We start from the raw sequence: 113747 nt of genomic DNA on the forward strand, positions 1-113747 counted from the left end.
ACCTGATTTGCATGTTCACCAGCTTGTGCTTTTGCTTCACTCACAATTTCTTTATGTTTATCTCGAGCTGTAGAAACTGTACTATCATACTGACGTTTTGCCTCTGCAATGATTGCGTTCGCTTCATCAGCAGTGATTGTTTTATTTTCATCACGTTGGCGAATCGCCTCTGCAATTTTTTCATCACGGGTCTTTTTCGCATCTTCAATAACTTTATCTCTTGCTTTAGCGCTATTCTCTACAACTTCCGCTGCCTGCCTAGCTGAAATCTCACTAGCCTGCACACGCATATTTTCAAGAATAACCTTTTGCTCCATTTGATTTTTAGACATATGCTCAACAGCAACTCTGTCCATTTCATCTTGTAATGCTTGTAACGAGATGCGTTCGGATGTTGTTAATTCTCTATTTTCTCTAGCTGCTGTTTGTAGAATTTCTTTAATTTTATTTTCTTTCTCTTGCGTTTTTAGCTTCTCTTGTTCATAGTGCTGATTTAACTGTTCGATTCGTTTGTTTTCTTCTTCAGCGGTTAATACATACGAATCAGCAAAGAACTTTTTAAGCCCTTCAATTTCTTTTTGCTGCCTTACGTTGGTTTTTTCAATGATTGTATTAGCTAATTTGTCATATTGACCAATCAACTTCTGCGACTGTTCTTCTGTTATTACTTCATGATTCAATCTAATTTCAGTTAACTTTTGTCTAATACCATCGGACAGCTTAAAATACTCACCAAGAACCTTCTTTGTTGAGGAGCTTATTTTTCCTTCTGTATTTGTAGCAAAGCGATCTACTGAAGCGATACTGTCTTCAGTTGCTTTTTGATATGCTTTATATGCAACTACTCCAGTTCCAATAAGAGCCGCTGCTACTAGACCAATTGGTCCTGTTAAAACCGCAAGCGCACTTCCTAAGAATCCAACTGCTCCAGCAGCAATTCCAGCAATCCCACCAACTGATGCTAATGCAAGAGATAAAGAACCAATTCCTGAAGCAATCATTCCAAACGCTGCTAAAACAACACCTATCGCTGTAGCCACAGCTGTTAAAGCAAGGACAATACCACCTGTAATTGCTATTGCCTTTTGTACTGGTCCAGGTAAAGAGTTAAATCCATCAACAAGCTTTTGTAAGCCAGCAACAAAAACACTAACTACAGGAGCAAGTGCATCACCAATTGTCTTTTTCATTGTAGAAAATGCTGAATCTAATAAAACAATTCTTCCTTGAAGCGTATCAATCTTTGTTTTCGCAACATCTGCTGCCGTAACTTTAGACATCGCATCCCACATCTCATTAACACCTTTAGCTCCTTCTTTAAATAGGATAGTCGCACCACGTACGGCATCTGAACCGAATAACGTTTCTAAAGCCATACTTCGTTGTTGGTCTGTTAAATCTTTCATCGATTCATGAAGCGTCCCTGAAATATTTTCTAGACTTTGAATATGACCCTGTTGATCGTAGAATTTTGATGATAAGAAAGCTGAACTTGTTGCTAATTCACGAAATGTTGTATCGCATTTATCATTCCATTTTGTTACCCCTTCTGTTTTCATTACATATTTTTCTAAAGCTACTTCTATATCCCCTACATTTCTGGACGCTGGTTGAATACCGTTTTTTACTAAGAAATCAAATCCAGCTTGTGCATTATAAGTGATAAGACCCAAATCTCGCATTTTGTTATATGCTTCTTTGGTAGATGGATTCAGTCTCATTAACATTGTTTTTAACGATGTACCTGCATCTGAACCTTTTACATTCGTTATATATGAGCTCTTTATCTCATATTCTCCAATTTTCACTGGAGTATCGGACTATATCATCATCCTCGTCTTCTACGTTAGGATGGGACGCGCTCGTGGAGGTTTCAACGGTTCTCGCTTACTCCCTCTAGTCTCTACACCTTCTGAATATTCCTATCCAGCTTGGCTCGGTATTGGCATAGCTTCACCTTAGCTTCTACCGAATTCACGTCCTTTACGCTGCGAATTTCTCCACAGTGGGGCTATATGTTAACCCATTCTGCGCAAATACAGCTAGAGTGGTAGCTGTGTCTTTAAAAGTCATCCCAGCTCCTGCTGCTACTGCTGATGATGCCGCTAAACCATATTTCAGCTCACGTACATCTGTTGCTGATGCGTTTGCTGCACCTGATAATATATTGGCTGCATCTGCTACTGAAAGATGATCAGCTTTAAAAGCATTTAAGGCTGTGGATGCAATTTCAGCCGCCTCGCCTAATTCTAGCTCTCCTGCTGTAGCCAAGTTAAGGGCACCTTCTAAACCACCATTTATAATATCTGTTAAACTAACTCCAGCTTTTATTAATTCCTCTATACCTTGTCCCGCTTGAACACTGGAATATTTTGTTGTTTCCCCCATATTAACAGCTAGTTCACTTAACTTTTTCATTTCTTCACCAGTAGAACCAGATACCGCTTTAATGTTAGCCATCTGTTGTTCGAAGTTCATTGATTCAGTAACCGCTGCTTTTAAACCACGTCCTATAGCGTATGTCATTCCACCAAACACCATACCAATTTGCATTCCTGCATTTTGTAAATGATTCCCCAGTGTTTCCATACGGTTTCCGAAATTAAGAAGACGATTACCTTGTTGTTCTAGTTCATGATTCGACTGACGTAATTCAGTTTCAAATCGATTAAGTTCAGCGGTAGCCCGATGAATTTGTTCTGCGTAACGTTGTGCTGATTGACTCGCTTCTCCTTCTTCGGTTTTTGCGCGATTGTAAGCTGACTGAAGTTCCCTCATTTTCTCCTTTTGCTTATCTACCATACGGGATAGGACATCTATTTTCGCTCGCGTCTGTTCAGTTGCATTGGTATATCCATGCATTCCTGTTGTAACCGCTTGGAATTCAGCTTGTAAAGATTTCAATGAATTATTTAATTTATCCAGTGCCGTTTGTTGCGCTTGACGATTCACTTGTTTTAGCTCATTCTCGAATCTATTTAAATCAGCAACTGCTTTATTAACTTGCGAAGCATATCGTTGAGTTGCTGCATCATTTTCGCCTAATTTAGCCTTATTTTGATCATAGGCTTGTCGTAATGCTTTAACTTTCTCTTTTTGCGCATCGATGAGCCTACTGAGTGTGTTCATTTTTGCTTGTGTTTGTTGACTAGCGTTAGCAAAACCACCCATTCCTGTACTAACAGATTTCAGCTCATTCTGTAATGTCCTTACTGCACGTCCCGAGTTAGCTATGCCTTGACGGAAATTCACATTATCAAGGGAAAGCCTTACTACTAAATTATTCATTTCATTTGCCAATGTCTCACCCCCTTGCTAGATAATGTTTTCTGCGGGAACTTCAATTTCATTTGAACTTTGACTTCCACCATTTGAGTTACCTTGTTCACGATACTTTTGATTCAATCTTAAATAATGCCAAATATCCATTTCATTATCGATATGATGATGTTTATATCCCTGACGTAATAAAGAGAGGTAAAGCTCGTCCATAAATTCATTGAACGTCAGCCCTCCTCCCTCTACGCGTTTGGGTTTTCTGCTTCTCCAGATACAGGATTGCCACCAGCCGCTTCCACAGTTTCGTTTATAATTGCATTGATTACATCTGAAGTTGTAGATAAGAATTTGCGAGCATCCACACCATCCCAATACTGATCTAATGTAAATTGACCATCATACACTTTAACCACGAATTGAACCATTTTATCCATATCTTCTGGACCAGGATCGTTTGGGATTTCAGCAAGCTCAGGCGCCTGACGGATAAGGCGAGCTGGAATAAATTCCGGCATATTAAAAGTTTGTTTTTCTTTATTAATCATTAATGTTAGTTTCATAGTTATTCCTCCTTATTTAATAAAAAAAGAGAGAGCTTTTGCTCCCCCTTACTTTCCTGGTGGTTGTGCCACAGGCTTCTCATATACCTTTTTAAACCAATTATCTCCAACAGCTTTTGTAAATGTAGGCTCATCTTCATCCGCTGTAAACTTCGATCTATTATCAAAATCACGTTCAATGAAAGAACCTTTAAGTTTCGTAGTTTGGAAGTTAGGTTTATCCTTTTTAGTTTCAGCTTCTTCCTCTTCTTGTGAAAGCTTCCCTTTTAACAACCAAACATATCGATATTTCCCATTTGCCTTCAAAAAGCGCCAACCGATTGCTACATACGGTTTTTCGCCCTCACGCTTTTCATCTAATACACCGTCTGTAACTTCCGGATACCCTTCAATATCAGCTTTTGTGGATAATGGAAGACCTCGAACCTCAATTTCAACTTCAACTTCACCATCAGACTCAGCAATTTCTGACTTCTTATTATCACTCCACATAATTTCAGAAGACACCTTTTTAGAAGTTTTAACTTTTACAGCACCTTCTAACTTCTTAACAGTTGCATAATCCACTCCAGTCGCATCGTCTTTCAACGATTTCGCATAAACAAGACTATCTACACCGACAGTCGAACTAATTTTAATAACTTCTCCAGCCATCTATAACTCCACTCCTTTCGCGAATCGCATCGCGTAATGAAAAATTTGTGTATCATCTTCATATAAATCAGCAACCGCATAACGACAGAAACCAATACTTTTCATAATTTCATTCACTTTTTGATGGATTGCCGTTGTACTGCCTTTTGACCAAATATCAATTTGGAATGTAATTTCACTTTCACTTTCTTCATTATCTGCAAATCTATCTGGCCTATTGTCTAATTCAAAGAATGTAATCCGCGGAAATTCTTCAGCATTTTTGGCTTTACGATAATAAACGCGTTTTCCACCTAATAAAGAAACAAGCTCCTGATTATTTTCAAGAGCTTGCAAAATTTCAGGGCGTAAATTTATCATAAATTTAACCTCATTTCATTCTTCAAAATGTCTGTCATAGCGCGAATTGCTGCTTCTTTTGAAGAATTAAAGCCCGGTTCTATAAATGGTTGTGCTGGCATTTTAGATGTTCCCCATTCTATGAACTTTCCATAGAAATATGGAGAACGATCTGCTTTATCTATCCCAATCTTGATAGTTTTTACGCCGCCTTCCATTTTTGCTTTTGTAACTCGTATATTATCAGCTAAATGTTGACCTGTACGCCACGGTTCGCTTTTTGTTGCCTTTTTAGGACTATCACTTCTTGGTGCTATTTCTGAAATAGCTTTTCGAATAGGTTCTCCACCTGCTGCAAGAGCTTTATCTTCAATTTCCTCTCCTCGTAACCCCATTTGATTTAATTCAGTAACTAAACGTTCAAATCCTAACAAATCTACCCCATCAGCCATTCATTCCACCACGCTTCCACATGATCGACAACGTGTGTTTTTCAGTTGGAATAACTGAAATAATATCGTAAATTACATTCTTATACTTGATTTTCATGTCAGCATTCACATCTGAGCGAAATCGGATTTCTGTTTCACCCTGCACTTCACTGTTAGCTGCGGCTGCTTCAAAGTATTTTCTTCCCTTTAAAAAAATAAAAGAGCCCCATACAGTAAAAGAATCCTTATATCTTTCTATTGGATCACCGTCTGGGCTCTTTGCATCCTCGTCTATTACTTGGAATGTAAGACGTTTATCTAATTTACCTGGATTCATGTGGAATCACCTACACTATATTGCAACTGAATTAATATTGACTGTAAGCTAAATGATAGTTTGCCAGTCTTTCCAACTGGCTCACGATTTTCATACCAATGAGCAATTAAAATACGAGCTGCCAATTTAGCAAGCTCGTCATTCAAATTCACATCTTTACTTGTTGAGTTTTTAATATATTGTTCAGCTGCTGTTATTAAGGATGTAATGAGCATGTCCTCCTCATTCCCATCCACACGAAGATACTCTTTAGCCTCCCCTAATTTCAGTACCAAGAAGGACACCTCCTACTCTATTAAGCTCCTGTTTTAGGTGCAACCGTAATTTGTCCATATACAACTGCTTCTGTATCCCACGGAGTAACATCTTCGCGCTCAATTGCTCGGAACTCAGAAGTATTTGTTCTCCAAGCGTTTCCACCCTCTGTAGTCATATCGATAGATAATTGTTTTCTATCCCAAAGAATAATAGCTTCTTTTAAATTACCAACAATGAAAGGTGCTTTCCCATCTTTATCTGTAGCAATTGTCTTGTTTGATAAAGTAATAACTGGTTTTCCTGACAATAAACTACGTGTTGGATTTGTTGGGTCTGGTTGAAGAAGTGGACGACCATTTTTATCTTCTAATTGATCTAAGTAATTGAATCCATCTTGATTAGTGAAAATATTAGCTCCAGCTGCAAATGCTGGGTCTAATGTAACATTTAACGCTGTTTTAATGCCTTTATAATCCTTAAAATCAACCTTTGTCAATTTGTTGAGTTCTTGTAAAATTAGATAGTTACGAGTTGCAATAGATTTCTTAGCGATCCATTGGCGTAAATATTCTTCTAAAGCTTGATCTGTATCATCTAATAAATCATTTGGTACTGGTAAAAATCCTGCGTAATCTTCAATAGCATAAGATAAACGATCAAATTCAGGAGAAGCAATTTCTTGCATCGCATTCGGCTTACCATACTCAGATAATGGCGCAAATGGTGTTGATGCCGCACGCTTTTCTAATGTACGAGCCCCTTTATTTGTTGAAACAGGTTGTACATTTACATATTGTTCTAAGTTATCAACTGTTTGTTTTAACTGATTAATAGTTGTAGTAATATCTTCTGGAACAATATAACCGCCATCTTTACCTGTGTTCTCAGATAAAGCTGCTTTATATTCCTGCATAACACTTGCTTCTTCATGAGTCAAATTTTGACCGCGAATAGCTTTCATAAATACTTCTTTATAGGACTTATCTTCATTTTTAACTGATGCTGGAGGTAATACTCCTGCTTGTGAATTTACAGGGTCAGGAACTTGAATTTGCTTCATCGCTAGATAGTTATCCAATTCATTTTTTGCATTTCTTGCTTCTTCAATTTTTGCCTTTGCATCTTCATATTTGCCGCTATTGTTGAAATCTTCTGCTTTCGCTTTTAAGTCAGCAACTTTTTGACGTAATTCTTGTTCATGTTTATCCATTCGGTATTTCCTCCTTATATTGGCACAAAAAATAGACCTATAGTTCTAACAGGTCTAGTGCATTTTGGATTTTTAATTGTTCATTATTGTCCTTCTTTGGAATAGAAGGAGCTTTTGCTACAATCTTATTTGGTGTTTTTTGATATTTATCAAAGTAATCACTGCTGCATGCTGCAACATCTTTCGCTTCCACAACTTCAATATTGAAATATTTTTCAGCTTCTTCACCACTTAACCAGGTCTCAGCATCTACTAATTGTTGAATTTCTTCAATTTCAACGCCTTCTTTTAAGTTCTCTTTGTATACATTCATGATTCCTGATTCGATGTTATCAAGGTCCTCTGCTGCTTTTCGGAAATCAATTGCATTTCCGGATACATATGTCCAAGGCTTATGAATCATTAAGAATGCATTAGAAGGAACAACAACACGATCACCAGCTAGGGCGATTACAGAAGCAATAGAAGCTGCAACACCATCCACATAAACAGTTTTTTGTGCTTTATTGCGCTTTAACATGTTATAAATGGCTAAACCAGCAAATACAGAACCACCACCACTATTTACATAGATATTAAGGTTACTTTTATCATCCAATTGCCCTAAGATATTTTTCACATCATCAGGCATAATGTCAGAATCATCCCATTTCCAACCTGTATTATTTATGATGTCACCATAAATAAATAAGTCTGCTGATGATTCCGTTTGATTTTTAATAGTAAATACGTCTTTAATCGTCCTCACCTCCCTTCTGTAGTGCCCCTCCATTTGCTTTCGCTAATTGATATTCATCCGCAATTTCAATAGATACATGATTTAAATCAACACGATGTTTATCACCGTATTCCCCAATCCCATCCATATCTTCCAGTTCTAGCACTTTATTGATTGAGAAAGCACCAGCATCTAACATAATTTTGTAGAATTCTGCTCTTGATTTAGAATCAGCACGTAATAAACTTGTTAGATTAAACTTTAAGTAATATCGTTTTTGCTCATTAAATGAAAATGCTTTATAAGAAAACTCTTCCTCGTATTGAATAAGAATTGGACTCAATGTATTTTGAATAAAATCCAGCGCTTGTTGCTCAATATTGGAGAAAGTAGCACGATCTAACTCATTAATCATGTGCAAAGGAATATTAAAGATGTTCGCAATCTCACCTTTATCAAATTTCATACCTTCAATAAATTGAGCATCTTTCAAAGGCATTCCAACCTTTTCAAATTCTAGTCCAGCATCTAAAATTGCAATCCTTTGAGCATTATTTAATCCTGTATTTGCCTCTTCCCATGCATCACGAAGTACATCTTTCGCCTCTTTGCCAAGTGCTTGTTGCGTTTTTAATATCCCACTATGCGCTGCACCGTTTGTAAAGAACTTACCTTTAAACTTTTGTGCCGCCTGTGAGCTACCTATTGATTCTCTTGCAATTTGGATAGGTGGTTTCCCCTTTAAACCATCAGTAGACAATGTAGTAAGATGAATAATGTCATCATCAGGTATTTTTACAGGTGTACCGTCTGGCAAACTAGTAAAGTACCATAATTTATTTGTCTTCAGGTCCACATTGGGGGTTGTAACAGCCGGATTCAATACCCACAGTTCTTTCGGTCTTCCATCCACACCCCAATGGATATTGATATAAGCATTTCCCCATGTATTGCGATGTGTTTCGATTAGATGTTTAAATTTAAATGGGCTTTGGTAAGGATTTGGGCGTCTTTCCAAAACAAACGACACTTGATGTGCCTTATCCCGTTCTCTTCCCTTCGCTGTCTTTTTAAACGTTTGAAAAGGAAGCATCGCAACACTATTTGCAAGGATATTAATGCATCGATAAACCGTGGGAACACCTAAAGAAGACTCAACCGTTACCTTTTCACCACTTGCGGCTTGATATCCAAATAAACTTTTAAACCAAGGTGAAGGATTTTTTAAATCTGTCGTGTCCTGATTCCTAAATAAATGCCGAAAAATCAAAAGTTTCACCTCCTTTCTATCTTCTTATCATCACCACCCCCAGCATTGTGAGAATAATACCTAACAGATACCAGCCATAAATCGGATTAACAAAAAAAGTCGTCCCTACAATAATGGACAACCCTGAAATCAATAGAATATCTTCTAAAATACTCATAAAAAATAGCAAAAAGCGCATGTAATTCCTCCTAGAATGAGAAATCTTGACTTAAAATATAGGAATTTAAGTCCATCTCACCAGAATTAAGCATACAGCGAACATGTGAGTTAATTACAGCCGCTATCGGGTCAATTCTTTCTGTTGCTTTTGACTTGTCCAACATAATGTTTTCGTTAGCATCCTGTTTTGTTATAGCATTACTAACAGCCCAATTTAATACTGGATTGTTATTATGAATGACTTTTTTCTGATAAACTTGTTCACGAAAATCCTTTGTAGGACCTGATAAAGTCGCCATTCCCTGACGTATTTCCACCACTGTATATCCTTCTGCTTCCATATCTTGCATGAATTGCGTTGCATTCCAAGGGTCAGCGCATATTTCTTTTATTTTGAATTTGTTCTCTTTTTCCATGGTCTTAATATGTTTTTTTATATATTCATAATCAACTACTGCACCAGGTGTTGTTGTAATCCACCCTTGCTGTATCCAAAGATCATACGGAACTTTATCCGTCTTTCTTTTCTCATGCAAAGTATCTTCCGGCATAAAACTATGACTAATTACGATATACGTATCATCCTTTTTAAATTCAAAATCTACACTTGTTAAGTCAATTTTTGCTGATAAATCGACACCTACTGTGCATTCTAACCCTTTTAATTCGGACAACTCCACAGTTTCTTTGCAATCTTTCCATTTTTGCATATCCATGTAGCCATTTTCTTTCATATCCACCCATCTATTCATGTTTTTCGTGAGATAATTACGCATTTTCTCAGGTACATCAAGGGCTGACTGAAGTTCTCCTTTTAAAAAAGTACGCCCTTCTTCATAACTACATAGGATTGGATTTGCTTTCTCCCACACTTCTGCATTCGTAATCTCATCATCTTTATCTAATTCATTAACCATGACAAAGTATTCTTCGTTTTCAATATCAATATTAGGGTCCAAAATCTTAGAAACATATTGATACTCCACACGATAGCATGGATGACTCAAATTGAAACCAGCTGTCGTTATAATCATCATAAGTGGATTCGGACGAGCACCTGAACCTGACACCAGAACGTCATAAATTTCAGAAGTAGGATGTGCATGATATTCATCAATAATTCCGCACTGAACATTCAGTCCATCACCTGATTTTCCAGCATCTTTTGATAACGCTGAAATAAAAGAATCGGTTTTAAGATGTTCAATTTTCCCATATGCAATATTGAACTTTCCTTTTAAATCTTCACACCCATTCATTTGTGCTTTAATTTCATTCCAAACAATTTTACTTTGTTCCGTTTTCGTGGCTCCAATGTATACCTCTGACATATTTTCACCAAATGCCATTGCTTCATAAGAGCCTACACAGGCTAAAGATTGAGACTTTGCATTTTTACGTCCAACTTGCCAATATGCCTTTTTAAATCGCCTTAATCCCGTATTACGATGAACCCATCCATAAATATTGCTAAATACAAAAATTTGTATTGAATGTGGTTCAATTCTCTGACCTGCTAATTTTCCTTTTGTATGCTTAAAAAGAGACATCCACTTTAGGAAACGAAGTGCTTTTTCTTCCTTAAAAACATATGGAAAATCTTCAGAACCTTCACGTTCAATATCTCTTAAAAATCGTTTACAAGCCTGTTTATGCTTCTGACAAGCAACAACTTCATCATTCAGTACATCATCACAGTAGTCCAACATCCATTGTCTGATCATGTTATACGTCAAACTCCTTTTCTACATTTGTTTTCGGACCTTGTTTTATATTTGGAATGACAATTTTCGCTCTTGCACTTGGTGTAAGACCAAACTCAACAGCCAAAGCCTTCATTTGTTCATGTAATTGCTTCTTCTTTGTAAGTAGTGGATGTGGAACTTTATTTGTTTCAGCTGCCTTATTGGTATATTCAACAAGAAGTCCTTCTTCTCGTATAATTTTGGTGCATTCAACATAGTCGGAGTAAGCATCGCAATACGTTGCTAATGCATTCACATCTATGTTTGTAATAACATCTAGCTCTAGTAACTCACCAGCAATCCGTCTAAATTCTTTCTTAGCAACTGAATCTAACCACGTTGGCGGCTTTACCTTGTCCTTTTTTGCTTGTAACTGTTTTTCGGCTTTTAATCGCTGCTCAATTTCATCTTTTGTCAATCGATTTGTGTTACCTTCTAATAAATGCAAATGAATCGGCTTCGCTTTCCTTCCTATGAGAACCACCTCCCTCAGCTGAACCCCCTTTTATAGAATAAAACGAACTTTTTACACGGAAAGCTAGGCGGCGGTCTCCAGGGATTCGCCTTTTGCTTTTTCATGGTGGGGGGTTGTTTGTGAATTTTTTCTTTCCAATCATTTTCTGTTTTTCTTCTCGTCTTCTTTTGTTTTCCTGTTATGGCAAGCATGACAGAGTGTTTGTAAGTTAGTTGGTTCTAATCGTTTTGACCAATCTACTCGAATAGGTATGATGTGATCGACTACATCACCTATCTTAATGATGTCATTGCTTCTACATTGAACACATAAGCCATGATCTCTACGATAAATAAGCTCACGCATATCCTTCCACAATCTTGAGTTATAGAATGAACGTGAGCTTTTGTTTCGTATGTGTTTGTCATAGTATCTTGTGTTCTCTTGTACTTTATCTTGGTGCTTACTACAATACTTATCCCGTGTTAGTTCATTGCAACCTAACGACTTGCACGGTTTGAATGGTTTACTTGGCATGTGTACCACCTGACGCTTTAGGTATTGTTATACCATTGCATTTAGAACAACGTTTAACAGCACCTGTGACTATATCTATTGTTGATTTATAACCGCAATTAAAACATTCACACTTCATTTGGTTTCTATTCTTCCATTTATAAAACAACTTCGCTACATTAAACCCAACAAGAATAATCCAGAAAGGAGCGAGACAAATAGCAAATACAATAGAAATAATAAATGTACTTACTATATATACACCATCATGTTTCTTTCGTTGTCCAACGTCCCTCGCAACTGGATACATTGTAATGGAACTATAAAGTAAACCAATAATAAGATAGGCTAATATCATCATTTACTTCCCTCCATTCTCTCCCTCAACCGTTTCATCTCATCCTCGATAGCAAGATTCTTTTTATTAATCCGTTCATAATACTTTGCTATATCTAATTGATGCTTACGAATCTTATCGTTCACATATGCAGCAACATGTTCATGGCCACAATGAGGACAGATAAAGTAACACTTCTCAATACGATTGGGAAGTTGTACTACTTGTGGTTGCATGTCGTAATCTTTATCACAGTTTGAACAATAGACTTGCATTCTCGTTCACCTCATCAAATCATTGAATATTATTTAATGAATTAATTAATATCTCTCGTGTTAATTCGAATGACTGTTCTTCATTAAAACCAGCTTCTTTAAATTGTGTGAAGGCAGCAAACATCATTTTGGAAGCCAAACCGAAATCTATCATCGTCTTATTTACGTGATCATTTTGCATATCGTTTACCATTTTTTGAAATGAATCCATCTATCTTCACTCCTTAAGAAAGAATATTCCGATTATATATTTACAAATAAATACAAATTGCTATAATGAAATTAACATTGCCACTCGGAAAAGTAATTCGCCCCCATGCGAGTTACTTTTCCTTTTTTATGGCTATTGTTTTAAAAATTCATCTATTGTCTTACCGAGTAAACTAACCATTGCTTCTCTCTTTTGCTTTGGTGTTGTGTTATCTTCCAACTCATTAAAGATAGGAAGCACACTTTCTAATTTCTGTTTATCGATACGCTCATTTACAAGATCTGTTCCTAACATTGAAATGAATGTACCAATTACAACCGCTTGTTCTTGTTTAGTTAGTTTCATTTATCTCATTTCCTTTAATTACACGACCTTGAATTGAATCAGCTGTATGTCCAACTATAGATTCCGTAAATACTTTTTTATCTAATACAATGCTAACCTTTATATCTTTTAGTTCGCCCTTATTAGTAAACCTACTCATAACCTTTTCTAACTTCTCGAATGCAGTCACACATTCATTAGCAGCTTCCGTTACTTCCTTCATTTGTTTTAATGCTTCAGTTGTATCAACATCGATATTAATTTTTAATTTGTTATTAGCCATCCTTCATCCCTCCAAAATAAAAAGCACCCATTACGAGTGCTTTAAGGATTCAATATGTTTATTAACTCTTTTGTTACCTAAATTCCAATATTCTTCATCCATCTCGAAACCAATGTAATTACGTTTAGTATTAATACATGCTATAGCGGTTGTAAAACTACCCATGCAATTGTCTAATACTGTTTCACCTTCCTTTGTATACGTCTTAATTAAGTATTCAAATAAAGCTACAGGCTTTTGTGTAGGATGAAACGTTTTACTGTCACGCGGAAAATCAATAACTGATTTTGGATAGTTAGTATATTTCTTTACATATACATTATTTAAAGATTCATTATTCCTTTTACCAAATACCTTCATGTTTCTTATTTCTTTCTTTCGGATTGGTTTATCCAATAAAATCAAATCTTGCGGATAATATTTAGGCAACTTTTTATAGAATACCAGAACATTTTCGTGATTCTTTAAGGGCATTCTATTTGCATTTGGAAACCCTGTTACGTGATTTCCTTTTTTCCAAATCCACTCATAACGAAACAATTTCATATTTGAAGCAATCAGCTTAGTTGTAAATGGCTGACTTGCTGTTAATAAGATAGCTCCATTATCTTTTATAATTCTTTCGTACTGCTGCCACAATAAATCGAACGGTATAATACTATCCCACTTACAAGCTGTCGTCCCATAAGGTAGATCGCATAAAATCATATCTACACTTTTATCTGGAATCATCTTCATACCTTCTAAACAATCCATATTAAATACTTGATTCAACATTTTTCATCCCGTCCATTTCCTTAATCTAATTTACGAATACATTTGGAGTATTTTAGATATAGAATCTGGTACGTGAAGTTTCAAACTTCTTCCAATCACCTAATATGTAAAATTTTATTAAGTAACTGGAAGAAGAGCAAAAGCTCTCCTTATTAACGGTAACATTCAATCAGTACCATCTGCTGGTTTTGGATTTTATGTGCCGTCATTATGAAGCCGTTTAGAAATTTAGAAACAACATAGTGAGTTGTGTTTTCCGCCACTTCTCACAATACAAATATATCACGTGAATTCCAAAACAACCGGCACATTTCCTGCCAAAAAGCGGTCACGACTCTGCCACTTATTTTTATATTCTTCTCTTATGTATTTTATCTTAATGAGTTACCCATATCTTGTATTGTGTGTAACTGACCCCTTAGCCAAATCCCTTGCTATCATTGACTTAATTAAACTTTCATATTTGAGTTACACAGTACGAAATTTATGAGTAACTGTATAGATTCAAAAAGAAAAAGCAATGCTTAGATTTTAAACCTAGTCATTGCTTTATCCATTGCATCTTGGTTTACCCCTATATAACGTAATGTGACCTTCTCTGACGAGTGATTGAATATCTCCATAAGTAATGCTATGTTTTTCGTTTGCATGTACATATGGTACCCGTACGTCTTTCTCAGCGTATGTGTGCCTATTTCATCTAATCCAAACTCTGCCGCTGCTCCACTTAATATCTTATATGCCATGCTGCGCCCAATAGGACGATTCTTCCCCTGTCTACTTTGTAATAAATACTCATGATCTTCTCTTTCTTCAATAAACCATTTAAGCTCCCTTTTAAGAGATGCGGTAATTTGTATTCGTTTCTGCTTCCCTGTTTTCTTTTCCCTCATGGATATATGACTGCCTTTAACATCTCCTACCTTCAGTTTCAGAATATCTGAGATTCTAAGGCCTGTATTAATGCCCATAATAAAGAGAATGTAATTACGTAAGCTCTTTTCCTTAAAATACTCTTTAAGCTGCTGTATTTGCTCTGGATCACGTATCGGCTGAACAAAATTCATTATTCATTACCTCCAGTTTCTTCAGTCTCATAAACCTCTAATCTAAGAGCAAAAGCAAGTTTATAAAACACTCTAGCCTTAACGCGTCGATAAGTACGCTCACTCATGCCAAGTTCGTTATACACCATATAATCGCATACATCTTCATCTTCTAAATAGCGCTTAATAATAATGTTTCTTTGGTCCTTTCCAGCACGCCCATTGCCTAAACGACTAAGAAACTGGTCAATGCGAAATGACGTTTGCTTAATCCACTCTTCTCGTTTACTTTGCTGTATATTAGCCATCGCTACATCTTCTAATGGCTTTCCTACATCATTTGTAGGTCCGTGATATCTAATTTCATAAGAAGGAGTGACTTTCATTTCTTCACGCATCATTCCAAACTGTCTATATAAACGTACGCTTTCCAGAACACCTTCTAATTTTTTCTGCGTTGCTACTCTATCGATTTTTGGCAAGAAAGATAATTGTTTAGTCATGTAAGACCACTCCTTTTTATTTTTAAATTACTTTTGTCTTAAAGCTCCGCGTCTACGTTCATAACGAGGCCCATGGATTCCCATTAAACCTTCAATATCACGAGTGCTTAACTTCTCTTTTCGTTTTTCCTTCGTTTTCTTTTTTGTGTGATTCGATTGCTTTTTCCACTCACGTAATTGGTCTTTTAGTGCCTTCATATTTCCCCATCTCCCTTTTCAAAATAAAAAGGACACCTATTCCTAAAACAGCCTTCATTGCTGCTTTAATGAATTGGTGTCCTCTAGTTTTCTAGCCGGACTGTATTCTGTTTACATTTACTTTAAAATACCAGCTTGTACAAAAATGTTTCTCCAAGCTTTATTAACTTGATACTTCTCAACATCTTTTGCACGACGAGCAATCGCTTTTCTGATTTTTCTTTTCTTCAAAGCTTTCATTCTCCTAACCTCACTTTCTATTCTTCAACGTAATATTGCCTCATCCAATACACACACAGTACTATCGCAGCTATATCCCAAAGTGAATCTAAATATTTTTGTGATAAAAATTGATTTGCAACTTCTAATCCATTCTCAATAGCTGTTATAGTGAACAGCATTGCTGCCCATTTTTTAACTTGACCATGTTCAATTACAAGTACAATGGCTATCAAAAGTGTCGCTCCACCTAACGTGTCTGCTACATCCCACCACTTCTGCTGTATCGCTGCTATAATTGCTAATCCCACATGAAGGGCGATAAGTAACGAGAATAAATGTTTATAGATCTTGTTATTTGGTAACATATTTTTCTCACTTTCTATTCAAAGGATTATTTTGTTAAAAACCCCGAAGATATTTTCTTGTCAGTAAAATTTTTCTGATAATTTCATTTGCTAGGAAAATAAGGATTATTAGTTTCATACATCAAAATACTTATACATATTCATTACATACAAAATGTTAATTTTGTATATTCCCTTATAAAATTAAACTTAAGAAAGGGTGATAATATAATGCTTAAGTTTTTTCTAACCTTAACTGCTAAAAACGATCAAACAATAACATGGAAGAAATACTATTATGAAATTGTTAAAGCTATGATCATTTATAAATGAATCGAATATATTTCCATGAGATTCAATCAAATTTTATTGAACAGATTTACAATCCTTACTGAATAAAACTCAATATTCCGTCAATACTGTAAACAACCCATTAAGTTACTTTCTCCTTGTTCCCCCTTGGAGAACCGAGCAGTTAGCTTTTGCTAGCTGCTCTTTTAATTTTTAGGAACTTCAAATTTCGCTTTCAATCGTTCATAAGTTATTTTTTCCTGTTCTTCTCGTTTTCTTTTATATTCCTCTTGTTGTTTTTGTTGTTCTAATCGTCTTTGATTCTCATACTCTTCAATTTCTTCATGAGATATTATTCCTTTTTCATGCAATGTTTTTCTTAACCAATCCTTTTTTAATATATAAGCTCTAGCGTTGCCTTTACTGTAAGCATGCATTTCACTGTGATCATCTTCGCGCCATTGCTCAACTACAAAGATTCCCTTATCCTTTGTGACAATCGTAATAGCTTCAGCAAATTGAGCCATGTGTGTAAAAGCTATTTCTTTTCCGATTAAATCTTCTTCTTTATCAATAAAGTACATTTAACATCTTCCTTTTCTACAAAATGAAATTTTTATATTAATTACTTTCATCCCTCATAACCCAATTCAATCTCATTACTACTTGGTCCAAAATTCCTATTTGTTTATTAACACCATCACGATATTCCTCACTATGAATTCTTGAAAAGCCATTTTGGATCCGTTTTAAACCTGATTTTCTACGTTCTAAATCAGTAATAAGCTGTTTAACTTCTTCAGATTTCAAACTGCACATCCTTTTCTACTCAAATAGCGTTTTTATTCAATTATCGGTCTCACTTCTTCGTTTTCTTATAATCGACATGAAATATTGCATATTTCGACATTTTTCTACACAAACAGTCAAATATGGTGTATTATATAGTAGAAGAGTAAGGTAAGAGTTACTCTTTGCCATTTTAGGAAAAGGCCTGCTATTTATAGCGGGTCCTTTTTGTTAAACTACAACTAAAATAACCTTTTTATTCAAGTTGATGACCATACTAATTGGACGCATTTACCAGTATTTTTACCAATAAATTCATGATATGGTTAATTAGTCGAGTACGTCATTACTTGACATTTACCCTTAGAAGCCCCGTAGATAAACGGGGTTTCTTTTATTTAAATTATAATTTCTTTAAAAACTTTTTACCTTTTAACTGGACAAGCATATGTTATTGTATGGAGGCATCCATTCATAGAAATCTACCTTTCTTGTTAAAGAGCATACTTACATGTGTGCTCTTTTTTGTTTGCTATGAAATAACGATTTTGTTTTAATAATCTACGCAATCCTCACACCAATACAAAATTTTGTTTTTATAACTCCAATCATTTATGCCGCAGATCTGGTTTATATTTAATTTCTTGTCACATAAGTAACAAGTTTTAACTTTTGTTTTTCTCCACCTTTGTTTCTTCATCGTCGTTCCTCTTTTCCTCAAATAAGGGTTTTGTTACAAATCACCGGTTACTTAATCAAACTCAACATCCGCATCTAATTCTTTCGTTGTGAATTCCTCTTCGCAATTTAGGCACTTCCATTTTGTGAGACTTTTTTCAACCAAACTCATTTCATTACAATCCGGGCACATTCGATCTCCCATATAATCACCGGCTCTCTTTCAAATAACTATTTTGTTTAGTTTTCTTTATCCCACCCTTGATACTTTCTGAATAATTCAGACATTGTCATATTGTTGTATTTTGCTAAGTCTTTAGCTAACGCACACACATTTTTGAAAGAAGAACAACCTTTTTCCATTTCGAGATATTCCAGTAAATCTATATAGTCGCTGTAATAAGGTTCTTCCTCTTCATCGTCTTCAACTGGTTCTGCCCAGCAACGTAATTCTTTACCCTTGACGATTAGTGTCGCATTTGGCTCTCCTTGATTACTCCCTTCACACCAGCGCCATCCGCCATCTTTCCAATTACCATCGTTCATACTTCTTGTACTTGCATCATCACTCATCTTTTTGAAATCTTCATCTGAAACCTCGTATACTTGATACAATGTTTCTTCATAACCATAAGTACATGTAGCTTCTACACCTAATCTTTTTAGATCTTCTGTAATATTGCCTTGTACTAATATTTCTTCCATGTTAATTTCCTTAGTTAATTTGACAGTTCCGATTTTTTTATATGGTTGTACTGTGTAACCTTTTTTTTGTAGAATTTTCAATACTTCTTGCATATCCTTCCAAGCTGCTGTACCTTGTCCAAATTTAATAGTCACTGTATTCATTTCTCATTCCCCTTTTCTATTCAAATAACGCTTTTGTTTAGTTTTCTAATAATCCAACCACAATGCACGGAATGCTCTTACTTTCTTTTTTCTTATAAATTTCTTCCACTGTTTTATAAACAGGAAATCCGATGCATTCCCATTCAATCTTTTCATTAGGCTCCATTGTTTGAACGCTAATTTCTTCTAATTCATTACCTTCCTTCTGATTCTCCATAACAAAATATCCAATCGCTTCATATTCACTATTAGCTGCAATAACTTTTATAGTGGTCCAAATGCCTTCTGAAGTTACTTTATAGAATTTCATTTTCATTCCTCACTTTTTAATAAAATTCAAATTTGGTCTTACTCCACATCAACACGCGCTTGACTTGCTTCTCGGCTAAATCCATCCGGATATCTTTTAGCTAATTTTGCGATATTCATTTCAGCAATATCTTGTAACGTATATCCCAGTTCGTGCGCCATAATCGAAACATAATACATAATGTCACCAAGCTCTAAGGCTAATTTATAAGTATTTCCGTCCTCTTCTCCTGGGCAATGCGATGGTTGAAAACCATGCCCATGATAAATTGCTTTTTTAACAATATCAGCAACTTCACCAGCTTCCCCTGTAAGTCCTAAAGCCGCATTAGAAACACGTCCTCCAAAATCAGTTTTGTTATTCCAAGTGCGTAAAGTTGCTTCTTGATAATCGTTTAATTCGCCGATTGATAAAATGCTTGCAATCTGTAAAACAGTAGCCTCTTTTATAACTTGACCTTCTTTTCTTGCTTCACTAATTAATTTCGTTGCTTCCAATACACCGTTTTCCATAACTTTCATTTTCATCTACTCCTCTTAACTAATATTTTTATTTTTAGACTTAGCTGGTGTTGTAGCTGCTTTTATCGGTTCCCATCCATAACTCAATCTAGATCTGAAAGTACTTACGCTTATGCCATTGGATTCAGCAATCTTAACAAGTTCCTTCCTATCAATTTGTTTACGCGTCGGAATACTTGCCGCGTCTTTAGGGTCCCAACCATTATTTACCCTGCTGTAAAAAGTACTTGAATTAATTCCATTTTCCGTCGCTATTTTCAACCACTTATTTTCTTTCCCTTCGCCCATATGCCAATATGTTCTCGGCGGTGTAGTCAATGCTTCTTGTAAGTCCCAACCGTATCTATACATTCTCATGTAAAGAACCCTTCTACTAATACCGTTTGATTCAGCTTGCTGATATTCCTCATCAGTTAACCAACGATTGAAAGCCATCAATTGTCCCTCCTAATCTAGTGCCAAAAATTCAGCTCTAGTACGATTCGAATAAGTTATCCTAATCTTCTGAATACCTTTTCCATGCTCTTCTATTGTTGCATTCCAAGCTTCGATTTCAGTTTTAGCATCAAAACAATCCATCTTTTGCCGTTCCTCTTTATCGTAAAAATGGACTTCATAGCTTGGATTCAAAAACTTTTCACTGGTGCTTATCGCGTTGTAGTTGAAACTACCTATAACGTCATCAATTGTTAATTGCTTCATAATCGCATCCCCAGTTATTTAATTTTTTCAGTGATTGTAGTTGATACACGATCAACTTTCCCACCTTGCCAAGTGATTACTTGTTCCCCAAACCCTGTTACTGGAGGATTCAGTGGAGTAACCTCACCATTTTTAACCACATAAATTTTATTATCAGTAACATCGATTTCAACTTTCGTAGGCTTCATACGACTGAAATCCTCCTTTTTCTTGTTAGCTAACTTTTTGTTGCTTTTTACGTCGTAATTCTTGTTTCATTAACTCGAATTTAATTAAGTACGCTTTCCAACGCTTATCATTTTCTTCTTGCTGTTGCTTTGCCACTTCACAATTACAACCGTTCGTTTCAATTACACCTGGATAAATTTCTTTACGAATAATTCCTGTATCATGACATAATGTACACATGCTTATTCCTCCTTTTATACTTCGATAAACTTTTGTAAACGTTGCTTCGCTATCTCTCTTCTATAACTAGCGGCTTCATTTTTTACAGTTAGACTTGTTTCAACCATTCGGTCATATGAACGTTTACCAACTTGATGTTTCAATTCTTTTGGTTCTAAATTACTCGTATACAGAGTAGGAAGTTCTTTTCTGTACCGACCATCAATGATATTGAACAATTTTTCTTCTACCCACTCCGTAGTTTTTTCTGCCCCAATATCATCTAATATAAGTAAGTCGCATTCTAAAAGTGCTCTCATAATTTGTGTTTCATTTTCTTTGTTTTCACTATTGAATGTGCTGCGAATACGTTGTAATAATTCTGGAACGCTTTGAAATACGACAATGTATCCTTTTTTAGAAAGCTCATTTACAATCGCGGCTGCTAAGTGTGTTTTACCATTACCAGGTTCTCCCCAAAGCATTAACGATTCCCCATTCCACTCTTTAAACGTCTTCACGTATTTCACTGCAACTTTATAAGCTGTCTCTGATCCATTTCTATCTAGAAACGATTCAAATGTACTTTTGGAGAACCTTTCTCCTAAGTTACTGATACTAAACAACTTTTCTATTTCTCTCTTCTTAGCAAAGTTTTGAGCTTCACGTATTTTGGCTTCTTCACGTTCTACAACACACTCACATGTAGGAAGTATTTTATTTTTAATGCGTAACTGCGGAACTTCTACAGTAATTGCTGCGATATATTTATTACAGTGTTCGCATGTATACCCTTCCGTTTCTTCACTACAAGCCGATGTATTCACTATCCGAGTCATCACTCTTCCGATTGATTCCGACACGCTTTTTCACTCCTTTATTTCGTTGATATTCAGTTTCTAAAGCATCAACATCTTTTAAAGTCTTCACGTTATTGTTAACCCACTGTTTTAAAATGCCCTCAGCATAATTCCATTTCTTCTGCTGTTTCAAAGCACGTTCCATCGCTGCTTGTACAAGTTCTTCGCTTGTATCGTTTACCCACTGTGAAATACTTTCGGCTATGAATGAATTTAAAATCCCGAAATTATTTTCGTAGAAAGAGAAGATGCTACTACTACTTTGTATATTAGTATTTCGTTTATTAGTACTTGGTAAATTATCAGTACTTAGTAGTGTCTGTTTTTCCACTGGATGGTTTTCCATATCACTGGTTTCCCTGTCATTGGATTCCCGTCGAATGGTTTTTCCACTGACTGGTTTTTCCACTGACTGGTTTTCTGACTCCGTGGATGGGACTTCGTAAACTGCTGTTTCCCAATGTGATATTTTCCCTGTTTTTGGATTTTGAACAGGATACCTTTTTAAATACCCTGCTTTTTTTAATTCTTGTATAGTTTTGGTGGTTATTTCTTTTCCGTCTTTAGCGTGTTGGCTGAGTTCAGTTGCATGAAACGTCCAATCATCTGGTAAAGAAAGCATATATGCCAATAACCCTTTTGCTCTCCAGCTTAATTTCTCATCGCGTAATGGTGTATTATGAATAACTGAATAATTAACATCTTTCTTAACTCTAAAAATCCCCATTGTTTTACCTCCTCGTACAAATCGCCACATATGCTTGTCCACTTTGGATAATACGTTGTATTTCATAATGCGGATAACCAATCTTGAAATACTTTTGGATCATTTCTTTTAATCTATCTTCGCTTCTTGCTAATTCCCAGAACTTACTAGGTAATAGCACTTGATATTCAATTAAATCCATGTACTATTTCCCTACTTTCCGTGATATACTTATAACAACTTATTTTTTTCAAAGGACCCACTGCCATGGGTCTTTTTATTTTGTTTTCCATCACTCCAAGCCCATCGTTTTATCGGTTCGTAAGTAATGTAAAGCAACCATACACTGCATGCGATAAACATTGCGAATACTACTAACGATGTTGTATCTTCCACTAAATCACCTCCTTATTTATCAAACGGTAATTTTGTTAAAAATCTGAAATTCTGTTTTAACTAGCATTTGTCCCTACCTTTTGTGCTTCTACCCATTTAAGAAAATCTTCCGCTTTAACGCGTTTGCTTTTTCCAATTACGATTGTTGGGAAATCCTCTCTCTTCATAAGTGCGTATGCGGCTGATCGAGAAATATTTAAGAACTCCTGTACATCATCCGCTTTCAGTGAAAATGGTAGTTGTTTAATTTGGTACATGTTTTTTCACTCCAATCATTTTTTTAAGTTTAAATATGGATACACTATCTTATAACGTCGCCCTTATTTGTAGTCTATAGGGCGACTTTAGTTGTAAAAAAAATCTCTCTCACTTTATTAGATCACTGATCGATACACCATAAAGCTCCGAAAGTTTTTTTAATTTCTCTACCGATAATCCTGATTCTCCTTTTTCAACGTTATGATAAGAACGTTTGAATTTCAGACCTAAAGCCTTTGAAACATATTCTAAAGAATAACCATTTTTTTGTCTTAGAGATTTAATTCGTTGTGTATTTAGCATTTTAAGTCACCACCTTCAACTTCTAAACTTAGTATAACCAAAAGTAGCCCTAAAGGCAACTTTTTATTTTCAAAAATTTATTTTTTATTTTTACGTTGCCATTAGGGCTACTCATTGTTACATTTAAACTAGATACTTTTTTACAAGTAGCGCGAAAGGATGTTATAGATGAATATCATAGGGGAGAGAATATTCGAGTTAAGAAAAGAACGAAGACTAACACAAGAGAAAATAGGCGAAAATATCGGCGTCAGCAAGCAAACTATTTCCAAATATGAAAAAGGGACGAAAATCCCCTCACGCGAGAATATTGAAAAATTAGCTGATTTCTTCAATGTTCCCACTGATTACTTGTTCGGGAAAAGTGATAATTCCATTAAAAGTAGCAATAATATAAAAGAAATATTTGAAAGTGATGAATTGCATTGGGATGGAAGAAAGTTGTCTTCTGAAGAGATTGAAAGCGTCAAAGCGCTTTTAGAAGTAGCTATCCAAAGAATGTTAAAACAAGAAAAAAAGGATTAGCATGAGGCTAGTCCTTTTTTTGGTTCCATTTGGTGCATGACTTCCCTTAATTCATTATCTGTAATGAATCCTTGTTTATGTATTTCTTTCAAAGCATGAAGAGTGTCATTTTCTGAGACTTTATCCCCTAATAAATATTTAATCATGGATTTTATTTTTTCTTCGCCACTTACTAACAAGCCGAACTCCTCCATCCCAATAACTATGTGATTTTTTAACAAACTGTGCATTTTTGTAACGTTTTTCAAAAATGCATACCCCTTAAAAAGCACTCAAGACGCTACTTAGTAGTAGCGTCTTGAAAAATAATTTATAAATTTCTAATGAGTTCCTGGATCAACCATTAGATATGTAGTTTCTACTTTACTTGAATGTGCTTGTGAAGTATCTTTGTTTTGTTCAACTGCTCCTAGTAGTCCTAAAACACATACCATTGTAAGAATAATTTTTTTCAACCTACTTCACTCCCTCTTTAATTAAAAGACGTGTTACCAAATTTGAATAGAATACATTCCCATTATTAGCGAATTTTTCTAAAGCCTCTTTGAGAACCATTATATCATTTCTATCTACAAAAAATAAATAATATAATTTAAAAGCAGACAAAGTTTTTCCTTGTTTTTTTAAGTCTTCAAAATAAGCTCTAGCTTTAACTCCTGAACCAAATTTAGCATCAAAGAATGCTTTTTCCGCTTCTCCTACAAAATCCCAATCTATTTTATCTACATTTATTCCATACTCAATTCGCAAAAAAGCTAATGTGCTATGAACTGCACGATACATTTTACTATAAGTAGTAATACCTAATTTTTTTATTAACTTTAGGCTTTCCAAAAAGTACGTTTCCGCCTGAAAAGGATTTTCAAATATAAATGACTCCCCTAAGCAACTCAACGCTTTAGCCTTTATAACTGAATCTTCCGGGGCAGATTTTATTATACTATTACAAATGTCCCTGCATTCTTTTATTTTATTACTAAACAAATTAATATGAGACTTACGATCATCATGTTGCAAATCCAAATGTTTCTTTATAAATGCATTCTCTACTAATGGTAAGTTTTGATCGATCTTTTTAGAATACGGGACCATTGCCATGAAATTACTACTATCATACAGAGCAAACCCATGTAACATGTCTACTATTATTTGATAGTCAACATTTTTAGAATATGGTAATTCATCTAATTTCCTTTGTAATTCTTCTCCTTCTAACTTGTTCAAATTTCTTTGATTGTATAAATCATACAAATGTAGATATTTGTTTATTTTCCCTTTTTTATCGCTGCTAATATGTTTTTTTATTATTTTTTTCATTAATTGATACTCACCGACTGTTTGGCAGTAAGACAGTGCCTTTTTTATGTTTAAATCACTCTCGCAAAGCAATATAAATTCTCTAATTTTCTTTCTACGTTCTGTCCAATTTGGATACAGGTCGGAAGCAATTAATAAGAATGACTCTAACTTCATTTCTTTAATTTTCCCATTTAAAATCCTATTAAGATTAGTTCTATCAATCTCTGCTTTTTTAGCTAATGTACCAATATCCAATTTAAGATAATTGATATGCTCCTGTAAGTTCTTGATAAAGCTCTTCATTCTAAAATCCCCTCCCAAATCAGAACCCAAAACATATCCCTTTTTTCTCAATAGGAAAATGAATCATAATTTTCTTTATACTTATGAAGTATGCTATACTATGTACTGACTCATGGAAACTTTCCCTATCTAGGCTAGGGTTAAATGTTATAGCTGTGTGGCCTCACATCTATAACACCGTGGGTCTTTTTTTATTCCTTCTTTCGTTAAATTCAGTTTATCATAAGATTTAGAATGTTCGTTCTGATTATGGTCAAATCATGTTGAGAAAGTTTTTTTCAAAAATTCTATTTTTCATTAAGAATATTTTACCATCAAAAGAACGTTTGTTCTATATATTTTTGTTAGAATGTCAATTTGTATGATACTTTTTATTATAAAGACAAATTTCATGACATGTATAGTCTAAAAATTCTCATGTATTTATACTAAAACTATGAATACATTTGGAGAAAATTTAAAGAAGTTTAGATCAAGTCGTTCCCTTACTCAATCAGAGTTCGGTGAAAAAGTACAGTTAAGTCGTAGTCAAGTTGGCAATTTAGAAATTAACTATAATCAACCTGATCTCGACACTCTCGATCGCATTGCAACGTATTTAGGTGTTTCTGTTGATGCGTTAATGGGTAGAACGAGTACACCTCATGAAAAAAACATAGCAAATGCCCTCGATGAAATTCAAACGGTTTTCGCAGGCCTGGATGAATCTCAACGAGAACAATTCTGTAAACAACTCGTTTTATATGCAAAGTTCCTTAAAACTCATAACGAGCTGTTATGAGTCGATTGTAGTAGAAAACATTTCCAATCGCAACGGTAAAAATTAACAGATTTTTATCAACAAAAAAAGAGAGCGCTTAGCTCTCTTTTTTATATTCCTGTGCCTGGATCTTTTATATATCCTCCACCTGCCCCAGGATCATACATACCCATCCCACCACCTGGATCAGTTGTATATCCCCCGCCTGATCCTGGGTCCAAAATCCCCATTCCTGTACCTGGATCGGAAATCATCTTTGAACCACCTGGATCTTTTATGTACCTTTTCATTTCGTTCCCCCCTTTTCTTATATACCTGTCCCTGGTCCAAAAATTGTTTTCCAACCTGTACCAGGGTCTTCATTGTATTTCCAACCACCACCACCTGGTTCATTGTGCCAGCCTACACCTGAATCAGTAACTTTATGTCCACCAGGTTCTTTTGTGAACTCTCCCATTTTTTATCCCCCTTTCTTTTCGTGTATAAATATTGTAGCTCACTTCTTTTATATCTGTAAATTAAAGAAAAAAGAGCTATGTAAAATAGCTCTTTTCAATCAAATCCTTTTAAACGGTTACTAAGTTTTTTCTTTCATTTACCTCAAAATTAAATCTACTTTTTATCATTTTATTAATTTGTGCTGTTGAGTTAGAAAAGCCTAAATGTGCCTTTATGAAAGAAAATTCATAGTCATTTAACAATTCAATAAATGCAGTATTAACAAAAGATGAATTTAATGCTGTTACTCCTTTGAATGATACTACCACTTTCTCATTTTGTTTAAAACTATGTCTGATTAAATCTTGAATGATTTGTCCGTCGTCATTTGAATAGCAACGTTCTACATGATCTAAAACATTAATTATTCCCATTCTCCGAAGTCCTCCTCATCTGATATTATATTTTCTATATTATCGGCCTTTAATTTCATTTGAATTAAAGTGCCTGGATAATATGATGGTGATACATTATATTCTACATCAATGTCAGTGTTTCCTGTTTTACAAGTTAGTATACCATGATTAGAGTGGATATACACTTCGCCACCAAGGTCCTTAACAACATTATCAACTAATGTAGCTAAACCAACCCCTCTGTTTCTTGGAGTACTTTTTGTAGAAAATCCCGCTGTAATCGCCATATTTAAAGCTTCTCCATCATCCATTAAAGGGTATTCCTTTTGTATATTATGCGGAATACCAACACCGAAGTCAGAAATAGTAATATGTACTGTATTTTCGTCATCTTTATTCGGATAGTGTTGTGCGAAAATACACCCTGTATTTTCTTGCGCATGATCCCTAATATTATTGAAAATTTCTTCCATGGAAACCGTTATATTTTTAACAGATTCAACAGTTACATCTAATCTATTTGCAAGCCAAAAAGCAAACCTACCGCGTAAGAATTGATAACTGTTTGCGTATGAAACCAAGTTTAACGGGATGGTTGTGGGTCTCAAACCTGCTTGTTCTCTTAATTTCTCTCCAAAGTATTGCTCAAAAAATAGAGAATCATCCAAATACCTAACGGCATCCCTTCCATCTATCCTTCTTGGCAATATTTTATCGCATGTAACACCATTTTTATTTAACCACTCAAATAAATTTCCTAGTATAGTTACACCAGCAGGCTCAATAAAATTTAGTTGTCGGAAATTAAATGTAATTTCTTCAGCTTTAGGTTTTAAATCCTCATCAATTACTGCTTCTAACAATTCATACATTGTACTGCGATTAAAGCGCCGCGGAACCATTACTTCCATACTTCGTAACCCACCCATCTTCTATATCTTATACATAGCAATATGTATTTTATGTCTTTCTCTATTATAGCTTTTTTGTCGAATATTGGAACAAATAAATGAAACAAATTGCTTAATAAACATCAAATTATACCTTTTACAAAAAATACGCTAACATGCTATCATTCTTATACCACTACCACATACCACAGCTTGTATCTAGAAAACGATTATGACGAGGTGAAAATCATGGCATACTTTCGTAAACGTGGTGAGAAGTGGTCTTTTACTATGGATGTTGGCAAAGACCCACTCACAGGTAAACGGAAACAAATCACTAAAGGTGGCTTTAAAACAAAGAAAGCTGCTCAAGAAGAAGTGGCAAGAGTAACAAATGATTTAGCAAATGGGGATTACGAGAATAGTGATATTCGCTTTTCTCAGCTCGTAGAAATCTGGATGCAAGAGAAAGAATCATCATGTAGACCATCCACATTGTATCAATACAAACGCATTCTACGCTCCCGTGTTATGCCTGAATTTGGTGAGAAGAGGTTATCAGATATAAAACCATTGACCGTTCATAATTTTCACCAGAAGCTACTTAAAGAGGGTCTAACTACGAAATACATTTCATCTGTTGATGTTATGTTAAAACAAATCCTCGATAAAGGAGTAGAACTAGAAATGATTAACTCTAATCCTGCTAAGAAAGCTAAGCGCCCTAAAGTTAAAAAGAAGTCGCAAGCTAGTTGGACAGTTGAACAAGCCATGAAGTTTATGGAGTATGCAAAAATACAAGGAAGCTATTATATTGCTTTTGTTTTAGCTTTGCATACAGGCATGCGAATCGGAGAAGTATTAGCTTTACAGTGGGATGATATTAATTTTAAAAATAAGACTATCCATGTACAAAGAACATTAACGCTTGTTGATGGAAAGTATGAATTAGGTGAGACAAAAACTGAGGCATCTAATCGTATAATCCCGATGACAGAAGAATTAATGGGAGAGTTGTTAGAATATCAAAGTCGTAAGAAGGAGAACTCTTTCGACTTGTTAATTTGCACAAGAAATAAAAAAATCGTGCATCCATATACGATACGCTACCAAATGAAAGCTTTGTGCGAAGCAATTGACGTACCGTATATTAGATTCCACGATATCCGAAGAACGTTTACAACTATTTTAATCGATTCTGGCGCAAATGCAAAGGTTGTTTCAAAATTGCTTGGTCATACAAATGTTTCTACAACTTTAAATATTTATACTGATGTTTATGAAGAACGTCAAATTGAAGTGACTGAAATGCTAGGAAATGTACTGAAAAGTGGCCAACGTGGTCAAAAAGTGGTCAATGAGGAAAAACAAGATGGTTAAACCCTATGGTATAAGTGATATAATGCATTTATAGTGTAAGTTTTTTCTTTACACTATAATGAAGTCATCATAGTAAATAATATATAGAGTATCACGTTTTTCAAAAAGATGCTACATCGAAAGGAGAGATTACCATAAAAGCCAGTGGTATTGTTGTTGAATATAACCCTTTTCATAACGGTCATGCTTATCATGTGCAACAAACAAAAAAGTTAACACACTCTGATATTACAATCGCTGTTATGAGTGGCCCTTTTTTACAACGTGGTGAGCCAGCACTCGTATCCAAATGGTATCGTACCAAAATGGCCTTAGCATGCGGTGTAGACCTCGTTGTAGAGCTTCCTTATGCCTTTTCAACGCAAAAGGCCGAAACCTTTGCAAATGGCGCTATTTCTATTTTAAACGCCCTACACGTTTCTGAAATTTGTTTCGGCAGTGAAGATGGACAAATCGAAAATTTTTATAACACCATCTCTGTGCAGAAAAATGAAGAAGAGACTTTTAATCGTCTTGTAAAGCAATTTATGAACGCAGGTAATAGTTACGCAAAAGCTACATCTGAAGCTTTCCTACACATTTTATCTTCTGAAAAAAATATAGACATGTCACAACCAAATAACATTTTAGGCTTCCAATACATAAAAGCAATTCTAATGCAAAATAGTTCTATGCAAGCACAAACGATAAAAAGATTCGCATCTCATTATCATGATGAAACATTTAACGACCAACATATTGCAAGCGCAACAAGTATTCGCAAACAACTTTTTAGTGAAAATAGTTCCTTTACAGAAATTGAGCCTTTCATCCCAAAAGCGACTGCTTCTCTTTTAGCAAGTTATAAACAAAACTACGGGACATTACATAATTGGGAACAATACTTTTCATTTTTTAAATACAAACTTATGACAATGTCTCCAGAAGACTTACGACATATATATGAAATTGAGGAAGGTTTAGAGCATCGTATTTTATCAAAAATACAAACCAGTTCCTCCTTCCATTCATTCATGGAAGCGTTAAAAACGAAACGTTATACGTGGACTAGATTACAAAGAGCTTGTACACATATTTTAACAAATACAACAAAAGAAGAAATACATTGCGCAAATATAGAGCAACATGCACCATACATTCGTCTATTAGGCATGTCACAAAAAGGACAAACGTACCTTTCAAAAAACAAGAAAAAAATAGAGCTTCCAATCCTTACCCATACAAAAACATTTGACCATCCTACTTTACACATAGATCGAAAAGCCAATTCTGTATATTTCTCCATCATGCAAGAACCATTACGAGCACAACTACTAAAACAAGATGCAACACATCACCCAATTCGTTACGATGAAACAACTGCAAAATTCCTATAAAAAAATCTCTCTAAAAAAGAGAGATTTTTTTATTTATTTCCCATTTTTTCCAAATACATTAATGCATCATCCAACGTATCAACTGGCACAACTTTCATTTTCGTTTTAATATCTTTCGCAGCCTCAAGTGCATCTTTATAATTCGATTTCTCTGCACCTTTTTCATTTGGTGCAAAGAACACTTCAGCACCAGCATCACTTGCAGCAACCACTTTTTGCTGAATACCGCCAATCGGGCCAACTTCTCCCTTTTCATTGATCGTCCCTGTTCCAGCTATTTCATGCCCTCTTGTTAAATCATCTTCCACCAGTTGATTATATATTTCTAATGTAAACATTAGGCCTGCCGATGGTCCGCCTATTTCATGAGAGTCAATTTTCACTTTCGGATCTACCACTAATTCTCTTTCCGTAACGATAGAAACACCTATACCAACACGTCCATTTCCATTCGGAATAGTCTTTACATTTAAATTTTCTTTTAACTGTTTCCCATCCCTCTTGTACTCAATATTTACTGTATCTCCTTCTTTTTTCCCTGTCATATATTCAATAAATTGTTCTGTCTTTTCAAATGTTTTTCCGTCGACGGCAATGATAACATCTCCAAGTTTAAGCTTTCCTTCTGAAGGCATCCCTTTCGCTACACCAGCAACCAACACACCTTTATTTTCAAAAGAAACAGTACGATTTGCACGTTTATAAGCATTATAAATCGCTGCATTTTGCGAATCTTTCATCGCATAATTTTGGCGAAATTGATATTCTTCATCACTTTCACCTTTTTGCAATATTTCTTCCGCTTTTGAAATATGTGTATATTTATTAAACTGTGCCGCTATTAAATTCACTACATTTGCCGGTCCCATTGAAACCGTAACAAGCATAAAATCACCTGATTCTTTTGTTCCCCCTTCAACTTGAACGTAAGGCTCTAATTTGGCAGCCATTCCGGGTTTCGTTACATAATACGGCAGGCGTACATAAACAAGTAACATTGCCAATATAACCCCTATTAAAATTGCATATATAAACCGAAAACGCTTAAACATTATGTTTCTCCTTCCACTGCTCAATTAATAAATGAATATTTGCAACATGCTTTTCCGCTTCTACCTCTCCAACTCGAATAATGTCTTCAATGTTTGTAAAAGCCCGGGAACTAAATTGTTCTACAGCTGGTCGCATCATTAAATCAGATGCAATTTGTCGATTTATCACAAGCTCATGTTGCATAATTTCAATACTCTGCATAATTACATCATAAATAGACGTAACCTCTCCATTTACTTTAATCGGGGATACATCAACAGCAATGACAATATCGGCACCTAACTCTTTCACAACCGATACTGGGATGCGATCAATTACTCCGCCATCTACCAATAATCGTCCATCTATTTTCTCTGGCACAAACACTCCAGGTACAGAAATACTTGCTCTCACCGCCTCTGCAACTGGACCACTTGTAAAAACTACTTTTTCCCCCTTTAAGATATCAGTAGCCACAACAGCCGTCGGGATATCTAATTCTTCTAAATTTTTATTATATGTAAACATTTTAATCATATCTTTGACACGTTTTCCAGAAATAAATCCCATTTTCGGAACCGTAAAATCTAAATAATATTTCCTCTTAAAAACATTTGCCAGTTTATACAGTCTTTCAACGTTTGAACTAGCCGCATAAAATGTACCTACTAAAGCCCCCATACTACTTCCTGCAATCATATGAATCGGTATATCATTTTCCCTTAAAACCTTTATAACACCAATATGAGCAAAACCTTTTGCGCCCCCAGATCCAAGAGCTAAGCCAATTTTCGGTTCTTTCACTTTTCTCACCCTTTAATTTTTTTCGTTCCTTTTTCATACTTATGGTCTAAATTCACTACGTATCCACGTATACTGAAATGAACGTTTTTTGGGACAAAGGGGGATTTACTTACATGTATGAAAAATGGAAAACGGCTTTCCTTACCATATCAACACTTTTTTTAACCTTTTCTCTTGTACTCCACCCCCAAGCTGCTTTACAAGCTTCCATTCGAGGGTTAAATATATGGTGGGAAGTTGTATTCCCTTCACTTTTACCGTTTTTCATCATTGCCGAACTTCTCATTAGTATTGGTGTTGTAAAATTTATAGGCGTTATATTAGAACCACTTATGCGACCACTTTTCCGCGTTCCAGGAATAGGCGGATTTGTTTGGGCAATGGGAATGGCTTCAGGCTTTCCCGCTGGCGCCAAATTAAGCGCTAGACTGCGCAAAAGCAATCAGCTAACACAAATTGAAGCAGAGCGCCTCGTATCTTTTACAAACTCATCCAATCCACTTTTTATTTTTGGCGCTGTTTCTATCGGTTTTTTCAATAATCCGAAATTAGGAATCGTATTAGCTGCTGCACATTATGTAAGTAATTTTGCTGTCGGGTTACTGATGCGTTTTTATGGCAATAACAACCGTTCCACGCATGATAAACATGTTACTAAAAAACACCCTTTTCAAAACCCTTTTTCAATTCTACATGAGACACGTATGCAAGAAAAAAGACCAATAGGAAAATTACTTGGGGACGCTATCGTTTCTTCTATTCAAACGCTACTTATGATTGGCGGATTTATTATTTTATTCTCTGTTTTAAATAAAATGATTACTGTATTTCATATTACAGCAGCCCTTTCTTTTATTATGCAACATATTTTATCATTCTTCCAACTAACTACTGAATTTAGTATCCCAATATTATCTGGCATGTTTGAAATGACACTTGGAAGCCAAATGATTAGTCAAATAACTGAAACACCCCTCCTGCAGCAAGCTATGGTAACAAGCTTTATTTTAGCATTTAGCGGCCTTTCTATTCAGGCACAAGTCGCTAGCATATTAGCTGAAACAGACATTCGATTTAAGCCCTATTTTTTCGCACGAATTATCCAAAGTATTCTTGCCCCTATTTTTACTTTTATATTTTGGAAACCATTTTATGAAAAAGTAAGCTCTTTTTCACCTATGCAAAAAGATATCCCTGTCTTTTTATCGAATCATTCTTCTATTCTGCATGAATTTTGGACATCTTTTATACACTACGGACCGATATTTACATTATTTTGCTTATATGTATATGTCATCTTATTATTTTTTCGGAGCAACAAAGAAAAACCCCGTTCACTTTAACGGGGTTTGAAACTTTTCTTTTAAAGCACGTTCTACAACAGGAGGTACAAGATCTACTACACTTCCTCCATATCTCGCAACTTCTTTCACAATGCTCGAGCTTAAAAATGAGTATTGATTGTTTGTCATAATAAAAAAGGTTTCAATGTTTTCATCTAACTTTCGATTCATAGAAGTAATTTGCATTTCATATTCAAAATCAGAAACTGCGCGTAATCCACGTAAAATCGCGTTCGCATTACGCATTTTTGCATACTCAACTAGTAGTCCACTATGTGAATCTACTTTGACATTAGGAATATCCTTTGTTGCTTCTCGAATTAAATCTAAACGCTCTTCCACTGAAAAGAACGGTTTTTTTGACGAGTTGTTTAAAACTACTACGTATACCTCGTCAAATACTTTTGCTCCCCTTTTAATAATATCCAGATGCCCAAGGGTAATTGGATCAAAACTGCCCGAAGAAATAGCTATACTTGTCATTCCGTCCCCTCACCTTCATACTTATAAATCGATATCGCTGTAATGCCATAATTTTCAGCTCGTACTTTTACAAGTCTTCCTATAGCCTCAGGTAAAACTACATCATTACCATGCTCCGCCATAATTAAACCATCGTTATGTAGCAATCCATGTTGATCCATTACACTAATTAAAGATACAATTTTTTGATCTTTATATGGAGGATCAATTAATATAAGATCAAATGATATTTCACGTTTTATAAGTGCTTTTATCGCACGTTCTGCATCATTCCGATATACTTCAGCTTGTTCCTGTATTCTACAACTTTCTAAATTTTGATGGATTACCTTTATCGCTTTATTGTCTCGATCAACAAAAATCGCTTTATCAATCCCTCTACTTATAGCTTCGATTCCAAGACCACCGCTACCACCAAATAAATCAAGAGCGACACCCCCATCAAAATAAGGGCCTATCATATTAAAAATGGATTCTTTTACTTTATCAGTCGTTGGACGTGTTGTATTACCTGGCACCGCTTTAAGTGGGTGTCCTTTACATTTTCCTGAAACTACTCTCATCTGTTGTCACTACCTTTATTTCAATCTATCGAGCAATTATAGAAAGCCCTTCTCCATTCGGTAACCGCTACCAAACTTTACGATTCCATTCATCTTCCAACGAAGACTAGAAGAACTTAGCTTAAAATAACCGCTCTGCATTTTTATGTATTCATCTCACCATTCGCTAACACGAACTATTCGTTTCACTTTATCTTTTTTATCCTATCATAAAATAAAAAAAAGAAAAATAAAAAGCCCAACATAAAATTTAATTTCATCATGTATATCTTCATTTAGATTGGACATAAATAACTATAACAACATCACCTTCGATGTTGTTGCCAACCGCGGAGAAGACTTACGTTTCCCCATAAGTTCTTCCTCCGGTTTCTCCTCTCCCTTTGCCTTCTTACTAGTACATGCTAGTATAAGAAGGGCCCTGCTTTGCAGGGTTTTTTTTCTTTGTCTACTTTTCATTTAAAAAGTGAGATGGTACAGTAAAAGAAAGAGGAGGAAAAGATATGATTCAACGCTTTATAGAACTCGGAGAGGGCTACTCTGATTTATATGAATTACTTGAAATTGCCAAAGCAAATCAAGAACGTATAACACATATGTTACAATTTGAAACAATTAAAAATGAAAAAAAAGTGTGCTCACTTGTTGTAATATTAAAACCAACTACTACTGGTGATTTCCAACCATTATACATATGTCGTGAAGGCATTCCTGTACTTGAAAATAAAAAAAGTAAACGCGTCATTTTATTTGAAGAAACGGCAGAACAACTTGGAAAAAAAGTGACTACCTTTACGGTAAAACCATCCACAACTTTCCCAGAAAAAGAACTGTTTTTCAATCATTTAATTGGTATTTTACGAATGAATAATTTTATTCCTCCAATGAAATAATGTGTTATTTCAAATAAAAAATCCCCTGTTAAAATTGAAGTGACCCCCGAAAACGGGACACCAATCAAAACACCTAAACCACTTGTTCCCTAAATTCTTTAGGGGATAGGTGGTTTAATTTTTCTTGAATTCGCACACAATTGTAGTAATGAATGTATTCTAGCACAATCTTTCGCACAGTTGTGTTGGATACTTTTGTTATCTTTTGTGAATAGAAAGCTTCACTTTTTAAATGACCAAAGAAGCTTTCCATGACGGCATTATCATGGCAATTTCCTCTCCGGGACATGCTGGTGATAATGCCGTTTTCTTTGGCATACGCTTGAAATTCTTTTGCTGTATAAATACTTCCTTGATCTGAGTGAAGAAGGACATCTTTTACTTTTCGCCCTCTCATTGCTTGTTTTAATGTCTTCATCGCTAATGTCAGTGTTTGTGATTCGCTGATGACACAACTAATAATTTCACGATTAAAGGCATCCATAATCGTTGATAAATACAAAGTACGCTCTCCAAATAAGAGATACGTCACATCCGTAAACCATTTTTCATTTGGTCTGGATGCATCGAATTGGCGCTCCAATCGATGAGGGGCTACCATTGGCTCCGCACCATTGATATATTTCTTTTTCTTTCGACGTACTTTTGAAAGAATGTGATTTTGTCTCATGATTCGTAATACTTTTTTATGATTGACACACAGTCCCATTTTTCGAAGAGTAGCGGTCACTCTTCGATATCCATACCGGAATTTATGCCTAAGACAAACGTCCTTTATTTTCTCTTCTATACCATCTTTCAAATCTTCCGTTCGTTGTAACCAACGATAAAATGTGGAACGGGGTAATTCTAATACGTTACACAATTCTTTTACCGTTATTTTTGTTTTTACATTTTCCCATAAAGTAACTACAGTTTCTGGTTTCAGCCCCTTTCGATTTCCAGATACTTTCCCCATACAAGTAATTTTGTTTTTAGATGTTTATTTTCTAAACGTAGCTGTTCTAATTCACTGAGCTCTTTTGGTCCTTTTCCATAAGAATATTGTTTTCCTACAGGTTGTTGAAAACGATACGTTTGATCTGTACGATACCATTTCATCCATGTCTTAATTTGGGAAACATTTTTAATTCCGAGTTTCTCCATAATTGTACGATTTGAATAGCCGTCTTTCTTCATTTCAATCACTTTCCACTTTGTTTCTTCTGGGTAATGAACTCTTGTCTTCAAACGAAAAACACCTCCATTGAATTTGCATACTTAGTATGCGAATTCAGGAGGTGTTTTTTTCATGTACCACTATTCGGGTTCACTTCAAAATTAGCAGGGGATTTTTTCTATTAGCTATAATCGTATTCTTTTGCCCGATCAGGACGTGAATTTTCAAATTCCGTTTTTAAATACGGGCGGTACGACTGTTCTATCTTTTTCACAAAAGGAAGTTTGTTCAACTTTTGCATCATATGCTCAATTTGTTCCATATCACAATATACTACTGCATATTTTAAACGTTTTGATATGTAATGTATGTTACCATATTTTCTTAAAATCTTGGCATGTTTCAATGAATGTAAATAAACAATCATACTTTGTCGTTGCCCGAACATAATCTTCTCCATCTTCTCCTTTTAAAAACATATATTTTATATTTTATGAAAACCAATCAGAAATTTATGACATTACAGGACAAACTCTGTATACGTTTTCTTCTACCTTCTAAAAAACGGGGTGATTTACCCCGTTTTTTTACAACCGCAACCTCCGCCGGTACCACAACCGCCACCACAGCCACCAGCATCAAAAAATGGATTTCCTGTTGGAACTTTGATGGAAGAGGACACCTCAGAACCGATTGCTACACTAACTTCATCTAACAACTTTTGTAAAGCCGTTTCTACTCGTTTAAAAGCTGCAATCTTATCATGTAAATCTACAGAACGCTTCAATTCCCTCATTTTCGTCGAAACGAAAGTATAGTCAGGATGATATTTACCGAAACGTTGCACTTCCTCATATCGTTCTTTCATCGCTGTAAATTGCTGAATTAACGTCTGAACTTCCATATCTTCATGCAAGTCTTTATAACATTTACGGTAATCTTCTGCTATATCTGAACAGATGATCGCTTTTGCAAGCTGCTCTGCCTTATCTAATATTAATACGCTTTCTAGCGTCGCTACAATCATGAGAGACACCTCCGAGTATTTATCATACCACATTTAGAATAGAACTACTAATTGAAGTGTCTCACTAAACAGAAAGATATCATTCTAACTATTTTTTAATAAATTCAGTACACATTTATACATTAATATGTTCCGCGATGTTGTATTTAACAACATCCCACTTCCCACTATTTTCATTCACATAACTAATACATGCGTTTTTTAACGGTGTCTTAAACGAAATATCTTCCGGAGCAATTGCATGTAAAATTGCTTTTATCGCATGAGAATGGGCTACAATAATAATACGTTTGCCAGAATGAGTTTCTGCAACATCTTTTACCGCAGCAAAACAACGAGCTACAATTTCTTCATCTTGCTCCATACCTTCTACTTTACCTTCTGCAATTAATTCCCTAACAGTCGCAACTGGCTTCCCAGAAGCTTCACCAAAATTACGTTCAACAAATCGCTCATCTAATAAAATTGATTGTAATCCAGTTGCCTCTGCAATTTCCTTAGCTGTTTCTTGCGCTCTAATTAATGGGCTACTTATAATTATATCCCATGCCTCCGCTTGCAAAGCAGCTGCACTTTGACTCGCTTGCTTCTTCCCCACTTCATTAAGCGGAATATCTTCACGTCCCTGAATAATCTCTTGAAAATTCCAATCAGTTTGTCCATGTCGTACTAAACAAATTTCCGTCATGCTCATGCTGCAACTCCTTTTTAAATAATCCGCTTCTATTGTATCAAAAGTTCTGCATGACGGACATAGTTTTCCCTTCCAATTATGTTGCATTTTGCTGCTTCATATACTGAAACATATCAATCATAATGGAAGCAACTGCCAATTGATTTTGAAATTTCTCAACTTTATCTGGTATCGTTTTTTTGAAATGTTGCATAGCTGCTAACTCAAATGCCTCTTTTTCTTCAGGGTTTCGCGTTAGTTTTCTATACCAGTAAGGTTGCTCCCTAATATAGCGAGATAAATCCTCATCAGCCTTTATAAACTCCATAATTTCTGCTCTCATCCGCTTTCCTCCTAATCCTTCTGAAAGAAAAATGGATTATTTTCGGAAGTACTCTCTTCTTGCTGCGTGCGTTTTCCTTGAAATTGTTGAAAAACTTGTTGCACACTCCCAATAGCACTCGTCACATTGGCTAAATGATGTTGCATTTGTTCCACGTCTAACTTTTTAAAGAAAGAAAGCATTTGTCCCATCACATCAGCAGTTTTTTCCTCTTCAGTTCGAGTATCCTTTTCTTTTCCATTTTCTTTTTTCTTTTCTTTTACCGAAGAAAAAGCAGGCGCTCCATCCGGTCTAAAAGTTGCCCATATTGGATCTTCTTCACCAAGTAAGTACCATTCCTCATAAAACTGTTGCCAAGTTTTATGACCACTTCGAACTTCATGAAGCATTTTAGGGTGATGGTTTACAAACTCTTTAAACTGTTGAACCGATGGATGTAACGGTCCTTTTGTTGTCGGCATAATCCTCACCTCTTCATGTATATCTACTATATAATAAGAAAAAAAAGGCGCATGGTTCGCCTATTTTTAGACGATTCATGCACCTTTTTATCCTACTATTTGCATAGGGGAAGATTCCCATCCACAATTTACAGTTTCATTTTATTTCCGAATAAAGTTTTGTGTATAAAACTTATCGTATACGCCAACACCTAATCCTGTAAATTGTTCATTCAATAAATTTTTTCGATGTCCCTCACTATTTAACCAACCTTGCAATGCCGCAACCCCATCACTATGTTGCGCCGCTATGTTCTCACCAGCAAGTTGAAACCCTACTTTCCCGCGCTGTAAACGATCTCCTAACGTACCTAATGTAGGTGAATCGTGTGAAAAGTAATTATTATCCTTCATATCTTTACTATGACCGATTGCCACCTCTGCCGTTTGTTGGTCCCACGCTAATAACGGTAAATTATGACGACTTCGAATAATATTTGTTAAATCAAAAATTTGTTGCATATTCCCATTCTCTATTTGTTTCATTTTATCTGGAGTTAATGGTTGTTCTGCTAATAATTCACCCGAATAAACGAGCTGATACGGTCTTTGACGCAATAACGTTTCGTCATCCATATAACGAACACCGACAAGCTCATGCGTAAAATGATCAAAATATAATTGTGCCCAACCATCTTCTACTGGTACTAATGGTTGTTCCATCACTTCGGTATCAGATAACTCAAATTGATAACTATTCTTTCCTCTTTTTAACGAAATCTCATGAGAAAGTGGATTCTTTTTATACACATCTTCATACTTTTCATTTATATAATAAGGTGGCACCTTAACTTGCTCACCAGCGACATACGCCGTTACAATTTTACGTTCAGCAACCCCAAATTGAACATACTGAGCTAAATCTTGATTGTATACCCACCATTCATATCCGTAAGCAGATGGTTCTATTCGAGAAGGTTCGCCCCATTTTGCTAATAAATTTTCAGAGTCCCCACCAATCATATTTAAAACCGTATCAGAAGAGTCTTCATTTACTTGTTTTTTCTTTTTCACAATTTTATTTTCTTGCTTTGATTGAGATGGGGTTAATATATATTGTGAAACGAGTAATTTCCCGTATAAATCAACAGCTAAAATTAAAATTGTAATCATTACGATACGCAATAATTTCTTCAATCGATATACCTCCTGCAAAAAACATAAAATTGAGATATACACAAATCCTTTTCTTTCCTTTTTTTGTGTGTACCGTACTCTTTTCACTATATCATATTTTCGCAAAAAAAGTCTGGATTATCCCTTTTCTCTCAATATGAATTGCACTTTCTTATTATTCATACTATTATAAAAATAATGGTGTAACATTAAAAAAGGAGGTATTTTATGCAATTTACAAATACGAAATTTAATGGGGCAGTCGTTGATTTAACACTATTAACAGAGATTATGGAAAAGAACCATTTTGTACTTGCTGGACAGTGGGATTATGAACGAGTTACATACGATTATAAATTCGAAATATTAAACGATGTTTATTATTTACGTGTACAAGGTTTAGCTGTTGAAGGTGACATTGGCAGCAGACACGCTGAAATAAAGCTACTCCCTCCCTTATTAGGTAAACATTATTATCCTCACGGCGTTGAATATGGTGATGGTGAAACTTTCCCAACGAATGTCATTCAAAAAAGCGAACAACTCCTACAAAATATCGAAAAAGAGTTAAAAGAATTCCAAATCATTGAGTAAATAGAACAAGCGCATCAATATGATGCGCTTGTTCTATTTATCTTACTTAAGAATGAATCGTCTTTTTGACTGGATATCCATAAATAGTTCCATCCTTTACTTTAATCTCATCTTCCCAAGGAACCTTATATTTACCTTCAGCTAAATCTTTTACAAACGTATATGGGTTTTCTTTCACCCCACCAGGAGTCGCTACATATCCCCTTGAACCTAGATTATATATATTATTTTCGAGACCCCATCCTAATCTAGCTTGATCTGCTAGCTCTGGATATACTTCAGCAGTAACAATCTCCCAAGGATTTCGGTGTCCCTGCACTAAAGTAGTCCCATCAAAATTACATACTTGTCCTTCACCAAAATAATAAAATACACCATCATAACCGGCTAAGTTCACCGACAATGTATACATTAAATTTTGCCATGCATTCGAACGATTAGTTAACATCCATTGTTCACTAACTTGTGTGCTATATCCAGAAATACGAATCAAGACATTTGCACCTTTATAAGCTGCTTCACGAGCTACTTCAGGAAACATACCATCATGACAAATACAAACAGCTAATTTACTTCCTCCTGGTCCATCACAAACAGGTAAACCTAAATCTCCAGCCTTCCAAGGTTCAACTGGCACCCAAGGATTTAGCTTACGATACTTCAAAATCATTTATGATGATAGGTAAGGCTTTGATGTAATCTCCACCTTTTCCCCCACCTCACACCGTACGTGCTAGTTTCCTAGCATACGGCGTTCCATCGTTTCCAACTGACTTTAAAATCAAATTATGTTACTATCGGTTCATTTCCAGCTTTAGTTCTTAGCACATTCAGTTTATCCATTTGTTTCTTGTTAAGTTTAAAAGACCGAAGGTAATGTGTAATCTTATTAAGATTCGTCATGTGAATCAGTTTGTGTATAAACCAATCTACAATTACCAAGTTGTTGTACTTGTCATCCCCACCTTGTTTAATGGGAACAATGTGATGACAATGAACACGTTCAATACCAATTTCCTCACCAGTTACATAACACTTACCATATTGAGCAACGTATTTTGATATCCTATTATCGTTGTACTCAATACTTTTATTCTTCGAATAAGTCCTCATAACTTGGTTGAGAACATCCTTAGGTATTGCCTTAAGATTACTATGTACTTTATTACGCCCCGTTTCCGTATAGTTACAGATAACCTGCGAAAAATTCCACGGGTTTTTATGATGTATTCCTGTAACTGGTAAGAGTGGAGTGTTCTGTACAACGTAAATCTTAGTGTTAGGTTGTATTCCTTTGGTCTTCCTTTTAAAATTCACAGATGTTTCACAGAACTTCATGTGCTTCATATTGTTTCTAAGTCTGGTTCTTATGACTCTTCGCAGAGAGTAATTTACCTCCGTTAAATCCATGTAAATTGTAACCGCATATTTAAAGTAATTTTGTATACCAAGAAGGGTTGAATTAAATTGAGTAACTTTCTCTGAAGTGGGCTCCTTTTGAATTCCTTTGATTCGTTCTTTTAGTTGTCTTTTAGCTTTTGTAATAGCTTTGTCGGACATACTGGTTTTTGCAATATATCCAAATTTAGCTTTACCTTGTTTAACCACTTTGATTTTGAATCCAAGGAAAACTGACGAGTTTTTCTTGAGATTAACCACTTTGGACTTTTTGGGGTTAATTTCTAATCCCAAGCGGGATTTGAGAAAATCAACTGTCGCATGATAAAAGCGTTGTGCTTCATCATAAGTCCGACACATTATTTTGAAGTCATCCGCGTATCTCACTACATAACCACATTTTAGATTCGTGTACTTCCTAGCATATTGTCGAAACCCTAAATGCCGAGTAGAGATTCTGTGAGGTTTGTAGGTTTCCCATTGGCTACTTATCCACCAATCAAGTTCATTTAGAACAATGTTGGAAAGTAAAGGAGAAATAATTCCTCCTTGCGGAGTACCCTTATTGGGAATACCCTCTCCTTCTATCTCAGATTTAAGGATTTTTGAAATAACACATAGAAGTGATTTGTCTCTTATTCCCAGAGTCCACATTTGCCTTAATAGCTTTTTGTGGCATACATTATCAAAGAACCCCTTAATGTCAATATCAACACAGTAGTGTTGGTGACCTATGTTAATAAGACTTACAACTCTACTTAGTGCATGGTGTGTACTTCTGTTCGGTCTAAATCCATAACTATGGTTATGAAACTTAGCTTCACAAATAGGTTCCAATACTTGGAGGATAGATTGTTGTACTAATCTGTCCCAAATTGTTGGAATCCCCAGGGGTCGCTTCTTATCACTGCCCTCTTTTGGGATAAGGACTCTTTTAACTGCTTGTGGTTGATAGTTATTTAATCGTTTCCTAACTTCATGAATAATCTTTGTATCGTTTAGGTGCCAAATATCTTTAATGGTTAAATTGTCAACTCCAGCCGTGTTACTCCCCTTATTAGTTTTGATGTTGCGGTATGCTAATCTAATATTTTCTTCCGAACCGATAATATCAATTAATTTATAGAAATTGTTACCATTAAGGCTATTAGAATATAACTCATCATACTTTCTTTGCATGTCGTAATATTCACTGTGCCTTAGTTTAGTTTTCTTTAACATGGGCTGTAACCTCCCCTTATTTACTGGAGGTTTACATCTCTTTAGTCTTACTCGAAACCATGTCAACCATAAGTAACAGTCAGTTTTCAATCGACTAGTGGCTATCCCTCCACGTTCATTACACGTTTCATAGGTACTGTGCCACCACTTTCACTGTCATAAACCTAGGTTATACAATTTACAATTGTTTTCCCTAGAACCACTTCATCGGAAGCAAGCCCTCAGTGTTGACAGCTTACCACGTTCCGTCATTCCTATCTGTGCATATACCGTTAGGTTTCTCCTATGAGCCTGCTACCTTGATATTGCCTGTAACAATATATGGACTTTCATAAAGGCGAGTTTTACTCATCCACAGTAGCGACACTAATTGTGTCAGTAAGCCTTTCGACTTACTTCCGATATAGACCCGTACCATCAGAGATTCGTCCGCACATACCATACTCTATTGGTTCATAGTGCATACTAACCATAGGTAATTTATAGACTTCCGGTTTATAGGTTACACCACCCACCTCTGAGTGACTTTCGTATCCTATAGGATTACGGTAACTCTCAACCGACTTCACCGAGCTTCATACAGTTCAGTTCTTGCTAACTTCACTGCATGTCGGAGTATTAAAGGAAGCCCTTCAAGGCGTTACCCTATCATTTGACTTCTTGGAATGACAGTTCACTGTTGAACTGTAAGTTCGACAATGCCTAAGCTTTTCACTTAGGAACGTGTCGCACCACCTTGTGGATCAATAATTATTGCTGTATTATACGGTTCTCCACCATCAGGATTTCTTTCCATTAGAGAAAAAACACCATATACTTCAGACTCTTTACATGCCTCAGCAAACAAGTCTGTTTCTGGCCCAGGGACTGTACATAAAAACTCTTCTGTAGTCCATTTTTTTGTATTAAGCCCTTGCGTACTATATTCTGGAAATACTATCAATTCCAATCCAGGATACCCTGCTTTAGTTGAATGAATTGTTTTTATGATCTGTTTAATTTGTTTATCAATGTCTGCACGTGACTCTACTACCGGTACTGGATATTGTATTAATGCTGCTAAAAAACCACTAATTGGCTTTACCATACTTCCACTACTACCCATTTAAATTCCCCCTTAAAATAGTCCTTGTTTTATTAAAGATAACAATATAAATTTGTAACTCTCAAAAAAACTTGTACTACACATGGAATTATTATGCATTAAAGCTAGTAGTAAATCTTATATCCACTTTAGTACATGCCTACACTAACTTAACATAAATAATTAGAAAATTCAATCTATTGAAGTTTAGTAAAACTAAAAAAGTGTATGGAAACCCATACACTTTTTTACTTCGTTTGTAAATACGGCGGCAATTGTTGTAACTGCTCTTTATCCTTTTCACGCTCTCGACGCGCCCATCGAAAGAACACATAACCAATAATTGTACCGTACACTATTTCCTGGACAATTTTCATAATGATGCCGCCTGTTTGTTGGTCTTGTACGATCGGCATCCAGTGTAAAAATTCTGGTCCAGTTATATTTAAATCAGATAAAGTTCCCGCCGGTACACATAGTTCCATCGCCTTCATCCAAGCAGCCGGATCCGTATATGTTGCAAACAACGGCGCCGTTGCAAAAATAATTAACGCGCAAGCTGGCGTTAATAATATACCGTTAGCAAACATATAACCAAGTTTCTTTATATCACTTAACGTTTGATATTCTGGTAATGGATTTAGCATCGGCCACCACATCATGATTGCCGTAAAGAACAATATAGCGAGACAGATAGGATGAGCAATTTGACTTTGTTTTACTGCATCAAAAACAACTGGTAAATGATAAAAAGAAAACAGGCCATTAAATACAAACAATGCAATAAGTGGCTTAGCAAATATCTTTAATATAATTTGAACGAACTTAAAAGAAGTAATATAACGATATAACCAAACTGGTATACCAAGCAACAACAAAGGCGGAACGGCAATATACATAACTGCCATTTCAAACATATGTGCACTAAATATAATATGACCAATTAAATCAATAGGCCCTCCCTTTACAAAATACAAAAGAACAATTCCAGTCGTAAAATAAAAAACTTGCTTCTTACTTACCTTTGTCGCATGTTCAAATCGCATTCTATACGGCCCAATAATTAAAAAATATCCAATGAGGATCGAAAGCATAAATAATAAAAAGATTGGACTCCATAGCGCTTGAAAACCAAATATCCACAAGTTACTCATTTTCACACCTACCTTCTTAAGGTTATCCGTTCACATAACATGAAGAGGGAGCTGTGTCAACACAAGCTCCCTTATTCTTCACTTTTCAAATCCACACAATTGTCATAAAAGCTAAAATTGTAATTAATCCGATCAACAGACCAGAATAAAGAAAGAAACTTGCCGCTTCATGTCCTTTATGACTCATATGCATAAAATAATACAATTGAAAAATTACTTGTACCACCGCTAATAGTAAAATAAATGGTACTGAAAAAGTCGGACTAAAAGTTTTCGGATATGCTACCGCTGCAAATGCAACTAATGTTAAAAAAATCATTAATGCAAATGTAATAACTTGATGCTTCATTTCCTCCGCACTTTTTCTTTTCCGATAAACAAGATCAACTTTAGGATTATTCGTTTGCTTTATCGCCATTGTTTATCCCACCATTCCCATTAAATATACTACAGTGAAAATAAACACCCAAACTACGTCAATAAAGTGCCAATAAATCGATGCAACATAAAACTTCGGTGCATTGTATAAATTTAGACCTCTCTTCGCATTCCTAAAGATTAATGTTAAAATCCAACACAATCCAAACAATACGTGGAGTCCATGTGTACCAACAAGAGCATAAAACGCGGAACCAAATGCGCTACTTCTCATAGTATGCTTAAATTCATGCGTATAATGATAAAACTCATATATCTCAAATCCTAAAAACCCTAAACCTAGCAACACTGTTACTAGTAGCCAAAGTTGCATTTTCTTAAAATTAAAGTTTTTCATATGATACATCGCATATACGCTCGTTAAGCTACTCGTTAATAAAAGCATCGTCATAATGAAAACGAGTGGCATTTGGAACATCTCTTGAGATGTTGGTCCGCCATTTGTAGAATTCTTTAACGCTAAATATGTGCCAAATAAGGAAGCGAACAATACTGTTTCGCCTCCAAGAAATAACCAAAAACCGACAAACTTATTTTTCCCCTCAAGGGTTGCTTTTTCAGGCTCTGCTGGAAATGTTTCATTCGTTAATTTTTCATCTACATGCATTACGCCTTGCCCCCCTTATCTTCCAAATCTTCTTTATGAATATGATATCCATGATCATCAATTACTGAACGTAGGAACATTGTACCAAACGTAATAATTAAACCGATAATTGCTACTAATAACCAAAACTTATCTTTTCCACCCTGCATATACATTGCACCGAATGCCGCTATAAACAATCCTAAAGAAATGATAAATGGTGAAAATGATGGATTTGGCATATGAATATCACCCACTGGTTCCGCCGCTGTCATCTCTTTATTCCCTTCACGTTTTTCAATCCAAAACGGATCTAACCCGCGAACAAATGGTAATTGTTTAAAGTTATATTCTGGTGTAGGTGCTGGCATTGTCCATTCTAATGTACGTCCATCCCACGGATCACGACCAGCCTTTTCTTTTGATACTGTTGTTTTAATTACATTGAATAGAAGAACAATCGTTCCAAGAGCCATAAATACCGCTCCAATAGAACTAATCATATTGCCCATTTCCAACCCTTGACCTTCAAGATATGTGTAGTAACGACGTGGCATACCAATTAAGCCAAGGAAATGCTGAATAAAGAACGTTAAATGGAAACCGATAAAGAATAACCAAAATGTTATCTTTCCTAACGTTTCATTCAATACTTTATTAAACATCAGCGGCCAATAATAATGGGCTCCTGCAAGTAAACCAAATACAACACCACCGACAATTACATAATGAAAGTGAGCTACTACGAAATAGTTATCATGAAATTGATAATCAGCTGGTGCAGATGCTAGCATAACACCTGTAACTCCTCCCATTACGAATGATGGAATGAAGGCTACTGCCCACATCATCGGTGTCGTAAAACGAATACTTCCGCCCCACATTGTAAAGAGCCAGTTGAATATTTTAATACCGGTCGGAACGGCAATCGCCATTGTTGCAACTGAGAAAATAGCATTTGCAACTGGACCAAGCCCAACAGTAAACATATGATGCGCCCATACCATAAACCCTAAAAATCCAATTAATACTGTCGCAAACACCATCGACGAATAACCAAATAATCGTTTTTTCGAAAACGTCGCGAAGATTTCTGAGAATATTCCGAAAGCTGGGAGTATAAGAATGTATACTTCTGGATGACCGAAAATCCAGAATAAGTGCTCCCATATAATTGTATTCCCGCCCAGTGCTGGATTAAAGAAACTTGTTCCAAATAAGCGGTCTAACATTAAAAGTCCTAATCCTACAGTTAACGGTGGAAAAGCAAATAATATTAATGAAGATGTTACAAATGTCGTCCACGTAAACATCGGCATACGCATATACGTCATCCCTGGCGCACGCATATTAATAATGGTTACAAGGAAATTAATACCTCCAATTAATGTACCTATACCGGAGATTTGCAAGCCAAGCACATAAAAATCAACACCATGGCCTTTAGAGGCTAAAGCTAAAGATGCATAAGATGTCCATCCTGCATCAGGCGCTCCACCTAAAAACCAACTTAAATTTAAAAATACTCCACCAAAGAAAAATAACCAAAATCCGAGTGAATTCAAAAACGGGAACGCTACATCACGTGCACCAATTTGAAGTGGTACAGCGGCGTTCATAAATGCAAACACGAGTGGCATAGCTGCGAGGAAAATCATTGTTGTACCGTGCATAGTTAATACTTGATTATAAGCATCCCCAACAAGAAAAGCGTTGTTAGGAATCGCTAATTGAAGGCGAATAAATAGAGCTTCTATTCCGCCTATTATAAAAAACAATCCACCTGCAATTAAATAGAGAATGGCAATCTTTTTATGGTCTACTGTCGTTAAATAATCCCATATGACAGCACCCATCCCCTGTTTTTTTGCTACAGAACTCACGTTTTCAACCTCCCCTTCGCGAATAATCCCTCTTTACTTTTCAACTTTTAACGTTTGTAAGTATGCATTTAATGCATCAATTTGATCGTCTGTTAAGTTGCCATATTTACCAGTCATTTTATTTCCTGGTTTCATATTTTCAGGATCTTTCAGCCATTTTTTTAAGTTTTCTTCATTGTTTTCAGCAATGCCGGCAACTGTATCGCGATCCGCAAAGTTTGCTAAGTTTGGTGCGATACGAGCGGAAGGTGGTCTACTATCATTAGATCCAACTGCGTGACAACCAATACAGCTTTTATTAAATATTTCTTGGCCTTCTTGCGCCTTTGTTGAAGCTACTTCTTTCTTCCCATCAATTTTCTTCATATCAGCAAGCCACTTTTTGTACTCGCTTTCATCTAAAGCTTTCACTTTGAATTGCATTAAAGAATGTGATGGGCCGCAAAATTCTGTACAAAAACCATTATAAGTGCCCGATTTATCTGCCTTTAACCACATTTTGTTCACATTATCTGTATTTGTATCCATTTTCCCAGCTAAAGATGGAACCCAAAACGAATGTTTAATATCGGCACCCTTCAAATTCAAATACACTTTCTTACCTGTGGGGATGACTAAATCTTGAGAAGTTACTATCTTTTCTGATTTATAAGAAAATTCCCACCAATAAAGATTCGCTGTTACATCAACAACGATAGTATCTTTATCAATATTCTTTTTCTCCATCGCACTTACATCAGCAAGTTTGAATGTATATGTAACCGTCGGAACAGCTAAGATTAGCAAAAGAATAATCGGAATAACTGTCCATATAATTTCTAGTTTGTGATTCCCTTCAACTTGCTCCGGAATATAATCTTCCTGACCTTTCTTTTGTCGGAAACGCACAATTACATATAAGAAAATAATAGTAACTACTAGTACTACTCCTACCATGATTGCACTTGCTAGTAAGAGCAGATCATATTGCATTTTTGCTACTTCTCCTTGCGGAATTAAAGTAGATTGAAAGGCTTTACCGCATCCCCCTAACAGTAAAGCCAGCAGTGAAACGAACGAAAGCAGTCGCCACTGTTTCTTCATACAAACAACCCCCACTTTCCTTGTGAATTAGATTGTACTTTATAGTTAAGTAAAGTAAATCTCAACGTAAAGAAATCCAATTATGTCGTTGTCTTAGAAGAATGTAACTACAATCATTGATACAAATAAGATTGTTAAATAATTTAGGGAATAAACAAACATTTGCACAGACCATTTGATGTCATCTTTCTTACGGAAGCCATAAAATCCTAAAACGATCCATCCGATGTTAAGCAGTGTTGCAATTACCATAAATGTTATCCCTAGTCCACTCATATAAAATGGTAGTGGTAATAAACATACTGTCCAAATCATAATTTGGCGTTTCGTAATTTCAAATCCATGAACTACAGGAAGCATTGGAATTCCTGCGTTTCGATATTCATCAACACGTTTCATTGCTAATGCAAGGAAATGTGGGATTTGCCAAATAAACATAATTAAAAATAACATCCAAGCAATTGGATGGCCTAAAGATGGATCGATTGCTGCCCATCCAATTAAAGGTGGAACTGCACCAGATATACTACCTACAACAGTATTTAGTGTATACTTTCTCTTTGTCCATAAACTATATAGAACAACATATGTGAAAGCACCAATAAATCCCATTAAGACTGCCATTGGTGTTGTTAATAATAAAAATACAAAACCAAGAAGTAATATAACTAGTCCAAATGTAAGTGCAAATCCTGGTTTATACTTTCCAGTAACCGTTGGACGGGTCTTTGTTCTTTCCATTAATGGATCGATGTCTCGATCAATGTAGTTGTTTAAACAACATACCCCTGCCATAACTAATCCAGAACCAACGATTGTAAAGAATAACTTATCCAGATTGTCCATTACACTTAATCCATTAAAGTGTAATGCCAACCAAAATCCTGTAAATACAGTAAGTGTATTTGAGTTTACAATCCCCATTTTAACGAGCGCTTTTAAATCTTGTAACCGAGTTGTTTCCGGTACGCTTGTAACAGCAGACTCATCATGCAGCTCACTTGTTGCATGGTTCATCACTTTAACCCCCTCTTAAAACTTTCGTCTTTCTTTTTGCGCCTATTTCAAATTGAAATATTTCGCTTCTATATAGCAATATTATTACAGTAGAAACATTGTTAACCCATTCTACTACTAATCTACGCCCATACTCCAATATATTAAATCATATTTCCCGAACATTTTGTGAAGAAAACATGAACTTTTTGTGTCGAACATAAAAAACTTAATTGTTACTTATCCATATCATAACATGATGTTACCTTCTATAATAAACTTTTTTGTCATATTTAACACGTATTCTCCCCATTTCTTTTCAAAATAGCCTATTCTTCACCTAAAAATTTCCTTATAAACCTTATTTCCACACCCGTTTTCTCTTCCCTGTCTTCCCCCTCCATTTCTTTGCTATTTTATTATTTTTTATATATCATAGGAACTAGCGCGTTTTATTCTATACATAATGGAATGAAAATATTTCGCAATAACTTCATAGCAGAAAGATGGTGAAAGAGATTGCAACGCTTTATTAAATGGTTAGCAGTCATTACGAGTCTTGATTTATTAATAGTTTTATTAGGAGGCGCCTTAGTTACAAAAACAGGCTCTGGCCAAGGATGCGGTAAATCATGGCCACTTTGTAACGGTGAATTTGTTCCATCTAATTTATCAATGGAAACTATTATTGAACTAAGTCATCGCCTTACATCAGGATCAGCAGGAATTCTTGTCACTCTCCTTTGTATTTTGTCCTGGAAATATTATAAACATGTGCGCGAAACAAAAACGTTAGCAATTTTATCCTTCGTATTTTTAGTTGCACAAGCATTAATGGGAGCCGCAGCGGTTGTTTGGGGGCAAATGCCAGCTGTACTTGCTATCCATTTCGGTATTTCCTTAATTTCATTTGCTTCTGTCATTTTATTAACGTGTCTTATCTTTGAAATTGACCAAAAATTCGATGCACGTTCACTTATTATGGACAAAAAAATGAAATTTCATATTTATGGTGTAACAATTTACAGTTATATTGTTGTCTACACAGGGGCTTTAGTACGTCACGAACGAGCTAGCTTAGCCTGTCCAGACTTTCCTTTATGCAGCAAAAATAGACCTATGCCAACTCAATTACATGAATGGGTTCAAATGGGACATAGAGTTGCAGCGATGTTAATTTTCGCTTGGATACTATACGCGATGATTCTCGCTATCCGCCATTACAAACAGCAGCCTGTCGTATACTGGGGATGGATCATCTCATTTATCCTTGTTACACTTCAAGCTATCGTAGGAATTTTAGTCGTATTTACAAATGCTAGTTTATCAATGGCATTATTACATTCCCTATTCATTTCTTGCTTGTTTGCTGTACTATGCTATTTAGTTATGTTAGGTACAAGAAGTAAAGTGAATGCAAAAGAAGCTGCATCAATTTCTAAACAAACAAAATAAATGAAAATACCTTGCCCGAATTGGCAAGGTATTTTTTCGTAATAAAAAAGAGCTGTGTTTCCACAACTCTTTTTTATTTTAGTGATCTAATTCAATGAGTAAGTCACCCGTTTGAATTGCATCTCCATCGTTAACATATACTTTTTTCACTTTACCATTAAACGGCGCTTGAACTGTCGTTTCCATTTTCATCGCTTCTGTAATTGCCATAGAATCGCCTTTTTTCACTTCATCGCCTTCTTTTACAACTACTTTAATAACCGTTCCTGGCATTGTTGCGCTAATGTGGTTTGGATTTTCACGGTTTCCTTTCACACGTTGTGCAACTGTCGCTTTCACACTTTCGTCTTTCACAACAATCTCACGTGGTTGACCGTTAAACTCCAAGTAAAGCACACGATTTCCATCCGGCTGAGGCTCTCCAATTGATACTAGTTTAACCATCAGTGTCTTACCTTGTTCAATTTCCACATCGATTTCTTCACCAAGTCTCATACCATAGAAGAATGTCGGTGTATCAAGCACAGATACATTTCCATAAATCTCAGCAACTTTTTCGTAATCCATAAATACTTTTGGATATAATGCATATGCAACTACATCAAACATCGTCACTTCGCGTCCAAGTTTATGGAATAGCTCTTCTTTTAACGCGTCGAAATCTACTGGTTCTAATAATTCACCTGGTCTTACTGTTAATGGTTCTTTCCCTTTTAAAATAATTTCTTGTAACTTTTTCGGGAAACCACCATATGGTTGTCCTAAATCTCCAGAGAACATTTCAACAACAGATCCTGGGAAGTCCATAGAATGTCCACGCTCTAAAACATCTTGTTCTGTTAAGTGATTTTGAACCATGAATAATGCCATATCACCAACAACTTTAGATGATGGTGTTACTTTAACAATATCACCAAACATGTCATTCACACGGCGGTACATTACTTTCACTTCATCGAAACGATCGCCTAAGCCAACCGCTTTCGCTTGTTGTTGTAAATTACTATACTGTCCGCCTGGCATTTCGTGCATATATACCTCTGTATGAGGAGCATTCATACCACTTTCAAACGGTGCGTAGTATTTACGTACATCTTCCCAGTAATGAGATAATTTTTCTAATGAATCTATATTAACATCTGGCTGTCTTTCGTTTCCACCTAACGCATAGTATAGCGTGTTCGCACTTGGTTGTGACGTTTGACCAGCCATAGAACTTACTGCTACATCGACAATGTCAACACCTGCTTCAATTGCCTTCGTATACGTTAATATACCATTTCCACTCGTATCGTGTGTGTGCAGGTGAATCGGAATCGATACCGTCTCTTTTAATGCTGAAACTAAATCATATGCTGCATTTGGTTTTAGTAAGCCCGCCATATCTTTAATACCTAAAATGTGAGCTCCTGATGCTTCTAATTCTTTTGCTAAATTTTTATAGTAATTTAAATCATATTTACTACGCAGTGGATCATGAATATCCCCTGTGTAACACATCGTTGCTTCTGCAATTTTACCAGTATCTCGTACAGCATCAATCGCAACTCTCATACCTTCTACCCAGTTTAAGCTATCAAAAATACGGAACACATCAATTCCAGCTTGGGCAGAACACTCCACAAACTTTTGAATTAAATTATCCGGATAGTTTTTGTAACCAACCGCGTTTGAAGAACGAAGTAACATTTGGAATAAAACATTTGGCATTTTTTCACGAAGATCTAGTAATCGTTCCCACGGATCTTCTTTTAAGAAACGATATGCAACATCAAACGTTGCACCGCCCCACATTTCTGCTGAAAATAAGTTCGGTAACATTCTCGCTGTCGGCTCTGCAATTTGGTGTAAGTCTTTTGTGCGAATACGCGTTGCAAGTAATGACTGATGCGCATCACGGAATGTTGTATCCGTTAAAAGTACACGTTTTTGATCTTGTACCCATTTTACTAATCCGTCTGCTCCACGCTCATCCAAAATTTGTTTCGTTCCATTTTGGATTGGCTCTGAGTGTAATACATTCGGTATACGAGCATCTGGGAAAATTGGTTTCTCTTTTTTCCCTACCCCCGGGAAGCCATTTACTGTTACTGTCCCAATGTAATTTAACATTTTCGTTCCGCGGTCTTTACGTTTCGGGAACAAGAATAGTTCAGGTGACGCATCAATAAATGAAGTGTCATATTCCCCTGATAAGAAGTTTTTATGTTTTACTACATTCTCTAGGAATGGAATATTCGTTTTAATACCACGGATACGGAATTCTTTTAAGTTACGTTCCATTTTTGCAGCAGCTTGTTCAAAAGTAAGCGCCCATGTTGTAACTTTTACGAGTAAAGAATCATAGTACGGTGTAATAACAGCACCTTGGAAACTATTACCTGTATCAAGACGAACCCCAAATCCACCACCTGATCGATATGCCATAATTTTTCCTGTATCCGGCATGAAATTATTTAGTGGATCCTCAGTCGTTACACGAGATTGTATTGCAAATCCATGTACAACAACTTCCTCTTGCTTTGGAACACCTACCATTTTACTATGTAATGCATGTCCATCAGCTATTAAAATTTGTGATTGAACGATATCGACTCCTGTAATCATTTCTGTAATTGTATGTTCTACTTGAACACGCGGATTCACTTCAATGAAATAGAAATTATCATCTTTTACAAGAAATTCAACTGTTCCTGCGTTTAAATAATTTACATTTTTCGTTAACTTTACAGCAGCATCACAAATACGCTGACGCAAATCATCTGAAAGCGACACACTAGGTGCAATTTCTACTACTTTTTGATGACGACGTTGTACAGAACAGTCTCGCTCGTATAAATGAACAACATTGCCCTCTTCATCTGCTAAAATTTGAACTTCTATATGTTTAGGTTTTTCAACGAATTTTTCTACGTATACTTCATCATTACCAAAGGCTGCTTTTGCTTCTGACTTCGCTCGATTATACGATTCTCTTAATTCTTCACTAGTACGTACAATACGCATACCACGACCGCCCCCGCCAAGGGAAGCTTTAATAATAATCGGGTAATCATACTTTTCAGCAAATTTTCCGACTTCTTCTAATGAATCTACTGGCCCATCACTACCAGGAATAACTGGAATTTGTGCTAGCTGCGCTTGTGTTCTTGCTTTTACTTTATCTCCAAACATATCTAAATGCTTACTTTTTGGACCGATAAAGATAATCCCTTCTTCTTCACAACGTTTTGCGAATTGAATATTTTCTGACAAGAAACCATATCCAGGGTGGATTGCATCTACATGATTACTTTTCGCAATCTCAATAATGCCCTCAATATCTAGATAAGCATCAATTGGCTTTTTTCCTTCCCCAACTAAATAGGATTCATCGGCTTTATAACGATGATAAGAACCACTATCCTCTTTAGAATAGATTGCAACTGTTTTTAATCCCAGTTCCGAACAAGCTCGAAACACACGAATTGCAATCTCTCCACGGTTAGCTACCAATACTTTTTGAATACGTTGCAGCTTTGTCATGATTTTCCCCCTCTACTTTCCTACCACTCTAGAGATAAAATATATACACACCATAAAGAGCGTGAAGTTCTTCACTTTCCACATTATATTATACTTAGAAAGCTTCACTTTATTTTTATCCATCATACCTTATTTTTTAACAAATGATAAGTTTTCTGAGCAATTTGTCTCACAAAAATAGTATAGCATACCTCTTCCTTTTCTAACAACTTAATTGTATATCACTTTTTTTATTAATGTGATATACAATTTACTTGAAAGATAAATTAATACATCATATTTAAAACTACTTAAAAATAAAAAACACATCATGCTCTAAAGCACAATGTGTTTTATTTTACAACTACAAGATGTGGTCCACCTTGTTCTCTTTCTTTAACTCTCTCGTTCTGTTGTTTCTCTTGTCGTTTTACATGACTAGCAATATTGAGTAATATCCCCATCGCGAGTAGATTAGCTAATAAGGAACTCCCGCCATAACTAACAAACGGTAAAGGAACTCCTGTAAGTGGTATTAATCCAGACATACCACCAACATTAACAAATGTTTGGACTCCAAACAAACTTGCAATTCCGATAGCTATTAAACTTCCAAATGGATCTTTACACTTTTGTGCAACTCTAAAGGCCCGAATAATTATAAGTAATAAACAGATTAAAATAATAGCCACACCTATAAAACCAAGTTCTTCAGATATAATTGCCATTATAAAATCCGTTTGTGGTTCTGGTAAGTAACCATACTTTTGTACACTATTTCCTAATCCTCTACCATTTAGCCCTCCCGAAGCAATTCCAATAAACGAATTTATTAATTGAAATCCATCCTTTTGCGGATCGCTAAATGGATCAAGAAAAACAGAAAACCGTGCTTTTTGGTACTGACTTAATTTATAACTCCCAAGAAAATACAACGCCGGAGCCCATACTATAGATGTTAACAAGAATCTCTTTATCCATAAATTTACATTAACTCCTGAACAAAGAAACATAATTCCTACTGTTCCCGCAATTAACATATCGGTACCTAAGTCATTTTGCTTTAAAATTAAAAACATGATTAAACCAACACCTAAAAGTACTGGTCCTGATCCTTTAAAAACAGACGTATTCGTTTCTTGCCTTTTCGCAAAGAAATGGGCCAATACGAGAATAACTGTTATCTTAACAAATTCCGCAGGCTGTATTCCAAATATCCATCCATTTGCACCATTTACCGCTTTAGCAAAGAAGGCAGCTGCTGCTAATAATGCTACACTAATTCCATAACTCCCCAATAAAAAGATTCGTTTTCTCCACACTTTATATGGGATAATAACAAGAATTATTAATACTATTGTCCCAGCAGCTAAAGTAATTAATTGTCTTTTAAAAAAGAAATTTGCTGGTTTATCAAACCTCGAAATCGCAACAATGGAACTAGAACTATATACCATTATAACTCCCAGCACACATAAGATAACAAGAGGAAGTAATAATGAATAATCCATTGATTTCCATACTCTTTTCATTTCATTTCCTCTCTCTGTTTCAATTTAATTATTGTTGTATTCCATATGTACATTGATTCTTCCTGCTTTATTATACAAATAAAAAGCTCAAACTTTTTCAGTTTGAGCCCCCTTATTTGAACCCGTTATTGTTGTTTGTTTGTAAATGCTTCATGAAGTGCAGATAACTCACGTTCAAGCTCTCCTAACATTGCTTTCCCTTGTTCTTCTGCAATAAGACCAAGGCGAACTGCAAAATCGACTTCGCGGGATAGTCCAAACATTTGTGTGTCTAACACTTCTTCATATAATGGACATTGCGGCATTGTAAGATGGTCCATTTGCACCTTAATAAGTCTTAAAATCTTCTCCGCATCCGCTTGTAGAAGGGCTAGTGCCTTTTCCTGATGATTTGATACTGTCTCAGACGCCAAATTGATTCCCTCCGTTTCCGTCCTACTCTCTCCTATCTATTAATATTAGCGATAGTTTTAATAAATTGCAATAGAAACATTTTTTGTGACAATAGTGTCTAATACTATTATACTGAAAAGTGGGAGTATAACACAAATGGGGGAACAACAATGAGCGAAATTTTATTTATTAATGGAAAAGTTCGTTTTCCAATCACTATCGATCCAACCGTTTGGATCTTTGATGATCGAAAAGTAGATTTGACAACTTACTTTGATGAAACGAGAGAAAACACTTCAGAACTAGAAGCTTATTTAAAAAACACTTCGGAACATTGGGATCGCGAAATCCGTGATGGTGCTGCTTTCCCGCCGATACAACAAAGTGTAAAGAAATTTAAAAAAGAACAGCTAATTACTGGAACGTTCGGTATACCATTTCAACCTTTTCTTGCTAATGCCGAAATTTCAGATGACGCTACGCAAGTCGAGATCGAAACAGTAGATGATACAATAACGCTTCCATTAGAAACTGTCAAACATGCTATTCTTGGTTTTTCAAAAGAAGGAAAACCATTAAAAGAAGATGGACCTGTTCATTTATATTACAATGATGGATCTAATAGACAAAATCCAATCCGTAACATCCGCAAATTTACAATTATTTAAAGAAAAGGAGTGAGCTTTTGCTCACTCCTTTTTATAGTAAATCTGCGGCTAGTTGAGCTAAATTAGATCGCTCCCCTTTAACAAACTTTACATGACCACTAATACGTTGCTCTTTAAACTTCTCTACAACGTATGTTAAACCGTTATTATATTCATCCAAATACGGATGATCAATTTGCTGAGGATCTCCCATTAATACGATTTTACTTTTTTCTCCTACCCTCGTTAGTATCGTTTTCACTTCATGCTTCGTTAAATTTTGTGCTTCGTCAATTATAATGAATTGATCTGGAATACTTCTCCCGCGTATATACGTAAGAGCTTCTACTTCTATCGAACCCATTCCAGCTAAAATAGCATCTAACTCTCCTGGTTTTTTCGTATTAAATAAATACTCTAGATTATCAAAAATCGGTTGCATCCACGGTCTTAACTTTTCTTCTTTTTCTCCCGGTAAATAACCGATATCTTTCCCAACTGGAACAATTGGCCGTGCAACGAGTAGTTTTTTATATAACCCTAAATCTTCCGTTTGCATGAGCCCCGAAGCTAAAGCTAGTAATGTCTTTCCTGTACCAGCTTTCCCTGTTAGCGTAACTAGTGGAATATCTTCACGAAGCAACAATTCTAATCCCATAATTTGCTGCACATTTCGTGGTCGTATTCCCCATACTTGTTCATTTGGAAAAATAAGTTTCTTTACCTTCTTACCTAAATGATCCACAATACCTAGTGCTGAACTAGATCCACCTAACGCATCTTTCATTACTACAAACTGATTTGGATAAAAAGGATGATTTGCAATTTCGGATAAAGGCAATTCGCCTTTTTCATAAAAATAATCCAATTGTTCTTTTGATATATATCCTTCTAAAAATCCTGAATATATATTTTCCACTTCAATAACCCGATCACTTAAATAATCTTCCGCCTTTAAACCTATTGCATCTGCTTTTACCCTTACGAGCACGTCTTTACTTACTAAAATAACAGACTTCCCGTCCTCTTTTTCTTGTTCTTCTAAAGATAGATTTTTTGCTACAGCTAAAATTCGATTATCATTTGTTTTTTCTACAAAAATATCTTGTAGTTGGACAAACGAACGATGATTTAATTCAATACGAAATGTACCGCCGTTTTCTAGCGGAATACTTTCATGCAGTTTTCCTATTTCACGAAATTTGTCTATTAACTTAGATACATAACGAGCGTTTCGTCCTACTTCATCCATATAACGTTTTTTCGAATCAACCTCTTCTAATACAACTGCTGGAATCACTACTTCATTGGTTTCAAATGAAAAAATAGATAAAGGATCCTGCAAAAGTACATTCGTATCTAACACATAAATTTTATCCAACCTGTTACCCCCTGACTCCACTTTTAAATTTGTAGAACAAGGGTTTCATCCATAAAATATGGACGAACCATTGTTATAATTATATGTACCGTATAAACGAGGTAGAATCGAAATTTATAGCCATTAAACCTTTTATTTATTTTTTATTCATTTCTATTCAATATATTACTTTTAATTATAATTATTAACATAAAATCACAATAAGTGATTACAAAAGTTAATAACTGACTTTCTTATTTATCACATTTATAATTCTTTCATTCCTGCTAACACTTGGTTATCGAGCTTTTTAGCTGCACGAAGATCATACGTTTTTTCATATGTTGGCTCAATTGCAAGTTTTGCACCATAAAACATAACATCACGTACTTCTTGTACATTTACTTCTATTACAGTTAATTTTAGAGGAATGCCTTCCATTCTATCAGTCAAAATTTCACCTGCACCACTTATGGAAAATACGGATTCATTCGCCATTATAGTCAATACCACTCCAGTACTATGTCTTATATTTTCCACAATACGTGAACGTTGATCTACTGCAAATCGAATACTAGTTTTACTCACTGCATACACCCAAGAAATAGCACTTACGTTAGGAACTTGTTTTTCAAAATCTGTTGTTGCTACCATAACAATACACTCTTTACGTAACGTTTGTACTAAATCATCTGTTAATGTGGGCTCTACTACATTCGCCATATTTCCACCTCCAAATATACTTCATATATCCTTATCATAACCTATTTTTCGAATTGCGAAAATATTATTTTTTCCCACTATTATTCAAAAACATTACACTTCCATGATATACTTATACTGATAGAATTCGTATTGAGGTGACGAAATGAGAGTCAAATGTATGATTTGTGATAAAAAAGATATGTTAGATGATGAAAATCCTATGGCAAAAAAGCTGCGTAATCGCCCTATTCATACATATATGTGCATGGAATGTTCGGAACGAATTGCTGAACGTACGATGGAACGTCATGCAAGTGGTAATTTCCGATTATATCGTGATAAAAAAGTCGAAGACGATTGGTAAAATATAAATAAGTCCTTTATCAATATGATAAAGGACTTATTTATATTTTTCAGGTTCGCGATTCATTTGATCCAAAAAACAATCAATAGCTTCTAATGGAAACCTTGCAGATTTTCTTTCTCCATTTATTTCATATGTAACTAAATACATTTCCTCGTTCTTCTTAACTTCCACATTTCTCAATTTATGTTCTTCATATATCATATTTTGAAATAACAAATACGTTTCTTTTGCAGCACTATCATCCGGACGTGCTTCGGCAACTGTTTTAATTGTTAACCAATTATATAACGCATCTTGTACGGAACGCATAAAACTCCCCCTCATCCTGCTTTTTGTTGTCTTGCTTGACGTAATCGCAACCTATAAATCCCAAGTACAATTGCTGCTACAACAAGCCCCTCTCCAACAGGTAAAAAAACTGCAAAGAAAGTTAACACTGTACACCCAATCGCTAACGATATATATATCACTATATTTTTTATTATAGATAGTTTTCTTGCAAAACCTAAATTATACACAAGTGCACTTAATATAATAATGACGCCATACAGTAACCACATCCCTAGCTCTGGATTTTCATCAACTTTACATAACTTCGCAAAAAACGACATTCTTTCTAACACCATTTATCCCCCTTCCTCATAAATCAAACCATTTTTCTTTATGTACTTAATACAAGAGTAACCTGTGAAAAAAATACTGTCCACAAAAAGAGTAAATATTCTAAAAAATAAACATAAAAAAACAGCTACCTTAATTAAAGGTAGCTGTTTTACTATTTTACGCTTCTACAGATTTCTTTTTCTTAGCAGCTCTTTCACGTTCGCTCTTATCAAGAATCTTTTTACGTAAACGAATTGATTCTGGAGTTACTTCACAGAACTCGTCATCGTTTAAGTACTCTAATGATTCTTCTAAAGTCATTAAGCGTGGTTTTTTCATTGTTGAAGTTTGATCTTTCGTCGCAGAACGAATGTTAGTTTGTTGTTTCATTTTCACAACGTTAACTGTTAAGTCATTCTCACGAGTGTGTTCTCCGACAATCATACCAGCATATACTTCTGTACCTGGTTCAACGAAGATTACACCACGATCTTCAACTTGCATAATACCGTATTGTGATGCTTTTCCTGTTTCAAGTGAAACTAGAACACCTTGACGACGTCCACCAACTTGTCCAGCGTGTACTGGTTGGTAGCAATCGAATGTATGGTTTAAAATACCGTAACCACGAGTTAATGTTAAGAATTCTGTTGTGTAACCAATTAAACCACGTGCTGGAACCATGAAAGTAAGGCGAACTTGACCGTTTCCGTTATTCACCATATCTAACATTTCACCTTTACGAGCACCCATAGATTCCATAATAGAACCAGTGTATTCTTCAGGTACATCGATTTGTACACGCTCTACAGGCTCACATCTTACGCCATCAACTTCTTTAATAATTACTTCTGGCTTAGATACTTGTAGTTCATAACCTTCACGACGCATGTTTTCAATTAAGATAGATAAATGTAGTTCCCCACGTCCAGATACGATCCATGCATCAGGAGACTCTGTATTATCTACACGTAAACTTACATCTGTTTCTAATTGTGAACGAAGACGCTCTTCAATTTTACGAGATGTAATATATTTACCTTCACGACCTGCAAATGGACTGTTATTTACAAGGAACGTCATTTGTAGTGTTGGCTCATCAATACGTAATAATGGTAACGCATCTTGATGTTCAACTGGACATACTGTTTCACCAACGTTAATGTCTTCCATACCAGAAACAGCTACTAAGTCTCCAGCTTTTGCTTCTTCAATTTCTTGACGTTTTAATCCCATGTAACCAAATAATTTTGTTACGCGGAATTGTTTTACGCTTCCGTCTACTTTCATTAAAGCAACTTGTTGTCCAACCTTCATTGTACCGCGGAATACGCGTCCAACTCCAATACGTCCAACATAGTCGTTGTAATCAAGAAGTGCTACTTGGAATTGAAGTGGCTCTTCGCTGTTATCAATTGGTGCAGGAATATGTTCAATAATTGTATCAAATAATGATTTCATATTCTCTTCTTGATTTGCTGGGTTTGAATCTAAGCTTGCTGTTCCGTTCATTGCTGATGCAAATACAACTGGGAACTCTAATTGATCTTCGTTTGCACCAAGTTCGATGAATAAGTCAATTACTTCATCAACTACTTCATCAGGGCGAGCGAAGTCACGGTCAATTTTATTTACTACTACGATTGGAGTTAAGTTTTGCTCAAGAGCTTTCTTTAAAACAAATCGTGTTTGTGGCATACAACCTTCATATGCATCAACAACAAGTAAAACACCATCAACCATTTTCATAATACGTTCTACTTCTCCACCGAAGTCAGCGTGACCTGGTGTATCTAAAATGTTAATTCTTTTATCTTCATAGTGAATCGCAGTATTTTTCGCTAAAATTGTAATACCGCGCTCTCTTTCTAGATCATTTGAATCCATTGCGCGCTCTTCAACGTGTTCGTTCGCACGGAAAGTCCCCGCTTGACGTAATAACTGGTCAACAAGTGTTGTTTTACCATGGTCAACGTGGGCAATAATTGCTATATTACGTAAATCTTGTCGTTTTTTCAACATGTCCAACTCCTAATGTCTTTTTAATCCTTCTCTATTATAAGAGCGAAGGGGATACAATAGCAATTAAAATAAAATCAAGAATGAAAATATAGTTGTATTCTTACTTTTGTGAAAGTAAAATGAGATTGGAGGGTGAAGAAATGGAACACATTCAATATCGCTTTTTATTAACTGCAATTATCGGTGTTATTTTCTTAATTGGTATCGGCATTATGATTGCTGAAAATAGTCCAATCGGTATTATTATTTGCATTATCGGCACATTTGTTACAGTTGGATACGGTTTTGTAACAAAAAGAAAAATGCGTAAATCGCAATAACGTCAAAAAGTAAGAAGCCTGTATACAGCCTCTTACTTTTTTTGTTACTTGGATATAAACGATAACACTTCTTCATACACCCCTGGCTTCGCAACTAATACGCTACTCTTCTCTACGATAGAAAGTGGCGCTCCGGAGAATGTTGTTACCTTGCCTCCAACTTCCTCTACAATTATCTGTCCCCCGCCAAAGTCCCATGGCGATAACCTAGGCGTTACATATGCATCGATTCTTCCAGTTGCAACGTATACCATCTCTAATGCTGCACAGCCATATGATCTCGTGCCTCTTGCTTTCTTAACAAGTGCCATCATACTTTCCATATTAAGCAATGGATTGTCGGTAAGCCATATCGCATTTAAAGCTACAATACCTTGCTCTACAGTACCTTTTTCTAATAAAGGTATCGGTACTTCATTACAAAATGCTCCAGCCCCTTTTAACGCATGATATAATTCATCATGAACTGGATCATAAATAAGTCCAATCTTTCCGATACCGTTCTCATAAATTCCAATTGAAATCGCAAAATTTCTTTTTTGGTGAACAAAGTTCATCGTGCCGTCAATTGGATCAATTAACCAAACAACCCCGTCAGAAGAAGTTACCTCGTCTCCATAGCCCTCTTCACCTAAAATATGATGATGTGGGAATGTTTCTTTAATTTTCCCAATTAAAAACTGTTCTATTTCTCGGTCCATATTTGTTACTAAATCAGCTGCATTTGATTTTGTTTCTATAATAAGTGCTTTTTTCATTGATGCCATTAAATGCTCTCCCGCATCCCGAATCCACTGTTTGGCGTGTGCATCGATGTCTTTCCATACTTCTTGCATGTTTAAACACTCCGATCTATACTGTTCACAGAAAAAACGAACCCTTTATAAGGTTCGCACCAACTAATTTTTTATACATATACTATTATTACGCTTCTAAACGAATCATTTCAAGTCTTAACACTTCTAACTTTTGTACACACTCTTCTTTTTTCTGTTTATCATCTTCCATCATCGCATCATATAAAGTTGCTAATTCATAATCTAGCTCCAAACGTAGCACCGGTATTCTCTTTTCAGCATCTGTTCTCTTTAACGCATTAATCACCTGTCTCATATTATTTGCCTCCTCCCAATATTCGTCTGCCCTCGGACTAGAATTAATTCAATTTTCTGATTTTTTGTTTTATACTATACTATGTTGGATAAATCATCTATGCAACAAAATTATATTTTTTTATTTAAATTTTTTTGTGCTGTTTTTTTTATGAATAGTACAAGCTATGCTAAAATAAAAGCAAAATAGGAGTTGGAGGAACAATCATGACACTACAAACATTCAAATCAACTGATTTTGAGGTCTTTACAGTTGATGGTCTCGAAGAACGAATGAGTGCAATTAAAACGAACATTCATCCTAAGCTAGAAGCTTTAGGGGAACAGTTTGCAGCGTATTTATCCAAACAAACTGATGAGAACTTTTTTTATCATGTAGCAAAACACGCACGTCGCAAAGTCAATCCACCAAACGATACTTGGGTTGCTTTTTCAACAAATAAACGCGGATATAAAATGCTACCACATTTCCAAATTGGATTATGGGGTACTCATGCCTTCATATACTTTGGTTTAATCTATGAGTGTCCACAAAAAGTGGAGACGGCTCACGCCTTCTTAGAACATATAAATGATTTAAAAACAAATATTCCAAATGACTTCGTTTGGTCCATTGACCATACTAAACCAAGTGTAAAATTACATAAAACACTTGAAACAAATGATTTACAAAAGATGATTGAACGTCTAGCTACTGTAAAAAAAGCAGAATTATTAGTTGGTATTCATATATCACCAGAGGAGTTTTCAGCAATGACCAACGAACAATTCCTTGCTAAGATTGAATCTACGATGCAATCACTCCTTCCTTTATATGCACTTTGTAATCGATAGTAGAAAACGGACAATTTATATTGTCCGTTTTTAGTTGTTATCACATTATATCACTTCAGTTTTTATTTTTCAAAATATTTTTACATTTTCACAAGCTTTTCTTCTTCAATTTCTTTAGCCTTCTGAATCGCACGGTATATAGAATATCCACTTACTTCTTGAAACTCTTTATCAATTTTCTTTTCTTCTGCTTTCGATGGAACAATCTCTTTAAAACGACGATATAAACCCATTAATTCTTCTCTTACAATTCCTTTTTCATATGCTTTCTCAATCGCTTCATAAAACTTCACAATTGTAACCATTTCCTCATTTGACCAATCATAATCTAACGGATATTGATATTCCATTTCGCACCTCATTTATCATTTCTTCTTATTTCAATACGCTATCTTAAAGTGATTTTTTCTACTTCACTATAGTCACTTTGCATTATACACTATTTATTCATTTTAATGGAATTGCCTTCCACTAGAAGTTAGTAGGCAGCTACTATTTAACATACTCACCGTAAAAATATTTTTTGCTATACATCTATAATTATTGGTGATATAATGCTTTTGTTTTATAGGAAATAAAGTGAAGCTCCCATCTCAAAAAAGCTTTTGTGAATGGCAGAAAAACAAGTCTCATTCTAAAAAAGAACGTAACTTTTTTAGAACAAGATTATATAAAACAAACTCTAATAAATATAAAAAAAAGAAGGGGTGTATAGATTGTCCCAATACGAAACACCATTGTTTACCGCTTTAGTTGAGCACAGTAAGCGAAATCCAATTCAATTCCATATTCCAGGTCATAAAAAAGGGCAAGGCATGGATCCTGAATTTCGCGAATTTATTGGGCATAATGCATTAGCAATTGATTTAATTAACATTGCGCCGCTCGATGATTTACATCATCCAAAAGGTATGATTAAAGAAGCACAAGATTTAGCAGCCGCTGCATTTGGTGCGGATCATACTTTCTTTTCTATTCAAGGTACAAGTGGCGCAATAATGACAATGGTGATGAGCGTTTGCGGTCCTGGTGACAAAATACTAGTGCCACGAAACGTGCATAAATCAGTAATGTCAGCTATTATTTTCTCAGGTGCAAAACCTATTTTCATGCATCCTGAAATCGATCCAAAACTTGGTATTTCACATGGAATCACAATCCAATCTGTCAAAAAAGCACTTGAAGAGCACTCAGATGCGAAAGGCTTACTTGTTATTAATCCAACATACTTTGGCTTTGCTGCGGACTTAGAACAGATTGTACAATTAGCACATTCTTACGATATCCCTGTACTCGTTGATGAGGCTCATGGTGTTCATATTCATTTTCACGATGAACTGCCGATGTCAGCGATGCAAGCCGGTGCAGATATGGCAGCAACGAGTGTTCACAAATTAGGTGGATCTTTAACGCAAAGTTCTATTCTTAATGTAAAAGAAGGCCTTGTGAACGTAAAACATGTTCAATCTATTATTAGCATGCTTACGACTACATCAACGTCTTACATCTTGTTAGCCTCCCTAGATGTTGCTAGAAAACGTCTTGCTACAGAAGGAAAAGCGCTCATAGAACAAACAATACAATTAGCGGAACAAGTTCGTAATGCTATAAATGATATTGAAGATCTTTACTGTCCAGGGAAAGAAATGCTAGGTACGGATGCTACTTTTAACTATGATCCTACAAAGATAATTGTATCTGTAAAAGATTTAGGTATTACAGGCCATCAGGCTGAAGTATGGCTTAGAGAGCAATATAACATTGAAGTAGAACTCTCAGATTTATACAACATACTATGTCTTGTCACTTTTGGGGATACAGAAAGTGAAACGAATACACTTATTGCGGCATTACAAGATTTATCAGCAACATTTAAAAATAAAGCTGATAAAGGTGTTCAAGTGCAAGTAGAAATTCCAGAAATACCTGTGTTAGCACTTTCTCCTCGAGATGCTTTTTATTCGGAAACAGAAGTCATCCCATTTGAAAATGCAGCAGGTCGTATTATAGCTGATTTCGTTATGGTTTATCCGCCAGGGATTCCAATCTTTACTCCGGGGGAAATTATTACACAAGACAACTTAGAGTATATTCGTAAAAACTTAGAAGCAGGTTTACCTGTACAAGGTCCTGAAGATATGACATTACAAACATTACGCGTGATCAAAGAGTACAAGCCTATCAGTTGATAGGCTTTTTTTCACCCTTTTTCCCTTTTCTCATACGATATTATGTAATGTAACGTATAGGTGGGGATACTACTATGATTGTAATAGGCCGTTCTATTGTACATCCTTATATCACAAATGAATATGAGCCATTTGCAAATGAGAAACAACAAATTTTATCTATAATGGCAGGAAATCAAGAAATCTATTCCTTCCGAACATCTGGTGAACTCAGCTTTGATCTAAATTTGCGTGTTAATATTATTACTTCTGCATTAGAACTTTTTCAAAGTGGTTTTCAGTTTCGCACATTTCAACAATCTTTTTGTAACCCTCAGTATTGGAAAAGAACGTCTCTTGGAGGATTCGAGCTCCTTCCAAACATACCCCCTTCCATTGCCATACAAGATATTTTCAAAAACGGAAAACTATATGGAACTGAATGTGCCACCGCTATGATCATTATTTTTTACAAAGCTTTACTAGCATTATATGAGGAAGAAACTTTCAACCGTCTCTTTGCAAACCTTTTACTTTATACGTGGGACTACGATCAAGATTTAAAGCTCATAACAAAGACAGGTGGCGATCTTGTCCCAGGTGATCTCGTTTACTTTAAAAATCCACAAGTGAATCCAGCTACAATCGAGTGGCAAGGAGAAAATACTATCTATCTAGGAAATTTCTTTTTTTATGGGCATGGCGTAGGTGTAAAAACAAAAGAAGAAATTATATACGCATTAAATGAGCGACGAGTCCCTTACGCTTTCATTTCCGCTTTCTTAACCGATACTATTACCCGTATTGATAGCCGTCTCATGAGCTACCACGCTTCTCCTAGCACACCACAGACATCCATAGGATTTATTCCGATTAGAGATGATGCAATTGTTGCAACAGTTGGCAACACAACTACAGTTTATTAAAAAAAGCACCTACATATGTAGGCGCTTTTTTTATTTAAGCTTTTGAATGTTCTTTATGGTCACAGTCGCAATGAGATCCACATTTCCCGTATAGTACTGTTGATTTTTCATCTTCAAAATGTCCGATTGTTCCTTCACATACTTGGCATACGATTGTTCCCATTTTTCATTTCCCCCTGAGTTTTAATAGTAATCTATTTATTTATCATTAAGCTTTCGCATTATCTCTACTAGCACAGTCACAATTTGTTCCGCATTTTCCGTAAAGCACTGTCGTTTTTTCATCTTCAAAATGTCCGATTGTTCCTTCACATACTTGGCATACGATTGTTCCCATTCTTCATTTCCCCCTAAGTTTATGGTCCTAAAAACTTTCAGCTGTCCATTTCCTATCAATTATTGGGCATTTGTATGCTCTGTGTGATCACATCCGCAAGATCCACATTTCCCGTAAAGTACTGTTACTTTCTCATCCTCGAAGTGTGCAATTGTACCTTCACAATCTTGACATACGATTGTTCCCATTTTTCATTTCCCCCTAAGTTTATAATCCCAAAAACTTTTTGTAACCGCTTAACTTTCTGTCTTTATTTTAATATGTTATACTTTTTACGTCAATAGGTTTTTAGTATAACACATTAAATATTTTAAATTTAAATTAGTATGCGATATTCAAACAAAAAAACAGCCATATTTATACGTACGACTGTTTTACATTATTTATTCTTCGTATTCCGCATGCAAAGATGTAGATGGAACTAGAAATGAGAAAAACTGAGATAACTCAGCTGCTTCCTCTTCTGAACCTAATTTGAAAACTTCCTGTAAATGTTGAACATTCTCTACATCATCTCGTCCAAGTAAAGTAGACCTTCCTGTTTGCATGCAAACAATAAGTGGCTTTCCAAAAAACATATTTGTATAAATAACACCAAAATCATAACGATTATCATGTGTCATAAACCCCAAAAATCGTACCTTCACACTTTCATGCTCATCATACAATTTTTCAAACATCGGTTTCCACCTTTCTACATCACCTTTCATTAGTATATTAAACAAAAAAAGGAATACTCCTTTTAATTGTCAAAAAATTCAGTAGGATGTAGAATGAGAGTATTCTACTAAGTTAGGGGGAACTTATATGCAACATGCCTTTATTACGCTTGTACCTAAATCCAATCAACAATCTGTTTCAATAGATGATATAAAACAACTTTTTCATTATTATAAAACAGTTACTTCCAAAACTGGTGTTCAAATTAATTACGCTTATACAAATACCGCTTTTCCGTATGAAATTTTAGATACATCAGCAACAACATTCAAACTACAATCTACTCACGATCGATATGACTCCATTTATGTTGGTGTCGGTATAGAAAAGGAACAAACTTATATTCAAGTTTCTTTACCACCTAATGCAACATTTGGTGATAAAGGAAAAGCAAATGAATTTTGCCGTTTTCTAGCGAAGAAATTAGAAGGAGAGTTAAAATTATTTAATGGAAGAACAATGTATTTCTATAAACGTTAATTTAAAAAATAGAAAATATAATTAAGAAAAGTATGCAATTTGAACACGTAAGGAATAATGCCTGCTTTCTAATTTTCAATACAAAATATGCGATCACATATGCTAAATAAAGAAATACAAAAAATAGAATAACTTTATAATGCAACTTATCACCATTTGATAATGATAATACAACGGAAAAACCACTCCATAATAAAAAATGATAAAATATAACATGTAATATTCTCATGGAACATTCTCCTTTGACATGCTCTATTTTATTAATATATGGTATTAAGTTTGAATCAATTACATATTACACGAAAGCATATATATGGCTTTTGGATTTATATATGTTTTAACAATTCAATTAAATTATTATATATTCATTCGACAAGTACGTATAAAGACCTTGCAAGCCACTTTTATTATAAAATAAAAAATAGCCCATCTCTTTAAATAAGAGATGGGCTATTTTCATTACTTAAATTATTTTACAATGTGAATTGGCATTCCAAGAGCAACTTCAGCTGCTTCCATTGTGATTTCACCTAATGTTGGGTGAGCGTGGATTGTTTGAGCGATATCTTCTGCTGTCATTCCAGCTTCGATAGCTAAACCAATCTCAGAAATAATATCAGAAGCGCCTGCACCTGCAACTTGAGCACCTACAAGAAGACCATCTTCTTTACGTGTTACAAGTTGTAAGAAACCGTCAGTGCTGTTTAATGATAATGCACGACCGTTAGCAGCGAATGGGAACTTAGATACAGTTACAGTCATTCCAGCTTCTTCAGCTTGTTTCTTAGTGTAACCAACAGATGCTAATTCTGGATCAGTGAAGCATACTGCAGGAATTCCGATGTAATCGATAGCTGACGCATGGCCACTAATTGCTTCTACAGCTACTTTACCTTCGTAAGAAGCTTTGTGAGCTAATGGTGGTCCAGGAACGATATCACCGATTGCATAGATGTTTGGTACATTTGTACGACATTGCTCATCGATTTCGATGATGCCGCGGTCAGTCATTTTAACTCCAACTTGCTCAAGACCGATTTCTTGAGTGTTTGGACGACGACCTACAGTTACTAATACGTAATCTGCTTCTACAGTTTGGATTTCACCTTTAACTTCGAAGCTAACTTTTACGCCAGTTTCTGTTTCTTCAACGCCTTTAGCCATAGCTTTTGTATGGATTGTTACGTTACCTTTTTTCTGTAGAGCACGTTTAACAACAGAGCTCATAGCTTTTTCGAAACCAGCTAAGATTTCGTCGCCAGCCTCTACTACAGTAACTTCTGTACCGAAGTTAGCATATGCAGTACCTAATTCCATACCGATGTAACCGCCGCCGATTACAACAAGTTTTTTAGGAATTTCAGGTAAGCTTAAAGCACCTGTAGAGTTGATAACACGTTTAGAGTATTTGAATCCTGGAATTTCGATTGGTGTAGAACCAGTTGCAAGAACAGCATTTTTAAACGTATAAGTTTGAGCTGCATCTTCAGTCATTACGCGTAATGTGTTAGCATCTACGAAGTAAGCTTCACCGCGAATGATTTCAACTTTGTTACCTTTAAGAAGGCCTTCAACACCGCCAGTTAATTTCTTAACTACGCCGTTTTTCCATTCTTGAACTTTTGTAAAGTCAACTTTTACGTTCTCTGCAGTGATACCCATGTCATCAGAATGCATTGCATTCTCATAACGATGACCTGCATTGATTAACGCTTTTGAAGGAATACATCCAACGTTTAAGCATACGCCACCAAGGTTAGCTTTTTCAATAATCGCTACCTTTTGACCTAATTGTGCTGCACGAATTGCCGCAACGTATCCACCAGGACCTGCACCAACAACGACTGTATCTAATTCAATTGGGAAATCTCCTACTACCATTGTTATTACGCCTCCATTACTAATAATTGTGGGTCATTCAATAGACGTTTAATTTGGTTTAATGCTTTTTGAGCAGTTGCGCCGTCAATTAAACGATGGTCAAAGCTTAGAGATAATGCTAATACTGGAGCTGCAACGATCTCACCGTTTTTCACAACTGGTTTCTCAGCGATACGGCCGATACCAAGGATTGCTACTTCTGGGTGGTTGATAACTGGAGTGAACCATTGTCCACCTGCAGAACCAATGTTTGTAATTGTGCAAGAAGCGCCTTTCATTTCAGCAGGAGCTAAACGACCTTCACGTGCTTTACCAGCAAGATCATTGATCTCGTTAGAAATTGTGAAGATAGACTTGCGATCTGTATCTTTAACAACTGGTACTAATAGACCTTTGTCTGTATCAGCTGCGATACCGATGTTGAAGTAATGTTTATGAACTACTTCTTGAGAAGCATCATCTAAAGAAGTGTTTAACATTGGGTATTCACGTAATGCAGATGTTAAAGCTTTAACAACGTATGGAAGGTAAGTTAATTTAATACCTTTGTCAGCTGCCACAGCTTTGAACTTCTTACGATGAGCAACAAGTTCAGTTACATCTACTTCATCCATTAATGTTACGTGAGGAGCTGTATGTTTAGAGTTAACCATTGCTTTCGCAATTGCTTTACGGATACCACTCATTTTCTCACGAGTTTCTGGATATTCACCAGCTGGGATTGGTTGTGCTTTTGGTGCTTCTTCTTTCGCTGCTGCTGGAGTAGCTTCTACTGCTGCTGGAGCCTCAGTTGCTGCTACTGCTTGTCCACCATTTGCAAATGCATCGATGTCAGCTTTTACGATACGACCGTTCTTACCAGAACCAGCTACTTTATGAATGTCTACGCCGTTTTCACGAGCATATTTACGAACAGATGGCATAGCGATTACGCGCTCATTTACTACTTCTGCAGTTGCTGCTGGAGTAGCTTCAGCTTTAGGAGCTTCTTCTTTTGCTTCTTCAGCTTTAGGAGCTTCGTCATGATCGTCGCCTTTAAATTTAAGGTTTTCGTATCCAGGAGCATCAAATTTAATTAATGTATCTCCAACTACTGCAACCGTACCTTCTTCTACAAGTACTTCAAGTACTTTACCTTTAACAGGAGAAGGAATTTCTACTACTGCTTTATCATTTTGTACTTCAAGAAGTACGTCGTCTTCGTTTACTTCGTCGCCTGGTTTAATAAACCATTTTACGATTTCACCTTCGTGGATACCTTCACCGATATCTGGTAGTTTAAATTCAAATGCCACGGAATTCAGCCCCCTGATTCATTTCTTTATTATGGAATATGGCAAAAGAAATCAGCATGTGCTGATTTCTTTTGCACATGAATAAGTAAAAATTAGAAGTTCATTACTTTGTTAACAGCTTCAACAATATCTTTATGGTTTGGTAACCATACGCTCTCAGCTTGAGAGAATGGGAATACTGTATCAGCAGCTGCAACACGTACAACTGGAGCTTCTAAGTTTAAAATTGCACGGTCGTTAATTTCCGCTACAACGTTAGCTGCAATACCAGCTTGTTTTTGAGCTTCTTGAACTACAACTACGCGGCCTGTTTTTTCAACAGAAGCGATGATTGTTTCGATATCTAATGGTTGAACTGTACGTAAGTCAACAACTTCTAAAGAGATACCTTCTTTTTCAAGTTCTTCAGCAGCTTTTAATGCAGCGTGAACCATAGCACCGTAAGCGATAACAGATACATCTGTACCTTCACGTTTGATGTCAGCTTTGCCTAAATCAATTGTGTATTCGCCTTCTGGTACATCTTGACGGAATGAACGGTACAATTTCATATGCTCTAAGTAGATAACTGGATCGTTGTCACGAATCGCAGAGATTAAAAGACCTTTTGCATCGTATGGAGTAGATGGAATAACAACTTTTAGACCAGGTTGTTGAGCCACTAAACCTTCTAAGCTATCAGCATGTAGTTCAGGAGTATGAACACCACCACCGAATGGAGAACGAACTGTTACTGGAGCAGTCCAACGTCCACCAGAACGGTAACGCATACGAGCTAATTGACCAGAAATTGAATCCATTACTTCATAAACGAAACCGAAGAATTGGATTTCTGGAACTGGACGGAATCCTTCAAGTGCAAGTCCAACTGCAAGTCCACCAATACCAGACTCTGCAAGTGGAGTATCCATTACACGGTCTTCACCGAATTCAGCTTGTAAACCTTCAGTAGCACGGAATACACCGCCGTTTACACCAACGTCTTCACCAAACACAAGTACGTTAGGGTCATTTTTCATTTCAACGCGTAAAGCATCAGTGATTGCTTGAATCATTGTCATTTGAGCCATGGCTTACTTCGACTCCTTTTCTTTGTAAATTTCATATTGTTCAGCTAAGTTGTAAGGCATTTTTTCGTACATGATTTCCATTAAATCAGTAACTTTTTGTTTTGGAGCTTGGTCAGCCTTAGCAATTGCTTGTTTGATATCTTCTTTTGCTTCTTCGATTACTTTCTCTTCAACTTCTTGAGACCATAGGCCTTTGTTTTCTAAGAATGCACGGAAGCGTACGATTGGATCTTTTTGTTCCCATTCGTTCTCGATATCTTTTGTACGGTAACGAGTTGGGTCATCACCAGCCATTGTATGTGGACCGTAACGGAATGTTAAAGTCTCGATTAAAGTAGGACCTTCTCCATTTACTGCACGCTCACGAGCGAAAGCAGTTGCTGCGTATACAGCTAATGGATCCATACCGTCTACTTGAATTCCGTAAATACCTGCTGCTACTGCTTTTTGTGCTACAGTTTTAGCTGCAGATTGCTTTTCTACTGGAGTAGAGATTGCATAACGGTTGTTTTGTACAACGAAGATTGCTGGAGCTTTGAATGCACCCGCAAAGTTCATACCTTCGTAGAAGTCACCTTGTGAAGCACCACCGTCACCAGTGTAAGTAATTGCAACAGATTTTTTACCACGTAATTTCATACCTAACGCAACACCAGCAGTTTGGATGATTTGCGCACCGATGATGATTTGTGGAGCAAGTGCATTTACGTTCTCAGGCATTTGGTTACCCATGAAATGTCCACGAGAGAATAAGAATGCTTGGTATAATGGTAAACCGTGCCATACTAATTGTGGCACATCACGATATCCTGGTAAGATGAAATCTTCTGCTTCAAGTGCGAAATGACTTGCTAATTGAGAAGCCTCTTGTCCAGCTGTTGGTGCGTAGAAACCTAAACGTCCTTGACGGTTTAAAGAAATAGAACGTTGATCTAGTACGCGAGTATACACCATACGGCGCATTAATTCTTTTAATTGATCATCAGATAATTCAGGCATAGCTGCTTCATTCACAACTTCGCCTTTTTCATTTAAAATTTGTAATGTTTCAAATTGAGCTGCGATAGCTTTCATTTGCTCATCAACATTAAATAGGGTCTTTTTTGTTTTAGTACCCATTCCGTTCACCTCTTCCTCTCTTGAACCATATTCTGAAACGCTTTCACTATCTATTAGCTAGATGGAAACCGCAACAATGTAAACCAACAAATTTATTTGTCGGTTGAGAATAATTTTGTGTACCTAACAATCTGTACTAATGTTTTTTCAGAAACATATTAATACAATCTTGATCACGTTTTTTAGTTTACAACTATTCTAATTACGATGTCAATTACTTTGAATACGTTTTTTTATAAATAATCTGCAGGTTTCTCCTACACAAACGTGTTTTTATTTTTCACATCTGTATTAGTAAGCATTAACCTACTGTTATATTATTCCCTTTTTAACTTGTTTTTTCTCTTAGAATAATATGTAAACGATTTAATTCCCTTTAGTTTTTCTCTCTTCTTAGCAAAAATATACAAACTCTTCTTCCTTTTATAGGTAATTACCCATACATTTCTACTCTTCCCTCCATACATTATAGTAACCGCAGTATTAGCGGGAAATGATAAAGGAGGTCATCTCATGTACGGATATTCATATTGCTATCCAACTTGTTCATATCCTTCCTACGGTTATGGCGGTTCTTGTGGTGGGTCTGGACGCGGCTTCGCCTTAATCGTTGTGTTGTTTATTCTTTTAATTATCGTTGGTGCTGCTTGCATTCGCTAATGTAAAATGAAACAACTATGGAAAGAAAGAGACGGCTCTGCCGTCTCTTTCTTTTTATTCCTACATAACCGATCTATCTTCCCCTTACTTGCCGATGACTTTTTCCATCTCCTTTGGTAGACTAAAAAGGAAAGGAGAGATTACATATGCTTACAATGAAAGATGTAATTCGCGAAGGAGATCCTATTTTGCGAAACGTTGCAGAAGAGGTAGTACTACCAGCGAGCGAAGAAGATACAAATACTCTTAAGGAAATGATTGAATTTGTAATAAATAGCCAAGATCCTGAAATGGCTGAAAAATATAGTTTACGCCCTGGAATCGGATTAGCGGCTCCGCAAATCGGTATTTCAAAAAGAATGATTGCGGTTCATGTAACAGATACGGACGGTACGTTATATAGTCATGCATTATTTAATCCAAAAATCATTAGCCATTCTGTTGAACGTACATATTTACAAAGTGGTGAAGGCTGTCTATCAGTAGACCGTGAAGTACCTGGTTATGTCCCTCGTTATACAAGAATTACAGTGAAAGCAACTTCTATCAACGGCGAAGAAGTAAAATTACGTTTAAAAGGGTTACCAGCAATTGTATTTCAACATGAAATTGACCATTTAAATGGTGTTATGTTCTATGACCACATTAATAAAGAAAATCCATTTGCCGCTCCTGACGATTCAAAACCTCTAGAGCGATAGTAAAAAAGGCGGAATATACTCTTCCGCCTTTTTACTATATGAAATAGATTCCATATTTACTTATAGCAATCCAGCCCATTTTAAACCATGATATATACCGTCTTCACTAACATCCTTTGTCACATGATTTGCAAGTTTTTTCAAGTCTTCATGACCATTCCCCATCACAATACCTGTCCCAACTGCTTCAATCATTTCTAAATCATTTAAGCCATCCCCAAATGCATACACTTGTTCACGGTTAAATCCTAATTTTTCAATGAATTTCTCAATCCCTTTTGCCTTAGAACCACCATTTGGAATAATATCCATTGAATACGCATGCCAGCGAATAAAATGAAAGTCTGGGTACTGATTTATAAACTTTTCTTCTTCATTTACTTCACAGAAAAGAAGTGTTTGATAAATATTACGCTTCTCATAAAAATCAGGTTCATATGCCGGATGCTCAAAATGTAAACTGCCAAACCCTTCTTTCACATAATCATGATATTCCACTGATGCTCTCATTTCTTGATGATCAAGATATACAAGTGGATATCCTTCTTGTTTTGCAAACTGAGTAAACTTATGTAGAGCAGCTGGATGTAATGGGTTATTAAATACTACCTCATCTTCAAATACAACGTACTGTCCATTAAAGCTAACATAATTGTGGATATTAAGTTCCTTACGAATATCTTCGAACATAAATGGCGCACGTCCTGTCGCAATTGCTACATGCACGCCTTTTTCTTGTAACTGCCTTACTGCGTCTCGCGTAGATTGCGGAATCTTCTTATCATGATCTAATAATGTTCCATCAATATCAAAAAAGACAATTTTATCATTCATTTGTCAAAATCCTTTCTGTTACTCTATATTCCTATTTTGATTATCGCTTTTCAAATGCTAAAAAAAAGTATAACATATTAAACATCTGTGAAGAAAGCGTTCACTTTCTGACCTTATTTATGAAACCTGCATATATATATTAGTAAAAAATGTGGATACTTGTTCGTATGAATTTTCTTTTCTATTCTTTCTCATACTATAGCTATAACTAACGGCTACTAATCGTTACTATAGAATAACTTTCTCTGTATGAGAAAAGACAAGATTCAACATTCACTTTTGTCCTCTTTCTTATATCAGAGACGGCGTTTTCACTAGTAATATGCATGTTTAAAATAAGGAAAGGAAGGAGTAATCATGCTGAAGAAGCTGAAGAAAAAGCTGAAGCGTTATTTAAAAGATCTAGTCCGTAAAAAGACGATCGCTTAAATTGTGCCCATTTCGGGCTTTTTCTTCATTCTCATTCGAAAAAACATGAAAATCGTGACTGTTTGCTTTATAATAAGTAACAGATAATGCAAAACATAGACAAGGAGAGGTTTTCCAAATGATTTTTAAAGTATTTTATCAAGAAAAAATGACTGAGGTTCCAGTACGTGAAAATACAAAAGTTTTATATTTAGAGGCTACGTCTGAGAAGGATGTTCGTACAAAATTAAATAAGTTCGCATATAATATCGAATTCGTTCAGTCTGTGACTGGCAATCATCTTGAATATGAAAAAGAAAACGCTGATTTAACATTAGCGGAAATCGTATAGTCATATGAAATTTCTAAAGAATGATCAAGCAGCCGTTTTTGCTTTAGGTGGTCTTGGTGAAATCGGTAAAAATACATATGCTGTTCAATTTCAAGATGAAATTATTATAATTGACGCTGGAATTAAGTTTCCAGAAGACGAACTCCTCGGAATCGATTATGTAATACCAGATTACACTTATTTTGTGCGAAACGAAGATAAAATTAAAGGATTATTCATTACACATGGTCACGAAGATCATATCGGTGGAATTCCTTACTTATTACGTCAAGTGAACATTCCGATTTATGGCGGAAAATTAGCAATTGCACTAATCAAAAACAAATTAGAAGAGCACGGATTACTTCGTAAAGCAAAACTTTATGAAATTCAAGAAGATGATGTTATTAAATTTAAAAAGACATCTGTTTCCTTCTTCCGTACAACTCACAGTATCCCAGATTCATACGGAGTTGTTGTGAAAACACCTCAAGGACAAGTAGTTCATACTGGAGATTTCAAATTTGATTTCACACCAGTTGGTGAACCAGCGGACTTAACAAAAATGGCTGAAATCGGAAAAGACGGTGTACTTTGTCTCTTATCTGACAGTACAAACAGTGAAGTTCCAAACTTTACAATGTCTGAGCGCCGTGTTGGTGATAGTATTCAAGATATTTTCCGCAAAGTAGAAGGTCGTATTATCTTCGCAACCTTTGCATCAAATATCCATCGCTTGCAACAAGTCGTTGAAGCCGCTGTTGAAAACAATCGCAAAGTGGCTGTATTTGGCCGAAGTATGGAAGCGGCAATTGAAATCGGACAAAACCTCGGTTATATTCGCTGTCCGAAAGATACATTCATAGATGCGTCTCAACTAAACCGCCTACCAGCTAATAAAGTTGTTATTTTATGTACAGGTAGTCAAGGTGAGCCAATGGCAGCACTTTCACGTATTGCTAATGGTACTCATCGTCAAATTCAAATCATTCCTGGCGACACAGTTGTCTTCTCTTCTTCACCAATCCCTGGTAATACAATTAGCGTAAGCCGTACAATTAATATGTTGTACCGTGCTGGTGCTGATGTAATCCACGGAAAACTGTCAAACATTCATACGAGTGGACATGGCGGACAAGAAGAACAAAAACTAATGCTTCGTCTAATTAAGCCGAAGTATTTCATGCCAATTCACGGTGAATATCGTATGCAACGTATGCATATGAAATTAGCAAATGATTGTGGCATTCCAGAAGAAAACTGTTTCATCATGGATAATGGAGATGTTCTTGCCTTACGTTCTGATGAAGCAAGTGTAGCTGGTAAAATACCATCCGGATCTGTCTATATTGACGGAAATGGTATTGGAGATATCGGTAACATCGTATTACGCGATCGTCGTATTCTTTCTGAAGAAGGACTTGTTATTGTCGTTGTAAGCATTGATATGAAAGAATTTAAAGTTGCAGCAGGGCCTGATATTATCTCACGTGGTTTCGTTTATATGCGCGAAAGTAGTGATTTAATTAATGATGCTCAAACATTAATTACAACTCATTTAGAAAAAGTAATGGAACGTAAAACAACACAATGGTCTGAAATTAAAAATGAAATTACAGACACATTAGCACCATTCCTATATGAGAAAACGAAACGTCGCCCAATGATTTTACCAATCATTATGGAGATATAAGAAAAAGGACAATACCTTTATGGTATTGTCCTTTTCTCTTATCTTAAAAAGTGCTTGAAACGATCTACTTCATCGTCATGACCAATTACAATTAATATATCTCCCGCTTGAATGTTTTCCGTAGCTCGAGGAGATACAATAACTTCTTTACCACGTTTAATCGCTACAATATTCAATCCAAACTTCGCACGAATATCTAATTCGATTAAAGAATGACCATCGATTTTTTTATTTGCAATAATCTCTACAATACTATGCTCATCTGAAAGCTCAAGATAGTCTAATACATTACTTGATGCAATATTATTAGCAATCCTTTTTCCCATATCACGCTCTGGATGCACAATGTGATCTGCTCCTATTTTACTTAATACTTTTTCATGGTAATCATTTTGAGCTTTTACAGTAATATTTTTTACACCTAACTCTTTCAGAATTAACGTTGTTAAAATACTTGAATTTAAATTGTCTCCAATAGCAACCACTACATGATCAAAATTACGAATACCAAGACTTTTTAATACCATCTCATCTGTTGAATCGGCAATTACAGCATGTGAAGCTATATTTGCAAACTCATTAATTTTATCCTCATCTGAGTCAATTGCCATTACTTCCATTCCTAATTGAGCAAGTTCCCGGCAAATACTTCCACCAAAACGCCCAAGCCCAATGACAGCAAATTCTTTCTCTTTTTCACCCACAGGAATTCCTCCAATAACATCGAATACTATGTATTTTTATTGTAACATACTTTAGATTTGCTACAAAAACCTGTATATCATTCTTTATTTTTGTTTTTGCATATAAAAATACTGTTGTAAATAAAATGCGATACTGAAAATTAACATACCAAATACAAATATGTTTCCAAATGAACTAAACGTTTCAAAAACGAATAATAACGTTTCTTGTCCGAAGAAGGCAAATAATAGTTGTGTAAACGCGAATAGCAATGCCAATATATAATGGTGTTGATGGAATAAATAATGCGTTGCGCCTAAAAAAGCGATAAACGAAAGAATGAAAATCCACCAATTTTCTAAAAACAGTTGCCAATTCGTAAATTGATACCCATTTACTAATATCGCAATAATTGCTATAACCGCCATCGTTGGCACACTCCATAACAATGCACGCCCTCTAAAGAAATGCGTACCTTTTACATCTCCCTTTTCATTTGCAATATATGTTAGCACGACAGTACTTATATACAACACAGAGAGAATTGTTAAAACAATTATGAGCCAAAAATGCAACTGATAATATTCATGTTCTATATTCGTCACGATAGCAGCTAGCATACACGGTATTAGCATTCCCGTCCAACCATCTACTTTTCTCTCATTCCAAAATACCGTATTACCAATACGAATTCCTAATAGCATAAAAATAATGATACCTAGTACAAATAATGTAGTCTTATTTCCTACTAAGCTCGTTGAAAAAGCAATTAATCCAATAAATAAAAAAAGAACAAACCCATTCATAATTTCTAGTACAGGTGATAAATACCTTTTCACCCAGTTGTATGTCTCTTCATATTCATTATTATTCGCTAAACGGTAGGCATAAAAACTTATCCCAAAATAAACCGCCGCAATAATAACATATGCATATAAAACAAAACATAAAATCGCACTGCTAATCTGCACGTAATTCCCCACCCTTTTTTCTACGTTTCACCTTGATTTTACACACTTTCCACACGAATTGTAAACATATATAAGCTAGTTAACTAATCATCTTCTCAATAAGCGATAATGAATAATGAGCAGCGGCTCAAAACCACTGCTCATTATTTTATCCATTTGTATGCCGATGTGTATTCAAAACAAATATGAAAGATGTTTTCACCTTTGAACTAACGAATACCCACTTTAAATTGTTACATAGTTGGCGAGCAAATTTACTTTCTAGTTCCCTTCCACTTTACATATTGATCTAAAAATACGATAGCTTTCTCAATAGCCTCTTCATCTGGCTTTAATTTTGCATGATGTAAACCATATTCTGAATTTACCCCAAGCCAAAACATAAATCCAGGAATCTCTTGAAGCATATAACCAAAATCTTCACCTGTCATTGCCTCAGTACATGTAATTACTTTCATATCAGTTTGTTCACTTACAAATTGCATAAACTCTCTCGTTAATGCTTCATGGTTATATACTTGATGATACATCGCTCCGTAGTCAATAATCGCTTCACATTGGAAGGAAGCTTCTATACCTGCAACAATTGCCTCAATCCTACTTTTAACACGACTCATTGATTCCACTGATAACGTTCGGATCGTTCCTTCTAACCGAGACTTTTCTGCTATGATATTTTGAACTGTACCGCCTGTTATTTTTCCGATTGTAATTACTGCACTGTCAAGTGGGTTTACATTACGACTAATAACGGACTGAAGCTGTGTAACAAGATGACTAGCTGCGACAATCATATCATTTGCAGTATGAGGGTAAGCTGCATGTCCACCTTTCCCCTTTAAATCAACATATAACTCTGATGTATTTGCAAATAATAGCCCCTCTTTTGTAGCAATTGTTCCTACAGGGTATTCAGGTGCAATATGAAGACCGAGAATTATATTCGGCTTCCATTCTTTTAACTCTTCACTCTCTAACATAGGAAGAGCCCCTCCAGGCCCTTCTTCAGCTGGTTGGAATAGAAATACAAGGTCATCATCTATTCTTTCTGTTACAGCTGCTGTTAGAAGGCCTAAACCGATTGTCGTATGTAAGTCATGTCCACATGCATGCATCATTCCTTCATGAACAGAAGCGAACTCATATCCAGTTTCCTCTGTAATTGGTAAACCGTCTATATCTGCGCGATAACCTATAACTTTTTCTGGATTTTTTCCCTTTACTTTAACAATGACACCCGTTCTCCATACTTTCACTTCCACATGTTCATTCGAAAGCGTTCCTATGTAATCTAAAATATACCGCTGTGTTTTCCACTCTTTAAAACCAATTTCCGGTATTTTGTGTAAGTCTCTACGAATTTGAACGAATTTGCTTACTACCATTTTTGCACCTCTATCTATAAAAAGCGTAAGAGCCTGTTTATGCTCTTACGCTTTTTTTGTTTTTATTTCTCTGGGTTTAATTGACGAAGCTCTTGTTTAATTTCAGTTTTTGCTTTTGTCTTCTCATCAATCTCTTTAATTACACGTGCTGGAGTACCTGCAACAACTGTATATGGAGGTACATCTTCTGTTACAACGGCTCCTGCTGCTACAACTGCGCCTTTACCTACTGTAACTCCCTCTAACACAACTACGTTAGCACCAATTACAACATCGTCTTCAACGATAACTGGTTTTGCTGAAGGTGGCTCAATAACACCTGCAAGTACTGCACCTGCACCTACGTGACAGTTTTTACCAACAGTTGCACGTCCACCAAGTACCGCGTTCATGTCGATCATAGAACCTTCACCAATTACAGCACCGATATTAATTGTTGCATTCATCATAATAACAGCGTTGTCGCCGATTTCAACGTGGTCACGAATAATCGCGCCTGGCTCAATACGAGCTTTAATACCTTTTAAATCAAGCATTGGAATTGCAGAATTACGACGGTCATTTTCAACAACGTAATCAACAATGTACTTGCTATTTTCATCTAGAATTGTCTTAATTTCAGACCATTCTCCAAATAATACACCAGACTTTTTATTTACAAATGCTTGTACCGTTTCAGGGAATGTTACTTCTTTTAAATCCCCTTTTATGTATACCTTTACAGGAGTTTTCTTTTCACTTTTTTGAATAAACGAAATAATTTCGTTAGCGTCCATCATTTTCATTCTTGTTGCCTCCTAAATCCATTTATAATGTTACTCTACCAAACGATAGAGCGAGTAGCAAGATAATAATCCTATTTTTCCATTTGAATTTCTTCTATAATTTCTAAAAATGCTTGTACTTGCTTCAATTGTCTAGCTGATTCACTCGTCAATAACCACGTTTCTCTCGTTAATTGAACAGGTGTTTTATACATATTTTCCTGTACTTCTTTTAAAACAGTAGAAGGTAAAAGAGCATAACCTATACCATTTAAAACGAGTTGTTTGCAAGTCTCAATTTGATCGACGACAATTGTTCTCTTAGGGGGATTAGAAAATAAACCATACCACCAATTTTGTATTTGTCCATAATAAGTCGAATCACTTTTAAATTGAATAAATGGTCTATTTGTTTCTTTTAACATCGAAATATCTTTTATTTCTTTATCCACTAAATAAAGTTCATCTTCAAATAATTGTTGCTTCTGGCCTTTATATTCTTGTGTTCCTCTCAATATAGCAACATGAACGTCACCTTCATAAAATTGCTTTTGCACTTCACTACTCCAGCCAGTAAACAGCGATATTTTCACAGAAGGATATTTATGCACAAACTTTTTCAAAACAGGAGGGAGCCAATATTGACCAATAACTGATGCGACAGCTATTTTTAACGTCCCGTGAGTTTCTGTTCTAAAAACAGCTAACTCACTTTTAATATCCTCTTCCCTTTGTAGCATTTCTTTTGCGTAATTTGCTACTTTTTCCCCTTCAGGTGTAATTGTCAATCCTTTTTGTGAGCGAATAAAAAACTTCATTCCCCATTGTTTCTCCATAGATTGTAATCGTTGACTAAGCGCAGGTTGTGAAACAAATAAACGTTCCGCCGCTTTTCTCATATTTGATTCCTGTGCTAACACAACCATCATTTGAAAATCATCAATTTGCAACTTTCTCCCTCTTTCCTTAGCTTCCATACACCTTATCTCAATAAGCTTTTCATCCTTAATTTAACTACATATGCTTATATTTTTTATCTTTTTAAATATAATACATACACAACTGATATGCACGAAAAAAAAGTGACTTCTTCGGTTCTATGAAGTCACTTTTCTCACATTATCGATTATGTTGCCTTACTTTTTTATTCAACAATTTTAAAATCGCTCGACGTGTTAAAATCCCCTCAAAGTACCCATCTTCATTGACAGCGCAAATAAATGGATGATCAATAGTCATTTCTAATGCTTTTGCAAATGAATCTTCTAACTTAAGAACCGGAATATCTTTCTTCATTACCTGCTCTACTTTCATCTCGTCAAGTCTTTCAAACTCAATGCGTTCTAGCCCTAACATACCGTCTAAAATCATAGCAGTACTAATTAACCCGTGCAATTTGTAAGTCGGGTCCAAAACAGGTATCGCCGAATATCCAGATTTCACAAGTACGAGTAAAGCATGCTCTAAACCATTCCCTATTTGGACATGTGCTACTTTTTCTGATGAAATCATTAAATCTTTTACAAAAATTTGTTGAAACTCGTCTTTTGGAATACTAATCATATTACATCCCCCATTTTCCCTTTTTCCTGCTTATAATCACCGGCTCTATTCACATTTTATGACAGCGTTTTCATATTATTATTTTGTCCTTACATTCTTTCAGTAAAAAACAAAATTACACAGCTATTTTAGCATACAACACAAAAAAAAGACTACCATTCCGGTAGCGCTTAATACCCTTTATTTTTTAATCTGTAAAATAACCTTGTGATTTTTTTATATTGCATCACATCGGTCTTTTTTAAACCATTCTCAATATCTGTAAGTTCCACAGCTAAAATTTCACTCGCATAATTTTGCTGAAATAAAATATCTAGTAACAAACTTTCCTCTTCTTCCGTTAAAACAAATTCCCTTTTCATATACCCCTCTCCTTATACTCGCATCGTTACCATTATTATATAAAATTTTCAGCCTATTTAATAGATGTAATATTCAGTTTTTAGTGAAAGAAATATATAAATTGTTTTTATTTCGTATATCGATTTGCATAACTAAACGCCGCATAAGCATCTGGCTTAATTTTTGCAGTTAATCCCATCGCTTGAATTTTCGCTGTCATATCTAGAATAAATTCTTTTGTTAAACCATCATTTCCGATATCTAAGTGAATCTCCATTATAAAACCAGCCCCATCTTGAGCATATGGATGCAATAAATCCCATATTGTTTGTATATGATTTGGAGTAAATAGGCATGCAATTTCTTGACTAAACTGCGTCTCTAAATATATTTTCTCACGTAAAGTTTCTGGCTTATCTTTTACTGATTGATGGTGTAAACACCCCCAGGCTCCTTTTCCAACGCGATGAATATGAATTGCCGTAATAAACCTCGTATCCTTTTGATGTGCTTGTGAGTCTGTCCCAATGGATAAACGATATAAATTTCGCGGATCCTTTTCAATGAAGTTACAAATACGGGTAAAGACCATATCAAAATTTAAATGTCTCTCTGAAACATTATAAAATTTATGTTCACCGGCCACATAGTCACGTCCTTTCAATTAGACAGACTTTTCGTATTCTCATTGTATGGGACAAAAACAAAAATTATAACTCCCTACCCTTTATTCGTTTCAATATTCCGAATTACATAATGGCAAACTTGGCACGTATAAATTACGTTTTGATTCGATTGAGCCGTTAGTACATGAATAATCTCAGCAGAATTGTGACAATTAGGACAAATCACAACTGGTAAACGTTCCATATAACACACCTCCTCACTATTTTCATCCCGCTATTTACTATCCGTCCTCAATTGGTGATGGATAATAAGCTGTATAGGACGAAGAAACCCTACTAATTACACTTTCACTTTATTACCATTGTAGGAAAAATGAAAAATCCTTATACATATATACTAAAAGTAATAGAACTAAAAAAGGTGTTGCCCTATGGCAACACCTTTTTTATATGTATCAAGAAATGATATCGTAAATCTCAATTGCAACCATGTCGATATTATCGAATTGATACACTTGAGGTTTTTCACCTTGTTGATACACTTCTAACTCATACATTTCACTTTTATCGAAAAATTTCACGCTACATTTGCGCTCACCGTTCACTTCAAAATAGCGTTGTGCTACTTCACCGCTTTCAGCTTGTTCTTGTAGACTAACAAGTCGAGTTAAAATTCCTTGGAGTAGAGACATGAAATCTCTCCTTTCTCTGATCTTCCTACCAATAGGTTTTACAGCTATACTCATTCTATCCGTCATAACAGAAAAAATGTTCCACACTCTAGGATAAAGGTTATTGGCCAGAAACTCAACTAAAAATTTGTCGAAATACGAAGGAAAAAACAGAAAGAACATCTTTTCCCTTCTTTATTGCGATTTTTATACTGGAAGAATATAATAAAAAACAGTAAAAAGGAGGAATTGCAATGAAAAAAATTGAGGTTTACACACAACCTGATTGTCCGCCATGTGTCATTGTGAAAGAATTTTTAAAGCATAATAACGTTGTATATGAAGAATTTGACGTAAAAAAAGACGCTGCTGCACGCAATCGTCTTTTATATGACTATGATTCTTATTCAACTCCAACGGTTGTAATTGACGGAGAAGTCGTTGCTGGTTTTCAAATTGAAAAATTACAACAACTACTTAATATAGAATAGGAATAGGTAAAGACCTATTCCTATTCTTATCCCGCTATATTTTGGAAGTATACATCCGATTGTGGCGGGTTAATATTCAACGGGGTGTGCCCCCTATTAATTAAAGTTTCACTTTATAATTGTTGTAACCTTTTTATTTCAGTTAAAAGTTCTTGACTTTCATGATATCCGGCCAATTTCCATTTCCCTTGATCTCTTTGCAATGTTACAATTTGATATTGCCCACTTTTCGCCCGCTCATAAACATATAAAATTTTATGCTCTTCATCATATGACATTTTCGTTTCTGAATTAAAAGAAAATGGCGCTTCTTTTGCTGGAAGTAAATATTCACCACTTTGTTTATCACTTCTACTATTTTCATCTGTAAATACTTGAAGGAAATTCTCTGTAAAATATGGTGATAACGTTTCTATCATCTTATTCATCGGCAAACGCTTCCCACGAATTGAAAATTGGCTTTCATAGCCTTTTTGTATCGTTACAAACACTTCTTTCCGATCGACTTTCACTTCCTCTTTTCCTAAAACAGTTGTAACACTATAACCAACTAGAAAGGCAACGCATACAAATAGAACTAACCATATTCCATATTTTCTCATTTTTTCACCTTCCTTTTAAGAAAACTTGTCTTTGTAGTATTCATTGTAACAATGATTATGCAAAGAAAGGGCTGGTTTCGTTCGTAAAATCTTTACAACGATAGACAGCATTTTCGGCACCATTTTCACTATTACCAATTTATGATAAAAACAAACAAAAAATGCACGAATCTCTTCGTGCATTAAAATAAAACATCTTCTTCATATAAATATTCATACGATAAATCTATAAATAAAAAGTTTTCATCATCAATCGGGAAAGAAAATGTTCGTACCATCTCACCGGTTTCAATATCAGCATATAAATCTGAAAGTCTTGCCTTATTCTCAAAACGCATTTTCATAATATTCTCTAGAAAATACGGGCGCCAACTCCAGTTCTTCATATAATACTCCGGCATCACAATCCATTCCCCATCTTTTTTCATAACGTTTCCTGATTGTTGGAAACCATCTTCGTTACAAATAAATATACGAAAACTACATTGTGATACACTTTGACTAAATTGTAATAACCAATCATTTATATCTTCATTCTTTTTCTGTTTGGCTAAAACATCGCCAATTCGATCACGTAACATTTCTGTTAAATTATAAATCTTTTGTAGTTTTTTCTTCTCATGTTGAATAAATTGATGACACTCATTACCAAGTCGTTCTTTCAAAACGTTCGTTTCAATAAAATCAGGTAAGCATTCTTTCAAATAATTCCCTTGATAGTACCTACCACCGTTTTTCCATGCATATTGTAATTGATAAAAAGCATCTATTTCTTCATATAACAATGTCGCACCAATTCTTCTAGCAAGTAATGATAAAGAATATAAAATATCTTGATAAGATTGTAAAAGTGCAGTTTGCCTTAAATTTGTTAAATCTACTTTTAAAATATCAGGTGCTAACACGCTAATACGTTCTAAATTACTTGTACCTGTTCCGACTTTATTAATCGAAATTTGAATACCATATGTACGATAATACATAAGCAAATGATTAAATTGCTCTATATCTTCTTTACATTCATGTTCTGTAATCTCTAAAACAATGTTTTTCAAATTTAAACCTTGTTTTTCATACATCAATAAAAGTTGAAGCAAACTTTCATCATCATCGTTCATTAATACGTTAGCATTTCGATGTATAAATAATAATAGTTTTTGATCACTTTCTAAATAACGATTTAAAGCTTTTTCTACTATAATGTTATCCGCTTCTAGTTGAAACTCACTTGGAATAGAGTCATCATGAAAGAAAGAAGCTAAACTTTGTATGCCCTCTTCTGTTTGAATACGCCCTACTACTTCATATCCAATTACAGTATGTTCATCAGCACTAAAAATTGCTTGATAATAAGGAAGGACTTTATCCAAGTTACTCATTACATCTAATGCATCTATCAACGTGCTTCCCTCCCTTTACTTTTCAAAAATTATAACATGATATTTACGGAAAAATAATAAAAAATCCCTTCAGTTTTCCTGAAGGGATTAGAGGGGTAAAATGCTAAGGGGAATTAGCAATTCTACTATGAAGAAAAAAGAGGTCTTAAATATAACGTATATATGACCTCTTGTAAACACTTTTCTTTCATATGTCACAATTCCGTCACATTTTCCTTATCCCTTTTAAAATGGATATTGATGTAAATGTTGTCCTCCATCCATTGTCATACAAGTTCCATTTATGTACGCAGCTTCATCTGAACATAAATAATAAGCTAGACCTGCAATTTCTTCTGGCGTACCCAGTCTTCCAAGCGGAACACTTTGTATCGTACGCTTAGCCATTTCTTCTGAAATCCATAATTTATCAGCACCGCCCGTACGTTCAATTGGTCCTGGCGCAATAGCGTTAACTCGGATTCCATATTTACGTCCCCACTCAACAGCGAGTGTTTTCGTCATTGCTAATACTCCAGCCTTCGCTGCAGCCGAATGAATAACTCCCGGACCTGCATCCCACGCATATGTTGCTACCATGTTAATGATATTTCCTTTTATACCTTTTTCAATCCAATATTTTCCGACAGCCTGGCTACAGTAAAATGTACCGTTTAACACAATATTAATAACCGAATTCCAGCCGTTCACGGATAAATCTTCTGCTGGACAAATAAAGTTTCCAGCTGCATTATTTATTAAAATATCAATTCGTCCAAACTTCTCATCAATCTGTTCAATCATTTTCTGAATATCATCCGTATTTCTTACATCCATTTGTACCGGTAATATTTGTCCTGGAAATTGTTCAATTTCCAATTTTGTTTCCTCTAGTTTTTCCTTTGTACGTCCTGTAATAACAACTCGTGCCCCTTCTTTTGCAAAACGAGTCGCCATTCCTTTTCCCATTCCGCTCGATCCACCTGTTATAATAACTACTTTTTCTTTCATATATATCCCCTCCAAAAAATGAATATACATTCATTTTATCATTTTATTTAATAGAAATCTTTATATTTTTAAACTTTTCTGATATTTTAACGTAAAGAGATTTCTTTTCATTCGTTTTTTCGTAATCAATACTACTTTTTTATTATTTAAAATATATTTCAAATAAACTGAAAAGGAGGTTTGAGTAACCTGTAAATAGAACGAACATATATGATATAAGTCAAATAGGTATACTCATATTTTTATGAAGAAAATTACAAGAAGAGATTTTTTAAAAACTGGAATGCGAACTTGTCTATATTCATTTATAACGACTAGCATCGGATACTATTATGCTAAATATATTGAGCCTCATCTACTCTCTTTTACAGAACATACACTGAAATCACAACTCATACCAAAAAGTTTTCATGGTATGAAGATTCTTCAATTTAGCGATTTACATCTCGGATACTATTTCTCTCTCCACCATTTATCTAAAATCGTTTCTAAAATTAATGCTGTAAAACCCGACATTGTTCTTTTTACTGGTGATCTCATTGATAACTATCAAACATATACTGACACTCCTTTCGTTGCATCTATTTTAAAAAATATACAAGCACCCTTCGGTAAATTTTCTATTTATGGTAACCATGATCACGGCGGATATGGAACGGAATACTACGAACACATCATGCGTGAATCTGGATTTGAACTGTTACTAAACAGCGAAAAGAGAATCCGTCTACTGGATAATAGTGAAATTTCAATTTTCGGTCTTGATGATATACTATTAGGCAAACCCAAAATAAAGGAGACACTACAGCGCGCTCGGAAAAACATTTATAACATTGTTCTTGTTCACGAACCAGATATTGCACCGCAAATCGCTAACTATCCAGTTAACTTACAGCTTTCTGGTCATAGCCATGGCGGACAAGTACAAATTCCTTTTTTGGGCGCTATTATTACCCCAGCACTTGCTAAAAACTATGTAGAAGGTTTCTATACGATCCAAGATTTAGCTCTCTATGTCAACCGAGGCCTCGGAAGAACTCGTGTCCCCTTCCGATTTATGTCAAAACCTGAAATTACGATTTTCACGCTCCAACATTCATAATCATTCGCCTATTTTCTTACATATCCTTTCTTGTACGCGCTCATCCACGTTTCATTTACCATATGATAAAAGTGAGTCCAATAAAGGAGGTTTGTTCATGTATCCATATTATCAACCAATCCCAGTCCGTTCAGCACCTATTGGTCCAGTAGGCGACTCACGCTTCTTTCCGTTTTTTGGCGTCCCATTTCTAGCTGGTATTGCTGGTGGACTGCTTGGCGGAGCATTAGCTTTCGGTCCTAGACCGTATTACCCACCATATCCACCACCTTTCCCACCGCCAGCACCTTACCCTTGTTATGGTGGACCTTGTCAACAGCCATACTATTATTAATGTACCGCAACAATTCTACCAATGTTATTCCCTCTCTTAACCGATTCATAATCCATTAACATGCTTATAATAAAAAGTATTCTCTCTACGCATCCTTTATAATAAGTAGAGAACAAAGTAAAAAACCTCTTAAAAAAGAGGTTTTTTACTTTGTTCTCATTATTCGGCATCTGTGTTTTGATACGCCATCTTAAATAACTTCAATTGGCTATCAATCTCTTCTGCCCCATTATTAATAACATAATAATAGTCACCGTCTTTATTTTGTTCACGTGTTTTCACATTATCAGCTAAAGTAAGCTGTAAAATCGCCTTAATTCTCGCCTTCATTTCAATATCTAATATCGGGAAGGATATTTCTACTCGCTTCTCCATATTCCGCGTCATCCAGTCAGCTGAAGATAAGTATATTTTCTCTTCCCCATTATGATGGAAATAATAAATTCGACTATGTTCTAAATATCTCCCAACAACACTAACTACCCGAATATTTTCACTTACATTTGGAATACCAGGTCGTAGGCAACATGTTCCTCGAACGATGAGCTCTACCTTTACTCCAGCTTGTGATGCTTCATACATTTTTTTAATGAGTGGTTTATCAGTTAATGAATTCATTTTAGCAATGATATATCCATTTCCATATTGCCTATGATAACGAATTTCTTCATCTATTAAATCCATAAATTGCTCTCTTATATCAAATGGCGCAACCGATAAATGATGAAAATGCGGTTTTGTTGTATAACCACTCAAATAATTAAAGAAATTTGTTGCATCGACCCCAAAGTCTTTTCGCGATGTAATATAGCCAAAATCGGTATATAGCTTTGCGGTTGCATCATTGTAATTTCCGGTCCCAAGATGTACGAACCTTTCGATTTTTCCGTTTTTTCTTCTTACAACTAGTGTAATTTTACTATGTGTTTTCAAATGACTTACACCGTAAATAACATGACATCCCGCCTGTTCTAATTCTTTAGCCCAATGCACATTATTTTCTTCATCAAATCTTGCCTTTAATTCAACTAATACTGTCACTTGCTTCCCTTTTTCAGCCGCTACCTTTAGCGCCTGAATAATCGGCGAATCCCCACTTACTCGATATAATGTTTGTTTAATTGCAAGTACATTCGGATCGTCTGCCGCATCACGAATAAAATCAACTACTGGCTGAAACGATTCAAAGGGATGATGTAATAAAATATCATGCTCAATCGCTTTTTCAAATACATCTTCTGCATCCCCTAAGTCTTGAGGCCGTTGCGGAATAAGAGCCGGATATACTAGATGCTCATATAAAGGAGCTAGTTTTTTATATAAAGAAAATAGACATGTTAAATCTAACGGTCCATCCATTATATACACATCTTCATCCTTTACTTCCAACACCTCATATAATAATGCTAATACTCTTTCATCAATATGCTCTTTGCCAACTTCTAAACGTACAGCAGCTCCCCACTTACGCTTTTTTAATTCTTTTTCAATTACCTTTAATAAATCTCTCGCACCTTCTTCGTGAATTGTTAAATCCGCATTGCGTGTAATACGGAAACGAGTAACAGATGATACTTTATATCCTGTAAATAATTTATGAGTAAAACTACTAATTACGTCTTCTAATAAAATAAATTTATGCTTTTGTCCTTCACTCGGTAAAAATATGAAACGTTCCAGTAGTGAAGGAACTTGTACAATTCCTAACTTCGTGCGGTTTTCTTCTTCCACTTGTTTCTCATCATATAAAAGAGTAGCTAAATTTAAACTTTTATTTAATAACATCGGAAATGGACGATATGCATCGATAGCCACAGGTGTTAAGACTGGGAAAATTTGTTCATCAAAATACTCTTCTATAAATTCTCTCTGTTCTTTCGTCAAATCATGGAATGTTAAACGCTCAATCCCCTCTAACTCCAGCGCTGGCAACACATAATTTTTAAACGTACCATACTGTACGGTCATTAATTCATGTGCTTTTATCGCAATTTTATTTAGTTGCTTTTTTGGTGTTAAGCCGGCCTTATTTTCTGGTTGGTTAAAACCAGCACTCACTTGATCCTTCAATCCTGCCACGCGTACCATAAAGAATTCATCTAAATTTGAGCTAAAAATGCTAATAAACTTTAATCTTTCTAAGAGTGGATTCGTTTCATCTTGTGCTTCTTGTAGTACACGTTCATTAAATGCTAACCAACTTAACTCTCGATTGTTGTAATAAGCTGTATCATTTAAATTTACTATATTCCCCTTCGATAATTCCATTCTCTTCACACTTCCCCTTGAAACTTTTTTACTATAATTTAGTTACTTTCATTTTAGCAAATTACAATATTATAAAGTGTAAATTTTTTGTAAAGACATCCGTACAACTCAATGCTTTAATTTAAATAATAAGGTAATATTTGTTTTCAATACTCTTTCTAGCTGTTTCTTCTGCTTTTCAGCTTGCACTTTTTCCGCTAACGCCGATTGTTCACATACAATTTCAAATGTTAATCCTTCTTTACTTTCTGTTATAGATATTGATTCAACAAGCGATCTTTGTCTTATATTTAAAGCTGCTGAAAATTGTAAAACAGCCCCTAAAAGGCGAATTTTCTTTTGTTCATTTTTATCAAACCATCCTTCAAATGGTGACAAATGTTGTTTGAATAACATTTTTGATTTATAAGACGCAATAAGCGCTAATCTTACTCGCTCTTTGTGCATCATACCATCAATTGTTTTATTCGCTAATAAATAAAACGTATGTAAGCGGCTCGCTTCTTCGTCTATATATTTGCCTATATTAAATACTTTCGCTGCTTGATGGAATACTTCCCAGTCTTTTACTGACATAGAAATCAGCCCTGTTTGTTCAAGTTGTTGACAAATCAATCTTCCATGTTTAATAAGCTGCATTACAAATTCCATATCCATTTCATATTCATGTGATAATAAATACAAACTTTCTTCGACCACGTTCGGATAATATGAAATCCCCAAATCTTTTGTCAACTCTTCATAGAAAACACCTTCTCGTAATCCTTTTCTACTTAATACAAATGATGGCGCCTCTATAACATTAACAAGCGTATGAAATACTTCGACTGCTGGAACAATTGTATCTGCTCGATCTTTTGCCAATCCTTCCAATTTTTGAAGTTCTATGAACGACAATGCTTCTAATTCTTCTTTCACATTTTTAATATCTTCTTCTTTCATCTTATATAAATGTACCCCTGCTATAGGATAACAAATTAAATTTTGATGAATTTTCACTAAGTTCCTCGCACTACCACCAATTGCAATAAGAGGCAACTTCTTATCAATTAACCATGGTAATGTTCGAAATTGATATTCTAAGTACGTTCGAATCTTTTCCAACTCTTCTTCAGTAGGTATGTCCTCTTTAATAAACTGCTTTAAAGAAAGTGCTCCAAAAGGAAAGCTATGATACTCTAAAATCTCTCTATTTCGAAAGTATGTAACTTCCGTACTTCCTCCACCAATATCTACTGTAATTCCTTCAGAGAACGAAGTTGAATTCATAACTGCTAAATAGCCGTAACGTGCTTCTTCATATTCTGATAATACTCTAAGAGTAAAGTCTGTTTGTCCTTCAACAAGTTTTTTAATTTCCTCTTGATTCTCAGCCTGCCTAATTGTTGCTGTTGCAACACAAAGTACATGGCGCAACTGATGGAATCGTGTACTTTCTTGAAATTGAAATAATGTTTGTAACAATACCTCTATTCCTTCTTCAATCAACACACCATCGACTAAGTAATTCCTTAACCTTGCAACCACTTTCGTATTTTCAATCTCTTTATAAAAACCTCCGTTTTGCTTTTCATAAATAACTAAACGCATTGTATTAGATCCAATATCTATAATGGCATATTGCTGTTTTAATATTTCTTTCAAACTTCTCACTCTTTCATTATCAAATTTCTAAAACACATTCTATTACTATTATACAAAATAGTTGTTTTTTGTAACAATATTGCTTTAATATTGAAAATATATACAATCACTTTTTGCATATAATAAAAATCGCTTTTTACTTATGGTATAATAATGAAAAATTGAAAGGAGATTTAATATGAAACCTTCACAACCACAATCTCAATTACAAAACCAACATTCTATTAATCGACTAGCTCAATCTATTTTCGTTGTGAATCGTCATGCTAAAGCTGCAACTAATCCGAAGTATTTATACTGGTTAAAAAAGACAGCTTTAGAACGCTTAATTACTGAAAAAAAAGCTATTAAAGAAGGATTACATTTCTCTAGAAATCCACGTTTTAGCCAACAACAATCTGATGTTCTTATACGTTTAGGTGATTACTTTTTCCATATTCCTCCTACAAAAGAAGATTTTCGAATCCTACCACATCTCGGTCATCTTGAATCCTCCTATCGAAATCCGAAAACAACCTTATCTTTAACAGTAGCAAAAAAAACACTTCAAGATTATATTGGTCCTGAAGCGCTAAAACAAGAAAAAAAATTAAGTGAACCTGTCCCATGGTATAGTCGTACCTATACAAAAAAATAAAACAGTTTGGCCAATTGTAGGCCAAACTGTTTTATTTTTTCTCTTCTTTAATTTTAATATTTGCTTGTTTATAAAAAGCAATTTTTTCTGTATTATAAGACTTCGTAAATTCATTAAACTTGTCTTTTTCTGATTCAATATCTTTATAAGACTGATTTACTACTTTTACTTTTTCACTAATATCTTTTAATTTCGTACCTTTATCTTGTAACATTGTATATAATTCTTTTTCTTGTTTTAACGATTTATTATAGCTATCATACATTTTGTTAAATGAATCATGTCGTTTCTCATATGTGCTTTTCACTTTATCCGCTTGATCTTTCAATTTCTTATCTTCAATTTTCTTCACATATTTATCTGCCGATTTCACTTCTTCTTGTGCCTTATTTAAAGATTCTTTTTCTTTTTTAAGCACTTTTTCTCGTTCATCTGTATTTTTCACTGCTTGGTTTAGTTTTTCCTTAACAGTTTGATTATTATCTTTTCCTTCTTGAACAATCTGGTTATATAATTCTTGTCCCTCTTTCTCTAAAGTTTCAAGTTTTTTTGCATCTTCAAACATTGTTTTTTCTTGCTTTGCAGCATTTTCAAATGCAACATATAATTCCTCTTCTGGTTTCGGCCCGAAACAACCCGCTAGTAAAGTCATTGATAATGCAGTTACAATTGCTAATTTACTATATTTCAACATCTTTTTCCTCCTACTTATATACGATCATCGTGTAAAAAGCTATGAAATTATATAACCTTCTATAAACTCCACACTCGCACCTTTTTCACGAAAATCATTCATATTGTTTATAATGCTTGTACAAATTGTATTACTTGAAATTACATTTTCCGTTTTTGAACTAAATAGCAGTTCCATATCCATCTTTTACTTGGCACTTTTTAAAACCTATTGATATTATGTATTACAAAAAAGTACAACGGCATTCATCACAACCATAATAATTTGAAGAACAACAGTAATCATTCACCTGATAAAAGATGTTCGTTGTTCTCACACGTCTATCATTCTATCATTCCCTTTCCCGCTTTCTATCAAATAATCTCTTCGTTCATTTTACACAGTATAAATGCTATCTTGCAACAACTTACAATTATTCTTGCCATTCCCTAAAAAGGAAAAGTGTAGAGTATGCTTTCCTCTACACTTTTAAAATGAAACACATTGTGCAAAATGCATTGACACATCCATCATAATTATATGCCTATTTCATATATTTTTAAAGACTTTTATTACAAAAAAAGTTCTTTTTGTAATAAAAGTCAAAAAAATGTTACAATCAAAACTTCTTCATATCATATTTCTTCAAATCAAAATTTCACTTATTTTTTTACAAATTTCTATGCTGGTACAATTGATTTTGTGCCTTTCTTAACAATTCTTCAAACGTTTTTCCTTCTATCGGATAACTAGCAGCCCCAAATAATAGAGTCATACTTAACAAACCATTTTCTATTTCACTTTCAATATTTTTCATCAATCGGTTTGTTATTGTCGATTTTTCATGTCCGTTATCAATCGCCACAATCACATACTTATTTTCATCCCACTTCGTAACTACATCGCCTTTACGAATTGTCTTTACAATCGTGCTCTCCAATTTTTGTACTAACACCTCCAATTTTTTTTCTTGCACTGTTTCTTTTAGTCCTTTCCATTCTTTCACAGAAAGAATGTACACTGTAATATTATGAGAATCTCGTTCCGATAAAGCAGCTACTTTCTCAAAAAAATCAACTACAAAATCATTACTTGCCATTCCTCCTACTTCCGTATCCATACGCCCACTCGCTTTTTTATCATACCAATGTCCAAAATAATAGCTGAGTATCATTTGCAATATATAAATAATAAAGACGGTATAAAATGATCGCGAATCCAGTTTTGTAATTACATCCTGAAGCGCAATCCATTCTGTAACTGCCACTGTATTCCCAAGTAATAATCCACTAATTTTCCCTTTATGTTTCATACTTCACCTCCCTTCTATACCAATATATGTTTCTATAACAATTATGTTTTTCTACAAAATAAAAAATGTACATATTGAGTGTACATTTCCGCTTAAGCTTGTCTACCATTTCTATTCTATTTCATATATATGCCATGCATCATTTTAGAAATATGGTGACCTACATGCTACAAAAGAAAAATCTATCAGATATTATACGTTTACTATCGGGGTTTCTGTAGTCGCTAAAATTACTATTTAATTCTTTCGGAGTAAACTTCATTACATACAATCAAATCGACGCTATTGTAAATATGGATCGAACAAAAAAGGGAATCAAAAAGGAACCTTTCATACAGGTTCCTTTTTATCATTGCCGTACAACAACTTCATTTGTTTGCAACGGACCATATGATACTCCGTTATATTGAAATGTATATGTAGCCTGAAATAGTGTGTTTTTGAGTTCTTTATCTTTATTTGCTTTTATTTTACAAATTAACTCTACCTTCTCATTTGGTAATAAATTATCGATTCTCCACCTTACAAGCTGGAACAGAAACTCGCTCATCCCCTTATCAACCTTTAATGAATTTGGAATATAGGCAAAATAATCTCGAATCATATGACTTACTACAACTCGTGAAATCATTTCCATTCCTTTATTTTCAACTTCAATTCGAATAATAAGTATGTCGTTTACATCATAGGTCAGTTCATATGAAAATTTTTCTTTATACATACTACGGATTTGTAATGTAACTGCTACGTTAGGACATTCATTTTCCTTTTTTGAGCCATCAATCCATAATACCGGTTGTAGCGGTATTGAACGCCTTCCTTGATCCGGAATTCGTTTCCATATTTTCATAATAATATTCACCCCATTTCAGATGCATCATATCCATACGACCTTATCCTGCCTCTCTACACAATATTAATAAAGCTCGTTACAAACGATATATAGTTATTACTCTTCCTTTTATCCTATTCGACAAAGTAAAGAAAAAACCATTTTTCATCTGTTAACAGCAGGTATTCTTACTGAAATATTTTTTTACAATTTCCTTCATTGACTTTTTACCAATACTAAGTATTACTCACTCTTTCGCTGTCCATACAACAGAATATTTTGACGGAAGAAAAAGTTTGCCTTTTAGTCAAACTTGACTATAATATTCTTTATGGCTTTGTCAGTGCACTTGTGTAAATTGATTTTTAAAAATATATTTATAATTTTTATGCGCTGCACTCAAAACTTAATATAGTTTACTTATTATTAAAGGAGGGTTATCTTTGGAATCTCAATTATCAAAAAAAGACTCCAGCAAGACAAAATTTGTTGTTGCGGGTTTACTACTTGGTATTTTAATGGCGGCAATGGATAATACAATCGTTGCAACAGCAATGGCAACAATCGTTGGAGACCTAGGAGGATTTGACAAGTTCGTTTGGGTCACGTCTGCATATATGGTAGCAACAATGGCAGGAATGCCTATCTTCGGAAAACTTTCTGATATGTACGGACGGAAACGCTTTTATATTGGTGGCCTTATTCTTTTCTTGTTCGGTTCTGCACTTTGTGGAACAGCATCTAGTATTGAGCAATTAAGTATTTATAGAGCAATTCAAGGAATTGGTGGCGGAGCTCTTATGCCTATCGCCTTCACTATTATGTACGACATATTCCCACCAGAAAAGCGCGGAAAAATGACAGGGCTATTCGGTGCTGTTTTCGGAACATCTAGTGTATTCGGCCCTTTATTAGGTGCTTATATTACAGACTATATAAGTTGGCACTGGGTCTTCTATATTAATATTCCATTAGGACTTATCTCCTTCTTCTTCATTACGAAATATTATAGTGAATCTCTAGAATTTAGAAAACAAAAAATTGATTGGGCTGGCGCTATTACACTTGTTATTAGTATCGTTTGCTTAATGTTCGCATTAGAACTTGGTGGTAAAGAATACGCATGGAATTCCACTGTGATTATCGGCTTATTTACAACAGTTGTTATTATGCTTATTATTTTCTTCTTCGTAGAACGAAAAGCAACCGAGCCTATCATTTCTTTCCATCTATTTAAAAAACCTTTATTCGCAGCTAGCCAAGGTGTTGCCTTTTTCTATGGTGCCGCTTTTATCATCTGTACAGTTTATATCCCAATCTTCGTTCAAGGTGTTCTCGGTGGTTCAGCCTCAAATGCTGGATTAATTTTAACACCTATGATGATTGGCTCTGTAATTGGAAGTCAAACGGGTGGACAGTTAGCTTCTCGAACAAGTTATCGTAACATTATGATGGCATCTGGAGTTTTCTTCGTTCTTGGCATTTATTTACTAAGCACTTTAACAATGGACACACCTCGCCTACTCGTAACACTATTTATGGTTCTCGCTGGACTTGGTGTTGGTTTCTCATTCTCAGTTTTAAGTATGTCTTCGATTCACAAATTAGAAATGAGAGACCGTGGTTCTGCTACATCAACAAACTCATTTTTCCGTTCACTCGGTATGACTCTTGGTGTAACGATTTTCGGTACAATTCAAAATCATATTTTTACAGATAAACTAAACACTCTCTTCCCACCTGAACTAGCAAAATTAGCTCCAAAGGGTGGAGACACAAGTTTCTTATTATCACCAGGTGCTACCGATAAAATACCAACTGAAATATTAACTGGTATTAAAGAAGCTCTAGCTACATCTATTGCCAGTACATTCTTCTGGGCACTGATCCCGGCTGTACTAAGTATTATTTGCATTTTACTTATGGGAAATGAGCGTCTTTTTACAGGACCAAAAACGAAACAAAAACAAAAGCAAGTAAGTTAGTATAGAAAAAAGAAACGGCATACCCTTTATGAAAAAGGGTATGCCGTTTATAATATATAAAGTAAATCTTTGATCAGTAAGGAACCATTCCTACTGGTTATTATCCCTCACCAATCGGGATCAAGTTTCTATATACAGCAGAAAGAAACAGTAAACAAAACATAGACAAAAGTGTGCATATATAGCAAAAAAGTAATTATGAAACAATATAAACCAAAAGAATTTTCAGAAATGCTTAATGTCTCTGTTAAGACATTGCAAAGGTGGGACAATCAAGGTGTTTTACCTGCTTACCGAAACCCAAAAGGAAGATATTTTGTATCTGTACTTTGCGAATTGGAAGAAATGGCAACAAAGTTAGCACTCAATAAAATAGGTCTAGGGATTGATTTAGGAGTGAAGGATTTTGCTACACGTAGCGATGGTATCGTTCATGAAAACATCAACAAAACAATAAAAGTAAAAAAGATAGAAAAACGGTTAAAACGTGAACAACGCTCTTTAGCACGTAAATTTGAAAATCTAAAAAAAGAGGTGAAAAATCTGTTACTAATAAAAGAGTGAATATAGATAAAAATGTTCTTAGAGTGCAAAAGTTGCATGCTCGATTAGCGAATATTCGAATAGAGTATGTAAAGTCTATTGTAACGAATGTGGTGAAAACCAAGCCAACGTTTATTACAGTGGAAGATTTGAATGTGAAAGGTATGATGAAGAATAAACATTTATCTAAAACAATTGCCAAGCAGTCTTTTTTTGCTTTTAAAACGTGGCTTTTGACGAAATGTGAGGAATATGGAATTGAATTACGTCAAGTAGACCGGTTTTATCCATCGTCAAAGTTATGCTCATGTTGCAGTCAAAAGAAAGCGGATTTAAAGCTATCTGACCGAGTATATACATGTGAATGTGGCAATGTAATGGATAGAGATTTGAACGCAGCGATCAACCTTTTACAAACAAAAGAATATACAATACTAACGTAAATAGTTTGTATATATGTACGGTGGGCTACATCGGAATTTACGCCTGTGGAGTGTCACAGCAAACTGTAGTAGCAAGTGATTAGCGAGGCAGGGCACGTAGAAGCAGGAATACTCTAAGAATATACATTTGTCTATATTTTTAGTAGCAGTTGAGACAGAATGAGCATGAAATTAGTCATTCTCGGTTTGCTACTCGAAGGGGATAAACATCCATATGAAGTGCAACACATCATGAAAGAAAGACAAATGGATTGTTATATTAAATATGCAAAAGGATCACTTTATTACGCCTTCGAGCAATTAGAAAAGCAAGGTGCAATTCGTGTTACAACTATTGTTCGAGATACAAATAGACCAGATAAAACAATTTTTCATATAACAGACGAAGGTAAACGGTTATTTCACACATTACTATTAAAACAATTCGAGGCAAAAAATCAAATATATAAACCAATTTATTCGGCACTCTCTTTCGCTCATTTTGGTGATGACCAAGAGTTAGTTCCGATTTTAGAAAAAAAGAAAAATGATACCATTCAATATTTACATAACATGCAAACTATTTATGACTGTAGCAACGGACAAATTCCACGTGCACAACTATATATTTTGCAAAGTGTTATTGAACATATTACAGTTGAATTGCAATGGTTAAACACCCTTCTTGCAGATGCTGTTGCCGGGCGACTTTCAGAAATTGATATTGATACGGATTAAACTTTTAAAATAGAAACTGTAAAATGACAATATAGTTATTTTATTTCAAAGTCTAAAACAAGTATAACCCCATTCTAATTTAGGTTGGGGTTATGCTTGTTTAATTTTCTATATAAGATAAACCAATTATTTAATAACATAACTGGCATCTTATGTATGTATAGGTACCCATTTCTTTATAAATTTAATCGCACTTTATTTCAATTCTCCTCATGTTTCTTCACTCTAAAAAAATCAGAAAAATACAAATAATTAAAATAAAAAACTTTAGAATTTTCTTATTTCAAAACAGTAGACAAAATTCCAAAAATTGTGTTAGAATTTGTTTCAATATCATATCGCTTGTTAAATTCCTTTCAAAAGGAAAATGGGTACACGAACAGTTTGTTTCGTGTTTAAAAGGGAAGCTTGGTGAAACTCCAACACGGTCCCGCCACTGTAAATGCTGAGATTTCTTTTTAATGCCACTGTGAAAACGGGAAGGTGAAAGAAATCATATGAAGCATAAGTCAGGAGACCTGCCTGTTTTAACAACACTGATAGATTCACGGATGATGATGAGGTGTTAAAACAAAAAGGAAGGCTTATTTTCTATGCCTTTATACTTTTTGTTATAGGTATTTCCTAGTAAACGGAAATGCTTACTTTCAATTAGGGAGGAATTTGAAATGGCAATTCAAACAAGTAACTTAGGTTATCCACGTATCGGACTACAACGAGAGTGGAAAAAAACATTGGAAGCTTTTTGGTCTAATAAAATTGATGAAGAACAATTTTTAACAACAATGAAAGAAATTCGTCTTAAACACGTTAAAGCACAGCAAGAAAAAGGGATTGAACTTATTCCAATTGGCGACTTTACATATTACGATCACGTTTTGGATACTGCTTATATGCTAGGATTTATCCCATCACGTTTTTCTGAGTTTACATCTTACCTTGATGTATATTTCGCAATGGCGCGTGGCTCTAAAGATCACGTAGCTTCCGAAATGACAAAATGGTTTAACACAAACTATCATTATATCGTTCCAGAATATGAAGAGGGATTACAAATCTCTTTAAAAGATAATCGTCCACTTCGCTTATACGAAGAGGCAAAACAAGAATTAGGAGTAGATGGAAAACCTGTTATTTTAGGACCATATACTTTCTTGAAATTAGCTAAAGGCTATACACAAGAGCAATTTGCTACTATTTTAAAACAGTTAGTTGCACCTTACGTACAACTGCTTTCAGAACTACATGCAGCTGGTGCACAAATCATTCAAGTTGATGAACCGATTTTCGCTTCTTTAACGAAAGAAGAAGTTCAACAAGCAAAAGAAATTTATGAAGCTATTCGTAAAGAAGTTCCAAATGCGAATCTTCTTTTACAAACATATTTTGATAGTGTAGAAGAAAACTATGAAGAAATCATTACATTCCCAGTATCAAGTATTGGATTAGATTTCATTCATGGTAAAGAAGGTAATCTACATGCCATTTCAAAATATGGATTCCCAGCTGATAAAACTTTAGCTGTTGGTTGTATAGATGGCCGTAACATTTGGAGAGCCGATCTTGATGAAGTTCTTACGTTATTTACAACGTTACAAAAACAAGTCCAAACGAAAAACTTCATCGTTCAGCCTTCTTGTAGCTTATTGCATACGCCAATCGATAAAACAGAAGAAACTCACTTATCGACTGAGCTATTTGACGCGTTGGCATTTGCAAATCAAAAATTAGAAGAGTTAGTTCTTATTCATTCCGCTCTAACTCAAGGTACAGAAAGCATTCGTAATGAGCTGGAAACATATCGAAATGTACATCATACAATTCGTTCATCTGCTGCACGTAACCGAGAAGATGTCAAAGCAGCACGAACAGCACTAAAAGAAGAAGATTTTTCACGACCTCTTCCATTTGAAAAACGATACGAATTGCAACAAGTTGCTCTGAAGTTACCGTTGTTACCAACAACAACTATCGGTAGCTTCCCGCAAACAACTGAAGTTCGCCAAACGCGAAAAGAATGGCGTAACGGTGTTATTTCAAATGAACAATATGAACAATTTATTGAAAAAGAGACAGAAAAATGGATTCGTTACCAAGAAGAAATTGGTCTTGATGTTCTTGTACATGGTGAGTTTGAAAGAACTGACATGGTCGAATATTTTGGTGAACGCCTTGCTGGTTTCTCATTCACTAAAAACGGTTGGGTGCAATCATACGGTTCCCGCTGCGTAAAACCACCTGTTATTTATGGTGATGTAGCCTTTATTAACGGAATGACTATTAAGGAAACTGTTTATGCACAAAGCTTAACAGAGAAAGTTGTAAAAGGAATGTTAACTGGACCTGTTACGATTTTAAATTGGTCCTTCGTTCGAAATGACATTCCAAGAAAAGAAGTTTCATATCAAATTGCATTAGCTCTTCGTCATGAAATTGAACTACTTGAATCTTCCGGAATTCGAGTAATTCAAGTCGATGAGCCAGCACTTCGTGAAGGAATGCCACTAAAAGAAAAAGATTGGGACGCTTATATTACATGGGCAGTACAATCCTTCCTTTTAGCCACTTCATCTGTAGCAAATGAAACACAAATTCATACTCATATGTGTTACAGTAACTTCGAAGATATCGTTGATGCGATTCGCGCATTAGATGCAGATGTGATTTCTATCGAAACATCAAGAAGTCACGGTGAATTTATTGATACATTAAAACATACAACATATGAAAAAGGCATCGGTCTAGGTGTATATGATATTCATAGCCCACGTGTACCAAGTAAAGATGAAATGTATAAAATCGTAGAACAATCTTTAAAAGTATGCGATCCTAAATATTTCTGGATTAATCCTGATTGTGGTTTAAAAACGAGAAGAACAGAAGAAGTTATTCCAGCTTTAGAGCACATGGTGCAAGCGGCAAAAGACGCTCGTTCCTTGCTAAAAACAAACGCATAATAAAAATGGGGTATCCTTTTTGAGGATACCCCATTTTTTATTCTTTACTTTCAAAAAAGAATTCATATTGTATTTTATATAATTCATCATCCGTTGGTTCTTCAAGGGGTGTTGCCTGTAATACAACCGTATACTCACCATTTGGAATAGGAATTTGAAATTTATTTGAAAGAATACTTGTTACAACGATACATTCATTTTCAACTGTAAAAGGAACTGTAACCGTTCTAATTACTTCTTCTTTCTCAATATGTTTCCCTGGGGTCACTTTTACTTCACAAGTATAATCAGAAAGTGCTTCAAAAATAACAGTTCCATCCGCCTTCGCATAACCTCTCTCAAAATCTTCATCCGTCCAGTCAACGTAAGGCTGCTCACCGTCATAATTCATTAACATTAATTGCGAATACGAAATTGTTAACTCCATCGTTTCCCTCCTCCTTCATTATGAAATATACAACTACTACTTTACGTCAAATTTTACACGCGTACCATCTGGGTATTTATCTAACTTATTTCCTACCCAAGAGCCTGCTCCGCGATTATCTGCTGGACTTATATATTCGATGTGCGCTCCTTTTCCGCCTTCTTTACACATCGCCATTGGCCATTCATCACGATCATACCCTTTTTTTGATGGGTATGGAGCTAACGATAATTTTCTTCTATCCGCAGCTCCACCACGGTCGATTGTACACACTTCTGAATGCCCTTCTTTTATAGCATCCGTAATATGTTTCCCTGTCTCTGGGTATCGATCTTTCGGAAATTCTAGAACTTGATCATACGCATTTGTTTTTTTAATACTTGTTTCCTCTGGAACAAGCACTTCATACACCGCTACTACAATAGAAAGAATTGCAATAATTGAAATGATAATACCTTTTAATTGCTTCATGTATACCTCCATGATTCTACCAGTTTCTTCTCCTCAGTTATTATAACAAACTTCTCCTGTATATGTTTTCAGACATTATTTTAGCTCTTCTTCGCCATTCCGCCAAAAACTCTCATTTTTCTTCATCTTTTCACTAATGCTGTAGAAAACTAATAACCTTCCGACATTCTTTTTCAAAGGAAGTCCTCATAAAAGATTGAAATGATATATACGATACTTTTTGGGGAGGAAATATTATGGAAGCTACCTATAAAACGAAAGATGTGACGAATAAAACAGGCATCCCAAAACATATAGTCCGCAAATATAGTCAACTGTTAGAAGAACATGGTTATATAATTTCCAAAACAGCTGATGCTCGTATTTATAAACTTGATGATTTAAAACTATTGAAATCTATACATGAAAGAGCTGCTACATTGCAGGAAGATATTTCAGAAACGATACCAATTATTTTAAAAGAAAAAGAGGCCCCACCTGTACCAGTTATACAAAATACGCAAGAAATACAACCGAAAGAAAAAGAAGATGGGCGCAACTTCGAGGAATTCATGTTAAAACTTGAAATGCTCGCTCAACTAAATGAAGCCATTATTCATCAAAATTCTACCCTTATTACCCAAAATCGTTTAAAAGATGAAAAGCTAGATGAGTTGATGCAACAAGTTTATGTAAAAGAAGGATCTCAGGAAAAAATGCTACAAGAGTTAGTGGATCATGCCGCTCAAACAGATGCTCTGCAAAAAGAAAAGATGGACTTATTAATGAATCATATGTATAAACGAGAATCTAAACAAGAAGAAAAAATGAATAAACTCGTAAATCAAATTTATAATAAAGATAGCAACCGTGATGCACAACTTATGCAAGTAATTCGCGAAATTCAAGAAACAAAAAGATTAGTCGCCGCCTCAAAAGAACAAAGTTTTTTCCAATCATTTAGAAGTTTATTTAGCCGAACAAAACAAGAAAAAACAACTGAATAGCATATATTTTTTCTAATATAAAATAAAAAGTTACCTTCTATCGGTAACTTTTACTCCTTATTTCTTACAGCTGGTAATATAATAATCGCTTCAGTTCCTTTCCCACTTTCACTTTTATATTCCAGCGTACCATTATGCGCTTGTAAAATACTAAATGTTACCATTAGTCCTAATCCTGTCCCTTTTTCTTTTAAAGAATAATACGGTTGTCCGAGCCTTGCTAATTGTTCTTTCGTCATCCCAACACCACTATCTTTAACTCTTATTACAATCGTTTCATCTTTTTGTATAGCCGTTACTTTTAAATATCCTTTATTTCCTTGAATTGCTTCAATACCATTTTTAACAACATTCATAATAGCTTGCTTCAATTTCGTTTTATCACCGATTGTATAAAGACTTTCAGAAATCTCAACTTGCAAATATACACCTTGCATCGCTGCAAATGATGACATAAGAGTTGTCATTTCTATTAATTGAGCTGATAAGCAAATATGTTCTTTTTTCTCAATTTGTGGCCTTGCTAAATTTAAATAATCTGAAATAATTTGTTCTGCCCGGTCCAATTCAGCTAATACGAGACGCATATAATCCTTGTTCTTCACATCTTCCGTACTTTCTAGCAATTGAATAAAACCACGAACAACAGTGAGCGGATTTCGAACCTCATGTGCAACACTTGCTGCTAACTCACTTACAATATTAAGTTTCTCTGACTTTTGCATCTCTGTACGTAGTATTGCATTTTCATTTAAATATTCTGTTAAGTACACCTGAAATACCATTGTCATAACCATAATAAGCGAAGCAAATATATATCCGCTATATAAGTGCGAAACATATGGTGTAAACCCCGTTTCTAACAGAACGTTAATCATACCAATCACTAAAGAAACAAGTACGTACAATGATGAAATCATAAATGCTAAAATTAGCTTCTTATCCCTTGAAAATAGAGACCATTTCTTTGATAAAAATAATGGAACTATCAATAGAAATATTACTTCTATGACTGGAAGAAGGTTTATGCCCTTTAGCGCCCATTCATAGACAACAAAAATAACGGCCGGGATTAAACCAACAATCCCACCATATAAAAAACCACTAACAATTGGGATTGGGTGAAAGTTATACCCGCAAACGTCCCCAAAACAAATAGAATATGTCATAGAGAGAACGAGTGTAATGCTAGATAAAAACATAATAAAGTAGCGGTTCGGCTTCGGAGGCATTTCTTGATAACGATTTAAACGAATCGCTTCGTATAAAAATAGTGGCAAAATAATGATTGCAATTTGGATCATTAAATCACGGATAAGCTCCATAGCCTCTCATCCCCTATATGTATTTTGATATGATTATATCATTTTACAGGTTTGTTTGTTTTAAAATTTTGATTTTTCTTAACATATTTGTTAATTCTTTGTTAACAACACATAATAATTGTTACAGATTTTCGAAATGAATGTAAACCCTGTACCAAATTTCTGCCCGACAGTATACAATGAATACGGATTACAAAGAAAATAAAAAATACTTCATAAGACGGACAACTATAGCAAAATACAGCATATAATCCATACTATCTATGTTTACAAATAAGTGATCATTATTTTAGTAGGAGGAAGATAAATATGGCGGGTACTACGCTTGTTTTAAAAGAAGAAAATTTGGTCGTTCTAGAAAACGTTGAAAAATCAGTGTATGAAGAGTTACAGCATAAAACAGGAGAAGAAAATTGCACATGCGCTGTGAATGAATCAGTTGTTCACCTTGGCAAAGTATCCTCTGTACTTTGGAATGAAGATGAAATAGATTGGGAATACGGATATTAAAAAGTCGCTTACAGCGGCTTTTTTTCTATTATCCCTCTCTTTCTACATACCATATACGCAAGCGAAATGATAGAAAATATGTTAAAATGAACTTAATTTTCAAACGGAAGAAAGGGAGATACAATGGAACAATTCATTAACCCTAGAGTAAAGGACATCCAAATTTCTGGAATCCGTCAATTCTCTAACATGATTCAAAACTATGATAATCTTATCTCTTTAACAATTGGACAACCTGATTTTCCTACACCTTCTCTCGTAAAAGAAGCGGCGAAACGGGCTATTACAGAAAATTATACAAGCTATACACATAACGCTGGTTTACTAGAGTTACGCAAGGCAGCTTGTAACTTTGTAAAAGATAACTATGATTTACATTATTCACCTGAAAACGAAACCATCGTTACAATCGGTGCTAGTGAAGCAATTGATGTTGCATTTCGAACGATTTTAGAGCCAGGAACAGAAGTCATTTTACCTGCCCCTATTTATCCAGGGTACGAACCGATTATTCGATTATGCGGCGCAACACCTATTTTTATCGATGTTCGTGAAACTGGCTTCCGTTTAACAGCCGAAGCACTGGAAAAGGCCATTACAGAAAAAACAAGATGCGTCGTACTGCCGTATCCTTCTAATCCAACTGGTGTAACTTTATCAAAAGAAGAACTACAGGATATTGTAAATGTTTTAAAAGATAAAAATATTTTCGTTCTTTCTGATGAAATTTATAGCGAACTTGTATATGAACAGACACATACATCGATCGCTCATTTCCCAGAAATGCGTGAAAAGACTATCGTCATTAACGGTTTATCAAAATCACATTCTATGACCGGCTGGCGTATCGGTCTATTATTCGCACCAAGATATTTAGCTGGGCATATATTAAAAGTTCATCAATACAACGTAACGTGCGCTACTTCAATCGCTCAATATGCTGCAATTGAAGCTTTAACAGCTGCTAAAGATGCACCAAAAATGATGCGTCATCAATACAAAAAACGACGTGATTACGTATATAATAGGCTCATTCAAATGGGCTTAACAGTTGAAAAGCCCACAGGTGCATTTTACTTATTCCCATATGTTGGCCATTTAACATCTTCATCATTTGATTTTGCACTTGATCTTGTGAAAGAAGCTGGACTTGCCGTCGTTCCTGGAACAGCATTCTCTGAATATGGTGAAGGCTACCTTCGCTTATCCTATGCATATAGTATTGAAACTTTAAAAGAAGGCTGTGACCGTTTAGAAGCCTTTCTACAACAAAAAAGCTAAGAGTTAAACTCTTAGCTTTTTTTATGCATAATGATCGCAAGTTTGACGCTTCAGTAATTTATGCGGAATAATGATACACTTTGCAGTAGACTCCGCATTCTCTACTTTATCAACTAAAGCTTTTGCTGCCTCATATCCTAGCTGATATATATTCACGTCAACTGTTGAAAGCGGAGGACTCGCAATTTCTGATAATAAAGCATTATTAAAGCTTACAATTGAAACATCCTTCGGTACAACGAATCCTTTTTTAGAAAGTGCACTTAGCACACCAAGTCCAATCAAGTCATCCGTTGCCATAATTGCTGTCGGTGGTTGCTTTAGCCCCATTAATTCCTCCACGGCTTGTTGACCACTTTCTCTTGAAAAATCAAAATGTAAAATATACTCTTTCGGCAATACAATGTCTGCTAATTTTAAAGCATCACTCATACCAGCCAAACGATCTCTCGTCACAAGTAAATCTGATCCACCGCCGATGAACGCGATTTGTTTATGACCTAATGAAATCAAATATTCTGCTACTTCTCTTGCAGCTGTATAATTGTCATTATCTACATATGTAATTTCTTCTTTACGATCATATGGTTTCCCGATTAATACGAACGGGAAATTTTGTTTATGTAAATATTGAATAATCCGATCATTCTCTCTTGAATATAAAAGAATAATGCCACCAATTTGGCGCCCCTGCACCATCTTTACAACACCATTAAAAATTTCATCTTCCGTTTCACCTGTCGACATATAAAGCGCATACCCTTCCACATGTGCAAACGAACTAATCCCTCTTATAACTTCTGGGAAAAACGGATTTTGAAAAGCTTTACTTGCAGAACTTGGCATAACAAGGCCAAGTGTTTTTGTTGTTTGGTTAGCTAGGTTTCTTGCGTTTAAATTAGGATGATACCCTAGTTCACTCATTACTTTCCGAACACGACGCTTTGTTTTTTCACTTATACTTGGATTATCAGCAATTACACGAGAAACGGTAGATGGTGCTACATTCGCCTTCTTCGCCACATCTTTAATTGTAACTGTCATAAAAATCCCCCTCCTTTCACTTCTCTGCCATTTTATATATTTTCATCTTGCACCCGTTGCAAGTAATAGGGGAAGTCATAAACTTTCATTGATTCTATCTTGTAAAACCTATCATATTCTCCCTCTCCATGTATTGTAAGGGATAGAGCTCTTTTTTCCTATACTATAATATACTATTTATTTCACTTCTTTTCATATGGGATGTCAAATCTCTTTTCATCTCCCTATAAAATGTTTTATAGGAAGATGAAAAGAAAAATGGGACATAATGTCCCATTTTTCATCCTTTCGTACCTCCAGCAGTTAAACCAGAGATAAAGTATTTTTGTAGTGATAGGAATAAAATTGAAATTGGGATTGCAATCAATACGGAACCCGCTGCGAACGTTGTAAATTCATTCCCAAATTTCTTCGCCACCATTTCATATAATCCAACTGCTAACGTATAATTTTCTGGTGTGCGCAAAATAATACTCGCTAAAATAAAATCTGTAAATGGGCCGATGAAAGTAAATAACGCTACAACCGCTACGATTGGCTTTGCAAGTGGCATAATGATTTGCCAAAAAATACGGAAATGCCCTGCTCCATCCATACGAGCTGACTCATCCAATTCTTTCGGAATCGTATCAAAATACCCTTTCATAAGCCATGTGTTCATTGGAATTGCCCCGCCTACATAAATTAAAATTAATGCAAGGTGCGTATCAATTAATCCTGTTAACTGTGCTAATACGTATAAAGCGATTAACGCTGCAAAGTTTGGAATCATTTGCAAAATTAAAAATGTTAATAAACCATTTTTTCTTCCAACAAAACGGTATCTCGAAAATGCATAAGCAGTAAAACTAATTGCTAACACTGAAAAAATCATCGTTAAAACACTTACTTTTAATGTGTTTTTATACCATAGTAAATAATTACTATTCTCTAAATCTAATAACTTACGATAATGATCTAGTGTTGCATTTTGCGGAATAATACTTGATCCAGATAAACTATCACCCGGATTAAACGATGAGCCAATAAT

At 35.2% G+C, this 113747-nt stretch carries 139 protein-coding genes, 6 pseudogenes and 1 riboswitch (2 of these 146 running past the window's edge); of the genes and pseudogenes, 31 read left to right on the forward strand and 114 right to left on the reverse strand.

The annotated features are described in order from the left end of the window. The 43 genes and pseudogenes from EGX95_RS18105 to EGX95_RS18290 all read right to left on the reverse strand — a co-directional run. Positions 1–1760, reverse strand: a pseudogene (locus EGX95_RS18105) (phage tail tape measure protein) (its annotated part extends 811 nt beyond the left edge of the window); the annotation flags it as partial. A 259-nt stretch (positions 1761–2019) separates the two neighbouring features. After that, positions 2020–3300 (reverse strand): annotated as a pseudogene (locus EGX95_RS18110) (phage tail tape measure protein); the annotation flags it as partial. Positions 3301–3315: 15 nt separating this feature from the next. Then, a complete protein-coding gene (locus EGX95_RS30460; protein ID WP_162837241.1) occupies positions 3316–3492 on the reverse strand; it encodes a hypothetical protein in 177 nt (58 codons plus the stop codon). Between the two features lie 29 nt (positions 3493–3521). Next, positions 3522–3839, reverse strand: coding sequence for a phage tail assembly chaperone G (gene gpG / locus EGX95_RS18115; RefSeq protein WP_123805700.1), 318 nt, complete (start codon positions 3837–3839; stop codon positions 3522–3524). A 48-nt stretch (positions 3840–3887) separates the two neighbouring features. Continuing rightward, positions 3888–4493, reverse strand: a complete 606-nt coding sequence (locus EGX95_RS18120; RefSeq protein WP_123805702.1) for a major tail protein — start codon at positions 4491–4493, stop codon at positions 3888–3890. After that, positions 4494–4853, reverse strand: coding sequence for a tail completion protein gp17 (locus tag EGX95_RS18125; protein ID WP_048557638.1), 360 nt, complete (start codon positions 4851–4853; stop codon positions 4494–4496). Further along, entirely contained in the window at positions 4850–5284 is a 435-nt protein-coding gene (locus tag EGX95_RS18130) for an HK97-gp10 family putative phage morphogenesis protein (protein ID WP_123805703.1), read from the reverse strand. The genes EGX95_RS18125 and EGX95_RS18130 overlap by 4 nt, the downstream gene beginning before the upstream one ends. Next, positions 5277–5600, reverse strand: coding sequence for a phage head closure protein (locus EGX95_RS18135; protein ID WP_123805705.1), 324 nt, complete (start codon positions 5598–5600; stop codon positions 5277–5279). The genes EGX95_RS18130 and EGX95_RS18135 overlap by 8 nt, the downstream gene beginning before the upstream one ends. Beyond that, positions 5597–5875, reverse strand: coding sequence for a head-tail connector protein (locus EGX95_RS18140; protein ID WP_123805707.1), 279 nt, complete (start codon positions 5873–5875; stop codon positions 5597–5599). Before EGX95_RS18140 ends, EGX95_RS18135 begins: the two co-directional genes overlap by 4 nt. Before the next feature lie 20 nt (positions 5876–5895). Next, a complete protein-coding gene (locus EGX95_RS18145) occupies positions 5896–7068 on the reverse strand; it encodes a phage major capsid protein (protein ID WP_123805708.1) in 1173 nt (390 codons plus the stop codon). 37 nt (positions 7069–7105) lie between these two features. Beyond that, positions 7106–7816 carry a head maturation protease, ClpP-related gene (locus tag EGX95_RS18150; RefSeq protein WP_123805710.1) on the reverse strand — a complete coding sequence of 237 codons (711 nt, stop codon included), beginning with the start codon at positions 7814–7816 and terminating at the stop codon, positions 7106–7108. After that, on the reverse strand, positions 7803–9056 hold the full coding sequence (locus EGX95_RS18155) for a phage portal protein (protein ID WP_123805713.1): 1254 nt from the start codon (positions 9054–9056) through the stop codon (positions 7803–7805). The genes EGX95_RS18150 and EGX95_RS18155 overlap by 14 nt, the downstream gene beginning before the upstream one ends. A gap of 16 nt (positions 9057–9072) precedes the next feature. Continuing rightward, positions 9073–9234 (reverse strand): hypothetical protein, encoded by a 162-nt coding sequence (locus EGX95_RS30465; RefSeq protein ID WP_162837240.1) that lies wholly within the window; start codon positions 9232–9234, stop codon positions 9073–9075. A gap of 10 nt (positions 9235–9244) precedes the next feature. Beyond that, the gene (locus tag EGX95_RS18160) at positions 9245–10939 is read right to left on the reverse strand and encodes a terminase large subunit (protein WP_016718569.1); all 1695 of its coding nucleotides are present in this window, start codon (positions 10937–10939) and stop codon (positions 9245–9247) included. Between the two features lies 1 nt (position 10940). After that, positions 10941–11444 carry a phage terminase small subunit P27 family gene (locus EGX95_RS18165; RefSeq protein WP_000242929.1) on the reverse strand — a complete coding sequence of 168 codons (504 nt, stop codon included), beginning with the start codon at positions 11442–11444 and terminating at the stop codon, positions 10941–10943. A 129-nt stretch (positions 11445–11573) separates the two neighbouring features. Further along, complete coding sequence (locus EGX95_RS18170; protein WP_001139464.1) at positions 11574–11951, reverse strand: HNH endonuclease; 378 nt, start codon at positions 11949–11951, stop codon at positions 11574–11576. Next, a complete protein-coding gene (locus EGX95_RS30470) occupies positions 11941–12291 on the reverse strand; it encodes a hypothetical protein (protein ID WP_192957644.1) in 351 nt (116 codons plus the stop codon). The genes EGX95_RS18170 and EGX95_RS30470 overlap by 11 nt, the downstream gene beginning before the upstream one ends. Next, positions 12288–12542, reverse strand: a complete 255-nt coding sequence (locus EGX95_RS18180; protein ID WP_123805715.1) for a hypothetical protein — start codon at positions 12540–12542, stop codon at positions 12288–12290. Before EGX95_RS18180 ends, EGX95_RS30470 begins: the two co-directional genes overlap by 4 nt. 19 nt (positions 12543–12561) lie before the next feature. Continuing rightward, a complete protein-coding gene (locus tag EGX95_RS18185) occupies positions 12562–12753 on the reverse strand; it encodes a hypothetical protein (RefSeq protein WP_123805717.1) in 192 nt (63 codons plus the stop codon). Between the two features lie 132 nt (positions 12754–12885). Continuing rightward, the gene (locus tag EGX95_RS18190; RefSeq protein WP_123805719.1) at positions 12886–13098 is read right to left on the reverse strand and encodes a hypothetical protein; all 213 of its coding nucleotides are present in this window, start codon (positions 13096–13098) and stop codon (positions 12886–12888) included. Beyond that, entirely contained in the window at positions 13085–13360 is a 276-nt protein-coding gene (locus EGX95_RS18195) for a hypothetical protein (protein WP_123805721.1), read from the reverse strand. Before EGX95_RS18195 ends, EGX95_RS18190 begins: the two co-directional genes overlap by 14 nt. Before the next feature lie 30 nt (positions 13361–13390). After that, on the reverse strand, positions 13391–14137 hold the full coding sequence (locus EGX95_RS18200) for a DNA-methyltransferase (protein WP_123805723.1): 747 nt from the start codon (positions 14135–14137) through the stop codon (positions 13391–13393). 524 nt (positions 14138–14661) lie between these two features. After that, complete coding sequence (locus EGX95_RS18205; protein ID WP_001012162.1) at positions 14662–15204, reverse strand: site-specific integrase; 543 nt, start codon at positions 15202–15204, stop codon at positions 14662–14664. Beyond that, on the reverse strand, positions 15204–15686 hold the full coding sequence (locus EGX95_RS18210) for an ArpU family phage packaging/lysis transcriptional regulator (protein WP_000166202.1): 483 nt from the start codon (positions 15684–15686) through the stop codon (positions 15204–15206). Before EGX95_RS18210 ends, EGX95_RS18205 begins: the two co-directional genes overlap by 1 nt. Positions 15687–15713: 27 nt before the next feature. Then, positions 15714–15884, reverse strand: a complete 171-nt coding sequence (locus EGX95_RS30475) for a hypothetical protein (RefSeq protein ID WP_048557625.1) — start codon at positions 15882–15884, stop codon at positions 15714–15716. A 117-nt stretch (positions 15885–16001) separates the two neighbouring features. Then, entirely contained in the window at positions 16002–16124 is a 123-nt protein-coding gene (locus EGX95_RS18215; RefSeq protein ID WP_000645582.1) for a DUF3983 domain-containing protein, read from the reverse strand. A gap of 17 nt (positions 16125–16141) precedes the next feature. Next, positions 16142–16471, reverse strand: a complete 330-nt coding sequence (locus EGX95_RS18220) for a hypothetical protein (RefSeq protein WP_048557624.1) — start codon at positions 16469–16471, stop codon at positions 16142–16144. A gap of 476 nt (positions 16472–16947) precedes the next feature. Further along, positions 16948–17325: a hypothetical protein gene (locus tag EGX95_RS18225; protein ID WP_123805725.1), complete on the reverse strand. Its 378-nt coding sequence runs from the start codon at positions 17323–17325 to the stop codon at positions 16948–16950. 37 nt (positions 17326–17362) lie between these two features. Beyond that, complete coding sequence (locus EGX95_RS18230; protein ID WP_014297965.1) at positions 17363–17560, reverse strand: hypothetical protein; 198 nt, start codon at positions 17558–17560, stop codon at positions 17363–17365. A 721-nt stretch (positions 17561–18281) separates the two neighbouring features. Then, positions 18282–18413 carry a hypothetical protein gene (locus EGX95_RS30935; RefSeq protein WP_262737310.1) on the reverse strand — a complete coding sequence of 44 codons (132 nt, stop codon included), beginning with the start codon at positions 18411–18413 and terminating at the stop codon, positions 18282–18284. 35 nt (positions 18414–18448) lie between these two features. Beyond that, a complete protein-coding gene (locus tag EGX95_RS18240; protein WP_192957652.1) occupies positions 18449–18913 on the reverse strand; it encodes a hypothetical protein in 465 nt (154 codons plus the stop codon). Between the two features lie 181 nt (positions 18914–19094). Next, complete coding sequence (locus EGX95_RS18245; protein ID WP_049106929.1) at positions 19095–19367, reverse strand: hypothetical protein; 273 nt, start codon at positions 19365–19367, stop codon at positions 19095–19097. Between the two features lie 38 nt (positions 19368–19405). Beyond that, positions 19406–19888, reverse strand: a complete 483-nt coding sequence (locus tag EGX95_RS18250; RefSeq protein ID WP_046648282.1) for a nucleoside triphosphate pyrophosphohydrolase family protein — start codon at positions 19886–19888, stop codon at positions 19406–19408. Positions 19889–19903: 15 nt separating this feature from the next. Continuing rightward, positions 19904–20323: a hypothetical protein gene (locus tag EGX95_RS18255; RefSeq protein ID WP_048532705.1), complete on the reverse strand. Its 420-nt coding sequence runs from the start codon at positions 20321–20323 to the stop codon at positions 19904–19906. 12 nt (positions 20324–20335) lie between these two features. Next, entirely contained in the window at positions 20336–20590 is a 255-nt protein-coding gene (locus EGX95_RS18260) for a hypothetical protein (RefSeq protein ID WP_048548415.1), read from the reverse strand. 14 nt (positions 20591–20604) lie between these two features. After that, positions 20605–20778, reverse strand: coding sequence for a DUF3954 domain-containing protein (locus EGX95_RS18265; protein ID WP_000805174.1), 174 nt, complete (start codon positions 20776–20778; stop codon positions 20605–20607). Between the two features lie 25 nt (positions 20779–20803). Continuing rightward, positions 20804–20998 carry a hypothetical protein gene (locus EGX95_RS18270; RefSeq protein ID WP_048548413.1) on the reverse strand — a complete coding sequence of 65 codons (195 nt, stop codon included), beginning with the start codon at positions 20996–20998 and terminating at the stop codon, positions 20804–20806. Between the two features lie 14 nt (positions 20999–21012). Beyond that, the gene (locus EGX95_RS18275; protein WP_048548411.1) at positions 21013–21816 is read right to left on the reverse strand and encodes an ATP-binding protein; all 804 of its coding nucleotides are present in this window, start codon (positions 21814–21816) and stop codon (positions 21013–21015) included. Beyond that, positions 21785–22564 carry a DnaD domain-containing protein gene (locus EGX95_RS18280; RefSeq protein ID WP_048548409.1) on the reverse strand — a complete coding sequence of 260 codons (780 nt, stop codon included), beginning with the start codon at positions 22562–22564 and terminating at the stop codon, positions 21785–21787. The genes EGX95_RS18275 and EGX95_RS18280 overlap by 32 nt, the downstream gene beginning before the upstream one ends. Positions 22565–22568: 4 nt before the next feature. After that, on the reverse strand, positions 22569–22745 hold the full coding sequence (locus EGX95_RS30480) for a hypothetical protein (RefSeq protein WP_048548407.1): 177 nt from the start codon (positions 22743–22745) through the stop codon (positions 22569–22571). A gap of 29 nt (positions 22746–22774) precedes the next feature. After that, positions 22775–22939 carry a hypothetical protein gene (locus EGX95_RS30485; RefSeq protein ID WP_044791479.1) on the reverse strand — a complete coding sequence of 55 codons (165 nt, stop codon included), beginning with the start codon at positions 22937–22939 and terminating at the stop codon, positions 22775–22777. A 56-nt stretch (positions 22940–22995) separates the two neighbouring features. Beyond that, positions 22996–23196: a helix-turn-helix domain-containing protein gene (locus EGX95_RS18285; protein ID WP_000284331.1), complete on the reverse strand. Its 201-nt coding sequence runs from the start codon at positions 23194–23196 to the stop codon at positions 22996–22998. A 109-nt stretch (positions 23197–23305) separates the two neighbouring features. Continuing rightward, positions 23306–23500: a helix-turn-helix domain-containing protein gene (locus tag EGX95_RS18290; RefSeq protein ID WP_000935436.1), complete on the reverse strand. Its 195-nt coding sequence runs from the start codon at positions 23498–23500 to the stop codon at positions 23306–23308. Between the two features lie 168 nt (positions 23501–23668). Here EGX95_RS18290 and EGX95_RS18295 point away from each other — a divergent pair, with 168 nt between their 5' ends. Further along, a complete protein-coding gene (locus EGX95_RS18295; protein WP_048548405.1) occupies positions 23669–24025 on the forward strand; it encodes a helix-turn-helix domain-containing protein in 357 nt (118 codons plus the stop codon). Here the strand turns inward: EGX95_RS18295 and EGX95_RS18300 are convergent. The 3 genes from EGX95_RS18300 to EGX95_RS18310 all read right to left on the reverse strand — a co-directional run bounded on the left by EGX95_RS18300 (position 24022) and on the right by EGX95_RS18310 (position 25627). Continuing rightward, a complete protein-coding gene (locus tag EGX95_RS18300; protein WP_048548416.1) occupies positions 24022–24204 on the reverse strand; it encodes a hypothetical protein in 183 nt (60 codons plus the stop codon). The two genes, EGX95_RS18295 and EGX95_RS18300, sit on opposite strands and share 4 nt — an antisense overlap. Before the next feature lie 141 nt (positions 24205–24345). After that, on the reverse strand, positions 24346–24459 hold the full coding sequence (locus tag EGX95_RS18305) for an ABC transporter ATP-binding protein (protein WP_226812330.1): 114 nt from the start codon (positions 24457–24459) through the stop codon (positions 24346–24348). 22 nt (positions 24460–24481) lie between these two features. Further along, complete coding sequence (locus EGX95_RS18310) at positions 24482–25627, reverse strand: AimR family lysis-lysogeny pheromone receptor (RefSeq protein WP_048548402.1); 1146 nt, start codon at positions 25625–25627, stop codon at positions 24482–24484. A gap of 436 nt (positions 25628–26063) precedes the next feature. Between EGX95_RS18310 and EGX95_RS18315 the strand changes: the two genes are divergently transcribed. Then, positions 26064–26408 carry a helix-turn-helix domain-containing protein gene (locus EGX95_RS18315; RefSeq protein WP_044821771.1) on the forward strand — a complete coding sequence of 115 codons (345 nt, stop codon included), beginning with the start codon at positions 26064–26066 and terminating at the stop codon, positions 26406–26408. Positions 26409–26497: 89 nt separating this feature from the next. Here the strand turns inward: EGX95_RS18315 and EGX95_RS18320 are convergent, their stop codons facing one another. The 4 genes from EGX95_RS18320 to EGX95_RS18330 form a co-directional block, all read right to left on the reverse strand. Then, positions 26498–26677: a hypothetical protein gene (locus EGX95_RS18320; protein WP_048548400.1), complete on the reverse strand. Its 180-nt coding sequence runs from the start codon at positions 26675–26677 to the stop codon at positions 26498–26500. 17 nt (positions 26678–26694) lie between these two features. Next, complete coding sequence (locus EGX95_RS30490; protein ID WP_048548398.1) at positions 26695–26844, reverse strand: hypothetical protein; 150 nt, start codon at positions 26842–26844, stop codon at positions 26695–26697. A 109-nt stretch (positions 26845–26953) separates the two neighbouring features. Further along, positions 26954–27259 carry an STAS-like domain-containing protein gene (locus EGX95_RS18325; protein ID WP_000511407.1) on the reverse strand — a complete coding sequence of 102 codons (306 nt, stop codon included), beginning with the start codon at positions 27257–27259 and terminating at the stop codon, positions 26954–26956. Then, positions 27250–28152 (reverse strand): ATP-binding protein, encoded by a 903-nt coding sequence (locus EGX95_RS18330; protein ID WP_048548396.1) that lies wholly within the window; start codon positions 28150–28152, stop codon positions 27250–27252. Before EGX95_RS18330 ends, EGX95_RS18325 begins: the two co-directional genes overlap by 10 nt. Positions 28153–28380: 228 nt before the next feature. Here EGX95_RS18330 and EGX95_RS18335 point away from each other — a divergent pair, with 228 nt between their 5' ends. Both EGX95_RS18335 and EGX95_RS18340 read left to right on the forward strand, forming a co-directional pair. Continuing rightward, positions 28381–29511, forward strand: a complete 1131-nt coding sequence (locus EGX95_RS18335) for a site-specific integrase (protein WP_048548393.1) — start codon at positions 28381–28383, stop codon at positions 29509–29511. Positions 29512–29645: 134 nt separating this feature from the next. Next, positions 29646–30887, forward strand: a complete 1242-nt coding sequence (locus tag EGX95_RS18340) for a nucleotidyltransferase (protein ID WP_162836974.1) — start codon at positions 29646–29648, stop codon at positions 30885–30887. A 29-nt stretch (positions 30888–30916) separates the two neighbouring features. Here the strand turns inward: EGX95_RS18340 and EGX95_RS18345 are convergent, their stop codons facing one another. Both EGX95_RS18345 and EGX95_RS18350 read right to left on the reverse strand, forming a co-directional pair. Then, the gene (locus EGX95_RS18345; protein ID WP_000476307.1) at positions 30917–31939 is read right to left on the reverse strand and encodes a SepM family pheromone-processing serine protease; all 1023 of its coding nucleotides are present in this window, start codon (positions 31937–31939) and stop codon (positions 30917–30919) included. Then, a complete protein-coding gene (locus EGX95_RS18350; protein ID WP_000662598.1) occupies positions 31932–32723 on the reverse strand; it encodes a patatin-like phospholipase family protein in 792 nt (263 codons plus the stop codon). The genes EGX95_RS18345 and EGX95_RS18350 overlap by 8 nt, the downstream gene beginning before the upstream one ends. A 113-nt stretch (positions 32724–32836) precedes the next feature. Between EGX95_RS18350 and ylbJ the strand changes: the two genes are divergently transcribed. Continuing rightward, positions 32837–34066, forward strand: a complete 1230-nt coding sequence (ylbJ, locus tag EGX95_RS18355) for a sporulation integral membrane protein YlbJ (protein WP_000273097.1) — start codon at positions 32837–32839, stop codon at positions 34064–34066. Here the strand turns inward: ylbJ and coaD are convergent. Together coaD and rsmD are read right to left on the reverse strand one after the other, a co-directional pair. Then, positions 34058–34549: a pantetheine-phosphate adenylyltransferase gene (gene coaD / locus EGX95_RS18360; RefSeq protein ID WP_000200598.1), complete on the reverse strand. Its 492-nt coding sequence runs from the start codon at positions 34547–34549 to the stop codon at positions 34058–34060. The genes ylbJ and coaD overlap by 9 nt on opposite strands. Continuing rightward, positions 34546–35112 carry a 16S rRNA (guanine(966)-N(2))-methyltransferase RsmD gene (gene rsmD, locus EGX95_RS18365; protein WP_001266987.1) on the reverse strand — a complete coding sequence of 189 codons (567 nt, stop codon included), beginning with the start codon at positions 35110–35112 and terminating at the stop codon, positions 34546–34548. The genes coaD and rsmD overlap by 4 nt, the downstream gene beginning before the upstream one ends. 503 nt (positions 35113–35615) lie before the next feature. Between rsmD and EGX95_RS18370 the strand changes: the two genes are divergently transcribed. Continuing rightward, positions 35616–36005 (forward strand): DUF7147 family protein, encoded by a 390-nt coding sequence (locus EGX95_RS18370; protein WP_000616011.1) that lies wholly within the window; start codon positions 35616–35618, stop codon positions 36003–36005. A 73-nt stretch (positions 36006–36078) separates the two neighbouring features. Here the strand turns inward: EGX95_RS18370 and EGX95_RS18380 are convergent. From EGX95_RS18380 to EGX95_RS18410, 7 genes are all read right to left on the reverse strand, one after another. After that, a protein-coding gene (locus EGX95_RS18380) for an IS3 family transposase (RefSeq protein ID WP_085962608.1) occupies positions 36079–37235 on the reverse strand; the annotation gives its coding sequence in 2 pieces (ribosomal slippage) (positions 36079–36983 and positions 36983–37235; 1158 coding nt in all). 110 nt (positions 37236–37345) lie between these two features. Beyond that, positions 37346–37612 carry a YlbG family protein gene (locus EGX95_RS18385; protein ID WP_002080814.1) on the reverse strand — a complete coding sequence of 89 codons (267 nt, stop codon included), beginning with the start codon at positions 37610–37612 and terminating at the stop codon, positions 37346–37348. A gap of 126 nt (positions 37613–37738) precedes the next feature. After that, positions 37739–38191, reverse strand: a complete 453-nt coding sequence (locus EGX95_RS18390; RefSeq protein ID WP_000634351.1) for a YlbF/YmcA family competence regulator — start codon at positions 38189–38191, stop codon at positions 37739–37741. 115 nt (positions 38192–38306) lie between these two features. Then, positions 38307–38879, reverse strand: a complete 573-nt coding sequence (locus EGX95_RS18395; RefSeq protein ID WP_001998138.1) for a histidine phosphatase family protein — start codon at positions 38877–38879, stop codon at positions 38307–38309. A gap of 82 nt (positions 38880–38961) precedes the next feature. Beyond that, a complete protein-coding gene (locus EGX95_RS18400) occupies positions 38962–39207 on the reverse strand; it encodes a YlbE-like family protein (RefSeq protein WP_001200990.1) in 246 nt (81 codons plus the stop codon). Positions 39208–39218: 11 nt separating this feature from the next. Then, positions 39219–39668, reverse strand: a complete 450-nt coding sequence (locus tag EGX95_RS18405; protein ID WP_001143326.1) for a YlbD family protein — start codon at positions 39666–39668, stop codon at positions 39219–39221. Positions 39669–39809: 141 nt separating this feature from the next. After that, a complete protein-coding gene (locus tag EGX95_RS18410) occupies positions 39810–40844 on the reverse strand; it encodes a CAP domain-containing protein (protein WP_000735391.1) in 1035 nt (344 codons plus the stop codon). Positions 40845–41051: 207 nt separating this feature from the next. On the opposite strand from EGX95_RS18410, the gene EGX95_RS18415 reads away from it, so the two are divergent. After that, on the forward strand, positions 41052–41417 hold the full coding sequence (locus tag EGX95_RS18415) for a YugN family protein (protein WP_001160940.1): 366 nt from the start codon (positions 41052–41054) through the stop codon (positions 41415–41417). Between the two features lie 46 nt (positions 41418–41463). Here the strand turns inward: EGX95_RS18415 and EGX95_RS18420 are convergent. From EGX95_RS18420 to ctaB, 9 genes and pseudogenes are all read right to left on the reverse strand, one after another. Beyond that, positions 41464–42087, reverse strand: a pseudogene (locus EGX95_RS18420) (formamidase); the annotation flags it as partial. Between the two features lie 116 nt (positions 42088–42203). Beyond that, entirely contained in the window at positions 42204–44036 is a 1833-nt protein-coding gene (gene ltrA, locus EGX95_RS18425; RefSeq protein WP_000914978.1) for a group II intron reverse transcriptase/maturase, read from the reverse strand. A gap of 733 nt (positions 44037–44769) precedes the next feature. Next, positions 44770–45141 (reverse strand): annotated as a pseudogene (locus EGX95_RS18430) (nitrilase-related carbon-nitrogen hydrolase); the annotation flags it as partial. A 227-nt stretch (positions 45142–45368) separates the two neighbouring features. Further along, entirely contained in the window at positions 45369–46274 is a 906-nt protein-coding gene (ctaG, locus tag EGX95_RS18435; protein WP_000069012.1) for a cytochrome c oxidase assembly factor CtaG, read from the reverse strand. 85 nt (positions 46275–46359) lie between these two features. After that, entirely contained in the window at positions 46360–46692 is a 333-nt protein-coding gene (ctaF, locus tag EGX95_RS18440) for a cytochrome c oxidase subunit IVB (RefSeq protein ID WP_000985699.1), read from the reverse strand. A 3-nt stretch (positions 46693–46695) separates the two neighbouring features. Then, positions 46696–47319, reverse strand: a complete 624-nt coding sequence (ctaE, locus tag EGX95_RS18445; RefSeq protein ID WP_000557861.1) for a cytochrome c oxidase subunit III — start codon at positions 47317–47319, stop codon at positions 46696–46698. Beyond that, positions 47319–49154: a cytochrome c oxidase subunit I gene (gene ctaD / locus EGX95_RS18450; protein ID WP_011040617.1), complete on the reverse strand. Its 1836-nt coding sequence runs from the start codon at positions 49152–49154 to the stop codon at positions 47319–47321. The genes ctaE and ctaD overlap by 1 nt, the downstream gene beginning before the upstream one ends. 60 nt (positions 49155–49214) lie before the next feature. After that, entirely contained in the window at positions 49215–50264 is a 1050-nt protein-coding gene (gene coxB / locus EGX95_RS18455) for a cytochrome c oxidase subunit II (RefSeq protein WP_000745271.1), read from the reverse strand. A 93-nt stretch (positions 50265–50357) separates the two neighbouring features. Next, positions 50358–51281, reverse strand: a complete 924-nt coding sequence (ctaB, locus tag EGX95_RS18460) for a protoheme IX farnesyltransferase (RefSeq protein ID WP_001015058.1) — start codon at positions 51279–51281, stop codon at positions 50358–50360. A gap of 498 nt (positions 51282–51779) precedes the next feature. Between ctaB and ctaA the strand changes: the two genes are divergently transcribed. Then, entirely contained in the window at positions 51780–52715 is a 936-nt protein-coding gene (gene ctaA / locus EGX95_RS18465; protein WP_001188736.1) for a heme A synthase, read from the forward strand. Between the two features lie 78 nt (positions 52716–52793). On the opposite strand, the gene pyc is transcribed toward ctaA, so the two are convergent. From pyc to EGX95_RS18490, 3 genes are all read right to left on the reverse strand, one after another. Further along, complete coding sequence (gene pyc, locus EGX95_RS18470) at positions 52794–56240, reverse strand: pyruvate carboxylase (protein ID WP_000164063.1); 3447 nt, start codon at positions 56238–56240, stop codon at positions 52794–52796. 332 nt (positions 56241–56572) lie between these two features. Next, a complete protein-coding gene (locus EGX95_RS18485; RefSeq protein ID WP_000832766.1) occupies positions 56573–57751 on the reverse strand; it encodes an FtsW/RodA/SpoVE family cell cycle protein in 1179 nt (392 codons plus the stop codon). Between the two features lie 125 nt (positions 57752–57876). Continuing rightward, positions 57877–58164 (reverse strand): Fpa/YlaN family protein, encoded by a 288-nt coding sequence (locus tag EGX95_RS18490; protein WP_000135695.1) that lies wholly within the window; start codon positions 58162–58164, stop codon positions 57877–57879. A gap of 150 nt (positions 58165–58314) precedes the next feature. On the opposite strand from EGX95_RS18490, the gene EGX95_RS18495 reads away from it, so the two are divergent. Further along, on the forward strand, positions 58315–58812 hold the full coding sequence (locus EGX95_RS18495) for a molybdopterin-binding protein (protein ID WP_001289788.1): 498 nt from the start codon (positions 58315–58317) through the stop codon (positions 58810–58812). A 31-nt stretch (positions 58813–58843) separates the two neighbouring features. Here EGX95_RS18495 and EGX95_RS18500 read toward each other — a convergent pair whose 3' ends face one another. Beyond that, entirely contained in the window at positions 58844–60172 is a 1329-nt protein-coding gene (locus EGX95_RS18500; RefSeq protein ID WP_000358084.1) for a PhoH family protein, read from the reverse strand. Positions 60173–60418: 246 nt separating this feature from the next. Beyond that, positions 60419–60874, reverse strand: coding sequence for a pyridoxamine 5'-phosphate oxidase family protein (locus tag EGX95_RS18505; protein WP_000024588.1), 456 nt, complete (start codon positions 60872–60874; stop codon positions 60419–60421). 145 nt (positions 60875–61019) lie between these two features. Between EGX95_RS18505 and EGX95_RS18510 the strand changes: the two genes are divergently transcribed. Continuing rightward, positions 61020–61220, forward strand: coding sequence for a YlaI family protein (locus tag EGX95_RS18510; RefSeq protein WP_001995040.1), 201 nt, complete (start codon positions 61020–61022; stop codon positions 61218–61220). 36 nt (positions 61221–61256) lie between these two features. On the opposite strand, the gene EGX95_RS18515 is transcribed toward EGX95_RS18510, so the two are convergent. The 3 genes from EGX95_RS18515 to typA all read right to left on the reverse strand — a co-directional run bounded on the left by EGX95_RS18515 (position 61257) and on the right by typA (position 63848). Then, a complete protein-coding gene (locus EGX95_RS18515; RefSeq protein WP_001258148.1) occupies positions 61257–61532 on the reverse strand; it encodes a hypothetical protein in 276 nt (91 codons plus the stop codon). A gap of 11 nt (positions 61533–61543) precedes the next feature. Beyond that, positions 61544–61846: a YlaH-like family protein gene (locus EGX95_RS18520; RefSeq protein ID WP_000893666.1), complete on the reverse strand. Its 303-nt coding sequence runs from the start codon at positions 61844–61846 to the stop codon at positions 61544–61546. A gap of 157 nt (positions 61847–62003) precedes the next feature. After that, positions 62004–63848, reverse strand: coding sequence for a translational GTPase TypA (typA, locus tag EGX95_RS18525; RefSeq protein WP_000914763.1), 1845 nt, complete (start codon positions 63846–63848; stop codon positions 62004–62006). A 140-nt stretch (positions 63849–63988) separates the two neighbouring features. Here typA and EGX95_RS18530 point away from each other — a divergent pair, with 140 nt between their 5' ends. After that, complete coding sequence (locus EGX95_RS18530; protein ID WP_000400127.1) at positions 63989–64168, forward strand: DUF5325 family protein; 180 nt, start codon at positions 63989–63991, stop codon at positions 64166–64168. A gap of 44 nt (positions 64169–64212) precedes the next feature. Here the strand turns inward: EGX95_RS18530 and EGX95_RS18535 are convergent, their stop codons facing one another. Together EGX95_RS18535 and EGX95_RS18540 are read right to left on the reverse strand one after the other, a co-directional pair. Continuing rightward, positions 64213–65004 (reverse strand): inositol monophosphatase family protein, encoded by a 792-nt coding sequence (locus EGX95_RS18535; RefSeq protein WP_001158693.1) that lies wholly within the window; start codon positions 65002–65004, stop codon positions 64213–64215. 88 nt (positions 65005–65092) lie between these two features. Then, positions 65093–65281 (reverse strand): hypothetical protein, encoded by a 189-nt coding sequence (locus tag EGX95_RS18540; protein ID WP_001250164.1) that lies wholly within the window; start codon positions 65279–65281, stop codon positions 65093–65095. A 206-nt stretch (positions 65282–65487) separates the two neighbouring features. On the opposite strand from EGX95_RS18540, the gene EGX95_RS18545 reads away from it, so the two are divergent. Beyond that, positions 65488–66114: a YktB family protein gene (locus tag EGX95_RS18545; RefSeq protein ID WP_000175082.1), complete on the forward strand. Its 627-nt coding sequence runs from the start codon at positions 65488–65490 to the stop codon at positions 66112–66114. Between the two features lie 80 nt (positions 66115–66194). Here the strand turns inward: EGX95_RS18545 and EGX95_RS18550 are convergent, their stop codons facing one another. Further along, positions 66195–66464 carry a UPF0223 family protein gene (locus tag EGX95_RS18550; RefSeq protein WP_000456556.1) on the reverse strand — a complete coding sequence of 90 codons (270 nt, stop codon included), beginning with the start codon at positions 66462–66464 and terminating at the stop codon, positions 66195–66197. Between the two features lie 366 nt (positions 66465–66830). On the opposite strand from EGX95_RS18550, the gene speA reads away from it, so the two are divergent. After that, entirely contained in the window at positions 66831–68303 is a 1473-nt protein-coding gene (gene speA, locus EGX95_RS18555; protein WP_000084879.1) for an arginine decarboxylase, read from the forward strand. A gap of 74 nt (positions 68304–68377) precedes the next feature. Then, positions 68378–69208: a protein-glutamine gamma-glutamyltransferase gene (locus EGX95_RS18560; protein ID WP_000635351.1), complete on the forward strand. Its 831-nt coding sequence runs from the start codon at positions 68378–68380 to the stop codon at positions 69206–69208. Positions 69209–69242: 34 nt separating this feature from the next. Here EGX95_RS18560 and EGX95_RS18565 read toward each other — a convergent pair whose 3' ends face one another. The 4 genes from EGX95_RS18565 to EGX95_RS18580 all read right to left on the reverse strand — a co-directional run bounded on the left by EGX95_RS18565 (position 69243) and on the right by EGX95_RS18580 (position 70225). Beyond that, positions 69243–69371 carry a GapA-binding peptide SR1P gene (locus tag EGX95_RS18565; RefSeq protein WP_000536793.1) on the reverse strand — a complete coding sequence of 43 codons (129 nt, stop codon included), beginning with the start codon at positions 69369–69371 and terminating at the stop codon, positions 69243–69245. A gap of 45 nt (positions 69372–69416) precedes the next feature. Next, positions 69417–69545, reverse strand: a complete 129-nt coding sequence (locus EGX95_RS18570) for a GapA-binding peptide SR1P (RefSeq protein ID WP_000536805.1) — start codon at positions 69543–69545, stop codon at positions 69417–69419. A gap of 59 nt (positions 69546–69604) precedes the next feature. After that, entirely contained in the window at positions 69605–69733 is a 129-nt protein-coding gene (locus EGX95_RS18575) for a GapA-binding peptide SR1P (protein ID WP_000536779.1), read from the reverse strand. Positions 69734–69928: 195 nt separating this feature from the next. Then, positions 69929–70225 carry a DUF3055 domain-containing protein gene (locus tag EGX95_RS18580; protein WP_001993838.1) on the reverse strand — a complete coding sequence of 99 codons (297 nt, stop codon included), beginning with the start codon at positions 70223–70225 and terminating at the stop codon, positions 69929–69931. 127 nt (positions 70226–70352) lie between these two features. Between EGX95_RS18580 and EGX95_RS18585 the strand changes: the two genes are divergently transcribed. Continuing rightward, positions 70353–70745: a DUF1885 family protein gene (locus EGX95_RS18585; protein WP_001163309.1), complete on the forward strand. Its 393-nt coding sequence runs from the start codon at positions 70353–70355 to the stop codon at positions 70743–70745. A gap of 1 nt (position 70746) precedes the next feature. Here EGX95_RS18585 and EGX95_RS18590 read toward each other — a convergent pair whose 3' ends face one another. The 5 genes from EGX95_RS18590 to pdhA all read right to left on the reverse strand — a co-directional run bounded on the left by EGX95_RS18590 (position 70747) and on the right by pdhA (position 76110). After that, the gene (locus EGX95_RS18590) at positions 70747–70974 is read right to left on the reverse strand and encodes a hypothetical protein (protein WP_001221350.1); all 228 of its coding nucleotides are present in this window, start codon (positions 70972–70974) and stop codon (positions 70747–70749) included. Between the two features lie 239 nt (positions 70975–71213). Further along, positions 71214–72626 (reverse strand): dihydrolipoyl dehydrogenase, encoded by a 1413-nt coding sequence (lpdA, locus tag EGX95_RS18595; protein WP_000260111.1) that lies wholly within the window; start codon positions 72624–72626, stop codon positions 71214–71216. A gap of 5 nt (positions 72627–72631) precedes the next feature. Further along, positions 72632–73921 carry a pyruvate dehydrogenase complex dihydrolipoyllysine-residue acetyltransferase gene (pdhC, locus tag EGX95_RS18600; RefSeq protein WP_000863427.1) on the reverse strand — a complete coding sequence of 430 codons (1290 nt, stop codon included), beginning with the start codon at positions 73919–73921 and terminating at the stop codon, positions 72632–72634. 92 nt (positions 73922–74013) lie between these two features. After that, positions 74014–74991, reverse strand: a complete 978-nt coding sequence (pdhB, locus tag EGX95_RS18605; protein WP_000068166.1) for a pyruvate dehydrogenase complex E1 component subunit beta — start codon at positions 74989–74991, stop codon at positions 74014–74016. A gap of 3 nt (positions 74992–74994) precedes the next feature. Further along, on the reverse strand, positions 74995–76110 hold the full coding sequence (gene pdhA, locus EGX95_RS18610) for a pyruvate dehydrogenase E1 component subunit alpha (RefSeq protein WP_000536893.1): 1116 nt from the start codon (positions 76108–76110) through the stop codon (positions 74995–74997). A gap of 513 nt (positions 76111–76623) precedes the next feature. Here pdhA and EGX95_RS18615 point away from each other — a divergent pair. Both EGX95_RS18615 and def read left to right on the forward strand, forming a co-directional pair. After that, positions 76624–76770 carry a YjcZ family sporulation protein gene (locus tag EGX95_RS18615; protein WP_000274562.1) on the forward strand — a complete coding sequence of 49 codons (147 nt, stop codon included), beginning with the start codon at positions 76624–76626 and terminating at the stop codon, positions 76768–76770. A 146-nt stretch (positions 76771–76916) separates the two neighbouring features. Next, positions 76917–77471: a peptide deformylase gene (def, locus tag EGX95_RS18620; protein ID WP_000957059.1), complete on the forward strand. Its 555-nt coding sequence runs from the start codon at positions 76917–76919 to the stop codon at positions 77469–77471. Between the two features lie 60 nt (positions 77472–77531). Here def and EGX95_RS18625 read toward each other — a convergent pair whose 3' ends face one another. Further along, positions 77532–78305, reverse strand: a complete 774-nt coding sequence (locus tag EGX95_RS18625; protein ID WP_000998288.1) for a Cof-type HAD-IIB family hydrolase — start codon at positions 78303–78305, stop codon at positions 77532–77534. A 547-nt stretch (positions 78306–78852) separates the two neighbouring features. Here EGX95_RS18625 and EGX95_RS18635 point away from each other — a divergent pair. Together EGX95_RS18635 and rnjA are read left to right on the forward strand one after the other, a co-directional pair. Beyond that, positions 78853–79065 (forward strand): DNA-dependent RNA polymerase subunit epsilon, encoded by a 213-nt coding sequence (locus EGX95_RS18635; RefSeq protein ID WP_000576444.1) that lies wholly within the window; start codon positions 78853–78855, stop codon positions 79063–79065. Between the two features lie 4 nt (positions 79066–79069). Then, positions 79070–80737 carry a ribonuclease J1 gene (gene rnjA / locus EGX95_RS18640; protein WP_000670368.1) on the forward strand — a complete coding sequence of 556 codons (1668 nt, stop codon included), beginning with the start codon at positions 79070–79072 and terminating at the stop codon, positions 80735–80737. Between the two features lie 38 nt (positions 80738–80775). On the opposite strand, the gene EGX95_RS18645 is transcribed toward rnjA, so the two are convergent. The 10 genes from EGX95_RS18645 to EGX95_RS18685 all read right to left on the reverse strand — a co-directional run bounded on the left by EGX95_RS18645 (position 80776) and on the right by EGX95_RS18685 (position 87764). Next, positions 80776–81441, reverse strand: a complete 666-nt coding sequence (locus tag EGX95_RS18645; protein WP_000504032.1) for a potassium channel family protein — start codon at positions 81439–81441, stop codon at positions 80776–80778. Between the two features lie 84 nt (positions 81442–81525). Continuing rightward, positions 81526–82392 carry a hypothetical protein gene (locus tag EGX95_RS18650; RefSeq protein ID WP_001167310.1) on the reverse strand — a complete coding sequence of 289 codons (867 nt, stop codon included), beginning with the start codon at positions 82390–82392 and terminating at the stop codon, positions 81526–81528. Positions 82393–82646: 254 nt separating this feature from the next. After that, the gene (locus tag EGX95_RS18655) at positions 82647–83777 is read right to left on the reverse strand and encodes an N-acetyldiaminopimelate deacetylase (RefSeq protein ID WP_000261647.1); all 1131 of its coding nucleotides are present in this window, start codon (positions 83775–83777) and stop codon (positions 82647–82649) included. Between the two features lie 62 nt (positions 83778–83839). Then, a complete protein-coding gene (dapD, locus tag EGX95_RS18660) occupies positions 83840–84562 on the reverse strand; it encodes a 2,3,4,5-tetrahydropyridine-2,6-dicarboxylate N-acetyltransferase (RefSeq protein WP_000783248.1) in 723 nt (240 codons plus the stop codon). Between the two features lie 71 nt (positions 84563–84633). Next, positions 84634–85518: a transcriptional regulator CcpC gene (locus EGX95_RS18665; protein WP_001984809.1), complete on the reverse strand. Its 885-nt coding sequence runs from the start codon at positions 85516–85518 to the stop codon at positions 84634–84636. A gap of 142 nt (positions 85519–85660) precedes the next feature. Beyond that, complete coding sequence (gene cbpB / locus EGX95_RS18670) at positions 85661–86104, reverse strand: cyclic-di-AMP-binding protein CbpB (protein ID WP_000623570.1); 444 nt, start codon at positions 86102–86104, stop codon at positions 85661–85663. Positions 86105–86274: 170 nt separating this feature from the next. After that, positions 86275–86466: an antirepressor AbbA gene (abbA, locus tag EGX95_RS18675; RefSeq protein WP_000817794.1), complete on the reverse strand. Its 192-nt coding sequence runs from the start codon at positions 86464–86466 to the stop codon at positions 86275–86277. Between the two features lie 107 nt (positions 86467–86573). Then, the gene (locus tag EGX95_RS18680; protein WP_000896651.1) at positions 86574–87092 is read right to left on the reverse strand and encodes a ribonuclease H-like YkuK family protein; all 519 of its coding nucleotides are present in this window, start codon (positions 87090–87092) and stop codon (positions 86574–86576) included. Between the two features lie 74 nt (positions 87093–87166). Beyond that, positions 87167–87316: a hypothetical protein gene (locus tag EGX95_RS30495; RefSeq protein WP_000440537.1), complete on the reverse strand. Its 150-nt coding sequence runs from the start codon at positions 87314–87316 to the stop codon at positions 87167–87169. Between the two features lie 211 nt (positions 87317–87527). Then, entirely contained in the window at positions 87528–87764 is a 237-nt protein-coding gene (locus EGX95_RS18685) for a YkuJ family protein (protein WP_000055151.1), read from the reverse strand. Between the two features lie 233 nt (positions 87765–87997). Between EGX95_RS18685 and EGX95_RS18690 the strand changes: the two genes are divergently transcribed. Then, complete coding sequence (locus EGX95_RS18690) at positions 87998–88234, forward strand: glutaredoxin family protein (RefSeq protein WP_000717880.1); 237 nt, start codon at positions 87998–88000, stop codon at positions 88232–88234. A gap of 113 nt (positions 88235–88347) precedes the next feature. On the opposite strand, the gene EGX95_RS18695 is transcribed toward EGX95_RS18690, so the two are convergent. The 3 genes from EGX95_RS18695 to fadH form a co-directional block, all read right to left on the reverse strand. Next, positions 88348–88836 (reverse strand): DUF3993 domain-containing protein, encoded by a 489-nt coding sequence (locus EGX95_RS18695; protein WP_001233820.1) that lies wholly within the window; start codon positions 88834–88836, stop codon positions 88348–88350. A 182-nt stretch (positions 88837–89018) separates the two neighbouring features. Then, on the reverse strand, positions 89019–90236 hold the full coding sequence (locus EGX95_RS18700; protein WP_000564304.1) for an EAL domain-containing protein: 1218 nt from the start codon (positions 90234–90236) through the stop codon (positions 89019–89021). A 225-nt stretch (positions 90237–90461) separates the two neighbouring features. After that, positions 90462–91226: a 2,4-dienoyl-CoA reductase gene (gene fadH, locus EGX95_RS18705; RefSeq protein ID WP_000660909.1), complete on the reverse strand. Its 765-nt coding sequence runs from the start codon at positions 91224–91226 to the stop codon at positions 90462–90464. A 244-nt stretch (positions 91227–91470) separates the two neighbouring features. Here fadH and EGX95_RS18710 point away from each other — a divergent pair, with 244 nt between their 5' ends. Together EGX95_RS18710 and EGX95_RS18715 are read left to right on the forward strand one after the other, a co-directional pair. Continuing rightward, a complete protein-coding gene (locus EGX95_RS18710) occupies positions 91471–92328 on the forward strand; it encodes a metallophosphoesterase (protein WP_000724510.1) in 858 nt (285 codons plus the stop codon). A gap of 97 nt (positions 92329–92425) precedes the next feature. Beyond that, positions 92426–92662 (forward strand): hypothetical protein, encoded by a 237-nt coding sequence (locus EGX95_RS18715; RefSeq protein WP_000283743.1) that lies wholly within the window; start codon positions 92426–92428, stop codon positions 92660–92662. Between the two features lie 159 nt (positions 92663–92821). Here EGX95_RS18715 and EGX95_RS18720 read toward each other — a convergent pair whose 3' ends face one another. Beyond that, a complete protein-coding gene (locus EGX95_RS18720; RefSeq protein WP_000423557.1) occupies positions 92822–94930 on the reverse strand; it encodes a polyphosphate kinase in 2109 nt (702 codons plus the stop codon). A gap of 108 nt (positions 94931–95038) precedes the next feature. Continuing rightward, the gene (gene ppx / locus EGX95_RS18725; protein ID WP_000658868.1) at positions 95039–96574 is read right to left on the reverse strand and encodes an exopolyphosphatase; all 1536 of its coding nucleotides are present in this window, start codon (positions 96572–96574) and stop codon (positions 95039–95041) included. Between the two features lie 178 nt (positions 96575–96752). On the opposite strand from ppx, the gene EGX95_RS18730 reads away from it, so the two are divergent. Continuing rightward, a complete protein-coding gene (locus EGX95_RS18730; RefSeq protein ID WP_000804868.1) occupies positions 96753–97211 on the forward strand; it encodes a YkyB family protein in 459 nt (152 codons plus the stop codon). Positions 97212–97242: 31 nt separating this feature from the next. Here EGX95_RS18730 and EGX95_RS18735 read toward each other — a convergent pair whose 3' ends face one another. Together EGX95_RS18735 and EGX95_RS18740 are read right to left on the reverse strand one after the other, a co-directional pair. Further along, positions 97243–97905: a YkyA family protein gene (locus tag EGX95_RS18735; RefSeq protein ID WP_000922491.1), complete on the reverse strand. Its 663-nt coding sequence runs from the start codon at positions 97903–97905 to the stop codon at positions 97243–97245. A 649-nt stretch (positions 97906–98554) separates the two neighbouring features. Continuing rightward, entirely contained in the window at positions 98555–99196 is a 642-nt protein-coding gene (locus EGX95_RS18740) for a diguanylate cyclase domain-containing protein (RefSeq protein WP_000680836.1), read from the reverse strand. Positions 99197–99360: 164 nt separating this feature from the next. Between EGX95_RS18740 and EGX95_RS18745 the strand changes: the two are divergent. Next, positions 99361–99606: pseudogene (locus tag EGX95_RS18745) on the forward strand (hypothetical protein). On the opposite strand, the gene EGX95_RS18750 reads toward EGX95_RS18745, so the two are convergent. After that, positions 99546–100046 (reverse strand): hypothetical protein, encoded by a 501-nt coding sequence (locus EGX95_RS18750; RefSeq protein ID WP_000708168.1) that lies wholly within the window; start codon positions 100044–100046, stop codon positions 99546–99548. The pseudogene EGX95_RS18745 and the gene EGX95_RS18750 overlap by 61 nt on opposite strands. A 425-nt stretch (positions 100047–100471) precedes the next feature. Between EGX95_RS18750 and EGX95_RS18755 the strand changes: the two genes are divergently transcribed. From EGX95_RS18755 to metE, 4 genes and pseudogenes are all read left to right on the forward strand, one after another. Next, on the forward strand, positions 100472–102013 hold the full coding sequence (locus EGX95_RS18755; RefSeq protein WP_000445753.1) for an MDR family MFS transporter: 1542 nt from the start codon (positions 100472–100474) through the stop codon (positions 102011–102013). A gap of 198 nt (positions 102014–102211) precedes the next feature. Then, positions 102212–102999 (forward strand): annotated as a pseudogene (locus EGX95_RS18760) (transposase). Positions 103000–103158: 159 nt separating this feature from the next. Further along, complete coding sequence (locus EGX95_RS18770; protein WP_000062073.1) at positions 103159–103716, forward strand: PadR family transcriptional regulator; 558 nt, start codon at positions 103159–103161, stop codon at positions 103714–103716. Positions 103717–104068: 352 nt separating this feature from the next. Beyond that, positions 104069–104257: riboswitch (cobalamin riboswitch) on the forward strand. Between the two features lie 127 nt (positions 104258–104384). Next, positions 104385–106673 (forward strand): 5-methyltetrahydropteroyltriglutamate--homocysteine S-methyltransferase, encoded by a 2289-nt coding sequence (gene metE, locus EGX95_RS18775; protein ID WP_001007591.1) that lies wholly within the window; start codon positions 104385–104387, stop codon positions 106671–106673. Positions 106674–106710: 37 nt separating this feature from the next. On the opposite strand, the gene comJ is transcribed toward metE, so the two are convergent. Both comJ and nucA read right to left on the reverse strand, forming a co-directional pair. Next, on the reverse strand, positions 106711–107100 hold the full coding sequence (gene comJ / locus EGX95_RS18780; RefSeq protein ID WP_000424028.1) for a competence protein ComJ: 390 nt from the start codon (positions 107098–107100) through the stop codon (positions 106711–106713). Between the two features lie 36 nt (positions 107101–107136). After that, positions 107137–107571: a DNA-entry nuclease gene (gene nucA, locus EGX95_RS18785; RefSeq protein WP_000811499.1), complete on the reverse strand. Its 435-nt coding sequence runs from the start codon at positions 107569–107571 to the stop codon at positions 107137–107139. A gap of 236 nt (positions 107572–107807) precedes the next feature. Here nucA and EGX95_RS18790 point away from each other — a divergent pair, with 236 nt between their 5' ends. Next, positions 107808–108557, forward strand: coding sequence for a DUF3967 domain-containing protein (locus tag EGX95_RS18790; RefSeq protein ID WP_000388462.1), 750 nt, complete (start codon positions 107808–107810; stop codon positions 108555–108557). Positions 108558–108607: 50 nt separating this feature from the next. On the opposite strand, the gene kinB is transcribed toward EGX95_RS18790, so the two are convergent. Beyond that, positions 108608–109882 (reverse strand): sporulation sensor histidine kinase KinB, encoded by a 1275-nt coding sequence (gene kinB, locus EGX95_RS18795; RefSeq protein WP_000420386.1) that lies wholly within the window; start codon positions 109880–109882, stop codon positions 108608–108610. A 309-nt stretch (positions 109883–110191) separates the two neighbouring features. Here kinB and EGX95_RS18800 point away from each other — a divergent pair, with 309 nt between their 5' ends. Continuing rightward, a complete protein-coding gene (locus EGX95_RS18800; RefSeq protein ID WP_000929285.1) occupies positions 110192–110392 on the forward strand; it encodes a hypothetical protein in 201 nt (66 codons plus the stop codon). 123 nt (positions 110393–110515) lie between these two features. Continuing rightward, entirely contained in the window at positions 110516–111673 is a 1158-nt protein-coding gene (locus EGX95_RS18805) for an aminotransferase A (RefSeq protein WP_000434567.1), read from the forward strand. A 21-nt stretch (positions 111674–111694) separates the two neighbouring features. Here the strand turns inward: EGX95_RS18805 and malR are convergent, their stop codons facing one another. Both malR and malD read right to left on the reverse strand, forming a co-directional pair. After that, the gene (gene malR / locus EGX95_RS18810) at positions 111695–112717 is read right to left on the reverse strand and encodes a maltose operon transcriptional repressor MalR (RefSeq protein ID WP_000219043.1); all 1023 of its coding nucleotides are present in this window, start codon (positions 112715–112717) and stop codon (positions 111695–111697) included. Between the two features lie 280 nt (positions 112718–112997). Continuing rightward, positions 112998–113747: the 3' portion of a maltosaccharide ABC transporter permease MalD gene (malD, locus tag EGX95_RS18815; RefSeq protein WP_001022608.1), read on the reverse strand. It continues 93 nt past the right edge of the window; only the last 750 of its 843 coding nucleotides appear in the window; its start codon lies off the right edge, out of view; its stop codon occupies positions 112998–113000.

This window comes from Bacillus sp. FDAARGOS_527 (genome assembly GCF_003812125.1).
Lineage (GTDB): Bacteria > Bacillota > Bacilli > Bacillales > Bacillaceae_G > Bacillus_A > Bacillus_A paranthracis.

Coding starts and splice junctions, on each gene's coding strand:
- EGX95_RS30460 (WP_162837241.1), bottom strand. CDS start 3,492: ATGGACGAGCTTTACCTCTCTTTATTACGTCAGGGATATAAACATCAT.
- gpG (WP_123805700.1), bottom strand. CDS start 3,839: ATGAAACTAACATTAATGATTAATAAAGAAAAACAAACTTTTAATATG.
- EGX95_RS18120 (WP_123805702.1), bottom strand. CDS start 4,493: ATGGCTGGAGAAGTTATTAAAATTAGTTCGACTGTCGGTGTAGATAGT.
- EGX95_RS18125 (WP_048557638.1), bottom strand. CDS start 4,853: ATGATAAATTTACGCCCTGAAATTTTGCAAGCTCTTGAAAATAATCAG.
- EGX95_RS18130 (WP_123805703.1), bottom strand. CDS start 5,284: ATGGCTGATGGGGTAGATTTGTTAGGATTTGAACGTTTAGTTACTGAA.
- EGX95_RS18135 (WP_123805705.1), bottom strand. CDS start 5,600: ATGAATCCAGGTAAATTAGATAAACGTCTTACATTCCAAGTAATAGAC.
- EGX95_RS18145 (WP_123805708.1), bottom strand. CDS start 7,068: ATGGATAAACATGAACAAGAATTACGTCAAAAAGTTGCTGACTTAAAA.
- EGX95_RS30465 (WP_162837240.1), bottom strand. CDS start 9,234: ATGCGCTTTTTGCTATTTTTTATGAGTATTTTAGAAGATATTCTATTG.
- EGX95_RS18160 (WP_016718569.1), bottom strand. CDS start 10,939: ATGATCAGACAATGGATGTTGGACTACTGTGATGATGTACTGAATGAT.
- EGX95_RS18170 (WP_001139464.1), bottom strand. CDS start 11,951: ATGCCAAGTAAACCATTCAAACCGTGCAAGTCGTTAGGTTGCAATGAA.
- EGX95_RS30470 (WP_192957644.1), bottom strand. CDS start 12,291: ATGATGATATTAGCCTATCTTATTATTGGTTTACTTTATAGTTCCATT.
- EGX95_RS18180 (WP_123805715.1), bottom strand. CDS start 12,542: ATGCAAGTCTATTGTTCAAACTGTGATAAAGATTACGACATGCAACCA.
- EGX95_RS18185 (WP_123805717.1), bottom strand. CDS start 12,753: ATGGATTCATTTCAAAAAATGGTAAACGATATGCAAAATGATCACGTA.
- EGX95_RS18190 (WP_123805719.1), bottom strand. CDS start 13,098: ATGAAACTAACTAAACAAGAACAAGCGGTTGTAATTGGTACATTCATT.
- EGX95_RS18195 (WP_123805721.1), bottom strand. CDS start 13,360: ATGGCTAATAACAAATTAAAAATTAATATCGATGTTGATACAACTGAA.
- EGX95_RS18200 (WP_123805723.1), bottom strand. CDS start 14,137: ATGTTGAATCAAGTATTTAATATGGATTGTTTAGAAGGTATGAAGATG.
- EGX95_RS18205 (WP_001012162.1), bottom strand. CDS start 15,204: ATGAATTTTGTTCAGCCGATACGTGATCCAGAGCAAATACAGCAGCTT.
- EGX95_RS18210 (WP_000166202.1), bottom strand. CDS start 15,686: ATGACTAAACAATTATCTTTCTTGCCAAAAATCGATAGAGTAGCAACG.
- EGX95_RS30475 (WP_048557625.1), bottom strand. CDS start 15,884: ATGAAGGCACTAAAAGACCAATTACGTGAGTGGAAAAAGCAATCGAAT.
- EGX95_RS18215 (WP_000645582.1), bottom strand. CDS start 16,124: ATGAAAGCTTTGAAGAAAAGAAAAATCAGAAAAGCGATTGCTCGTCGT.
- EGX95_RS18220 (WP_048557624.1), bottom strand. CDS start 16,471: ATGTTACCAAATAACAAGATCTATAAACATTTATTCTCGTTACTTATC.
- EGX95_RS18225 (WP_123805725.1), bottom strand. CDS start 17,325: ATGTACTTTATTGATAAAGAAGAAGATTTAATCGGAAAAGAAATAGCT.
- EGX95_RS18230 (WP_014297965.1), bottom strand. CDS start 17,560: ATGTGCAGTTTGAAATCTGAAGAAGTTAAACAGCTTATTACTGATTTA.
- EGX95_RS30935 (WP_262737310.1), bottom strand. CDS start 18,413: ATGGGAGATCGAATGTGCCCGGATTGTAATGAAATGAGTTTGGTTGAA.
- EGX95_RS18240 (WP_192957652.1), bottom strand. CDS start 18,913: ATGGAAGAAATATTAGTACAAGGCAATATTACAGAAGATCTAAAAAGA.
- EGX95_RS18245 (WP_049106929.1), bottom strand. CDS start 19,367: ATGAAATTCTATAAAGTAACTTCAGAAGGCATTTGGACCACTATAAAA.
- EGX95_RS18250 (WP_046648282.1), bottom strand. CDS start 19,888: ATGAAAGTTATGGAAAACGGTGTATTGGAAGCAACGAAATTAATTAGT.
- EGX95_RS18255 (WP_048532705.1), bottom strand. CDS start 20,323: ATGGCTTTCAATCGTTGGTTAACTGATGAGGAATATCAGCAAGCTGAA.
- EGX95_RS18260 (WP_048548415.1), bottom strand. CDS start 20,590: ATGAAGCAATTAACAATTGATGACGTTATAGGTAGTTTCAACTACAAC.
- EGX95_RS18265 (WP_000805174.1), bottom strand. CDS start 20,778: ATGAAGCCTACGAAAGTTGAAATCGATGTTACTGATAATAAAATTTAT.
- EGX95_RS18270 (WP_048548413.1), bottom strand. CDS start 20,998: ATGTGTACATTATGTCATGATACAGGAATTATTCGTAAAGAAATTTAT.
- EGX95_RS18275 (WP_048548411.1), bottom strand. CDS start 21,816: ATGACTCGGATAGTGAATACATCGGCTTGTAGTGAAGAAACGGAAGGG.
- EGX95_RS18280 (WP_048548409.1), bottom strand. CDS start 22,564: ATGGGGATTTTTAGAGTTAAGAAAGATGTTAATTATTCAGTTATTCAT.
- EGX95_RS30480 (WP_048548407.1), bottom strand. CDS start 22,745: ATGGATTTAATTGAATATCAAGTGCTATTACCTAGTAAGTTCTGGGAA.
- EGX95_RS18285 (WP_000284331.1), bottom strand. CDS start 23,196: ATGTACCAAATTAAACAACTACCATTTTCACTGAAAGCGGATGATGTA.
- EGX95_RS18290 (WP_000935436.1), bottom strand. CDS start 23,500: ATGCTAAATACACAACGAATTAAATCTCTAAGACAAAAAAATGGTTAT.
- EGX95_RS18295 (WP_048548405.1), top strand. CDS start 23,669: ATGAATATCATAGGGGAGAGAATATTCGAGTTAAGAAAAGAACGAAGA.
- EGX95_RS18305 (WP_226812330.1), bottom strand. CDS start 24,459: ATGGTATGTGTTTTAGGACTACTAGGAGCAGTTGAACAAAACAAAGAT.
- EGX95_RS18310 (WP_048548402.1), bottom strand. CDS start 25,627: ATGAAGAGCTTTATCAAGAACTTACAGGAGCATATCAATTATCTTAAA.
- EGX95_RS18315 (WP_044821771.1), top strand. CDS start 26,064: ATGAATACATTTGGAGAAAATTTAAAGAAGTTTAGATCAAGTCGTTCC.
- EGX95_RS18320 (WP_048548400.1), bottom strand. CDS start 26,677: ATGAAAAGGTACATAAAAGATCCAGGTGGTTCAAAGATGATTTCCGAT.
- EGX95_RS30490 (WP_048548398.1), bottom strand. CDS start 26,844: ATGGGAGAGTTCACAAAAGAACCTGGTGGACATAAAGTTACTGATTCA.
- EGX95_RS18325 (WP_000511407.1), bottom strand. CDS start 27,259: ATGGGAATAATTAATGTTTTAGATCATGTAGAACGTTGCTATTCAAAT.
- EGX95_RS18330 (WP_048548396.1), bottom strand. CDS start 28,152: ATGGAAGTAATGGTTCCGCGGCGCTTTAATCGCAGTACAATGTATGAA.
- EGX95_RS18335 (WP_048548393.1), top strand. CDS start 28,381: ATGGCATACTTTCGTAAACGTGGTGAGAAGTGGTCTTTTACTATGGAT.
- EGX95_RS18345 (WP_000476307.1), bottom strand. CDS start 31,939: ATGTTTAAGCGTTTTCGGTTTATATATGCAATTTTAATAGGGGTTATA.
- ylbJ (WP_000273097.1), top strand. CDS start 32,837: ATGTATGAAAAATGGAAAACGGCTTTCCTTACCATATCAACACTTTTT.
- coaD (WP_000200598.1), bottom strand. CDS start 34,549: ATGACAAGTATAGCTATTTCTTCGGGCAGTTTTGATCCAATTACCCTT.
- rsmD (WP_001266987.1), bottom strand. CDS start 35,112: ATGAGAGTAGTTTCAGGAAAATGTAAAGGACACCCACTTAAAGCGGTG.
- EGX95_RS18370 (WP_000616011.1), top strand. CDS start 35,616: ATGATTCAACGCTTTATAGAACTCGGAGAGGGCTACTCTGATTTATAT.
- EGX95_RS18385 (WP_002080814.1), bottom strand. CDS start 37,612: ATGTTCGGGCAACGACAAAGTATGATTGTTTATTTACATTCATTGAAA.
- EGX95_RS18390 (WP_000634351.1), bottom strand. CDS start 38,191: ATGATTGTAGCGACGCTAGAAAGCGTATTAATATTAGATAAGGCAGAG.
- EGX95_RS18395 (WP_001998138.1), bottom strand. CDS start 38,879: ATGACGGAAATTTGTTTAGTACGACATGGACAAACTGATTGGAATTTT.
- EGX95_RS18400 (WP_001200990.1), bottom strand. CDS start 39,207: ATGAGAGCAGAAATTATGGAGTTTATAAAGGCTGATGAGGATTTATCT.
- EGX95_RS18405 (WP_001143326.1), bottom strand. CDS start 39,668: ATGCCGACAACAAAAGGACCGTTACATCCATCGGTTCAACAGTTTAAA.
- EGX95_RS18415 (WP_001160940.1), top strand. CDS start 41,052: ATGCAATTTACAAATACGAAATTTAATGGGGCAGTCGTTGATTTAACA.
- ltrA (WP_000914978.1), bottom strand. CDS start 44,036: ATGTTAAAGAAAACTAAACTAAGGCACAGTGAATATTACGACATGCAA.
- ctaG (WP_000069012.1), bottom strand. CDS start 46,274: ATGAGTAACTTGTGGATATTTGGTTTTCAAGCGCTATGGAGTCCAATC.
- ctaF (WP_000985699.1), bottom strand. CDS start 46,692: ATGGCGATAAAGCAAACGAATAATCCTAAAGTTGATCTTGTTTATCGG.
- ctaE (WP_000557861.1), bottom strand. CDS start 47,319: ATGCATGTAGATGAAAAATTAACGAATGAAACATTTCCAGCAGAGCCT.
- ctaD (WP_011040617.1), bottom strand. CDS start 49,154: ATGGGTGCTGTCATATGGGATTATTTAACGACAGTAGACCATAAAAAG.
- coxB (WP_000745271.1), bottom strand. CDS start 50,264: ATGAAGAAACAGTGGCGACTGCTTTCGTTCGTTTCACTGCTGGCTTTA.
- ctaB (WP_001015058.1), bottom strand. CDS start 51,281: ATGAACCATGCAACAAGTGAGCTGCATGATGAGTCTGCTGTTACAAGC.
- pyc (WP_000164063.1), bottom strand. CDS start 56,240: ATGACAAAGCTGCAACGTATTCAAAAAGTATTGGTAGCTAACCGTGGA.
- EGX95_RS18485 (WP_000832766.1), bottom strand. CDS start 57,751: ATGAAAAGAGTATGGAAATCAATGGATTATTCATTATTACTTCCTCTT.
- EGX95_RS18495 (WP_001289788.1), top strand. CDS start 58,315: ATGAGCGAAATTTTATTTATTAATGGAAAAGTTCGTTTTCCAATCACT.
- EGX95_RS18505 (WP_000024588.1), bottom strand. CDS start 60,874: ATGGCGAATGTAGTAGAGCCCACATTAACAGATGATTTAGTACAAACG.
- EGX95_RS18510 (WP_001995040.1), top strand. CDS start 61,020: ATGAGAGTCAAATGTATGATTTGTGATAAAAAAGATATGTTAGATGAT.
- EGX95_RS18515 (WP_001258148.1), bottom strand. CDS start 61,532: ATGCGTTCCGTACAAGATGCGTTATATAATTGGTTAACAATTAAAACA.
- typA (WP_000914763.1), bottom strand. CDS start 63,848: ATGTTGAAAAAACGACAAGATTTACGTAATATAGCAATTATTGCCCAC.
- EGX95_RS18530 (WP_000400127.1), top strand. CDS start 63,989: ATGGAACACATTCAATATCGCTTTTTATTAACTGCAATTATCGGTGTT.
- EGX95_RS18535 (WP_001158693.1), bottom strand. CDS start 65,004: ATGCAAGAAGTATGGAAAGACATCGATGCACACGCCAAACAGTGGATT.
- EGX95_RS18540 (WP_001250164.1), bottom strand. CDS start 65,281: ATGAGACAGGTGATTAATGCGTTAAAGAGAACAGATGCTGAAAAGAGA.
- EGX95_RS18545 (WP_000175082.1), top strand. CDS start 65,488: ATGACACTACAAACATTCAAATCAACTGATTTTGAGGTCTTTACAGTT.
- EGX95_RS18550 (WP_000456556.1), bottom strand. CDS start 66,464: ATGGAATATCAATATCCGTTAGATTATGATTGGTCAAATGAGGAAATG.
- EGX95_RS18560 (WP_000635351.1), top strand. CDS start 68,378: ATGATTGTAATAGGCCGTTCTATTGTACATCCTTATATCACAAATGAA.
- EGX95_RS18565 (WP_000536793.1), bottom strand. CDS start 69,371: ATGGGAACAATCGTATGCCAAGTATGTGAAGGAACAATCGGACATTTT.
- EGX95_RS18570 (WP_000536805.1), bottom strand. CDS start 69,545: ATGGGAACAATCGTATGCCAAGTATGTGAAGGAACAATCGGACATTTT.
- EGX95_RS18575 (WP_000536779.1), bottom strand. CDS start 69,733: ATGGGAACAATCGTATGTCAAGATTGTGAAGGTACAATTGCACACTTC.
- EGX95_RS18580 (WP_001993838.1), bottom strand. CDS start 70,225: ATGTTTGAAAAATTGTATGATGAGCATGAAAGTGTGAAGGTACGATTT.
- EGX95_RS18585 (WP_001163309.1), top strand. CDS start 70,353: ATGCAACATGCCTTTATTACGCTTGTACCTAAATCCAATCAACAATCT.
- EGX95_RS18590 (WP_001221350.1), bottom strand. CDS start 70,974: ATGAGAATATTACATGTTATATTTTATCATTTTTTATTATGGAGTGGT.
- lpdA (WP_000260111.1), bottom strand. CDS start 72,626: ATGGTAGTAGGAGATTTCCCAATTGAATTAGATACAGTCGTTGTTGGT.
- pdhB (WP_000068166.1), bottom strand. CDS start 74,991: ATGGCTCAAATGACAATGATTCAAGCAATCACTGATGCTTTACGCGTT.
- pdhA (WP_000536893.1), bottom strand. CDS start 76,110: ATGGGTACTAAAACAAAAAAGACCCTATTTAATGTTGATGAGCAAATG.
- EGX95_RS18615 (WP_000274562.1), top strand. CDS start 76,624: ATGTACGGATATTCATATTGCTATCCAACTTGTTCATATCCTTCCTAC.
- def (WP_000957059.1), top strand. CDS start 76,917: ATGCTTACAATGAAAGATGTAATTCGCGAAGGAGATCCTATTTTGCGA.
- EGX95_RS18625 (WP_000998288.1), bottom strand. CDS start 78,305: ATGAATGATAAAATTGTCTTTTTTGATATTGATGGAACATTATTAGAT.
- EGX95_RS18635 (WP_000576444.1), top strand. CDS start 78,853: ATGATTTTTAAAGTATTTTATCAAGAAAAAATGACTGAGGTTCCAGTA.
- rnjA (WP_000670368.1), top strand. CDS start 79,070: ATGAAATTTCTAAAGAATGATCAAGCAGCCGTTTTTGCTTTAGGTGGT.
- EGX95_RS18655 (WP_000261647.1), bottom strand. CDS start 83,777: ATGGTAGTAAGCAAATTCGTTCAAATTCGTAGAGACTTACACAAAATA.
- dapD (WP_000783248.1), bottom strand. CDS start 84,562: ATGAAAATGATGGACGCTAACGAAATTATTTCGTTTATTCAAAAAAGT.
- EGX95_RS18665 (WP_001984809.1), bottom strand. CDS start 85,518: ATGGAAGCTAAGGAAAGAGGGAGAAAGTTGCAAATTGATGATTTTCAA.
- cbpB (WP_000623570.1), bottom strand. CDS start 86,104: ATGATTAGTATTCCAAAAGACGAGTTTCAACAAATTTTTGTAAAAGAT.
- abbA (WP_000817794.1), bottom strand. CDS start 86,466: ATGAAAAGGGAATTTGTTTTAACGGAAGAAGAGGAAAGTTTGTTACTA.
- EGX95_RS30495 (WP_000440537.1), bottom strand. CDS start 87,316: ATGGAACGTTTACCAGTTGTGATTTGTCCTAATTGTCACAATTCTGCT.
- EGX95_RS18685 (WP_000055151.1), bottom strand. CDS start 87,764: ATGTCTCTACTCCAAGGAATTTTAACTCGACTTGTTAGTCTACAAGAA.
- EGX95_RS18690 (WP_000717880.1), top strand. CDS start 87,998: ATGAAAAAAATTGAGGTTTACACACAACCTGATTGTCCGCCATGTGTC.
- EGX95_RS18695 (WP_001233820.1), bottom strand. CDS start 88,836: ATGAGAAAATATGGAATATGGTTAGTTCTATTTGTATGCGTTGCCTTT.
- fadH (WP_000660909.1), bottom strand. CDS start 91,226: ATGAAAGAAAAAGTAGTTATTATAACAGGTGGATCGAGCGGAATGGGA.
- EGX95_RS18710 (WP_000724510.1), top strand. CDS start 91,471: ATGAAGAAAATTACAAGAAGAGATTTTTTAAAAACTGGAATGCGAACT.
- EGX95_RS18715 (WP_000283743.1), top strand. CDS start 92,426: ATGTATCCATATTATCAACCAATCCCAGTCCGTTCAGCACCTATTGGT.
- EGX95_RS18720 (WP_000423557.1), bottom strand. CDS start 94,930: ATGGAATTATCGAAGGGGAATATAGTAAATTTAAATGATACAGCTTAT.
- EGX95_RS18730 (WP_000804868.1), top strand. CDS start 96,753: ATGAAACCTTCACAACCACAATCTCAATTACAAAACCAACATTCTATT.
- EGX95_RS18735 (WP_000922491.1), bottom strand. CDS start 97,905: ATGTTGAAATATAGTAAATTAGCAATTGTAACTGCATTATCAATGACT.
- EGX95_RS18740 (WP_000680836.1), bottom strand. CDS start 99,196: ATGAAACATAAAGGGAAAATTAGTGGATTATTACTTGGGAATACAGTG.
- EGX95_RS18750 (WP_000708168.1), bottom strand. CDS start 100,046: ATGAAAATATGGAAACGAATTCCGGATCAAGGAAGGCGTTCAATACCG.
- EGX95_RS18770 (WP_000062073.1), top strand. CDS start 103,159: ATGAGCATGAAATTAGTCATTCTCGGTTTGCTACTCGAAGGGGATAAA.
- metE (WP_001007591.1), top strand. CDS start 104,385: ATGGCAATTCAAACAAGTAACTTAGGTTATCCACGTATCGGACTACAA.
- comJ (WP_000424028.1), bottom strand. CDS start 107,100: ATGGAGTTAACAATTTCGTATTCGCAATTAATGTTAATGAATTATGAC.
- nucA (WP_000811499.1), bottom strand. CDS start 107,571: ATGAAGCAATTAAAAGGTATTATCATTTCAATTATTGCAATTCTTTCT.
- EGX95_RS18790 (WP_000388462.1), top strand. CDS start 107,808: ATGGAAGCTACCTATAAAACGAAAGATGTGACGAATAAAACAGGCATC.
- kinB (WP_000420386.1), bottom strand. CDS start 109,882: ATGGAGCTTATCCGTGATTTAATGATCCAAATTGCAATCATTATTTTG.
- EGX95_RS18800 (WP_000929285.1), top strand. CDS start 110,192: ATGGCGGGTACTACGCTTGTTTTAAAAGAAGAAAATTTGGTCGTTCTA.
- EGX95_RS18805 (WP_000434567.1), top strand. CDS start 110,516: ATGGAACAATTCATTAACCCTAGAGTAAAGGACATCCAAATTTCTGGA.
- malR (WP_000219043.1), bottom strand. CDS start 112,717: ATGACAGTTACAATTAAAGATGTGGCGAAGAAGGCGAATGTAGCACCA.